Origin of the sequence: Paracidovorax konjaci (assembly GCF_900112675.1) — a bacterium.
GTDB lineage: Bacteria > Pseudomonadota > Gammaproteobacteria > Burkholderiales > Burkholderiaceae_C > Paracidovorax > Paracidovorax konjaci.
Genome location: NZ_FOMQ01000009.1, coordinates 1 through 115,343 on the forward strand (window position 1 = coordinate 1; position 115,343 = coordinate 115,343).

Here is a 115,343-nt window from a genome sequence, read left to right on the forward strand (position 1 = left end):
GCGTTCGGCGAGACGGCGTTCATCTGGGAGGGCATGCGGCTCATCGAGGAGCGGCGCGGCGCGCAGGTGGCGAGCTATGTGTACGAGCCGGGCAGCTACGTGCCGCTCGCGCGCATCGATGCCGATGGGAACCGGCTTGCGGAGCCGGGGCCGCCGGCCGCGCAGCCAGGCCCCGGCTTGCTGGCCAATCCGCTGGCGGCACCCGGCTCCGCCAGTGCTGAAACCCAGGCTGTCAGCCGTTTGCCGGCCGCCTCCGGCATCAGCTACTTCCACACCGACCCGTCCGGGCTGCCCGAGGAGGTGACCGACGAAGGCGGCCAGGTGCGCTGGCGTGCGAGCTACCGCACCTGGGGCAGTGCCATCGAGGAGCGCTGGGACGCCGTCCGTGCGGACGGCAGTGCCATTCCCGCGGCGCAACAGCGGCATGTCGGCCAGCCGCTGGCGCAGAACCTGCGGCTGCAGGGCCAGTACCTGGACCGTGAGACCGGGCTGCACTACAACACCTTCCGCTACTACGACCCGGACATGGGGCGGTTCATCAGCCCCGACCCCATCGGGCTCGCGGGTGGGCTCAACCTGCAGCAGTACGCCCCCAACCCGACCGGCTGGACCGACCCGTGGGGCTGGGCCGCGGGCCTCTGGGGCGGCGACGGGCAGCCCGCCAGCTTCGGCGACTGGTTCAACCAGGCCACGCCGGAGCAGGTCTCCAGCGCCATGGAGAATCCCACCTCGCAAAAGGCCATCAAGGCCGCCTTGCGCGGGCAGGGCGGGGCGCACGAATGGTTCCCCGTGTCGGAAGCCGCGAAGGCCAAGCAGCTCGGCTTCTCCTACGAGGAGCTGATGCGCATGTCGTCGCCGCGCGACCAGGTGTGGTTCGACAACGTGCCCGACCCGAAAAACCCTGGCGGCGTGCTGTCTGGCCCGCATTCGACCGGGGCCAAGCTGCCGGCCGGGCAATCGGGCCGCGCCAGCTCCGCGGCGCATTCGATACTCAGCGCCGAACTGCGCGCGGCCACGTCCAAGGCGGACGCGATAGCGCGCATCAAGGGCTTCAGCGCCCGCTACGTGCGCGGCGGTGCCGCGATGACCAAAGGTTTCTGTTAGGAGGACCCCTGCCATGCTGAACGACAACACCCCCGGAATCATCTCCGTCTGGATGGGCACCACCCACCAGAGCCTGGAGGAGTTCAACGCTTACCTGGAGGGCCTGGACGAGCACCAGTCCGGCAGCCCCATCCAGGCCGACCTGGGTGCGGACTTCATCGACACCGATTTCTTCGTGGCCTACGGCACCGAAGACAACCGCACCGTGCCGGTGGAAGAACTCGTGAAGGAAGTGGACTGCAGCCTGGACCTGGAGCCGCGCATCGTCAAAGCCTGCTACGCCAAAGGCCTGACCGAAGGCAACTCGCTCTTCTATTACAAGAACGCCACCTTCGAGGAGCCGGAGCCCGGACGACGGTACAACGGCCTGTTGTTCATCGGCAGCTTCGCCGATTGACGGAGGGCGGGCGGCAGGGCGGGCCATGCCGCCGCGGCCGCCGATGGCGCACCTGTTTGCTATTGAAAACATAGCAAACTATTCAATGGAATCGGCGGCATGAAGCATTTTTGATGCCTGACCGGGCGGCGCGGGCCTTGTTGGCATCGCGCAAGCACCGCGGCAGCGGCAGGCCGCAGATCGGAGAAGATCGCTCCTTTGCCCCGTCCATCCTTCCCGGGTGCGGGCCGGGGACCGATCCAGGCCCGGCGCGCTCCCGCTCCCTTTGCGCCGTGTCCCGATGCGCCCCTCGCCCATGCAAGCCCTGTTGTCCGCCATTGCCTCCATGCCCCTGCCCACCGACGCGGTGCGCATCTTCCACGGCCGCGGAGGGCGGTTCCCCGGCTGCGAGCAGTGGGCGCTCGATGCCTACCCGCCCGTTTTCGTGCTCACGAGCTTCGCTCCGGCCGCCGAGGACGAGCTGGCGGCCGTGCAGGCCGCCCTGCAGGCGCGCTGGGCGCAGATCGCCCCGGCCGGCGAGCCGCTGAACTGGGTTTTCCAGCACCGCGGCGAAGCGCTGCGCCTGCAGGGCCGTGCCGACACGCGCCTCATGGACGGCAGCGTGCCCGAAGTGCACACCGTGACCGAAAACGGCGCCCGCTACCGCGTGCACGTGCTCAAGGGCCAGAACCACGGCCTCTTCCTCGACATGGCGGAAGGCCGCCGCTGGGTGCAAGGCCACGTCGCCGCGCTGTGCCGCACGCGCCAGGGCGGGAACGCGGAGCCGGCCGGGCTGGCGGATCCATCGCACGGCGACGCCGCTGCCACCACGGCCACCCCCGCTGCCGCGACGGCCACCGCCGCGCCGCGCAGCCGCCGCGCCCCCAAGGTGCTGAACCTGTTTGCCTACACCTGCGCGTTCTCCGTGGCGGCCCTGCGGGCCGGCGCGTCCCAGGTGGTGAACGTGGACATGGGCCACGGCGCCATCGCCATCGGCCAGCAGAACCACCGGCTGAACGGCATCGACCACGGCGCGAGCTTCCTCGCGCACGACATCTTCAGCAGCTGGGGAAAGATCACCCGCGGAGGCCCCTACGACCTCGTGATCGCCGACCCGCCCAGCTACCAGAAGGGCAGCTTCGTCGCCACCAAGGACTACGCCCGCCTGGTGCGCCGCCTGCCCGACCTGCTGCTGCCCGGCGGCCATGCGCTGCTGTGCCTTAACGCGCCCGAGCTGGACATGGAGTTTTTGCACGCGCTGGTGCGCGAGCACGCGCCGGGGATGCGGTTCGTGGAGCGGGTGGCGAACCCGGCGGTGTTCGCGGATGTGGAGGAGGGGCGGGCGCTGAAAGTGGGGGTGTACGTGTACGACGGGGAGTGAATTCTGCGGCGGCGGGACCGGCAGCGCGCAGCAACGCATCCGTGCGATGCCAGCGTTGCATGCCGACAGGGGCGTACAACCTGCACCGACACGCCTGGCACGCAGCGGGCGGCAGCATGGTGGCTCTTCCGTAGGCGCGAAGCCTGTCCGCTGCGCAGCGCGACTGCCCAGCCCAATCCCCATTCCAGGAGGCCCACCTTGCAACTCAAAACCATCGCGGCTTTTCCACAGCACCCCACCGCCTCGCCCTCGCGGCGTTCCGGCGCCCGCCTCATTCCGGCCGTGGCCTGCGTCGTTGCCGCCTTGACCGCATTCCCCGCCATGGCGCAACCCCAGAACCTCCCGCAGCCCGTTCCCATCGCCACGGGCAACGGCTCCGCCACCCCCGCTTCTGCGCTCCCCGTGACCAAGACCCAGGGCAAGCTGCGCTACACCTGCGGCGGGATCAGCGTGGATGAATCGTCCGCGATGCGCGCGGCGATGAAGGACCACCCGCTGTCGCTGCTGTTCGCCGCGGCCGGGGGCGCCTACCTGGCGGATGTGGAGGTCAAGCTCGTGCCGCAGGGGTGGGGCGATGCCGAGTCGCTGACCTTCACGGCCTCCGGCCCCGTCTGCCTGCTGGACCTGCCCGCAGGCAGCTACGAGATCGAGGTGCGTTCCGGCGACAAGGAGAAGCGCCAGACCGTGATGGTCGGCAAGGACCCGAAGACGGTGGATTTCCGGTTCTGATCCTCTGGCGGCCTTCCGGCCGCCGGGCACCGGTCATTCGCCGGCCAGCAGGCCCTGGACGATGGCGTCCCACTCCGCCGGCTCCACCGGCGTGATCGACAGCCGGTTGCCGCGCTGCAGCACGCGCATGTCTGCCAGGGCGGGATGCTGCCGCAGCTCGGCCAGGCCGACCACCCGTGTCTTGCGCAGGGCCTGAACGTCCAGCAGCAGCCAGCGTGGCCGGTCCGGCGGCGACCTCGGGTCGTGGTAGGGCGATGCCGGGTCGAACTGCGTGGGGTCGGGCCGCGTGCCCGAGGCCACGCGCGCGATGCCGGCGATGCCCGGTTCGGCGCAGCTCGAGTGGTAGAAGAGCACGCCGTCGCCCACCCGCATGCCGTCGCGCATGAAATTGCGCGCCTGGTAGTTGCGCACGCCGGTCCAGGGCACGGTGGCGCCGGGCGCGGCGAGCGCGTCGTCGATGGAGCATTCCTCGGGCTCGGATTTCATGAGCCAGTAGCGCGGGGCGCCATCACGGCCGGGGTCGAGATCGGTGGAAGCAGGAGCGGCTTGGGAGGGCATGGGCGGGATTCTTGCGGCTAGGTTTGGCCGGTGGCGCGGGCCGGGCGCCGGCGCCCGGTGCCGCCCCAGCGCGGGTCGTCTTCGGCGGCGATGGCCAGCGGATTGTTGCGCGGCTCGGAGAGCGGCGCGAGCAGGGCGCGCAGGTCGTCTTCGCCGAATTTGACGGCGCCCGCCGCGTCGCTGCCCAGCACGCCTTCGGTGAGGGCCTGCTTGCGGGCCTGCAATTCGAGCATGCGCTCCTCGATGCTGCCTTCCACGACCAGGTGGTGGATGAAGACCGGCTTGTCCTGCCCGATGCGGTGGGCGCGCGCCGTGGCCTGTTCCATGACTGCGGGGTTCCACCAGGGGTCGAGGTGGATGACGGTGTCGGCGGCCGTGAGGTTGAGGCCCGTGCCGCCGGCCTTGAGGCTCGCGAGCAGGATGGGCGCGCTGCCTTCGGCGGCGGGGTCCTGGAAACGCTGCACGACGGCGCCGCGCTGCGCCGGCGCGGTGCGGCCCGTGAGCGACAGGAATGGCAGGCCAAGGGCCTGCAGCCGCTCGGCCACCAGCGCCAGCATGCCGGTGAACTGCGAGAACACCAGCACGCGGCGGCCTTCGTCCAGCAGCGCGGGCAGCAGCTCGGCCAGTCGGTCGAGCTTGGCGCTTTCCATGCCGGGCGTGGGCGGCACGCCTTTCACCAGGCGCGGATCGCAGCACACCTGGCGCAGCTTCAGCAGCGCATCCAGGATGGTGATCAGGCCGCCGTCGAAGCCCTGGCGCTCCAGCACGCGCCGCACCTGCTTGTCGGCGCCGGTGCGCACCGCCTCGTACAGCTCGCGCTGGCGGCCCTGGAGGGTGACGCGCTGGGGGATGGTGGTGCGCGGCGGCAGTTCGGGCGCCACGTCGTCCTTGCGGCGCCGCAGGATGAAGGGGCGCACGCGCTGGGCCAGCAACTGCGCGCGCAGGGTCTCGCCGTTCTCTTCGATGGGCTTGCGCCAGCGCTGCGCGAAGCTGCGCGCATCGTCCAGGAAGCCCGGCATCAGGAAGTCGAAATGCGCCCACAGCTCGCCCAGGTGGTTCTCCAGCGGCGTGCCGGTCAGGCACAGCAGGTGGCTGGCGCGCAGCTGCCGCAGCGCGCGGGCGCCGCGGCTGCCGGCGTTCTTGGCCATCTGCGCTTCGTCGAGGATGAGCAGGTGCCAGGGTTGCGCGGCCAGCGCTTCGGCATCGCGCCAGAGCAACGGGTAGGTGGTCAGCACCAGATCGTGCCCCGGCGCCTGCAGGAAGTCCTGCGCCCGGTCGGGGCCGTGCAGGGCCAGCACGCGCAGGCCCGGCGCCATGCGCGCGGCCTCGGCCTGCCAGTTGAAGAGCAGCGAGGTCGGCACGACCACCAGCGCGGGCTGCCGCAGGCGGCCGGCCTCCTTCTCGGCCAGGATGTGCGCCAGGGCCTGCGCGGTCTTGCCCAGGCCCATGTCGTCCGCCAGGATGCCGCCCAGGCCCTGCGCGCGCAGGTACTGCAGCCAGGCGAGGCCCTCGCGCTGGTAGGGGCGCAGCGTGATGGCCAGCCCCGCGGGCGGTGCCACGGGCTGGGGCGTGCCCAGCGCCTGCAGGCGGCCGGCCAGGTGCGCCAGGCCCGCGTCGCCCTGCAGTTGCCAGGCGTGGTCGCGGCCGGTGTGGGCCTGCTGGCGGGCCACGCGGCCGCTCTGGTCGAGCGCGGCGCGCAGGGCTTCGATGCGGCGCGCCTCCCAGGCACCCAGGTGCAACGGGTCGCCGGGCTGGCGCTGGTGCAGGGCCGGGTCGGTGAGCAGGTCCACCATGGCGCCGACGATGGCCTTGAGCGGCGCGGCGGGCGCGTCGATGCGGCGGCCGCCGGGCGCGCGCAGGCGGATGGTGGCGTGGTCGTCGATGGCGGCCAGTTCGCGCGCATCGAGCCAGCGCGGGTCGCGCCGCAGCAGGTCGGCCACCATGGGAGCGAGGTCCAGCGTCTCGCCGTCGATCTCCACGCCCAGGCTCAGCAGCCAGGCGCCCTCGCGCTCGGGCAGGCGCAGCTTCTGCACGGCGCGGGCCCGCGGCGCGAGCGGGCCGGCTTCCTTGCCCACGACGTCTCCCGTGGCGCGGTCGAGCACGATGCGCCAGCGCTGCACCGGCACGCTTTCATGGGCGAAGCCCGGCCGCACCACCACGGCCCAGCCCAGCGCCTGCAGCCGGGGCACGGTGTCGGCCCAGAAGTCGCCGAAGGCGGCCTCCTGCGGGAGGGTCCAGAGCGGGCCGGCGGGCGGCTGGGGGAGGGACAGGGGTTCGTCCAGCGGCAGGCCCTGTCCGGCCAGTGCGCTGCCGACCAGGCCCAGGCTCTGCCCGGGCGCGCGCCACTGCAGGCGGTCGGCCGGCACGGGCACCAGGCCGGTATCGCGCAGGGTGTCGATGGCGTTGGCTTCGGCACGCACGTCGCGGTGCAGCCAGCCGCCGGCCATGCCGGGCGCGGCGGTGCGCACGGGCGGCCGGGTGTTGAGCACGCTGACCGGCGCGGGCGCTTCCCAGACGTTGCCGTCGTCCAGCCGATAGGTCCAATCCACCTGCGCCAGCGTGACGTTGCCCCCGCGCGGGCCGATGCCGCCGTGCGCGCGCATGCCGAGCAACCCGTCGCCACGGCCGAGCGTGCGCAGCGTGAGCCGCGGCTGGAACGGTGCCGGTGCGGGGTGCCGGGCGGTGGCCGTTGGCGGTGTGCCCTCAGGGGCGCTCGCGGGCCCGGCGGGCGCAGCCTGGGGGGTGGGTGCCGCGGGGGCGCCGGCGATGGCAGGCGCGGGGCCTTCGCGCAGGCGCGCCATCGCGCGTTCGGCTTCCGGGGCGGTGAGCGGCGGCAGGTGGGCCAGCGATGCCGGCCCGCCCTGGGCACGCAGGGCCGTGACCCAGGCCCCGATGGCCTCTTCGCGCGGCGCAGGCGGCGGGGAGGGGACGGGGGCGCTGCGCGGGCGGGGCATCGCCGCATTGTGCCGCCGCAGCGGGCCGTCGGCGAATGTTGGGGCAGAAACCCCTCCATGCCGCCGTATCCATTGAATAGTTTGCTATGAATTAAATAGCATTAACCATGGTGCTTGCCGGGGTCGGCGGGCGCCGGCAACTGCAGTCCCGCGGCCTTGGCCACCTGCACGCAGTCGCGCAGGTGCATCTCGCCCAGGTAGCGCAGGGTGGCATAGCCCAGCGCGGCCGACACCGCCTGCCCCGCCAGCGGCACGAACTTGGCGGCCTGCTGCGCGGTCAGGCGCACGCCGATCAGGCGCAGCGCGCGCATCACCAGTTCGCGCGTGACCATGCGGCCGACCAGGGCCGAGCCCACCATCGTCACGGCCTTCTGCACCTGCTCGCGCTTGTGCGGGGTGAGCCGGTCGATCTGCTCGGGCGTGAGGCCGAACTCCGCGTTGATCTGCGGGATGAGCCGGGTCAGCAGCGCCGCGTCCACGGCCCAGTCGAGCCCGGGCACAGGCACCACGCCGGCGGCGGCCGCCATGAGCGCCCGGCGGTGCAGCAGCTTGCGGCTGCGCTCCACGGCGGCGAGCAGGGCGGGGTGGCCGTCGGCCAGCGCCTGGGCATCGGGCGCCTTGCCAGCACGGGGCCGGTGCGGAGCGCCGTCGTCTTGGGGTTCGGGGGTGGAGCGTGCCGTCACGGTTCGGAAACGATGCAGAAGGGGGTGGAGGAAGGGACGTGGTCCCCCGGGTTCGCCGCCCCGGGGACCGGGTTCTCAGCGGGACTTGCTCCTGACCATGCCGTAGATGGCCAGCAGCACGATGGCACCGACCACGGATGCGATCCAGCCGGCCGCTTCGCCCTGCTGGTACCAGCCCATGGCGACACCCACGTAGGTGGCGAGGAACGATCCGGCCACGCCGAGCAGCATGGTCATGATCCAGCCGAGTTTGTCGTCCCCGGGCTTGAGCGCGCGGGCGAGCAGGCCCACGACGAGGCCGACGATCAGGGTTCCGAGCAGCGAGAACATGGCAGGATGTCTTTCAAACAAAAAAGGAAGGGGTTGGAGAAGCGGTGCGGCCGTCGGCCACCCCGTGGTGGCGCCAATCTAACCGGCAGGCCGGTGCCGTCCCTGTCGGACAACGCGCCCTGCGCTGTGGGGCCGCGGCGGGCCCGGGGCGTGGCCCGGAGCGGTCCGCCAGCCCGGCCGTGGTGTGGGATGCTTCCCACAGGGCGTCGGGCCGGCTTCCGGCGCGTGCCGCGGCGGGGCCGGCTTTATCGTTGCGGCACCTGCAATCCGAAGAAAGGATTCCCGGATGCGCAATCGATCTCTTCTCCTGCGGTGGTCCCTGGCGCCTGCGCTGGCCGTGGCAGTATCCGCCGTGTCGGCGGCTCCCCCGGCCCGTGTGGACGATGCCTCCCTGGCCCGCGGCGGCCGCCCGGACACCACGGCCGAGCAGCGCTACCAGTCCGCCATCCGCGAAGCCGGCGGTGGCCTGAAGGTGGCGCTCGAAGAATGCCGGCAGGGCGGTGCGCCCACACGCAAGGCATGCGAGTCGGAGGCGCGCAAGCGCTACCAGGCCGACATGGCGGAGGCCCGGTCCCTGCGGCGCAACCCCGATGCGCGCCCCGTGAACGTGACGGGCGGCCCCATCAAGGAAACCGAAACCCGGACGGTGGTCCGGCCTTGACGCTGTCGCCAGACGGCAAAAAGCCCGGCAGGGCCGGGCTGTTCGCGTAACCCTGCGCAGAAGGCCTGCGCCAAGGGGTCAGTTGACCGGGTTCTGGGCCGAAGCGGAAGGCAGGTTGCCTTCGTCTTCGTTCAGGACGCGGCGGGCGCCGTTGAAACGGCGTTGCCAGTACGAGGCACTCATGTCCTCCACGCGGACTTCGGCGCCGCTGCGGGGGGCATGGATGAACTTGCCTTCGCCGAGGTACAGGCCCACGTGGCTGTAGGCCCGGCGCATGGTGTTGAAGAAGACGAGGTCGCCGGCCTTGAGATCTTTCTTGTCGATCGTCTCGGTGGCCGCGGCCTGCTCATTGGCGCGCCGGGGCAGAGCCAGGCCGATGGTTTGGCCGTAGATGGCGCGGATGAAACCGCTGCAATCGAAACCCGTGTCGGCATCGTTGCCACCGCGGCGGTAGGGCACACCCAGAAAGCCCATGGCGGTGGAAATAAGGTCTCCCGTGCGGTCCTGCACGGTCGTCCGCACCTCGCGCAACTGGCTGAGCACATGGTGACGGTCTATCAGGAACCGGTCCAGCTCATCCGCGGCGGGGGTGGTAGCGTTGTTGTTCGGAGCGCTATGGGCGGTAGCGCAAACAAGTAACAAAAGGCAAAACCAACGTGACATGGGGCGCGAAGATAACACGCGATCCGGCCGGCCCAATTGCAAAAAATGTAGCAGCAGGTCTTGCTTCATGGCTTTTGGCTATGAGGAATGCTGCGCTGCAACCGCGCTGGGTTGAGCGGCCCGGTCTCCATGTCTTGTAGGCAACCTCCTACGGCGCCGCACGCCGATATTGCAAGAAAGAAACACTTGGGCGTGGTTTCGGTGATTTTGGCGACATGGAGCTGGACATTGGCCGATTTTGTAGTGGCTGCGCATCGGTAAATGGGTCGCCCGCCGGTTTCCGAGTCGGTCGATTTAGAGCGGCTTATCGGCTCCGTAATGCCTGCTTACATGCTGCCGAGCAGGATGCGGGTGGATGGCGGTTCGTATGGTCTTTTCCTCTGTACGGAACGGCCGATTCGATGCCGTATCGGCGATTTTTCATCCTCCACGCAGGGCGTAGCGCCGCGATCGGCACCCGCATTCGGGTGGCTGCGGCCCTGGATGGGTTTCTCCCGGCGTCGGATCTGCCGTGACTCGATCGCGGCTGCGACAATCCCCGCTTTTCCGTTGCGCAGGCCCGGCCGCTGTTCTCCCCCTGCCCGCCTTGCACTGCGTCCCTCCCTTTCCTTGCTGGTTGCCCTCTCATGTTGCTTGACGCCGAAGAATCCCAACTCGTTCTCGTGGACTACCAGGAGCGGCTGATGCCGGTCATCGCCGATGGCGAGGCGGTGCTGGCCAACGCGCGGCGCCTGGCCCAGGCCGCACAGCTGCTGGACGTGCCCGTCTGGGGCACCGAGCAAAACCCCTCGCGGCTGGGGCCCAACGATGCGGCGCTGCGTGCCGCCTGCCGCCGCACGCTCGCCAAGATGCAGTTCGGGGCGGTCGAGGAAGGGCTGGGCGAGTGGCTGCGCCCCGCGCCGCGGCCTGTCCAGGGCGGCAACGCGCGCAGCCTGCCGCGCCATCTGCAAAAGCCCGCCCAGCCCGCGGCCCCCGAGCGGCCGGCCATCGTGCTGGCCGGCTGCGAGGCCCACGTCTGCCTGCTGCAGACCGCCCTGCAGCTCATCGAGGATGAATTCGACGTGTGGGTGGTGACCGACGCCTGCGGCTCGCGCACCGACCGCAACCGGGATGCCGCCTTCGACCGCCTGGCCGGCGCCGGGGCGGAACTGCTCACCACCGAGATGGTGGTGTTCGAATGGGCGCGCACCGCTGAGCACCCCGATTTCAAGGAACTGCTGGCCCTGGTGAAGTGACCGCGGTCGAGGCCCCGCGCCCGGGCCGGCAACCGGCGGGCGTGGCCGCGGTGGGCCGGCGAAACCGATAGGAACCGGGCGGACGCCTGTGCCCGTGCCGGCGCGGGATGCCCCGCTGTGCCGCGCGTGTCAGGTTCCCGCAAGCGCGGACTGAAGAATGGCGGCTTCAGCCATCACAGGCTGCACCGCCGGCCGTGCCTGCGGATGCGGCCGGACCGGAGACTCGCACCCATGCCCCGCTACGCCGACTTCCACCGCCGCTCGCTCGACGAGCGCGACGCCTTCTGGTCCGAACAGGCCCGCCTCATCGACTGGCAGACGCCCCCCGCGCACATCTGCGAATACGACCGGCCGCCCTTCGCGCGCTGGTTCTCGGGCGGCACGACCAACCTCTGCCACAACGCGGTGGACCGGCACCTGGCCCGGCGCGCCGGCCAGCCCGCGCTGATCGCGATCTCGTCGGAGACCGACACCGAGCGCACCTATACCTTCGCCGAGCTGCACGCCGAGGTGCAGCGCATGGCGGCCGTGCTGCGCGCGCTGGGGGTCGAGCGCGGCGACCGCGTGCTGATCTACATGCCCATGGTGGCCGAGGCCGCTTTCGCGATGCTGGCCTGCGCGCGCATCGGCGCACTGCATTCGGTGGTGTTCGGCGGGTTCGCCGCCGGCGCGCTGGCGTCGCGCATCGACGATGCCGGGCCCGTGGTGGTGGTGAGCGCCGACGCGGGCTCGCGCGGCGGCAAGGTCGTGCCCTACAAGCCCTTGCTCGATGAGGCGCTGCGCCTCGCGGCGCACCCGCCGCGCGCGGTGCTGCTGGTGGACCGGGGCCTCGCGCCCCTGCCGCTCGTGCCCGGCCGCGACCACGATTGGGCCACGCTGCGCGAGCAGCACCGCGATGCCCGGGTGCTCTGCGAATGGCTGGACGCCGCGCACCCGAGCTACACGCTCTACACCAGCGGCACCACGGGCCGGCCCAAGGGCGTGCAGCGCGACACGGGCGGCTACGCGGTGGCGCTGGCGGCGAGCATGCGGCACATCTTCGGGGTGGAGCCCGCGGCGGACGGGCCGGCGGCAGGGGAGGGCGGCGGCACCGACCGCCCGGGCGTCTTCTTCGCCACCAGCGACATCGGCTGGGTGGTGGGCCACAGTTACATCGTCTACGGCCCGCTGATCGCGGGCATGGCGACGGTGATGTACGAGGGCCTGCCGACCCGCCCCGACGCGGGCGTGTGGTGGCGCACCGTGGAGCGCCACCGCGTCACGCACATGTTCTCCGCGCCCACGGCGGTGCGCGTGCTCAAGAAGCAGGACCCCGAGTGGCTGCGCCGCTACGACCTCTCCAGCCTGAAAGCGCTGTGGCTCGCGGGCGAGCCACTCGATGCGCCCACGGCGCGGTGGATCGGCGATGCGCTGGGCGTGCCCATCGTGGACAACTACTGGCAGACCGAGACGGGCTGGCCCATCCTCACGCTCGCCAACGGCGTGGAGCCCCAGCCCGCGCGGCCCGGCAGCCCCGGCAAGGCGATGTACGGCTACGACGTGAAGCTGCTCGACCAGGCCACCGGCGAGGAACTCACGGCCCCGAACCGGAAAGGCGTGCTCGCCATCGAGGGGCCGCTGCCGCCCGGCTGCATGCAGACCGTCTGGCGCGACGACGAGCGCTTCGTGCAGACCTACTGGAAGAGCATCCCGGGCCGCCTCGTCTACAGCACCTTCGACTGGGGCATCCGCGACGAGGACGGCTACTACTTCATCCTGGGCCGCACCGACGACGTGATCAACGTGGCTGGCCACCGCCTGGGCACGCGCGAAATCGAGGAAAGCATCGCCGCCCATCCGCAGGTGGCCGAGGTGGCGGTCGTGGGCGTGGCCGATGCGCTCAAGGGCCAGGTGGCGATGGCCTTCGCCGTGGCGCGCGACCCCGCCGCCGTGGCCGACGAGGCCGGCCGCCGCCGGCTCGAAGGCGAGGTAATGCAGCTCGTCGATCAGCGCCTGGGCGCCGTGGCGCGCCCCTCGCGCGTGCTCTTCGTGTCGCTGCTGCCCAAGACCCGCAGCGGCAAGCTGCTGCGCCGCGCGCTGCAGGCGGTGGCCGAGCGCCGCGATCCGGGCGACCTCACGACGATGGAAGACCCGTCGGCGCTGCAGCAGGTGAAAGACATGCTGGGCGCGACCGGCTGAGGTGCGGCGGGCCCGGGGAGCCCGCGGATCGGGGAGTGGTTTGCTATCTTTTAAATAGCAAACTATTCAATGGATCCGGCGGCATGGAGGCTTTTTACCGCCGTGGGTGCCGGTTGCCGCCTCAGCCCGCGTCCACGGTGCGCCAGGTGGCGGGCGCCTGCCACTGCGCGGCCCATTCCGGAAAATCCTGCGCCGGCATGGGCCGGGAGATGAAGTAGCCCTGCGCCAGCGTGCAGCCCAGGCTCAGCAGCGTGAGGCCCTGTTCTTCGGTTTCCACGCCTTCGGCCACGATGGAGTAGTCGAAGGAGTAGGCGAGGCCGATCACGCCCTGCACGATGGCGAAGTCGCCGCGGTCGATCATCATGCCGTGCACGAAGCTCTGGTCGAGCTTGAGCGTGTCCATGGGCAGGCGGCGCAGGTACGAGAGCGACGAATAGCCGGTGCCGAAATCGTCCAGCGACACGGTCACGCCGAGTTCGCGCAGCTGCCAGAGCTGCGGCGCGACGTGCTCGATGTCGTAGAGCGCGGCGCTTTCGGTGATCTCCAGGTCGAGCAGGCGCGGCGGCATGCCGGGGCGCTGTGCGATGCGGCCGGCCAGCCAGCATGCGAAGCCTTCCTGCTGCAGGTGGCGCGCGGAGATGTTCACGCTCACGGGCAATTCCAGCCCGCCCTCGTGCAGCGCTGCGATGCGCTCCAGCGCGGCGTCCACCACCCATTCGCCGAAGGTGGCCTCCAGCTCGGCGCTCTCGATGAGCGGCAGGAAGGCGCCGGGGGAGAGCACGCCGCGCTCGGGGTGGTTCCAGCGCGCCAGCGCCTCGGCGCCCACGATGGTGCCGGCGCGCATGTCCACCTTGGGCTGCAGATAGAGCGTGAACTGGCCCTGCTCCAGGGCCTGGCGCATCTGCTCGGCCTGCGCGTGCCGGGCCTCGCGGTCGCGCTCCTGGGCGGCGTCGAAGGCCTGCACGCGGTTGCGTCCGCCCTGCTTGGCGCCGTACATGGCGTGGTCGGCATGGCGCAGCAGGGTGTCGGCGTCGGCGCCGTCCTCGGGGTAGAGGGTGTAGCCGACGCTGGCCGTGACGGTGACGCGCTCGGTGCCCAGCGTGTAGGGCGCCGAGAGGCTTTCCATGAGCCGCTCCAGCAGGTGCTCGGCCTCGGTGCGCGAGCGCAGGTCGGGCAGGAGGATGACGAATTCATCGCCGCCCAGGCGCGCCACGCAGTCCACAGGGCGCAGCGCGCGGGTCAGGCGGCCCGCCACGATCACCAGCAGCCGGTCGCCCGCGCTGTGGCCCAGGCGGTCGTTGACGGGCTTGAAGCCGTCCAGGTCCAGGTAGGCCACGCCCAGCAGCCGCTCGCGCGCGCCGGCCTGCGCCATCGACTGCTCCAGGCGCCGCGCGAGCTGAACGCGGTTGGGCAGGCCGGTGAGCGCGTCGAAATGCGCGAGCTGGTGCAGCATGTCTTCCTGCACGCGCTGGCTGGTCACGTCGATGGCCACGCCCAGCATGCGCGCGGGCCGGCCGCGCTCGTCGTGGGCCACGATCTTGCCGAGGTTGCGCACCCAGCGGCCCGCGGGCGCCCCGGTGGGCGAGGCCGCGCCGCCGCCCGCCGGGGCGCCCGGCGGCGCGGAGGGGCCGGCGGCCACGTGCCAGGTGGCGTCGAAGTGCGTGGCCGGCTGGGCCACGTGGCGCTCCAGCTCGGCGGTGACGTTGTCGATGTCGGACGGCGCCATGCCGCTGGTCCAGTGCACGCCCGCCGGGGTGCCGCCGTCCGGGGGCGGCAGCCCCTGCAGTTCGCGCCAGCGCGCATCGCCCGAGACGAGGCCGCTCGCCAGGTCCCAGTCCCAGAGGCCGAGCGAGGCGGCCGAGAGCGTGAGTGAGAGCACGGCCTCGCGCTCGCGGATACGGTCCTCGTCGCGCTTGCGCTCGGTGATGTCGTGGGCCGAGAAAAGCCACACGGGCACGCCGTCGAGTTCGGTCGCCTGCACCGACTGCAGCAGCGTTCGGGTGCCGCCGGTGCGCGTCTGCACGGAGATCTCCAGCGCGTCGTGCACGGTCCGGTCGCCCATCGAGGCCAGCAGTTCGGAGCGCCCCTCGGACGACAGCAGGCCCAGCTCCACCGCGGTGCGGCCCAGCGCCTGCGCGCGCGGCACGCCCATGAGCGCCTCCCACGCGGTGTTCACGGCCAGGTAGGCGCCGTCGTCGCGCCGCGAGAGCACGACGGGGTAGGGCATCAGCTCGAAGATGCGCGTGAAGCGGTCCTCGGACTGGTTGAGCCGCTCGGCGGCGCGCCGCGATTCGTCGATGTCCTGCATCACGCCGCGCATGCCCGTGACCCGGCCGCCGTCCATGACCGGCTCGGCGCGCACGCGCACCCATACGGCGCGGCCGTCGTCGCGGCGCAGGATCTGCACCTCGGTGTGCCACTCCACCGCGTGCTCGTGGCCATGGCGGAACAGCGCCCTCAGCCCTTCCCGGAAGGGCTGCGCCACGAAGTTTTCGATGTACTCGCCGGGCCGCGGCAGGGGCGCGCCGCGCGGCACGCCGTGCATGTCGAAGCACACGTCCGACCAGTACACCAGCCCCTGGTCGCGCACGTGCTCCCAGGCGCCCAGGCGCGCCATTCGGCCGGCCTGCACCAGCAGGTTGTGGGCGGTGGCCAGGCGGTCGTGCGCGCGCTCGGTCTCGGAGATGTCCTGGAAAACCGAGACCAGGCAGTCCTCCGCGCCGATGCGCACCATGCGCGCCGAGAAGAGCCCCGGGATCGGCCGCGTGCCGCGGCGCGCCTGCATCGGGATCTTGTCCACCTGGCCGTGCTGGCGCAGCAGCGCCACCATGCGGCTGCGCTCCTGCGGCGAGGCCCAGATGCCCAGCTCCATGGACGTGCGGCCGACGGCTTCGCCGCGTGCCACGCCGAAGAGTTCGGTGAAGGCGGGGTTCACGTCCAGGTAGCGGCCGTCCTCGGTGCGCGTGATGGCCGCGGCGTCGGGCAGCATCTGGTAGACGATGGAATGCTGCTCCGCGGACAGCCGCGCCGCGTCCTGCACCTCGTGCAGGGAGGTGGCGTCCAGGTGCACGCCCACCAGCCGCACCACGCGGCCCTGGGCGTCGCGCTCGGCCACCTGCCCGCGCGACATCACCCAGCGCCAGCGGCCCTCGTTGTCGCGCATGCGGTATTCGGCGGTGAAGCTGTCTTCATGGCCCTCCACCGCGCGCTGCAGGTGGGCGGCGATGCGCTCGGCGTCGTCGGGATGGCGCCGCTCGGCCCAGCGCTGCACGGCCGAGGTGGCCGGCGGCAGGCCGCGCGCGGCCCCGGCCGCCGCGCTGGCCTCGGCTTCGGGGGCGCCGAAGGCTTCGTAGAAACGGCCCTGGTGGCGGGCACGGCGCTCGGGCACGTTCCATTCCCAGCGGCCGCCGCCCGTGGCGTCGAGCATGGCGCGCAGTTCGGCCTGCTGGCGCTGCAGGGCTTCGGTCGCGGCGGCGCGCGCCAGCACCAGTTGCGCGCCGCCGCCCAGCACCAGCAGGCATGCCAGCGCGCTTGCGGGTGGCTCACCCGTCCAGAGAAAGAGGGCCGGCAGCAGCGTGGCGGCGAGGCCGGCCAGCGCCAGCCACGCGGCCAGCGGCCGGCGGCTGCGGCGCAGCACGCCCCAGGCGCAACCCAGGGCCGCGGCGGTGGCCGCCAGCCCGGCGCCCGTGCCGGCGGCGGCCGGGGCCAGGGCCGCGACACCCAGCGCGGCCACCAGCGCGCTCACGGCGGCGGCCAGCGGGCCGAAGCACAGCCCGGCGACGGCCGTTGGCACGGCATCGGCCCAGAGGCCGGAGGCCAGCGGAACACAGGCCGCGATCCCCGACGCCAGGCCCGAGACCACGGGCAGCGCGCGGCGGGACGGCGACGCGGCGCCGAGCCAGCGTGCGGGCAGGGCAGCCAGCGCCGCCACGAGCGCCATGGCGGCCCAGATCGGAGGAAAACCGGTGTCAGTCGGCATGGGGCGCGGGCCGCGGCGGGCCACCGTGAAAGCCTGCCGGGACGGCGGTGCAGTGGCGTGCGAGGCGGGCGGGGGCGGGCATGACGGCAGAGTTTAGGCGGTCCGGACGCCGGCTCGGCCGCAGGCGTTGTCCCGTTTCCACAGCCGGTGCCGGCCGGGCGATCCGCCGAGGCGCACGGCACCGCCATGGCGGGCCCGCGGACTCCCTGCCGCCTGCTCAGCGCTTGCGCGGCCCGATCAGGCCGGTGGACAGCATGGTCCCGCAGACGATGACCAGCCCGCAGCCCACCATCCACGGTGTCACGGCCTCGCCGAGGAAGACCACGCCGTAGAGCACCGCGAACACGGGCGCGAGGAAGGTCACGGCCAGCGCGCGGCTGGGCCCGGCATGCGCGATGAGCCGGAAGTAGAGGATGTAGGCGATGCCCGTGCACAGCACCGCGATCGCCACGACGGCGGCCCAGGCGCGCAGGCCCGGCGGCTGCGCCGGCCAGAACCAGAGCGCCGGCACCGCCAGCGCGAGCGCCGCCCCGAGCTGGCTGCCCGTGGCCGTGGCGAGCGGCGGCAGGCCCGTGAGGTAGCGCCGCGCGAAGCTCGCCGCCACCGCGTAGCAGGTGGTGGCCAGCAGGCAGGCCGCCACCGCCCAGCCCGCGTGGCCCGAGCGGAACCCGATGGCCGTGGGCGCGCGCCACGCCAGCAGCGCCACGCCCGCGAAGCCCAGCGCCAGCCCGACCCAGCGCAGCCGGCCGATGCGGTCGCCCAGCCAGATCCAGGCCACCAGCGCGCCGAACAGCGGCACGGTGGCGTTCAGGATGGACGAGAGCCCCGTGGTGATGTGCAGCACCGCCCACGCATAGAGCGCGAACGGGATGGCCGAGTTGATGACCCCCGCCAGCAGGATGGGCCGCCAGTGCCGGCGCAGCGCGGGCCACTGGCCCTGCCGCAGCAGGATGGGCCAGAGGAAGAGCGTGGCCAGCGCCACGCGCAGCCCCGCCGTGGTGAGCGGGCCGAACTCCGACGCGCCCAGCCGCATGAACAGGAAGGACGCGCCCCAGAGCGCGGACAGCAGCACGAATTCGCCGAGCCAGCCGTGCGCGGCCTGCGTGCCGGAGCCCATGGGCGCGGCGCTCATGCGGCCACCCCGGCGGCCAGCGGGGTGCGCGCGGGCGGCCCCGCATCCGCATCCACCTCCGGCCAGAGCGGCAGGCTGCGCAGGCTCTCGGGCAGGGCGCCTTCGAGCCGCAGCAGCGCCGTCTTGCGCGGCAGCCCGCCCGCGTAGCCCGTGAGCGCGCCGCCCGAGCCCAGCACGCGGTGGCACGGCACGATCACGCTCACCGGGTTGCGCCCCACCGCCGCGCCCACGGCGCGCACCGCGAGCGGGCGCCCCAGCCCCCGGGCCAGCGCCGCGTAGCTGGTGACGGCGCCGTGCGGAATGGCCGACAGCGCCTGCCAGACGGCCTGCTGGAAGGGCGTGCCGCCCACCAGGTCGAGCGGCAGATCGAAGCCGTTGCGCCGCCCCTCCAGGTAGTCGGTCAACTGCGCCGCCGCCGCGCGCAGCACGGGGTGGGCGCCGTCTGCGGGCCAGGCGCGGGGGCCGTCGAGCGCATCGGTGGGCTGGTGGCGCTGGCCGTCGAACCACAGGCCGGCCAGGCCCCGCGGCGAGGCGGCGAGGCGCACATCGCCCAGCCGGGTGGCGATGCGCGTCTGCACGAGGGGGGGAAGAGGGGTCGGGCGGGTCATGGGAGCAACCTTTGAGAGAAATCGGCCGGATGCCGTTGGATCCATTGAATAGTTTGCTATCAATTTGATAGTTTCCCGGGCGGTGCTGGCGGTGGCGATGCCGCCGCGGGCCCGCCGGCGCCGGCCCAGGCGCGCACCACCGCGTAGCTGCGCCAGGGCCGCCAGGCCTGCGAGGCGTCCTCGGCCGCGCGGGCGGGCCGGGGCGCGCCCTGCACGCCCAGCGCCTTGTGCAGCGCCACGTCGCCGGCCGGGAAGGCGTCGGGCCAGCGCAGCGCGCGCATGGCGATGTACTGGGCCGTCCAGTCGCCGATGCCGGGCAGCGCGCGCAGGGCGCTGGTGGTGGCGTCCACGTCGGCCGCGGCGTGCAGGGCCAGCCGGCCCTCGGCCACGGCGCGGGCCAGCGCGACGATGGCGGCCTGCCGCTGCCGCACGATGCCCAGTTGGCCCAGCGCTTCGCCCTCGGCCGCGGCCAGCACGCCCGGCGCGGGGAAGAGCCGGGAGAGCGCCGGCCAGGGTGTCTGGGTGGGCTCGCCCCAGCGCTCCACCAGCCGCTGCGCCAGCGTGCGCGCGGCGGCCACGGTGATCTGCTGGCCCAGCACGGCGCGCACCGCCAGCTCGAAGCCGTCCCAAGCGCCCGGCACGCGCAGTCCGTCGCCGTGCGGAAAGTCTGCATGCAGCACGGCGTTGATGGCCGCAGGGTCGGCATCCAGGTCGAACAGGCCGCGCACCCGGGCGATCACGCAGGGCAGCAGCGGCAGCAGGCTGCTGGAGACCTGCAGCAGCACCTGCGGCCGGGCCGCCGCCGTGCCGTCGAAACGCGCGCAGATCCAGCCCGCATGCTCGCTGCCGTCCGCCGCGCGCAGCCGCACCGTGCGGCGCAGTTCGGGCCCGGCCCGGGCCGCGAGGTCCACCGCCTCCATGCCGTGGATCTGCCGCTGCGCGAAGAACCCCAGCAGGGCCGGCACGTCGAGCGGAGGCCGGTAGGCCAGCCGCACCGTGCCCCCGGCGGCGGGCGCGCCCGCGGCGGCCTGTCCGCCCGCGCGGCGCAGCGCCGTGGGGTTGAGGCCGTAGTGCTGGGCGAAGGCCGCATTGAAGCGCCGCACGCTGCCGAAGCCGCTGACCAGCGCGACCTGCGTGACGGGCAGGGCCGTGTCGGTGAGCAACTGCTTGGCGTTCAGCAGCCGGCGCGTCTGCAGGTACTGCAGCGGCGAGATCCCCAGCGCCGCCTCGAAGACCCGGCGCAGGTGCCGGTCGCTCACGCCCAGGCGGTCCGCGAGCCGCTGCATGGGCGCGGCGGCCCCGGCGCCGGGCGCGCTGCCGTCCGCGGCGCCTTCGGCATCGAGCAGGCGCAGCGCCTCGCGCACGAGGATGCCCTGCGCGTCCTGCACCGACCAGGCGGGCATGCGCGGCGCCAGCTCGGGGCGGCAGCGCAGGCAGGGGCGGAAACCCGCGCTCTCCGCCTGGGCCGCGAGCGCGAAGAAGCGGCAGTTCTCGCGGCGCGGCGTGCGCACCGCGCAGACCGGGCGGCAGTAGATGCCGGTGGAGGTCACGCCCGTGAAGAAGCGCCCGTCGAAGCGGGCGTCGCGCGCCGCGAGCGCCAGGTAGCGCGACTCGTCCAGCGCCGGGCCGGCGGCGGGGGCGTCCTGCGCTCCGGCGGCGGGCCTGTCGGGTGGGGCGGGGGGCGTGTGCATGGAGGCCATCATAGGCACCGGCGCGGCCGGCGCTGGCCGTTTCCGGACCTGTGCCCGGCATGGGGTGGGGGAGGTGAGGCTCTTGGCGGGGCCGGCGTGGAACGGGCTCTGCTCTGCCATGAATGTTGTTTTTGGCTTTTCCTCCCGGGGCCGGGTCTCGGCCCGGCGGCCGAGGACCTTTTCTTTGCTTCGCCAAAGAAAAGGCCCCAAAAGAAAGGCGACCCTGCTGGCTGCGTCCCCCTTCGCCCGAGGGGCGAAGGGGGCAACCTGCGGTGCTCGGTCACGGGGCGCGGCTGCGAAACTCGCTACGCGCTGGCGCGCTGCGCTCGGACATCGCAGCCAGTCAGATCACGAAGCGTGCGTGTCCTTCGGCACGCCCGCGCGCCCCGCGCCCTGTGCTCCTCGGCGCATCCAGAAGGGTGGGGAGCACACGGGCCATCGCTGCGCTCGGCCTGGGATGCGCGAGTGCTGCGCACCGCGCACCATTCGTTGAGGAGGACGTATCGCCCTGCCAGGACCGAGCGCAGCGACAGTCCTCCCAGGCCGAGCAACGCGATGGCCCGAAAGGCTTCGGCAGGCCGAGCGAAGCGAAGGCCCGGAACGCCCCTTCTGGATGCGCCTGGGGCGCGCAGGGCGCGGGGTGGCGGGTGTGCCGCAGGACACACCCGCTTCAACATCTGGCTCGCCGCGGCTGTTTGAGCGGAGCGCGCCAGCGCGCAGCGAGTTCCGCGGCGCACCCCGCGACCGAGCACCCCAGGTTGCCCCGCAGCGCAGCGAAGGGGACGCAGCCAGCAGGGTCGCCTTTCTTTTGGGTACTTTTCTTTGGCGAAGCAAAGAAAAGTACCTCGGCCGCCGGGCCGAGACCCGGCCCCGGGAAACAACCCCAAAACAAAACTCCGCCACAGCGCAGAGCCGCAGAGCCGCAAAGCCGCAAAGCCCAACGTAACCACCAATCAACTACAAAAAAATAGCAAACCATCCAATGAATCCGCCGGTATAACCCCCAAACCCCTCACCCCGCCAACTTAGGCCGCCTCTGCACCAAGTTCTCCACCCTCCACCCCACGGCCGCCCAGCCCGTCACCCCGCAGACCCGCCTCCTCGCCCCCCCGGCACCGCCCCGAGCGCGGGGCCGCCCTCCCAAACCCATCGGGCCGCCCGGTGGCGCCCGGAACGCCGGAAATCGCGGCTTCGGCCTACGCGGCGGCGCCGGGGCCGCCTCGCGGGCGCCCCCTACAATCCCCGCGGACTTGGCCGACGGCGCGGCCGCAGAGCACCCTGCGGCGGCCCGCGGCGCAGACGGCGCGGCGCCCTCCGCGGGCGGCCCGCCGCACGACAAAACACCCGCCAGCAAAGGAACCTTCCGTGCAGCTCCACTCCGCCATCTTCAAGGCCTACGACATCCGCGGCATCGTGCCGAGCACCCTGACCGAAGACGTCGCGCGCGCCCTGGGCCGCGCCTTCGGCACGGCGGCCCGCCGCGAAGGCCAGACCACGGTGGCGGTGGGCCGCGACGGCCGCCTCTCGGGCCCCGCGCTGGCCCGGGCGCTGATCGACGGGCTCGTGGACGCGGGCATCGAGGTGATTGACGTCGGCGCCGTCACCACGCCCATGCTGTACTTCGCGGCCCACACGCTGTGCCAGAGCGGCATCCAGGTGACCGGCAGCCACAACCCCAAGGACTACAACGGCTTCAAGATGGTGCTGGCCGGCCGCGCCATCTACGGCGACGAGATCCAGGGCCTGCGCCGCACGATGGAGGAAGAGAGCTGGGAGCTGCAGCCCGGCGGCTCGGTGCGCCAGGCCGACGTGCTGCCCGCCTACGTGCAGCGCATCACCACCGACGTGAAGCTGGAGCGGCCGATCAAGATCGTCGTGGACAGCGGCAACGGCATCGCCGGCGCCTCGGCCCCGGAGATCTTCCGCGCGCTGGGCTGCCAGGTGGTCGAACTCTTCTCGCAGGTGGACGGCAACTTCCCCAACCACCACCCCGACCCCAGCAAGCCCGAGAACCTGCGCGACCTGATCCGCGCGCTGCAGGACAGCGACGCCGAGCTGGGCCTGGCCTTCGACGGCGACGGCGACCGGCTGGGCATCGTCACCAAGGACGGCCAGAACATCTTCCCCGACCGCCAGATGATGCTGTTCGCGCGCGACGTGCTCTCGCGCGTGCCGGGCGGCGCGATCCTGTTCGACGTGAAGTGCACGCAGCGCCTCGCGCCCGCCATCGAGGCGGCGGGCGGGCAGGCCGTCATGTACAAGACCGGCCATTCGCTCATCAAGGCGCGCATGAAGGAACTCGACTCGCCGCTGGGCGGCGAGATGAGCGGCCACATCTTCTTCAAGGAGCGCTGGTTCGGCTTCGACGACGGCACCTATGCGGGCTGCCGCCTGCTGGAGATACTGAGCCGCCACGACGACCCGAGCGCGGTGCTCAACGATCTGCCGACGAGCCATTCCACGCCCGAACTCAACGTGGCCTGCGAAGAAGGCGAGCCGCACCGCCTCACGGCCGAGCTGCAGGCGCTGGCGCAGGAGTCCTTTCCCGAGCCCGCGCGCATCAGCACCATCGACGGGCTGCGCGTGGACTGGCCCGATGGCTTCGGCCTGATCCGCGCGAGCAACACCACGCCCGTGCTGGTGCTGCGCTTCGAGGGCCACACGCCCGAAGCGCTGCACCGCATCGAGGCCGCCATGCTGGCCCTGCTGCACCGCGTGAAGCCCGGCGCGGCCCCTGGCGCGGCCGCCCACTGATCGCCGCCGCCATGCGCATCGCGGCAGCCCAGACGACCTCGCTGCCCGGCGGGGCCGCGGCCAACATCGCCACCCACCTGCGCTTCGCCGAGGCCGCGGCCTTGCACGGCGTGCAGGTGCTGGTGTTCCCCGAACTCTCGCTCACCGGCTACGACCTGCCGGCCCTGGACCGCGGGGCCGCCGACCCGCAGGGCGCGCTCTACGCGCCGCTGCGCGATGCCGCGCAGCGCCTGGGCATGGCGCTGGTGGTGGGCGCCCCCGTGCCCGCGCAGGCCGTCGGCGGCAAGCCCGGCATCGGTGCCATCACCTTCCAGCCGGACGGCGGCACCCGCGTGTACCGCAAGCGCCACCTCCATCCGGGCGAGGAAGTCCACGCCCAGGCCGGCACCGAGGACGCGCAGGTGCAGGATTTCACCGGCGTGCCCGTGGCGATGGCGGTTTGCGCCGACATCGGCCACGCGGCGCATGCCGACGCCGCCGCGCGGGCCGGTGCGGCCGTGTATGCCGCGGGCGTGGTGGTGTCGCCCGGCGGGCATGCGCACGACACGGCCTGCGCGCAGGGCCACGCGCGGCGCTGCGGCATGGCCGTGCTGCTGGCCAACCACGGCGCGCCCACGGGGGGCTACGACTGCGTGGGCCGCAGTGCCTTCTGGGCGCCGGGCGGCGCGCTGCTGGCCGAGGTGCCGGGCACGGGCGACTGGCTGCTGATCGCCGAGCGCACGGCCGAAGGCTGGACCGCGCACGCCCGCGCCGCCACGCCGTGAGCGTCGTCGCGCGCAGCCTCTATTCGGCGCTCATGCAGTGCGCCCGCCCGCTGCTGCGGCGCAAGCTGCGGCGCCGCGCCGTGGCCGAGCCGGGCTACGGGCACGCGGTGGAAGAGCGCTTCGGCCACTACGCGCCCCCGGCCTCCGATGCGGCACCCGGCGGCGGCGGGCCGGTGGTCTGGATCCATGCGGTGTCGCTGGGCGAGACCCGCGCGGCCGCCATCCTGCTCCATGCCCTTCGGCCGCTCGTGCCCGGCCTGCGGCTGCTGCTCACGCACGGCACGGCCACGGGCCGGGCCGAGGGGGCCAGGCTGCTGCGGCCCGGCGACGTGCAGGTCTGGCAGCCCTGGGACACGCCCGGCGCGGTGGGGCGCTTCCTGGAGCGCTTCCGGCCGGACATCGGCGTGCTCATGGAAACCGAGATCTGGCCCAACCTGATCGCCGGCTGCCAAGCGCGGGGCGTGCCGCTGGTGCTGGCCAACGGGCGGCTCAACGCGCGCTCGCTGGCCGGCGCGCAGCGGCTCGCGTGGCTGTCGCGCCCGGCCTATGGCGCGCTCGCCGCCGTGTGGGCGCAGACCGCGGCCGATGCCGATCGCCTGCGCGCGGCCGGTGCGCGCGTGGACGGCGTGTTCGGCAACCTCAAGTTCGACGTGGTGCCCGATGCGGCGCAACTGGCGCAGGGGCGCGCATGGCGCGGCGCAGGCCCGCGCCCCGTGGTGCTGCTGGCCAGCAGCCGCGAGGGCGAGGAAGCCCTGTGGCTGCAGGCCTTGGAGCCGAAAGGGCCGGATGCCGCCGATTCCATTGAAGAGTTTGCTATTAAAAAAGGAGCAAAAGAGCGTGGCGGTGCGCGGGCCGTCCAGTGGCTGATCGTGCCGCGCCATCCGCAGCGCTTCGCCGAGGTGCGCGCGCAGCTGGAGTCCGCGGGCCTGAGCGTTTCATGCCGCAGCGCGTGGGGCGCCGCGCCCGCGCCGGCCGACGTCTGGCTGGGCGATTCGATGGGCGAGATGGCCCTCTATTACGGCCTGGCGCATGCGGCGCTGCTGGGCGGCAGCTTCGCGCCGCTGGGCGGGCAGAACCTGATCGAGGCGGCGGCCTGCGGCTGCCCGGTGGTGATGGGGCCGCACACCTTCAATTTCGCCGAAGCGGCGGACAACGCGGCGGTGGCCGGCGCCGCCCTGCGCGTGGACGGCATGCCGCAGGCGGTCGCCACGGCCCAGGCGCTGGTGCTCGATGCGCCGCGGCAATCGGCGCTGCAGCAGCGGGCGCTGGAATTCTCCGCCGCCCACCGGGGCGCCGCACAGGCCACGGCCCAGGCCGTGGCCGGCGTGCTGCGCGGCCGGGCGGCCGCTGCCGCCCCTTAGAACGTGAACACGTTCTTAGGCCGGCTGCGGCGCGGGACGGTAGCGCAGGTCACGCACCTGGATCAACGGCGGCGCCGATGCCGAGTCGCCCAGGACGGTCAGTGCGAGGCGGTAATACGCCTCCGGCGAGGGGACCGGCCGCTGGTGCGCCTCCCACTCAGAGACGCTGGCCGCCAGCCGGGCCACCCAGGCGGTCCCGTCCGTCCAGTCGCCGTCCACCGCGGGGTCGTAGCCGAACGCCGGTACCCGCAGCACGGGCAGCTCCACGGGCATGCCGCCTTGCACGGAATGGACATGACCCACCGAAGCCTCCATGCGCACCGGGTGGCCCTGCCGCGCGTGGCCTGGCGGCAGGGCGAGCAGGGCCTGCAAGAAGGTGCCGAGCGCCTGCGCCAGCCCCTGCCCGGGCGCGGTGCCGATCGTGATCGGTGCGCCGGCCTCCACCGACGGCGCGGCGCCGTGCGGGAAGCGGGTGATCGGCCGGCGGTAGATGAAGGCGGGATTCGTCGCACGCTGCGCGTCGAGCGACAGGTTGCGGGCCAGCGACACGCCGGCCCTGGCGCTCTGCCGCGCCAGCACCGACAGGCCGGCGAACACGGCCGTCTTCACGGCGCCGGGGGATGGCGATTCCTCCCAGCCGGGCCGCGGCGCGCCGGCGATCGCGCCGGCCTCGCCGGACCCGGGGAAGACGAGCCGCAGGGGCGCGGTCGCGCCGATGGCCAGGCCTGGCGGATAGGCGTAGACCGCCTGCGTCGGCGTGGACAGGGCGGTGTCTTGCGGCAGCGCCGCTTCGGCACCTGCGGCCGCCGCGGCAGACACCGCGGGCCAGCGCCCGGCGGCATGGTCCATCGGCAGGCCGGTGGCCGGATCGATGGCCTCCACGGTGAGCCGGGTGGGCTGGCCGGGCGCGCCGGTCTCCTGGCCCAGGCGGTAGGCGATGGCTGTCGGCTCCGCGGGGGCGGGCACCGGCGCGGGCTGCGATGGGGCATCCGGCGCCTGCCGCGGCACGGGGCCCGAGGCGAGCGCTGCGGCCACGCTGCCCGCGAGCCGGGCGAAGGCCTGCGCCGCATGGGGCCGGGCCTGTTCCAGATCACCCTTGAGCACCGGATAGGCGGTGATGAACTGCGCCAGCGCCGCGAACACCGCGTCCGGCGCGGGGGCCGGCGGCGTGCCACCCCACGGGTCGGCGGGCTCGCCCGCGAAGGAGACGACCAGCGTGGGCGCATCCTGCGCGGCGGCGCCGTGCCTGAAGGCCAGGTGGAAATCCCAGGCCGACAGGTCTGCCGCGCTGTCCGGCTGCGGTACTGACTGCACGGCCTCCTGGGCCAGCAGCGACGCGGCGTCGGGCAAGGACCGCAGTGGGATCGGCAGGGCGAGCGGCTCGCCCCCGGCCGCACCGGCGAGCGTGAACGGCTCGGAGAAGACCAGCGGCACCACGCCCTGCGGCCGCGGCAGCTCCAGCCCCGTGGCCGTGTACGCGATGCGTGGCGCGGCCAGGCGCCGCAGGCCGGGCGACTGCACCGTGCACGCGAAAGTCGCCTGCGCACCCGGGCCCTGCAGCGCCACCGACGTGCCCGAGAAGCCAAAGGCGCCGGCTTCGCTCTCCAGCGCCGCCAGCTCCACGCGCAGGCGCGGCGCGGGGGCCTCGTTGCCGGCCACGGCCACGGCGTGCTCTGCCGCCGCCACGGGCGCCTTCGCCTCGACCTGCACGAAGACCTGGGCGGTGGACGCCGCTGAAAGCCGTTCGCGCAGCGCCTCGCGCGCCGTGCAGCGCGCCGCTTCCAGCGAACCGCCGTCGCCGGTCAGGAGGGGCTGCACGCGCTGCGCGAGCGCGGTGGCCAGTGCCTCGCGGTGCGTGGCGAGGTCCGCCTCGGCGCCGGCCGGTGCCGGGAATGCATCCATGGCGTGCAGGAAGGTGTCCAGCCATGCGTCCAGATCGATGTCCCGGAAGGCGTGCGGTTGCGGCGTGTCCGAGAGCCCGGCGCCACCGGTGTACTCGGCGATGGCCACGGAGCCCTCCGCCGGCGAGGTGCACAGCGGCGCGAGGGCGAAATGGCGGGCCGCCGCGGTGTCGAAGCCACCGAACCGCGGGCCGGCACCGTTCGCGAAGTTGACGCACCAGAGCGCCGGGGCCTCGCCGGAGGCCGCCGTGCCCGCCGGGTCGCTGGCCACGCGCACGCCCGGCAGCGCCGCTTCCAGGGCAGCGCCCACATCCGGCGCGGGCCGGACCGGCGTGGCTTCGGCCGCCGCCGGTGCGCCGCTGCGCGCGATGGCCACCCCCACCGCCACCGGAAAGACCACGTCCCCGAACGCGGGCTGGAGGGCCACCGCGGGCCCGCCAGTGCCCGACGGCGGCACCGGCACGAGCCAGGCGCCGGGCGCCACCAGGTGCGGCACATCGCGCAGCGCCGCGGCGGCATCGGCCACCGTGGCCTGCGTGCCCTGGAGCGCCAGGCGGCCGACGATGCCGTTCAGCGTGTCGTGGGGCAATGTCGTGATCGCCGGGTGGCCGAGCGGCAGCGCCACGCCGGGCTCCAGCACCCCGAGCACCGCCGCGTTCTCCACCGCCAGGGCCAGCGCGCTGGCCCCGCAGGCCGCGGCCAGTCCGCTGAACGTGCCCCCCGGGTTGCGGCCGCCCGCATCGCCGCGCAGGGCCGGGCAGCGCCACACGGCGCCCGGCACGGTGAGCCCCGGCTGCCCGGCCACGCTGGCGGCCAGCGCTGGCAGGGGGAGGGCGGCGCCGGCTTCTTCCAGGCGCCCGGCGATCTGCCGGAAGGTGTCGCCGGGCTCGGTGACCGTGCTGCGGCCGCTCTCCGCGTGGGTGACGGTCTGGCCCGGTGCGATGAGCCCGGGCGCATCGGCGTTGAGTTCGACGATGTCCGACGGCGCGGCGGTACGGCCCTCCGCGATCGAGCCGACGGTGTCGTCCGCCGCGGCGACATGGCTGCGGGGCACGGGCGCGTCGCCATGGGCGAGCGTGCCCGGCAGCGTGAGCGTGGCCCCCTCCGCCAGGGCCGTGCTGGCATTGGCCAGCGCCGTGCCGATCTGCCCGGCGGTGGCGCCGTTCGCTGCTGCGAACGCGGCCAGGCTGGCGCCTTCGGCCGGCGCCGCCGGCTTGTCGAGAAAACCGGCCTGCACCGTGGTGCCCGCGGCCCAGAGGCCCGGAAGGTCGGCATTGAGGGTGGCCAGCGCCTCGGCGTCCGTGCCGGCATGCCCGGCGAGCGACTGCAGCGTGTCGCCCTCGGCGGCCAGCAGGGTGCCCACCGCGAGCACCGCGCCCGGCACGAACAGCCCCACCACCTGCCGGTTGGCTTCGGCGAGCAGGGGCACCGTGGTGCCGAGGCCCGACGCCGCCTGCGCGAAGGTGTCGTCCGCGGCCAGCACGCGCGAGGCCGTGCCGAAGGCCAGGGCCACGCCTTCCCGCAACAGGCCGGGCGTGGTGGCGTTGGCCAGCGCGAGCGCCGCCGCGGAGGTGCGCGCTCGATCGGCCTGCCCGAGCGTGGCGAGCGAGTCATCGGTCGCCGCCACCACCGTGCGTTGCGGCGAGGCCAGTTCCGTGCCCGCCTGCAGCGGCACGGCGGCGTTGGACGCCACGAAGGCCGCCTGCGTGAGGCCGGCCGTGCGCGCGACGAGGGCGGCGAGTGTGTCTCCGCCCGCCACCGCCACCATCGCCGGCACCGGCAGCGGTGCGCTGCCGAAGAGATCCGCATAGCGCTGCTGCGCGTTGGCGGCCAGCAGCCCGCCGGGCGTGGTGCCGAGGTCCCGCGCCATCTGCTGGACCGTGGCGCCGCCGGCCTGGGCGCGGCCGGGGGCCATCGCCGCACGCGCCGCGAGGTAGTCGTGCGCGCCGTGCGCGAACGCCGCGAAGGGCGCGGTGGCCAGCGGATAGGCCGGGGTGGCGGCGGCGCCGAGGGACCGGGCATCGAGCGTGGTCGTGAGGGAGAGCGCCCGGTCCGGCTGCGCGAGCTGGGCGGCGATGCGCGCGTAGGCCTGCAGGTCGGCCGCGGCCGCCGCCTGGGCCGGCTCCACCGCCGCGCCGGGCGCGACCGCGTAGCGGGAGGCCTGCATCGACAGCCGGAGCGCGAGGTCCGGCGCGGTGCCCGAGAGGCCGTAACGCGCCTCCAGCGAGGGCCAGTCTGCGAGCCGCGTGACCTCGTCGGAGGAAGCGGTCGGCTCTGCGGGGATGTCGGGCAACGGGTCTGTGAGGTGCATACGGTCCTTGGAGGCTGGCAGCACTGTAGTGCAGGCACGTCGCCCTGCAATGGGCCGGTGCGCGCGGCGGCGGGAGCCAGCTCGGCAGTTCCATGCGGCGGAAGATAAAGAACCTCTTGCGCCGCCATAGCCAACCTCGATCAATGAGTCAGCATCCATTCAGGTTCGCGGCTCCGTAATGGGCCATCAACTTTTACGGGAGATCGCACCATGAACCTCCAACACCTGCGCATCGGCCTCAAGCTGGCCCTCGCGTTCGCCATCACCACCTTGCTGACCCTGGCGCTGGGCCTCGCCGCCTGGACCCAGATGCGCGCCATCCAGGCCGGCGCCGACGACCTGGCGACCAACTGGCTGCCGAGCGTGCAGGCGATCGGCAATGCCCGCGTGGCCGCCAACCGCGTGCGCCGCATCGAGAGCGAAGTGTTCCTGCCCGACGCGAGCGATGCCACGCCCCGCCGCCGTGCCGAGCTGGCGCACCGCATGGAGCAGTTCGCGCAGGCCGAGAAGGCCTACGTGCCCCTCATCACCCCCGGCGAGGAACAGCGCCTCTTCGAGCAGTACCGCGCCGCGCGCGAAACGTATGCCGGGGCGCAGGCCCGCATGCTCGCGCTGCCGGCCGATGCGCGTGCCGACGCGACGCGGATGTTCTTCGGCGAATTGGAGCAGAGCTTCGAGGCCATGGCGAACGCGCTGGGCGTCCTGGCCGAGTTCAACCGGAAGTCCGCCGACGCCGCGCAGCAGAACATCAGCGCCATCTACAGCCGTGCGGTCTGGACGCTCGCGGGCCTCGTGTCGGCGGCCTTCCTCATCGCCGTGGCACTGGCCTGGTGGATCACGGGCCTGATCACGCGGCCGATCCGCGAAGCGGTGGGCGTCGCGCAGGGCGTGGCCGCGGGCGATCTGACCATGGCCATCGCCCCTCGGGGGCGCGACGAGGCCGGGCAACTCATGGAAGCGCTGGCCGGCATGCGCGACAGCCTTTCCGATGTGGTCGGCGGGGTGCGCGCCAACGCCCAGAGCGTCGCCACGGCCAGCGCCGAAATCGAGCAGGGCAACATCGACCTCTCGTCGCGCACCGAAGAGCAGGCGTCCGCCCTGGAGCAGACCGCGGCGTCGATGGAGCAACTGGGCTCCACGGTGCGGCAGAACTCCGACAACGCGCACCAGGCCAGCGCGCTCGCGCAGGACGCCGCCTCCGCCGCGGCGCGCAGCGGCGAGGCCGTGGGCACGATGGTGGGCACCATGCACCAGATCGACGACGCCTCGCGGCGGATCTCGGACATCATCGGCCTCATCGACGGCATCGCGTTCCAGACCAACATCCTCGCGCTCAACGCGGCCGTGGAGGCGGCGCGGGCCGGCGAACAGGGACGGGGGTTCGCCGTGGTCGCGAGCGAGGTGCGCAGCCTGGCCCAGCGCAGCGCTTCGGCCGCCAAGGACATCAAGGAGCTGATCGCCACCAGCGCCCGCCGGGTGCAGGACGGGTCGCAGCAGGCCGAGCAGGCGGGCGCCGCGGTGCAATCCGCGATGGAACTCATCCAGAAGGTGGCCTCCATCGTCTCCGAGATCAGCATCGCGACGCGCGAGCAGAGCGACGGTGTGTCGCAGGTCGGCGAAGCGGTGGTGCAGATGGACCAGACCACGCAGCAGAACGCCGCGCTGGTCGAGCAGAGCGCGGCGGCGGCCTCCAGCCTCAAGGCCCAGGCGGAGCACCTGGTGAGCGCGGTCTCCGTGTTCCGCCTGCCCGGCGGTGCCCAGCGCATCGGCCACGCGCCCCACGTGGCGCTTGGGGCCTGAAGGATTCCGCCGCCCGGCATGCGCAAGACCTTGTCGCAGCGCAGGCCGGCCCGCGGGGCCCATGCCGCACAATGGCGGGGCACCGGGCGCCACGAGCGTCCGCGGCCTGCCACATGATCGAAAAGCACTACCTCACCCCGTTGTTCGCGCCCAGCTCCATCGCCGTGCTGGCGGGCCGCGCGGACGCCCCCGAAACGCTCACGCCTGCCGCGCGTGCCCTGCACGAGGCCCTGCGCGCGCAGCGCTTCACGGGCACGCTGCAGTTCCTGGACATCCACACCAGCGGCACGCTGGCCGACCTGGCGCAGACGCGTGCCGATCTGGCGGTGATCGCGCAGCAGCCGCAGGACACCGCCGCGGCCCTGGAGGTGGCGGGCCGCATCGGCTGCCGCGCGGCGCTGGTGCTCTCGCAGGGGCTGGATGCCGACACCGCGCTGCGGCTCAAGAAGATCGCGCGGCGCGAAGGGATGCACCTGCTGGGGCCCAATTCGCTGGGCCTGCAGCGGCCGCACCTGCAACTCAACGCGAGCGCGGCCGGCCCGCTGGCGCGCGAAGGATCGCTCGCGCTGGTGTGCCAATCGGGCGCGCTCACGGCCTCCATCCTCGACTGGGCGCACAAGAACGCCGTGGGCTTTTCCACCGTGGTGTCGCTCGGGCCGAACACCGACGTGGACATCTCCCAGGTGCTCGACTTCCTGGCCAACGACGGGCGCACGCAGAGCATCGTGGTCTACATGGAAGGCATCGGCAGCGCGCGCCGCTTCATGAGCGCGCTGCGCTCGGCCGCCAATGCCAAGCCCGTGGTGGTGCTGAAAGCCGGCCGCAAGCCCGCGGGCAACGAGGCCGCGCAGACCCACAGCGGCACCATCGTGGGCAGCGACGACGTGTTCGATGCCGCGCTGCGCCGCGCGGGCGCGGTGCGCGTGCGCTCCTTCGTCGAATTGTTCTCGGCGGCCAAGTGCCTGGCCTCGCGCTACCGGCCCGTGGGCAAGCGGCTGGCGCTGGTCACCAACGGCGGCGGGCCGGGCGTGCTGGCGGCCGACTGGGTGAACGAGATCCTGCTGGAGATGGGGCGCCTGTCGGCCGATGCGGCCCAGGCGCTCGCGCCCCAGTTGCCGCCGCTCGCCTCGCTGGCCGACCTGATCGATCTCTCGGAAGAGGCCGGGCCCGCGCATTACCGCGCGGCCATCGAGGCGGCCGAACGCGACCGGCAGATCGACGGCGTGCTGGCCATCCACTCGCCCAAGGCCGGCACCGATGCGGTGGATGTCGCCCGGGCTCTGGCCGAGGCCAAGCGCCTCATGGGCAAGCCGCTGCTGGCCTGCTGGATGGGCGACGCCACCGTGGGCCCCGCGCGCGAGGTGCTGCGCGCCGCGGCCATCCCGAGCTTCCGCACGCCCGAGGCGGCCGTGGGCGCCTTCGGCAACATCGCTTCGTTCTACCAGAACCAGCAACTGCTGCAGCAGACGCCCCCGCCGCTCTCGGCGCTGTCCAAGCCCGACATCGAGGGCGCACGGCTGCTCATCGAGAGCGTGCTGGCGGAGCGGCGCAGCGTGCTCACCGAAATGGAGTCGAAGACGCTGCTGGCCGCCTTCCAGGTGCCGGTGACCAAGACGCTGCTCGCGCGCAGCGCGCACGAGGCCATGATGATCGCCACGCAGTTGGGCTTTCCGGTGGCGCTGAAGATCGACTCGCCCGACATCTCGCACAAGTCCGACGTGGGCGGCGTGGCGCTCGACATCCACAGCGGCACGGCCGCGCGAGATGCCTATACCGACATGGTGCAGCGCGTGGCGCGGCTGCAGCCCGGCGCGCGCATCAACGGCGTGACGGTGCAGAAGATGGCGCGCGCGCGGCGCGGCCGCGAGATCTGCATCGGCCTGGTCACCGACGACCCGTTCGGGCCCGTCATCACCTTCGGCGCGGGCGGCACGATGATCGAGCTGATCGACGACCGCGCCATGGAACTGCCGCCGCTCAACCAGTTCCTCGCGCGCCGGCTCATCGAGCGATCGCGCGTGGCCGAAACCCTCGGCGAATGGCGCGGCGCCTCCGCGGTGGACCGCGACGCGCTGGAGCAGACGCTGCTGCGCGTCTCGGAAATGGTCTGCGCGCTGCCGCAACTGCGCGAGATGGACATCAACCCGCTCATCGTCGATGCGGGCGGCGTGGTGGCGGTGGACGCGCGCATCGCGGTGCGCGACACCGCGCAGGCCGCCAGCGGCCGCAGCGAGGGCTACGGGCACCTGGCCATCCTGCCGTACCCCGCGCGCTACGAGCAGACCTGGCCCATGCGCGGCGGCGGCGAATTCCTGGTGCGGCCCGTGCGGCCCGACGATGCGCAGATGCTGCAGCGGCTGGTGAAGGAACTCTCGCCCGAGAGCCGCTACTTCCGCTACATCTCCCAGATCGCGGAGCTGCCGGCGCCCATGCTCGCGCGTTTCACGCTCATCGACTACGACCGGGAGATGGCGCTGGTCGCCGTGCACCGCGAGCGCAGCGCCGGCGAGGACGGCGAGATCCGCAACACCGAGCGCATCGTGGGCGTCTCGCGCTACGTGACCAACCCCGACCAGACGAGCTGCGAATTCGCGCTGGTGGTGGCCGACGATTTCAACGGCCGCGGGCTGGGCTCGCGCCTCATGCTCAGCATCATGGAAGCCGCGCGCGACAAGGGCCTGACGGAGATCCAGGGCCTGGTGCTGGCGCAGAACCCGAGCATGCTCAAGCTCATGCGGCGCCTGGGATTCGAGGTGCGGGCCTATCCGGACGATCCGGACTTCAAGCTGGTGGCGCACCAGCTCTGATCGCAAACCGCGCGGCGCGGGGAGGTTCGGCATTCATGCATTCGCTTCGCATGGCGCTGCAAGGGCTTTCCGTCTCCACGATTTAGTGTGGGCCTGTGCATTGACCCCGCCCCGCAAGTGCCATTTATGAAGATTTCCCCTCCCGTGTCAGGCAGCCCGATGCGAAGCGTTGGAGAACAACCCTCGGCCGCTAGCGAGGAAAGGCCGCGCCGCAGTGATTCCGGCGCATCCGGGCCCCCTGCCGCGTCCCCGCCGACGTTGCTCAAGAGAAGAAGCTTCCAACTCAGGACGGGAATTGGCGAGGGCCTGAGGTTCAATGCCCGGTTTCCGTCCCTCGGAGAGAGTTCGGTCACGACCTCCTTCAGTCCCCGGTCGCTGACGGACGTCACCTCTGCTGCGACGCTCCGGCGTGGCGTGATGAAGCAGGCAAGCCCCTCGTACGGCAGTCCGGTGTCCACGCTTGCGCCCCTCCTCGACCCTGGTACGCCAGAGCCCTTCGACGGGACCTCGGAGTCCTGGAATGCATTGAGCACCCTGGGACGGGAGAGGCGGCGCAAGTGCGAGATGCGCTCGGCCGCCTCCGACATGGTGCTCAGTCCCGGCTTTGTGAAAGTGATCAGCCAGAAAATCACGCGGAGCGACCTGCTCGAAAAGCTGGCGGCCCTGAGGCCTGGCTCCACGGAGGTCGGTGAAGGGTTCAGGGCCTTGGCGTTGGAGCGCCCGTTGGGAGGGGTGTCCAGCCAGCCGCAGGGCATGAGGAAACTCGGCGCAGGCGTCTCTGGAACGGCCTACGCCGTCAGGCTGTCCAAGGACTTCGTCAGCGACGGCAAGAACTTCGGGCGGGACTTCGTGTTCAAGGCGATGCTGTGCATCGACCCGCGCCGGCTCATTCCGGACGACCTGTACCGCAAGGATGACTGCAGCCCCGAGGAGGCCATCGAGGGGCAAAAATCCAGGATCCGCAAGGAATACCAAATGGCCGCTTCGCTGAAGGATACCTCGCAGGTCATGCGGGTTCATGGACTGGTCCAGATCGACGATCAGTTCGGGATCCTCTCGGAAAAGATCGAGGGGCCGACGGTTTTCGAGGTGATCAGGCAATCCCGTCGGGCCCTGGAGGTCGGGGACGTCAGCCCAGAGGACTATCTGGCCCTGGGGCGGGTCATGCTCGCCGACGTCCTCATCGGAGCTTCCCGTTTCGCGGACGAGGGGATCGTGCATCAGGACATTTCGCACAACAACATCATCTACGACAGAAACCAGAAGATGTTCCGGCTCATCGACATGGGCAAGGGGGCGAGGAGGGGGAGCCCGGCAGCATGGGCACCCCGGGCTACATCGATCCACGTTTCGTGGCGGACCACAAAAGAGATGTGTACAGCACGGCCCAACTGCTCGTGCATTTCCTGAAACCCCCGGACCGCGACATGGGCTTCATCGGACTCCATGACAAGACGGCGGTGGAGACATTCCCCTTCATGGCGCCGCTGAAGAACCTGCCCGCGCAATGCAAGTCGGAAATCGTCCGGTTGATCAGCCGCATGATCAAAAAAGAGCCCGACGAGCGCGCCAGCGCCGAAGCATTGCTCGGGGATCCATTTTTCGGTGCATTGCCTTCCCGAGACCAAGCCCACGCGATCCTGGAGCGATTGAGCCGCTCGTCCTGAGACGGCTTCTATCGGCCTCGTCTTCCGTCTTCCTTCACCACTGGATATCCGGCATGAACACTCCAATCGGACATTTCTCCGCGCAGCGCCGCCAGCACCTGTTCTATGCCATGTGCGCCTGGGGTCTCTCGGCTTGCGGGGGAGGGACTGCGGCCGTCCAGCCCCTGACCGATTCCGCAGAGCGTGCGGCAACGGATGGAGCACCGATCGCCTCCCGGGCCGAGTCGGTGTCGGCATTCGTCCACCCCGGACTGCTGAACACGGCGGATGATTTCGCCCGCATGGCCGACAAGGCGGCCTCCGGCGCTGCCCCATGGGCCGATGGCTTGGCGCAGGTGCGTGCCGCCCTGTCCGGCATGCCGGGCTGGGCCAGCAACGCCACCGCCATCATCACGCGTTCGTCTTCGTCCGGCAGCAACTTCGGCCGCCTGGCCACGGACATCTCGCGGGCCCAAGCATGCGCGCTGTATTGGAAGGTCGCGGGCGAGACCCGATATGCCGACAAGGCCGTGGAGTACATGAACACCTGGTCATCCACCCTGACCACGGTCAACGGCAATAACGACGCCGCGCTGTTGGCGCTCAATGCCTACCAGTTCGCCAACGTGGGCGAGATCATGCGTACCTATGCGGGCCTGCAAGCGAGTGATTGGGCGAGATTCCAGAAGATGATGTCTGGCATCTTCGCCCCGATCTCGGTCGAGGGCCTCTACACCTCCCTGGTGCCCTATACCGTGTATTCCAGTTGGCAACTGGCCAGTATCGCCTCGCTGATGGCGATCGGCGTGCTGTGCGACGACGCCGGCATGTTCAATAGGGCCGTGGAGTATTTCCGCACTGGCGCGGGCAACGGGGGGATCCGGCAGGCGGTCTTCGTGGTGCATCCCGGGCGCCTGGGGCAAACACAGGAGTCTGGCCGGGACCAGGGGCACAACACGCTCAGCGTCGGACTCATGGGCGTCATCTGCGAGATGGCCTGGAACCAGGGCATCGATCTCTATGGCTATGACAACAACCGCGTTCTGGCCGGCGCCGAGTATGTCGCCATGGGCAATCGCCAGGTCACCGGAACCGCAGGCTATCCGGACATGCCTTTCACCCGCTACAAAAACCAGCAGGTGGAGCAGACGGTCTTCTCCACAGCGGCGCAGCCATCCGTGCGCAACGAATGGTCGATCCTCTACCACCACTACGTGAACCGAAAGGGCCTGGCGGCGCCGAATTGCAAGGCCTTCGCAGATGCGCGTGTCGAGACTGGGGCAGACAACGATCTGCCGGGCTTCGGCACGCTGACCTACGCGCGCGACGCGTATCCGGCAGACGTGCCTCCCAGCGGACTGACGGTGCATGTGGTGGGCGGCAACGTCATCCTGTCGTGGTGGGGCTGCGCCCGAGCGACCCGCTACAACGTGCAGCGCCGCATGGAGCAGGAAACGGGCTATACGGTCATAGCGACCATCGACAGCGGTAGTCTGCCGACCTACACCGATGCGACCGCGCCATCCGGCACTTACTTCTACGCCGTCACGGCGACCACGCCCACGGGGGACACGGCGGCTTCCAGCGAGGTGCGGGCCATCACCTCGGGATCACTGTGGCTCCATTTGCCGTTCGACGAGGGCACAGGCAGCAATGCCGCAGACCGCAGCGGTAACTCCAGTGCCGGGCAACTGGTCAATGCCACGTGGAGGGGGGGTCGTCGAGGAGGCAGCGCCGTGTCGTTCGACGGGAGTTCCAGCTACGTTGCGCTGCCCGATGGCCTGCTGCGCGACTTGGGGGATTGCACGCTCGCGGTGTGGGTCTATTGGCGTGGGGGGAGCCAGCGGCAGTCGGTGTTCTATTTCGGGCGCGGAGCCCAGTACATGGCTTTCACGCCGAACTTCAACTCAAGTGCGGGTAACCAGGCCCGCTTCGTGATGACGCTCAATGCCATCGATGGCGCGGACCGGATCGCGATGGGATCAACGCTGGCCATGAATGCCTGGAAACACGTTGCGATCACCTTCGCCGCCGATGTACTCACGCTCTACATCGATGGCGTGCCTGCAGGCACAACGGCCTCGCGCTTCCACCCTTTCCACCTCGGCGTGACGGACAAGAATCTGCTGGGGCGGTCGTTATCGTTTTCAGAGAACTATTTCAATGGCCTGCTGGATGATTTCCGCATCTACCGCAAGGCTTTGTCCGCCAGCGAGATTGCCGCCCTCGCCGCGGGCTGACCGCTGCGTGGCCTGAACCGCATCTGTGATTCATGCGCCGCGCCGTTTGCCCGATGACCGCGGAACAGGCCATGCCGGCAAACGCTGTGCCAAAAGACATTGAACACGTTTTCAGGGGTTCTTTTTCCCATCCAGGAGGCCATCGACCGGCAGCAGATCCTCCTGTGACAGCGTGCCGGCCGCCTGCCGCAGCCGCAGCGTCCCCAGCAGCACGTTGTAGCGGGCCTGCGCCAGATCGCGCTTGGTCTGGAAGAGCTGGCTCTGCGCGTTGAGCACGTCGATGTTCACGCGCACCCCCACCTGGTAGCCGAGCTGGTTGGCTTCGAGCGCGCTCTGGCTCGATGCCTCGGCCGCCTCCAGCGCGCGCACTTGGCTCTGGCCGGACTGCACGCCGAAGAACGCAGTGCGCGCGGACTGCGCCACCGAGCGGCGCGCGTTGTCGAGGTCGGCGCGGGCCTTGTCCTCCAGCGACAGCGTTTCCTGGATGCGGTTCTGCACTGCGAAGCCCGCGAACAGCGGCAGGGTGAGCTGCACGCCGACCGTGGCATTGCGCGTGCGCGAAGAGATCTGCGGCGCCGTCACGGTGCCGTTGGGATTGCGGGCCACGGTGTAGCCGGCCTGCAGGTCCACGGTGGGCAGGTGGCCGGTCTCGGCCTTGCGGGTTTCAAGCCGCGCCACGTCGAGGGCCACCTGGGCCTGGCGGACCTGGGGCTGCAGTTCTTCGGCGGTGCGGACCCAGGCATCCACGTCGGCGGGCGCCAGGGGCGGCAACTGCACGGGCAGCGCCAGCGGTTGCGGGGACACGCCCGCGCGGCCCACGAGCTGCTCCAGCGCGAGCTGCTTCACACGCAGGTCGTTGTCGGCGGTGATCTCCTGCGCCACCACGAGGTCGAAGCGCGACTGCGCCTCGCGCGAATCGGTGACGGTGGCATTGCCCACCTCGAAGTTGCGCTGTGCCGAGGCGAGCTGCTCCGAGACGGCCGTCTTCTGGGCCCGCACGAGCGTAAGCGTGTCGCGCGCCGCCAGCACGTCGAAGTAGGCCTGCGCCACCCGCACGATCAGGTCCTGGCGCGTGGCTTCGAGCCGTGCCTGCGCGATGTCGATGCCGCGCTGGCCCTGCTCGAAACCGATGCGGTTGGCGGGCCGGTAGAGCGGCTGCGATGCGGTGAGGCCCGCCGATTGCTGCGGCGCGCCAAGGTCGATCGGCGGGCGGTTCACATGGGTCTGCGCATACGACGTGCCGGCCGACAGGCCTGCGCTCGGCAGCAGCCCGGCGCGGGCCTGCTCGGCGCGGCTCACCGACGCATTGGCCTCGGCGAGGGCGGCCTGCAGCGGAGCGTCGTAGCCCTGGGCGATATCGACCAGGGCCGAGAGGCTCTGCGCGGAGGCGGGCAGGGCGTGCGCCAGGGCGGCGAAGGCGAGGGCGCTCAGCAGGGCACGCGGCAGCGCATGCGGCAGGCGTGGCGGCAGGTGCCGGGGCAGCGGGGAGGGAGGAAGCGTGCGGCGGAGATTCATGGCGAACAAGCGTTTCTTTCCAGGCAGATAAACCAAACCAGGGAACCGGATTCCCCGGCGCCGGGCGCAGCAGGGGCCTGCCCGGCGCCCCAGGGCGCCGGGTTGGTCAGGCATGCGTTGCCGGTGGAGCCGGTGTCAGTAGCGGGCCACTCCGGCGTCGCGCTCTTGCGACCAGGCATCGATGCCGCCGGAAATGTTGGCCAGCCGCTGGAAGCCCTGCTGATCGAGGAAGGCCGCCACGCGCAGGCTGCGCACGCCGTGGTGGCACAGGCAGGCGATGGGGCGGTCGGTATCGAGTTCGGCCAGCCGGGCCGGAATCTCGCCCATGGGAATGGCCGCGACGTCGAAGCCGCCGCCCGGCGCGGGGCGGATGCTGGCGGTCTGCAGCTCCCAGGGCTCGCGCACGTCCAGCACCAGGGGGCGGGCACCGCCGGCGTCGGCGGTGAACCATTCGTCAAGCTGGGCGGGACGCACGTGGTCGATCATGGAAAGGGTCCTGGTTCCGGAGGGTGGAAAGGGCGCAGGTTCGTGGGTGGCGCGTGAGTGCCGGTCAGAACGTGAAGCGCGAGCGCTCGGGGAAGCCCTGCAAGCGCGCGGTGTTGGTGTCCCACGGGTAGGTGGTGGCGAAACGGTCGCCCGTGCGGCGCACGAAGGTGGCGCGCATGACCGGCTCGTCGCCCGTGATCGCCGCCAGGCGGCCGCCTTCGCGCAGCAGCGCCAGCAGGTGCTGCGGCACTTCATGCACCGAGCCGCTTAGCACGATGACGTCGAACGGGCCGTCCGGCACCGCGTCGCGCGCGCCGTCGGCCTGCCGCACCACGGCGTTCTCGATGCCGGCGCTGAGCAGGTTCTCGCGGGCGAATTCGACGAGGTCGGGCACGATCTCCAAGGTCACCACATGCTCCGCGCGGCGGGCCAGCAGCGCGGCCATGTAGCCGGAGCCGGCGCCGATCTCCAGCACACGGTCGGTGGGGCGCACCTGCAGGTCCTGCAGCAGGCGCGCTTCCACGCGGGGCGCGAGCATGCACTGGCCCAGGCGCATCGCCTCCTCGGTGGCGGGGTTGAGCGGGATCTCCATGTCCATGAACGCCATGCCGCGGTAGGCCGGGGGCACGAAATCCTCGCGGCGCACGGCGGACAGCAGGTCGAGCACGTCGGTGTCGAGCACGTTCCAGGGGCGGATCTGCTGCTCGACCATGTTGTAGCGGGCCAGCGTGATGGGATCGCTCGCGTCGGCGGTCGTGTTGAGGGGAAGGGTCATGGGGGATTTCTCCGGTGCACGGGTCAGGACAAACCGGCGATTTTAGGCGGCGCGCCGGGCGGGCTGCGCCTGCGGGGCGGCCGCGGCATCCGGGGTATCGCCCGGCCGCACGCACAGGCCCGCCAGCAGGTTGTCCACCTGCGCATCGATGAAGCGCTGCGGCGCCATTTCCAGGGCATCGGGCATGCAGGGGCCGGAATGCCGCCACATCATCATGAACACCAGCGGCGCGATGACGACATAGACCGCGCAATCCACGTCCTGCACGCGGAACTCGCCCCGGTCGATGCCGCGCTGCAGGATGCGGCGGATGAGCCGGTGGCTGGGCTCGACCACCTCGACGCGGTAGAACGCCGCGATGTCGGGAAAGTTGTGCGCCTCGCTCAGGATGAGCTTGGAGATACCCGAGGCCTTGGTGGCGCCGATGTTCTCCCACCACAGCTGGTAGGCATGGCGCAGCAGGTCGCTCGTGCTGTAGGGGAACTGCTCGATCTCGAGGTCCCAGTCGGCGAAGTGGCGGCCGATGTTGTGGCGCACCACTTCCTTGAAGAGGTCTTCCTTGCTGGGGAAATACAAAAACAGCGTGCCCTTGGAAACCCCGGCCCGTGCCGCCACCTCATCCACCTTGGTGGCGGCATACCCCTTCTCGACGAACAGGTCGAGCGCCGCCTCGATGAGTTCGCCGGGACGCGCGTCCTTGCGGCGGGCGCTTTTCGGCGCCGCGGGCGAAGAAGAGGGGGAGGGGGCTTTCGAAGGCATATTAATGACTGACTGGTTAGTAATGTAGCAATCGCGTGCGGCCGCGTCAACGCGCCGGCTCGGACAATTCCCACAGCCGGCACGGCGTGGGGCCCTTACCGTATCGTTTTCTTTCGAGCGAGGTTTTTCCATGGGTTCTGAAACCATCACCCTGGGCGGTGGCTGCTTCTGGTGCACCGAGGCGGTGTTCGACCGCGTGCGCGGTGTCACCGACGTGGAGAGCGGCTATGCCAACGGCCACGTGGCGCACCCGACCTACGAGCAGGTCTGCGACGGCACGACGGGCCATGCGGAGGTGGTCCGCCTCACCTTCGATCCCGGCGTGATCGGGTTGGCCGAGATCCTGGAGATCTTCTTCGCCACGCACGATCCGACCACGCTCAACCGCCAGGGCAACGACGTGGGCACGCAGTACCGCAGCGGCATCTACACCAGCACGCCCGCGCAGCAGGAGCAGGCCGAGGCGATGGTCCGGCAGATGTCGCAGGACCGCCTGTTCGGTGCGCCCATCGTGACCGAGGTAGAGCCGCTGGCCCAGTACTGGCCTGCCGAGGCCTACCACCAGGACTATTTCCTGCAGCACCCCAACCAGGGCTACTGCGCTTTCGTGGTCGGCCCGAAGGTCGAGAAATTCCGCAAGACCTTCGCCCGGCACCTCAAGCCCGATTGACCTCCGGCGGCAGGCGCGCCGGGCGACCGGGCCGGCAGGCCCCGGTGCATAATGCAACCCGATTGCATTAACCAGCGCGAGCCGCACCCCGTCGCGCCCCTTGGCGGGCGCCGCCTTCAGTGGGCGGGGCAGCGGCGGCGCGCATCCCCGCCATGCCGTCTTCCGACGCTTCCTCCCGTTCTGCTTCCACCGCTCAGTCGCCTGGCGTGCCGGCCCCTCCTGCGCGGGCCTTGCCCGCGGGCCTGCGGTCCACGCGCGCCACGCGCGCCGTGCTGGCCCTCATGGAAGCGGACCCCGCGGCGGCGCGCTCGGGCACCGAGGTGGTGGCCGCGATGGAGCGCCGCGGCGTGCCGGTGAACCGCGTCACGGTGTACCGCCTGCTCGATCGGCTGGCCGTGGCCGGCCTGCTGGAGCGGCATGTGGACGGCCAGCGCGTGACCCGCTACTCGCTGGCGGGCGGCGCGCCCGACCGCTGGGCAGCGCGTTTCGAATGCGCGGATTGCCACCGCCAGTTCCGCATTTCCGAAGCCACGGCTCCGCTGCGTGCCGCGCTGCGGCGCGTGCTGCAGGCGCTGGCGGAGGCGGGCCATGCACCGGAGACCGCCGACGTCGCGGTGCGCGGGCGCTGCGCCCAGTGCACGCCGCCGGAGGCGCCCCGGTGATCCGTTCGCATGCGCTGGCGTACGCCTACGCTGGCGGCGGCGCTCCGCTGCGCTTTCCCGATGTGGATCTGCCCCAGGGCGGCTGCCTGCTGCTGCGCGGCCGGTCCGGCGCGGGCAAATCGACCTGGCTGGCGCTGGCGGCGGGGCTGCGCACCGCGGCAGGCGGCGTTCTCGAAGTGGCCGGGCAGCCGCTCACGGGTACCGGCCGCCTGGCAGGCGCCCGGCGCGACGCCTGGCGGGCGCGCACCCTCGGTTTCCTGCCGCAGGCACTGCACCTGTCCCCGGCGCTCTCCGTGGCGGAGAACCTCGCGCTGCCCTTCTTTGCCGCCGGCCTGCCGCGCGACGACCGCGCGATCGATGCGGCGCTCGGCCGCCTGGGCATTGCCGCCCTGGCCGCACGCCGGCCGAACCAGCTCTCCGGCGGGCAGGCCCAGCGCGTGGCGCTGGCGCGCGCCGTGCTGCTGTCGCCGCGCGTACTGCTGGCGGACGAGCCCACCGCCAGCCTGGACGACGACGCCGCCCGGGCAGCGCTGGAGCTGCTCACCGCCTGCGCCGCCGAGGGGCAGGCCACGCTGGTGGTCGCCACGCACGACCGGCGGGCCGCCGACGCGCTGGCGGCCCACCCGGGGCGGATGGATCTGGATCTGGATTTGGGTCTTTCAGGCTCCATGCCGCCGGATCCATTGAATAGTTTGCTATGAAAAATATAGCGAACGTCTGGGGCTTGCTCCGCCTGTCCTGGCGCTACCTCTGGTCGCGCCCGTTGCCCGCGGCGCTGAATTTGCTGCTGCTCTCGCTCGGGCTGGCGGCCGTGGCTCTGGTGACGCTGGTGGGCACGCAGGTGGACGAGGGCTTCGACCGCGACGTGCGGGGCATCGACCTCGTGGTGGGCGCGAAGGGCAGCCCGCTGCAGTTGATCCTGGCCGGCGTCTTCCACATCGATGTGCCGCCCGGCAACATCGCGCTGGAGGATTTCGAGGCCCTGCAGCGCCACCCCCTCGTGGCGCAGGCGATCCCGCTCAGCCTGGGCGACAGCTTCGCCGGCTACCGCATCGTGGGCACCACGGCCGACTACCCCGCGCACTACCAGGCGCAGCTCGCCGCGGGGCGCCTGTGGCGCCAGCCGATGGAGGCCGTGCTCGGCGCCACGGTGGCGCAGGCCATGGAGCGGGCCGCGCAGGGCCCGCAGGGCAGCGGCATGGCGGTGGGCGGGCCGGCCGGCCTGCTGGGGCGCAGCTTCGTCGGCACGCACGGGCTGGCGCCCGGCGGCGAGGCGCACGGCGGCCATCCCTACGGCGTGGTGGGAGTGCTGCAGGCCTGCGGCTGCGTGCTTGACCGGCTGGTGCTGACCTCGACCGAGTCGGTGTGGCAGGTCCACGAGACCGCCCAGGCCGACGATCCCGAAGACCTGGAAGTGCTGCGGCAGGAGCGCGAGGTGACACTGGCGCTGGTGCGCTACCGCAGCCCGCTGGCGGCCGTGACCTTGCCGCGCTACATCAACACCGCCACTCCCATGCAGGCCGCCGCGCCGGCCGTGGAGGTCACGCGGCTGCTGCGCCTGCTGGGCGTGGGCGCCGATGTGCTGCGTGCGTTCGGCGCCGTGCTGCTGGGCGTGGCCGCGCTCAGCGTGTTCATCGCGCTCTGGAATGCCGTGCGCGAGCGCCGGGCCGATCTGGCCATGCTGCGCATGCTGGGTGCGCCGCCCGCGCGCGTGGGCGGGCTGCTGCTGTGCGAGGCGCTCTGGCTGGCGGTGCTGGCCTCGGTGCTGGGCCTGGGGCTGGGCCATCTGCTGGCGGGCGTGGTCGGCCAGTTGCTGGCGGCGCAGAACGCGATGCCGGTCACCGGAGCGGTGTGGCTGCCCGGCGAGTGGGCCGTTCCCGGCCTGGCCGTGGCCCTGGCGGTGCTGGCCGCGCTGCCGCCCGCCGTGCAGGCCTACCGCGTGGACGTGGCCGAACTGCTGGGGCGCCCATGATGGCGCGCCTGTCCCCGCACCGGCCTGCCGTCCGCCCCGGGGCCGGTCCCGCCTGATTTTTCGATTTCCGTTTCTCCACTCCCTTCGTCCAAAGGATTTCCCATGCGCACTTACCGTTTCATCCTCGCCGCCGCCCTGGCCCCGATGCTGGCTTTCGGTACCCTGGCGGCCCACGCCCAGGAAGCCAAGGACCACGCCCACACCGACAAGGAAGTCCAGGCCGACATCCAGCGCCACCGCGCCATGGCGGCCGCCCACGACGCCGCCGCCAAATGCCTGGAGTCCGGCAAGGGGCACGACCAGTGCATGAAGGACCTGCAGGCCGCTTGCAAGGGCTTGGCCATCGGTAAATACTGCGGGATGAAGCACCAGCACTGAGGGCGCCGGCGCGAGCGGCGTCCTCCGCTGTCGCCCATGGCTTCTTCCGCTGCCATCCCTGCCGTCCGCCAGCCCGACACCGAAACCCCATGAAACCCTCGAACCTGGTCTGTGCCTGCGCCATCGCGTGGGCCGGCGCCTGCGCGGCGCAGGGCACCGCGCCCGTGCTCTCGTCGCCCATGGGGCCCGGCGCCTTGCCGGCCGGCAATGGTGCCGGCTACCACAGCCCGCAAAGCCCGATCAAACCGCTGCCGCGCCGCGACGACGTGGTCGCCTGGTCCACGCTCACCAACCTGACCAAGAAAACCCTCAAGACGCGCATCGCCCCGGTCTTCAACGCCGAGCAGAAAGCCCTCGACGGCAAGGTGCAGCGCATCCAGGGCTTCATGGTGCCGATGGACACGCGCCCGCTGCAGCGGCACTTCCTGCTCACCTCGGTGCCGCTCACCTGCGCGTTCTGCATCCCCGGCGGACCGGAGAGCATGGTGGAGGTGAAGGCCTCCGTGGGCGTGCCGTACTCGCTCGAACCCATCGTGGTGGAGGGCGAATTCAAGACCTTGGGCAACGACGAGTACGGGCTCTTCTACCGCATGGTCAATGCCGAGCCCGTGAAATGACCCGCCGTCGATCTGACCTGATCTGACCTGACCCGATTCCATGCCACGCCGAGCCCCGCGCACTCCAGCGGCCGCAGCCCCCCTGCGGCACGGCAGCCCGCGCGCGCTCGCCGTGTGGATGTGGCTGGCCTTGGCATTGGCCCTGGCCCCGGCACTGGGCCGCATGCACCAGGTGGTGCACGGCGCCGCCGCCGGCCCGGCATGGGTGGCGGCCGCCGCCGCGAAGGCCCAGGCCGTTCATGCTCCGGGGCGCCATGCCGGACATGCGCCTCGCACCGCCGGCGGGGGGCTGGAAGCCCTGTTCGCCGGCCATGCCGGCAGCGACTGCAACCTGCTCGACCAGTCGCTCTTCGGCGCGGCGTTGCTGCCGGCGCTGCTGCCCGCCGCCGCGCAGGCCGCCACCCCTGCGCCCGTCAGCCTGCCCCAGACGGGCATCGGCGCGCGGCCGCAGCGCACCTTCCTGGCCCGCGCGCCGCCGTCCCGTAGCCCCACCCGCGCCTGAACCTGCCTGGGTGTGCCCGAACGCGCCGGCGCGCCCGCAGAGGGCGGTGCCGGCGCCGGGCCGCGCCTGCATCCGCGCCAGTCAGGCACCTCCCGATTTTTCTCCGTCGAACGCCTGCCCGTGCGGGCCGCCGGGCACCGCAGCGGCCGATGGCCGCGCGCCCCGGTGGCTCGCCTGCCGGTCGGCCGTGTGCCGCTCCGGTGGGTGGCACACGGACCCGCGTGCGCACGTGCGCCGTACCGCTGCGCCTGCCCGGCGGTTGCTCCCTTCCTCCTGATCCTCTTTCGTTGCCTGCCATGAAATCCCATCCTTCCACCCCCGCGCGCCGGTCGCGCCATGCGGCTCTGCACCCGCTCGCCTGCGCCGTACTGGTGTTGCTGGCCTCCGGTGCCCGCGCGCAGACGGCTGCGGCCGACACCGATGCGCCCAAGGCCCGCCTGTCCGAGATCACCGTCACCGGCAATCCGCTGGGCGCGGACACCGTCGTCGCCCCGGCGGCGCAACTCTCCGGCGACGACCTTACGCTGCGCACCGAGTCCACACTGGGCCAGACGCTGGACGGCCTGCCCGGCGTGAGCAGCACCTACTTTGGCCCCAATGCGAGCCGCCCGATCATCCGCGGCCTGGACGGCGACCGCATCCGCGTGCTGCAGAACAGCGGCGCCACGCTGGACGCGTCGGCCCTGAGCTTCGACCACGCCGTGCCCACCGAGGCCCTGACCACCGAGCGCATCGAAGTGCTGCGCGGCCCCGCGGCGCTGCTCTACGGCGGCAGCGCCGTGGGCGGCGTGGTGAACGTGATCGACAACCGCATCCCGCGCGAACCCCTGAACGGCGTGGACGGCAAGGCCGAGGCATCCGCGGCCACCGGCAACCGCGAACGCGCGGGCGCAGCGATGGTGGAGGGCGGCAACGACCGCTTCGCCCTGCATGCCGACGTGTTCGACCGCAACACCGACGACGTGCGCGTGCCCATCGACCTGGCCTGCAGCAAGCCCGGCTCGCCCGGCCTCGCGCAGCGGATCTGCAATTCCGCCAGCCATACGCGCGGCGGCGCCGTCGGCGGCACGGCATTCTTCGACCGGGGCTACCTGGGCGTCTCGGCCAGCACCTACCGCAGCGACTACGGCACCGTGGCCGAGGACGACGTGACCATCGGCATGCGCTCCAACCGCTACGCGCTGGACGGCCTGTGGCGTTTCGACGCGGGCCCGCTGCAGAGCGTGCGCGTGCAGGCCAGCCACACCGACTACCGCCACACCGAATACGAGGGCGGCGAGCCCGGCACCACCTTCCGCAACCGCGGCAACGACCTGCGCATCGAGGCGAAACACGCGCCCATCGGCAAGCTGCAGGGCGTGGTCGGCGTGCAGACCGAGGTTTCGCGCTTCTCCGCCGAAGGCGAGGAAGCCTTCGCCCCGCGCAGCCGCAGCGGCAGCACCGCGCTCTTCGTGCACGAAGAACTGGGCACCGACTGGGGCAAGCTGACCTTCGGTGCCCGCGCCGAGCGGGACACGGTCGAATCGTTCGGCAGCCCGGGCATCGACCGCTTCGCCACCGGCAAGCACGACTTCAACCCGCACAGCGCGGCCGTGGGTGCGCTGGTCAACCTCACGCCCGCGTGGCAGCTGACCTCCAACCTCTCCTACACCCAGCGCGCGCCCAAGGACTACGAGCTGTTCGCCAACGGCCCGCACGTGGCCACCGCCGCCTGGGAAACGGGCAACCCCCACCTGGGCCTGGAGAAGTCCACCAGCCTCGACGTGGGCGCCGCCTGGAAGAGCGGCCCGCACCGCTTCGCGGCCACGGCCTTCGTGAGCCAGTTCTCCAATTACATCGGCCTGGCACCCACGGGCCTGCTGCGCTCCGAAGAGGGCGACGTGGTCCCCGCCGGCACCGACGGCGCGCTGCCCGAGTACCTGTACCAGGGCCTGCGTGCGCGCTTCGTTGGCCTGGAGGCCAGCGGCAACGTGCGCCTGGTGGGCGAGAGCGGCCTCGTCGCGCCTTCGGCACGCGCGCTCGGCGATGGCTCCACGGTGGACCTGCAACTGCGCGGCGACATCGTGCGCGCCACCAACCGCGACACCGGCGAGCCCCTGCCGCGCATCGCACCGCTGCGCCTGGGCAGCACCCTGCTGTGGGCCAGCGGCCCCTGGCGCGCCGGCCTGGGCTTCGACTACTTGGCCGCACAGAACCGCGTGCCCGCCGACGGCACGCGCGCCACGGGCGCCTACACGCTGTGGAACGCCTCGCTGGGCTACCGCACGCAGTGGCAATTCGGCGCAAACCGCAGCAACGTGCTCTGGTATGCGCGGCTGGACAACATCACCGACAAGCTGGCCTACAGCGCCACGTCGATCCTGACGACGACGGCGTTTCCGAAGGCGCCGCTGCCGGGGCGGAGTTTGAAGGTGGGGGTGAAGGTGGAGTTCTGAGGGGTGGCGGGGCGTGCTGGTGTGAGGCACGCTCCGCTTTGGGGCGCTGAGAGGGTGGTATTCAGGGGCCGTTTAGGCTGGTTGCGGACGGTGGCCCTAGCCGCTTTGGCTGGCTGCTACCGACCCAGAGCAGCCGCTCGCTGCGCGGACCGGAATGCCCGAAACCTGACGCTCGCGGATGTCACGGCTCAGCATGAGCCATCTTCTCGGAAATCATTGCTCGGAGCAACCGAACTGGTCTTCCTGCAGCAAGAGCAGCGCTGGCGAGGACTGGGCAACGCTGCGCTGGAAAGCTTCTTCAGATCGATGAGCGCCGAGCGCGCGGCTCTGACCGGATGCAGGTGGCCCGTCCTATCGTTGCCCCGCCGCGGCCGACGGAGCTCTGATGTCTGCGCCATAGCCAGAGAGTCACCAGTGGTGTGGCCAAGTCGCGCAGGACGGCAGTGCGGTCGTGATCGCCCTGACGCCCGGTCGTCGGAACGCCCCATGCTATGCTCTAATGTCTGAAAGTCCGATTTCCACCGCCCATGACCCAGTTGAGCCGCGCCGCTTACGATGAAACTAAAGCGTCGGAAGTGGCGTTTTATTTCCTAATGCGCGCCAAGCAAACGGATATGTCCATTACTAAGCTCCGGCTTATTAAGTGGATGTATTTGGCTGAGCGGGCGGCGTACGAGAAATTCGGCGAGCCATTAACCGGCGATGCACTTTGCTCGCTCAAACATGGACCTGTGCCATCAGTCACGTTGCGCCTCATCGAGCGACCCCGCCAAGTGGTCAGCAACGGCGCGTGGGCTTCGGTTGTAGAGGTATTCCAGCATAGCAAGCACGTCTACGTCTCAGTAAAGAACACCTGTTCTTACAGGACGGCTGACGACCTGCGTAGATTGAGCGACGACGAGGTTGAGTTGCTGCATGACGTTTGGAAGAAATTCGGCAAGATGTCTTCCAAGCATTTGGAGACATATCTCCATGATCCAGTCCATACGCCAGAGTGGAATTGGTCCGAGGGCGATGGGGGAAATCCCATTGAACTGGAGGATCTATTTCAGGCTGTCGGATATTCTGCTGAACAAACCGAGCAGCTTGTAGAGAATATCCAAGCCCTCGAGGGCATCAACGCCGCGTTCCACTGAGCATGGCTGCCCCTTCCAAGGACGGCAGGATTCAGCCGGGCTGTACGCTCCTTATCCCATCTGGACCGAATGGCAAGAGCCACCTCTTTGTCGTTGTGATGGACTCGAGGGTCATCAATGGTCAGGAGCATCTGCTCCTGGCATCCTTCAGCACCGTCAAGAAGGATCTGCCACACGATAAGACCTGCCTCGTCAAAGCTAACGAGCATCCGTTCGTCCACGTTGAGAGCTTTGTCTCGTATTCGCAGTTAAGGTCGGAGACTGTGGAGCACGTTTTAGCGCGTCTGGACGATGGCGTGTTTACCGTCAAGAGCGCCATCTCGACTACTTTGCTTGCTCGAATCAAAGCAGGTCTGACAGCCGGGCGCGTGCCGCGGTACATCAAGGACGACTGGGGTGTCTGATCTGCTGTCGTGACGGCATGGACAGGCGCTAAGCTAAAGGCTGCTCTGCTGGCCGCGATGCAGTACTGAGGAGCCAATCCCTGATCGATCCGTAACCGTCCAAAGCAGTCGCTAATCACCGGCCACTCCTGGCCGAGAGCAGACGGCTGACGGGCAATAGCTGGAAGGCGGCGACCGCTGCATCCCAGCCCTCGATCAAGCTTTCCGAACCTGCAGGAATCCAAGCGACTGTTTGCCCAGTCTCGGCGACAGATAATCCTGCATCCCGCTCCTCGATCCGGCCCACCGCGTCTGCTGTCCCTCCAGATAGGGCATGCCTCCCTCCCCGTGAACTCCCCCGTCTTCGCTTCCCTCGTCCCCGTCATCCTCTGCATCGCCATCGGCTTCTTCACGGCCCGCATCGGCTGGGTGCGGGCCACGGCGATCAAGGACCTCTCCAACATCGTCTTCCTCGTCCTCACGCCCGCGCTGCTGTTCCGCACGATGGGTGCGGTGCGTGTGCAGGACCTGAACTTCGAGCCGGTGGCGCTGTACTTCCTCGCGGCCGGGCTGGTGTTCTGCGTGACCATGGCCTTCGCGGGTTTTTCCACGCGCTCGGCGGCGCGCGGGCTGGCCAACATGTTCAGCAACAACATCATGATCGGCGTGCCGCTGGTGGGGCTGGTGTACGGCAAGGAAGGGCTGGTGACGCTGTTCACGCTGATCTCGATGCATGCGCTGGTGCTGCTCACGGGCGCGACCATCGTGTTCGAGCTGGCCGAGGCGCGCGAGAGCCAGCGTTCGGGCCGCACCGCGCCGCGGCCGGTGCTGCACACCGTGCTGCAGGCGGTGCGCAACGGCATCGTGCACCCGGTGCCGCTGCCCATCCTGGCGGGGCTGCTGTTCGGGCAGACGGGGCTGGTGCTGCCCGAGGTGATCGACAAGCCGCTGCAGGTGCTCGGCACGGCCCTGGGGCCGATGGCGCTGCTGCTGGTGGGCATCACGCTGGCCTATACCAAGGTGGGGCACCACGCGCGCGAGGCGCTGGGCATCGCGGTGGTGAAGAACATCGCGCACCCGCTGCTGCTGTTCGCGCTGGCCTGGGGGTTCGGCCTGTCGGGCCTGTCGGTGGCGGTGATGTTCACGGCTGCGGCGCTGCCCGTGGGGGCCAACGTGTTCCTCTTCACCCAGCGCTACGGCACGATGCAGGATGAAGTGTCGGCCAGCATCGCCCTCTCGACCGCGCTGGCGCTGGTCACGGTGCCCCTGATGCTGCTGCTCGCGCAGCGGCTGTGGCACTGAGGCGGGGATGCGCCGCCGCCCCGGGGCCGTTGCCGCTCAGGGTGCGAGGCGCTCGCGGGTCCACGCGCCGGCCGCGCCGTCCAGGCGGTAGCTGAGCCGGTCGTGCAGGCGGCTTTTGCGGCCTTGCCAGAATTCCCAGCGGTCGGGCTTGAGGCGGTAGCCACCCCAGTGTGGCGGGCGCGGCGGCTTCAGCAGGAACTGGGCGCCGTACTTGGCGGCATTGGCCACCAGCACGCCGCGGCTGGCGATCACCTGGCTCTGCGGGCTGGCCCAGGCGCCGATGCGCGAATCGAGCGGCCGGCTGGCAAAGTAGGCGTCGCTCTCGGCCTCGCTCACTTTCTCCACCACGCCCTCGATGCGCACCACGCGCTCCAGCTCCACCCAGTGGAACTGCAGCGCCGCGAACGGGTTGCCCGCCAGTTGCTGGCCCTTGCGGCTTTCGTAGTTGGTGTACCAGACGATGCCGCGCTCGTCGTAGCCCTTCACGAGCACGATGCGGGTGCTGGGGCGCAGGTCGGGCCCCACGGTGGCCAGCGCCATGGCATTGGGCTCGGGCACCTGCGCGGCGAGCGCTTCCTGCAGCCATTGGTCGAATTGGCGCAGCGGGTCGGCATGGGACGCGTCCTCGCCGAGTTCTGCGCGCTCGTAGCTCTTGCGCAGGTCGGCGATGGCGGATGACAGCGGAGAAGAAGGGGAGGACATGCGGCGATTGTGCATGCGTCCCCGGGCCCCGCGCCGCGTCAGATCGGCTTGCCGTCCGATCGGGACGAGAACCGCAGCAGGCGCGCCAGCGCACGGTCCTCGATGCCCAGGCTGCGCAGGCCGTCGTAGGTGGCCTGCGCGTAGTCGAGCGTCGTGCCGTACCGGCCTGCGGCTTCCGCGAAGATGCGGCGGTACTCTTCCTCGGGCAGTTCGCCAGTGTGGTTCGGGCTGCTGCGCGACAGCGTGAAAGCCAGCGCCCGCACGGTGCCTTGCGGCGTGATGCAGGGCAGCCAGCGCGGGTCGTACACGCCTGTGGGCATCTCGCGCTGCCAGAGGTTCACCATCACCTGCCGCGCGTGCGCCTGGGCCACCCGGAACACCATGCCGCGGCAGCTGCCGCCCGAGAACATGCCCAGCACGAGGCCCGGCCGCTCGGGCGTGCCGCGGTTGACGCGGCTCCACATGCGCAGGGCCCGGTGCCAGCCGTGCACGCGCGCCGGGCGCTGTTCTTCGTACTCGAAATCCGGCCGCCAGATCAGCGATCCGTAGCCGAAGATCCAGAGGTCGTCCTGCCCGCCCCATTCGGCCAGGGCTCTTTCCAGCATGGGGGCGGGATCGCGCAGCGCAGCGGGGAGGGCGCCTGCGTCCGCGCCCCTACAATTCGCGGTTTCGTCCATGTCCCATTATTGACCTACGGAGTTTTTCCCATCATGGCCTTCAGTTCCTCCGACGACGACAGCCAACAGCGCTTTGCCCTGGGCTTCCTGTTCGCGATCATTCTTCTCGTCGTCTCCACCGTGGTCGGCACCGTGGTGGTCAAGCGCGGCATCGTGCGCGCGCCCGCCGCAGCCCCTGCCGCCGAAGTGGTGGCTCCCGCGGGCACCCTGGACATCGCAGGCAACGAGGTGGCCCGCGTGGTGGTGGACGGCAGCGTGGTGAAGTTCTACTTCGCTGCCGGCCAGTCGAATCTCGCGGCCGATGCCGGTCCCGCACTGGCCGATGTGGCCCGCGCCGTGAAGGACGACGGCCGCCGCGTGGTGGTGTCGGGCTTCCACGATGCGACGGGCGACGCCGCCGCCAACGCAGAGCTGGCCAAGCAGCGCGCCTTCGCGGTGCGCGATGCGCTGGCCGGTGCCGGTGTCCCCGAAGACCGTATCGAGCTGCGCAAGCCCGAACTCACCCAGGGTGCCGGCACCAATGCCGAAGCACGCCGCGTGGAAGTGACGCTGGCGGCGCAGTAAGCGGCTCCAGGGCGTTCTCCCATCTCCGAAGCCCGGGCCAGCCCGGGCTTTTTGCTTTCCGAAGGGCCGCCGGCGCAGGCCGTTTCTGGATCGATCAGGTGCTGCCGCGCACCACCAACTGGTAGTCCAGCGCCACGCAGCTGCGCGCGGGCGGCGTGCCGTGCATCAGGCCCAGCAGCATGGTGGCCGCCGCGCGGCCCACTTCGCTGCGCGGCGTGCGCACGGTGGTGAGCGGCGGCACCATCTGGTCGCTGCCGGCCAGGTCGTTGAAGCCCGCGACGGCCACGCGGCCCGGCACGGAAACGCCGCACCGGTTGGCCGCCAGCAGGCCGCCCTGGGCGATGTCGTCGTTGCAAAAGAAGATGGCGTCCACCTCGGGCACGCGCCGCAGCGTCTCCTCGAACAGGTGCGCGCCCAGCGCGATGGAGGATCCTTCCGGGCTCAGCATTTCCAGGCGCGGGTCGTACAGGCCGGCGTCCCGCAGCGCCCGGCGGTAGCCTTCGGCGCGCTGCAGGGTGCGGGGGTCGAGCTGGGCCGCGCAGAAGGCGATGCGCCGGCGGCCGCTGTCGATCAGATGCCGCGTGATGGCGGCGCCTGCGTCCGCCTGGGAGAACCCCACGCAGTAAACGCCCGGCGCGTCGCTGGTTTCCATGAGGTGCACGCAGGGCACGCCGCTGCGCGCGATGAGCTGGCGCGCGGCCTCGCTGCGGTCGAAGCCGGTCACCAGCAGCCCGGCGGGGCGGTGCGGGAGGTAGGTGCGCAGCAGAAGCTCTTCTTCGGCCGTGTCGTAGTGGGTCACGCCGATCAGCGGCTGGAAGCCCTGGGGGAAGAGGGTGCGGTGCACTGCCTCCAGCAGGTCCACGAAAAGCGTGTTGGACAGCATAGGCACGAGCACCAGCACCTGGGTGCTGCGCTGCGAGGCGAGCGCCCGGGCGGCGGGGTCGGGCACGTAGCCCAGTTGGTCGGCCGCCGCCTGGACCCGCTCGGCCAGCGCCGGGTCCACGCTGCGCTCGCGGCGCAGGGCCCGCGAAACGGTGATGGGGCTCACGCCCGCGAGCCGGGCCACGTCGTCGAGGGTGACCCGGCCGCTGGCGCGGCGGGTGCGGCGCGGCGGAGGCGTGGCGGAATCGTTCAAGGGTTAATCCTGATCTGCGGGCTTTCCATTGTTGTCTAGGATAGCGCTATCTCGATCAGGGTTAACGACAGGAATGCCGCCGGTTGCGGCGCTCCAGCGGCCCTGCCGGCTTCCATTCACCACAAAAAGCGAAGACGACGCGGCTTGCTTTGCACGAAAGCACCCGCGATTTTTATGAATTTGATGGATAGCGCTATCCGAACCGGACTGCCCACTGCCCTGGTGGTGATGGGGGTCTCTGGCTGCGGCAAATCCAGTGTGGCGGCCGAGGCCGCCGCGCTGCTGGGATGGGCCCTGCACGAAGGCGATGCCTACCACTCGACCGAGAGCGTCGCCAAGATGCGCACCGGCCAGCCGCTGACCGACGAGGACCGGGCGGGCTGGCTGGACCGGCTGGCGCGGCTGCTGGCCGAGGCGGGGCAGGGCGGCGTGGTGCTCACCTGCTCGGCGCTGCGCCGCCGCTACCGCGACCGCCTGCGCGCGGCCTCGCCCGGGCTGCGGTTCGCGTTCCTGGAGTTGGGCTACGACAGCGCGCTGGCGCGTGTCAGCGCCCGGCCGGGCCACTTCTTTTCCCCGACGCTGGTGGCGGACCAGTTCGCCACGCTCGAATCGCCGCGCGGCGAGCCCGGCGTGTTGCCGCTGGATGCGACCCGGCCCGTGCACGAGCTTGCCGCCGCCGCCGCGCGATGGATGCGCGAAGACGCCGCCGGCGCCCCGGGCCACCCCGACCCTGACCACGACGACCACGCCGCCCCGGCCACCGCCGGGCCGGCTTCTTCCGGAGACACCGCATGACGGAACCCATCGGCACGGGCGCGCCCGTGCGCCCCAAGAGCCGGCTCCAGCGCCTGGCCGAACATTTCATGGTGCTGGCGCTCGCCGGCATGGTCGTGGCCGTGTTCGTGAACGTGGTGCTGCGCTACGCCTTCGGCACGAGCATCGTCTCCTACGAGGAGATCTCGCGCCTGCTGTTCGTCTGGCTGGTGGCCGTGGGTGCCATCGTGGCGGCGTTCGAGGGCAAGCACCTCGGCTTCGACATGCTCACCGCCCGCCTCGCCGGCGCGCCGCGCAAGGCGCTCTTCTGGGTCAGCCAGGCGCTGGTGGCGCTGTGCATGGTGCTGCTGCTCAAGGGCTCGTGGGAGCAGGTGGTCGCCGGTATGGAGAGCTACAGCACGGTGCTGGGCTACCCGCTCGCGCTGGGCGCGGCCTCCACGCTGGTGCTGGCCGCCGGCCTGCTGGTCGCGCTGGTGCTGGAGCTCGTGCGCGGCCGCCCGGCCGGCGACGACGCGGGCGGCGACGCCTCGGTGGAGTGAAGGAATCCCCATGGTCGTGACCCTCATCTTCCTCGGCGTGCTGATCGGCGGCATGGCCATCGGCATGCCCATCGCCCAGGCGCTGGTGCTGACCGGCGTGGCGCTCATGTGGCACCTGGACTTCTTCGACTCGCAGCTGCTCGCGCAGAACCTGCAGGCGGGCTTCGACAACTTCCCGCTGCTGGCGGTGCCGTTCTTCATCCTGGCGGGCGAGCTGATGAATGCGGGCGGCCTCTCGCGCCGCATCATCGACCTGGCGCGCGCCTTCGTGGGGCACATCCGCGGCGGCCTGGGCTTCGTGGCGATCGGGGCGGCGGTGCTGCTCGCGTCCATGAGCGGATCGGCCATCGCCGACACGGCCGCGCTCGCCACCATCCTGCTGCCCATGATGCGCCAGCAGAACTACCCGGCCAGCTACAGCGCCGGGCTGCTGGCCTCGGGCGGCATCATCGCGCCGATCATTCCGCCGTCGATGCCGTTCGTGATCTACGGGGTGACGACCAACACCTCGATCAGCAAGCTCTTCCTGGCCGGCGTGTTCCCGGGCCTGATGATGGGCGTGTTCCTCGTGCTCGCCTGGTGGTGGATCGCGCGCAAGCACCAGTTGCCGGCCATGGAGCGCGTGGCGTGGGGCCCCCGCATGCGGGCGCTGCTGCACAGTTTCTGGGCCATGATGATGCCGGTCATCATCCTGGGCGGCTTGAAGGGCGGCATCTTCACGCCGACCGAGGCCGCCGTGGTGGCCGCCGTGTACGCGCTCATCGTGTCGATGTTCGTGTACCGCGAGCTGAGTTGGGGCCAGCTCTACAACGTGTTCCTCGCGGCCGGCAAGACCACGGCGGTGGTGATGTTCCTGTGCGGCGCGGCCACCGTGACCGCGTACATGATCACCCTGGCCGACCTGCCCAACCTCCTGGCCGACAGCTTCGCGGGCGTGATGGGCAACCCCATGCTGTTCATGGCGCTCATGATGGTGTTCCTGCTGGTGGTGGGCACCGCCATGGACCTGACGCCCACGATCCTGATCTTCGGCCCGGTGTGCGTGCCGCTGGCCATCAAGGCGGGCATCGACCCGGTGTACTTCGGCTTCATGTTCATCTTCGTGGGCTGCATCGGGCTCATCACCCCGCCCGTGGGCACGGTGCAGAACGTGGTGGCCGGCGTGGGCCGCCTGCGCATGGAGACCGTCATCCGCGGGACCACGCCGTTCCTGCTGGTGTACGTGCTGCTGCTGATCCTTTTCGTGATCTTCCCCTCGCTGGTGACGGCGCCGATGCGCTGGCTGCACTGAGCCGGGGCCACCCTTTTCCATCCATTTTTCCCAGGAGACAAAACCATGCGCATCCGTTTCGCCCTCGCCACGCTGGTGGCCGCCATCGCCGCCACCGGCGCCCCCACCCTGCATGCCCAGGACTTCAAGCCGCGGATCGTGCGCTTCGGCTTCGGCTTGGTGGACGCGTCCAACCAGGGCCGCGCCGTGCGCTTCTTCGCGCAGGAGGTCGAGAAGGCCACGGGCGGCAAGATGAAGGTGCGTGCCATCGGCAACGCCTCGCTCGGCTCCGACACGCAGATGCAGCAGGCGCTGATCGGCGGTGCGCAGGAGATGATGGTGGGCTCCACCGCCACGCTCGTGGGCATCGTGCCCGAGATGGCGGTCTGGGACACGCCGTTCCTCTTCAGCACCGCGAAGGAGGCCGACGCGGTGCTCGACGGGCCAGTGGGCGAGAAGGTCAAGGCCAAGCTGGAGCCCAAGGGCATGGTCGGCCTCGTGTACTGGGAGAACGGCTTCCGCAACCTCACCAACAGCAAGCGCCCCGTCACCCGGCTGGAGGACATGGGCGACATCAAGCTGCGCGTGATGCAGAACAACGTGTTCCTCGACAGCTTCAAGGCGCTGGGCGCCAATGCCGTGCCGCTGCCTTTCTCCGAGCTGTTCACCGCCCTGGAGACGCGCGCGGTCGATGGCCAGGAGAACCCGTTCAACACGGTGGTGTCGAGCAAGTTCTACGAAGTGCAGAAGTACCTCACGGTGACCAACCACGTGTACAGCCCGTGGATCGTCACGGTGAGCAAGAAGTGGTGGGACACACTGACCCCGGCCGAGAAGAAGGTGCTGCAGGATGCCGCCGTGAAGAGCCGCGACTTCGAGCGCAAGGACACGCGCGAGGAAGCCGCCAAGGCGCTGGCCGACCTCAAGTCCAAGGGCATGCAGGTCAACGAGCTGCCCGCCGCCGAAGCCAACCGCATGCGCGAGAAGCTCACGAGCGTGAACGCCGGCATCGCCAAGGCCGTGGGCCAGGAGACCTGGGACGCCGTGCAGGGCGCGGTCAAGCAGGCACGCGGCGGCCAGTAAGCGCGGGGCGGCGCGGGCGGGAAAGGGGCAGGGCGCCGGACGGCTTTCTCCCCCGCCTACATCGCCGGTCACGGCACGGGCGTAGGATCGGCGGCTACGGCCGCGGGGTTCGCTCCCTGCGGCGGCCCGGGCCCCCAGGCCCCGTGCCCTCCCGCCATTCCCCACTCCAGACAAGGCACAGCCACCTCCCGCCATGCCACTCCACAATACCGTCCACACCCTGACCCAACGCATCCGCGAGCGCAGCGCCCCCACGCGCGCCGCCTACCTCGCGCAGCTCGATTTCCACGCGCGGCGCGACCGCGGCGCCGACCGCCTGGGCTGCGCCAACGTGGCGCACGCCTTCGCGGGCATGCCCGGCAACGACAAGTTCCGCGTGGTGGCCGAGCGGGCCCGCAACATCGGCATCGTCACGGCCTACAACGACATGCTCTCGGCCCATGCGCCGCTGCGGCACTACCCGGATCTCATCAAGGAAGAGGCGCGCCGCCACGGCGCCACCGCGCAGGTGGCGGGCGGCGTGCCCGCGATGTGCGATGGCGTGACCCAGGGCACGCCCGGCATGGAGCTGTCGCTCTTCAGCCGCGACGTGATCGCCATGGCCACGGCCGTCTCGCTCTCGCACGACGTGTTCGACGCGGCCCTGATGCTGGGCGTGTGCGACAAGATCGTGCCGGGCCTGCTGATCGGCGCGCTGCAGTTCGGGCACCTGCCCACGGTGTTCGTGCCCGCCGGGCCCATGACCTCGGGCCTGTCCAACAACGCCAAGGCCAAGGTGCGCGAGCAGGCCGCGCAGGGCCTGGTGGGCCGCGAGGAACTGCTGGCCGCCGAATCCGCCGCCTACCACGGCGAGGGCACCTGCACCTTCTACGGCACGGCCAACAGCAACCAGATGCTGCTGGAGGCCATGGGCCTGCACGTGCCGGGCACGGCCTTCGTGAACCCCGGCGAGGCGCTGCGGGCCGAACTCACGCGCGAGGCGGCCCGCACGGTACTCGGTGCGCCGGGCTCGGCCTGCGCGCCCATCGGCCGCATCGTGGACGAGCGCTGCATCGTCAACGCGATGGCCGCGCTGCTGGCCACGGGCGGCTCCACCAACCACCTGATCCACTGGGTGGCCGTGGCGCGCGCGGCCGGCATCGTGATCGACTGGGACGACTTCGCCACGCTCTCGGCCGTGGTGCCGCTGCTGGCGCGCGTCTACCCGAACGGCAGCGCCGACGTGAACCAGTTCCAGGCCGCAGGCGGCCCGGGCTACGTGATCCGCGAGCTGCTGGACGCCGGCCTCATGCACGAGGACGTGCTCACCGTGCGCCCCGAAGGCCTGCGCGGATACACCCGCCTTCCCGTGGAGGATGCGGCCGTGCCGGAGTCCGTGCGCCTGGCCTGGACGCCCATCGGTGCGAGCGGTGACGACGGTGTGCTGCGCCCGGCCGATGCGCCGTTCAGCGCCACGGGCGGCCTCAAGCTGCTGCGGGGCAACCTGGGCCGCAGCGTGATCAAGGTTTCGGCCGTGCCCGAAGACCGGCACGTGATCGAAGCGCCCGCGCGGGTCTTCTCGTCGCAGGCCGAGCTGCAGCAGGCCTTCCAGGCCGGAGAGCTGGACCGGGCCTGCGAATCGCATCCCTCGCACGGGCTGGTCTGCGTGGTGCGCTGGCAGGGCCCGCAGGCCAACGGCATGCCCGAGCTGCACAAGCTCACGCCGCCGCTGGCGGTGCTGCAGGGCAAGGGCTACCGCGTGGCGCTGGTGACCGACGGCCGCATGAGCGGCGCCTCGGGCAAGGTGCCCGCCGCCATCCACGTCTCGCCCGAGGCGCTGGCCGGCGGCCCGCTGGCGCGCGTGCGCGACGGCGACTTGATCCGGCTCGATGCCGTGGCCGGCACGCTCGATGCCCTGGTGGACGCGGCCGACTGGGCCGCGCGCGAACCCGCCCACCGCCCCGACGACCTGGCCCGCGCCGACGCGCACGGCTGGGGCCGCGAACTGTTCGCCGGTTTCCGGCGCAATGCGCTGAGCGCAGAAGAAGGAGCTTGCTCATGGCTGTGACGTTGACCGCGCTCGAGGTGATGCGCGACGCCCCGGTGATCCCCGTGATCGTGCTGCACGACGTGGCCCACGCCGTGCCCATGGCGCGCGCGCTGGTGGAGGGCGGCATCCGCATGCTGGAGGTCACGCTGCGCACGCCGCAGGCCCTGGCCTGCATCGAAGCCATCGCGCGCGACGTGCCCGAAGCCGTGGCGGGTGCCGGCACCGTGCGCAGCGCGGCCGATGCGCAGGCGGCCGCGCGGGCCGGCGCCCGCTTTGCGGTGAGCCCGGGCTACACGCCCCAGGTGGGCCAGGCCTGCCGCGATGCGGGCCTGCCGCTGCTCCCCGGCGTGGCGACGGGCAGCGAGATCATGGCCGCGCAGGAGGACGGCCATTCGGAGCTGAAATTCTTCCCCGCGCTGCAGGCCGGCGGGCTGGCCATGCTCAAGGCCTGGCAGGGGCCTTTCGGGGACGTGCGGTTCTGCCCGACCGGCGGCATCCAGCCCGGCAACGCGGCGGACTTCCTCGCGCTGGCCAACGTGGAGTGCGTGGGCGGGTCATGGCTCGTGCCAGCGGATGCGCTGGCAGCGGGCGACTGGGCGCGCATCACCGCCCTGGCGAAGGAAGCCGCCGGTTTGGGCCGTTAGGGCTCCATGCCGCCGGATCCATTCAATAGTTTGCTATCAAATAAATAGCAAATCGCAGCGCAGGCCGGTGCCGGGGCCGTCCTCGCGCTGGATGGTTCAATGGCGCGAATACTTCATCCTCGGCATGGAAGCCGAAGCCGCGTGCGATGGTCAGGGAGCGCCTTCCGCCGGGGCGGTCTGGAAGACGCCCTGCAGAGCCTCGACGAGTTCGGCCGCGGTGGATTTCGTCGGCCAGCGCGGGGAACTCCCTCGCCAGCTTGTTCGAGACCTGGCCGCCGTTGTCGCGCACCGAGCGGATGATGCGGTCGATATCGGTGTCCGGTCCTTCGATCACCTGCTTCACGCGCTCACGCGCGAGCCGAAGGCTGCGCAGGTAGCCGGCTTCCTTGCGCATCTCCTGCTCGATGGTCACGCGCACGAGTCAGCGATGTACTCGACGTGGTCCGTGAGGTCGTGGTAACGCCACGCATTCAACGCGTCCGCGTAGCCGTCTTGAGGGCGAAGGTCAGGTGACCCGGAAGGGACGCCGCCGGGCGAGCCGCTGGGGGATACCGTTCATGGACGTAGCCGTTTTCGCGGACGGTCGCGCGCGATTTGCCAATGGCACTGTCCGTGCGAAACGCCTGGACCGCGTCGACACCGTACTGCCCGGCCAGCCAGCGATAACCGATCCAGTCAGACATTTAGAAAACGGGGCTTCAGCCCAGAAAACGATTAGACGACCTGGATCCTGATTAAATTCGGCTGCTCCGTCAAGATTTCGATTAAAAAATCGAGCGACCCGTCCTTCCCATCGGCCTCGTGATCTCCGCCGTCCCGCGGCATATCGACTTGCTGAAAGACTGACTTCGGGTCGGGGGTGTGCACCGAAGTCGATCGCAGCCTCGCAGGCTTCGTTCATCCAGGCAGCGTCCCCCAGGGGGAGAGCTGTGTGGCCTCAATGGGCTTCGCTGCATCACCGACCGCTGACGTGAACTTGCGGCGGCCCAACTTGCACCGCCCTGGCGAAGGAAGCCGCCGGTTTGGGCCGTTGGGGCTCCATGCCGCCGGATCTACTCGATAGTTTGCTATCAAATAAATAGCAAATTTCAGCGCAAGCCGGTTCCGGTGCCGTGGTCGTCGGCGCGCTGGATGAGTTCGATCTTGTAGCCGTCGGGGTCGGTCACGAAGGCGATCACCGTGGTGCCGCCCTTGACCGGGCCGGCTTCGCGGGTGACGTTGCCGCCGGCGGCCTTGATCTTCTCGCAGGCCGCGTAGGCGTCGGGCACGCCCAGGGCGATGTGCCCGTAGGCCGTGCCCAGCTCATAGCTCTCGGTGCCCCAGTTGTAGGTGAGTTCGATCTCGGCCTGGCCCGGGTTGCCGCCGTCGAAGCCGAGGAACGCCAGCGAATATTGGTATTCGGGGTTCTCGGATTTGCGCAGCAGTTGCATGCCGAGCACGTGGGTGTAGAAGTCAATCGAGCGCTGGAGGTTGCCAACGCGCAGCATCGTGTGGAGGAATCTCATGCGCCCGATTGTGCCGGCACATCTGAGCCCGCGCGAACCCGGCGCGCGATGGCCCGCGGGAGCCGGCGGCCTCAGCCTTCCAGCGGCACCGTGTAGTTGAGCGTCATGCGCCCGCCGTCCACCACCACGATCTCGCCCGTCACGTAGCTGGCGGCATCGCTGGCCAGCCAGGCGACCACGTCGGCCACCTCGGAGGGCTCGCCCAGGCGCTTCATGGGCGTGCGGCCCAGGATGCGCGCCCGGGCATCGTCGCTGGTCAGCACGGCCTTGGCCGCGAGTTCGGTGGCGATAGTGCCGGGCGCCACCGCGTTCACGCGCACGCCGCGGTCGGCCAGCGACAGCGCCATCACGCGCGTGAGCTGGTTGATGCCGCCCTTGCTCACGTTGTAGCTGGCGATGGTGGGGATGGTGAGCACGCCGTTGACCGAACTCATGTTCACGATGGCGCCGGAGCCCGCGGCGGCCATCGCGCGCGCCACCGCCTGGCCGACCAGGAAGGCGCCCTTGAGGTTCACGCGCAGCACGGCATCGAAATCGTCTTCGGTGATCTCCAGGAAGTCGGCCGCGCGGAAGATGCCCGCGTTGTTCACCAGCACGTCGATGCGGCCGTGGGCCTCCAGCGTACGGCGGACCAGCGCGTCCACCTGGGTCTTGTCGCCCACGTCGCAGCGCACGTAGAGCGATCCGGGCAGCTCGCGCGCCAGGGCTTCGCCGTGGGCGTCGTCCACGTCGGCGATCACCACGTGCGCGCCTTCGCGCGCGAAGCGGCGTGCGCAGGCTTCGCCGATGCCCTGGGCACCGCCCGTGACGATGCAGACGCGGTCCGCGTGCCCGAAGTGGACCGCGCCCGCGCCGCGCGGGGAAGAGGAGGGAAGGGGGGAGGTGTGCATGCGCCGAGGATAGGAGAAAAAAAGGCCGCCCCGCCGGCGGAGCGGCCTCGGAACGGCCTCGGAACGGGACGGGCCCGATCCCGGTCAGCGCTGCTTGAGCCGCTCGATCTCCGCGCGCAGCTGCTCGATCATCAGGCGCTGCTCCACGATCGCGTCGCGCTGCTCCTTGACCAGCGTGTGCAGGCCCTGGATGGCCACGAGCGCGGCGCCGTCGGCGTCCACGGTGTTGATGGTGGTGTCGTTCTCGCCCAGGCCGAAGGCCGCGCGGAAGTCCTGCGCCGTGGGGCCCAGGTGGCGGATCGCGGTGTCCTGCGTCTTGTAGTTCCAGGTCTGGATCGGCAGGGCCGCCACTTTTTCGAGCACGGCGACCGGGTCCACGTCCGCGAAGTTCTCCTTCTTGTTGCGGTCGCTCAGGGCGCTCCAGGAGCCGCCGCCGGGGGCCACTTCCACGCCGGAGGACAGGTTCTGGCTGGTGTAGAACCTGATGCCGCCGCAGCCGCGGGCGACGAACTGGTTGTTGGCCGTGGAGCGGACGTCGTCGGTGCTGAAACCCGCGCAGCCGTCGCCGAGCACGACGCTGCCCTGGTGGGTGGCCGTGGCGTTCTTGCCGATGGCCACCGAGAAATTGCCTGCGGCTTTGTTCTGCAGCCCGATCGCCACGCCGAAGCTGCCGTTCGCGATCACCGGCCCGATCGCGACGGAAGCCAGGCCGCCGGCGATGGAACTCGGCCCCAGGGCGAGTGCGTCGTCGCCAGTGGCCTGCGCGCCGCTGCCGATGGCCACCGCGCCCACGCCCGATGCCGTGCCGTTGAAGGTGAAGCTGCGCTCGGCCTGCGCGGTGCCGCTGTTGCCCAGCGCGACGGAACTGTTGCCCTGTGCGGTGGTGCCCTGTCCGGCGGCGAAGCTGTAGGGCCCCAGGGCCCGCGAGTTCCACCCGAACGCCGCGGAGGCATCGCCGATGTTCGCGTCGTCCCAGTAGGTCGCGCCGAAGCTGTCGACACGGCCCGCGCGCAGCGCGGATTTGGAGGGCACCCACATCATCCGCACGCCGGCCCCGCTGGCGGGCGTGGTGCCGTTGCCGGAGGTTCCCCCGACGGTGAACGCGCCGTCGTCGGACAGACGCAGGAGGGCCTGGTTCCCGCTATCGGCGGCGATGTTCACCAGCGCGGCGGTGCCGGTGCCGATGGCGTTCGAGGAGGCGATGTTCACCAGCGGCAGCACGGCGCTGGTCTGCGTGCTCCCGGGGGAGAGTCCGACGACCGCGCCCGAGCCGGCCGCGCCGCGCGCGGCGACGAGCGACCAGTCCGCCGTCTGGCCCGGGGTGCTGCCGGCTGCGACGGCGGCGGAGACGGCGACGTAGGACGAACCGAGGTATTCGACCGCGTCGCTGGCGGCATAGGTGCTGGCGGCCGACCACGTGCCCCGCCAGGCGAGGCCCGCCGGCCCGCGAAGGCCGGTGCTGCCGGTCGCGCCCGCAGTCCCCTGCGGCCCGGTGGTGCCCGTGGCGCCCGCGGGGCCCGTCACCCCGACCGACCCCGTGGGCCCGGTCGGTCCGGCGGCACCGGTCACGCCCGTCGCGCCCGCAGGTCCCGTCGCCCCGGTCTCGCCGCGCGGGCCCGTGGCCCCCGTGGCCCCGGCCGCGCCCGTCGGGCCCTGCGGACCGGCGACGGCCGCAGGATCGCATCCCCCGACGAAGCCCGCCGGGTCATGGCACACCACCCGCTGGAACGTGGCCGGCGTGGCGGGCAGGCCGGGCAGCTGCACGCCCGTCGGGCCGACGCGCAATGCCGGCGTATTGGCTGCCGAGTTGATCAGCACGCCGCCGCCCTGGGGCGGGGTGAGCGAAATGTCGGCGGCCATGGCGGGCATGCCGATCAGCGCGGCGACGGTCCACAGGGAGGAGGAGGGCTTCATGGGGGTGACCCGCGACGCGTGCGGCTCGGCCATAGAGCGCACCAATCGAGGTAGCAGGATGTAAAGATGGGGAGCATATGCAGCGTGCGTCCGCGCTGCAACGGTGATCGGCCTCCGGTCCGGCCTGCAGAGACGTTCTCGCCACACCGATCCGCGGGGATTCCGTCTGGCAGTGCGCCGGTGCCGGCGCGGGCGGGTCAGAGGGGCGGCTTCCCGCATCTCCTGCCCACGGCGCGTGCCCGTCGGCCCTCCAGAGTCGATTCAGGGTGTTTCATGCTCCATGCCGCCGTATCCATTCGATAGTTTGCTATCCATTTAATAGCGAATCTCCGGCTCCGTGGCCATGGCCGGGAGTGCTCGGGCAATCCCGGCGCGCGCCCACGCCGGGGCGGAAGCGGCCCCGGTCACAGACGCTGCGGCCGCTCCGCCGGGCCTGCCCTGGCGGGGGGGCTGGATTGGGCGACAATCCGCGCCGCTGAGCCGACGAGGCCCAGGCTGATCCACGCCCCGCGCCACCCCTGCGGGGCGATTTCGACCCCTTACCCATCAAGGAATCTGGCGTGAAAATTTCGATGCTCAAAACGGCCGTGCTCATCGCGGGCTTCGCGGCGACCGGCCTGTATGCCCAGGAGCGCGTGCGCGTGGGCTTCATGAGCCCCGTGACCGGGCCGCAGGCGGCCAATGGCGTGGACAACCGCGACGGCGCGCTGTTGGCCATCAAGGAAATCAATGCCCGGGGCATCAAGGTGGGCGGCAAGCCCGTGGTGTTCGAGCTGGACGTCAACGACGACGTGGCCGATCCCAAGCAAGGCGTGCAGATCGCGCAGACGCTGGCGGACAAGAAGATCCGCTTCGTGCTCGGGCCCTACAACTCGGGCGTCGCCATGCCGGCTTCGCGCGTGCTCGCGGATGCGGGCATCGTGGCGTTCACCGTGGCCTCCAACCCGAAGATCACCCAGCAGGGCCATGCCAACCTGTTCCGCATCGGCGCCAGCGACAACCAGCTCGGCACCAAGATGGCCGTCTACGCCGCGCAGGACCTGAAGGTCAAGACCGTGGCCGTCATCGACGACCGCACGGCCTACGGCCAGGGCGTGGCCCGCGAGTTCACCGAGGAGGCCAAGCGCCAGGGCATGAAAGTGGTGACCACCGAGTTCACCACCGACAAGGCCACGGATTTCACGGCCATCCTGACCAACGTGCGCGGCTCCAGGGCCGATGCGGTGTTCTACGGCGGCTACTCGCCCCAGGGCGGGCCGATGGTGCGCCAGATGCGGTCGCTGGGCATCAACGTGCCGCTGCTCGGCGGCGATGGCATCTGCTCATCCGAGACGGCCAACCTCTCGCAGGTGGCGGGCGACCTCAACGTCTACTGCACGCAGGGCGGCTCCATGCTGGACCGCAGCGACAAGGGCCGCAAGTTCGTCGAGCGCTACCGCGCCGAATACAAGCGCGATCCGCTGACCTACGCCGCGGCGTTCTACGACGGTATGCACCTGCTGGCGTCGGCCATCGAGGCGACGCAGACCACCACGGACGCGAAGAAGATCATCGACCAGGTGGCCAAGGGCCGATACGCCGGCGTGACCGGCGAGTTCGCCTATGACGACAAGCATGACCTGCGCTCGTCCGCCGTGACGGTGTTCGGCTTCAAGGGCAAGGAAGTCGTGCCGCTCAAGAGCCTGTAAGGGCGCCGGGCCGGGCCACGCTGGCGCGGCCCACCGAAAAATCGCGCCACGGCCGGCCGGCGGCCGACCCTCAGGGGGCGGATCCGTACGGCGAAAACCGGCTGTGGTTCTCGTCCACGTCCAGCGCCCGGCCCACGTAAGGAAAGGCGCGCTGCGGGCACCCCTCGCGCTCGCACACCTTGCAGCCCATTCCGATGGGCGTCGCCGCGGCGGGATCCTGAAGATCCAGCCCCTTGGCATAGACCAGCCGCGGCGCGTGCCGGATGTCGCAGCCCAGACCGATCGAATAGGTCTGGCGCGGCGAGCCGTATCCGTGCTGGCCGCGCGACACCGTGCGCGCGATCCACAGGTATCGCCGGCCGTCCGGCATGCTGGAGAGCTGCGCCAGGGTGCGCTCCGGCTGCGCGAAGGCTTCGTAGACGTTCCACAGCGGGCACGTTCCGCCCGTGCGGCTGAAATGGAAATGGGTGGCAGACTGCCGCTTGGAGATGTTGCCTGCGCGGTCCACGCGGATGAAGAAAAACGGCACGCCCGGGGCGCCCGGCCTCTGCAGCGTGCTCAAGCGGTGGCAGACCGTCTCGAAGCCCACGCCGAACCGCTGCTGCAGCAACTCGATGTCGTACCGGAGCGCCTGCGCTGCGGCGAGGAAGGCCCCGTAGGGCAGCAGCAGCGCTCCCGCGAAATAGTTCGCCAGGCCGATGCGCGCGAGTTTCCGGGCGGCCGGGTCGCTGGCGAACGCGGGCACGCGCACCAGCGGTTCGATGACCGACCCGCATTCGACGAGCGCCAACTGCGTGGCCATCTGGAATGCGCGCTGTGCCTCGTCCAGGTGGGGCGACAGCGTCAGGCAGCGCGCAGCCGCATCGAACCGGCGCTTGCCATGGTGCTGGCCCTCCGCGGGAGCGACCCGGATACCGTGCCGGGCCAGCCGCTCGGTCAGCCAGCTGGCAAGCGCGGCGCCTTGCGATTGCGCTTGCCCGGCGCAGTGTTCGGCAGCGCGGTCCAGCCCGTCGAAATAATTCTGGTTGGCGAAAAAGAAGTCCCGCACGACCTCGAAGGGCATGGCGCCGATCGGGCCGCCTTCCGCGCGGCCGTCGCCCAGCCGCAGGGACAGGAGTTCGAGCTGCTCCTGCATTTCGAGCCAGCGCCGGTGCAGGGCGATGACGCTGCGGCCCAGGGCGGGCATCTGCGCGGCGACCTCCTGCATTTCCGGCAGGGAGATGGGTTCCGCGGCATCGGAAAGCGCCTCGCGCAACCCTGCGATCAGGCGCGATTCTTCGTCTTCCGAGAACTGCTGAATGTCGATGCCGAGCGCCTTGTTCAGCTTCAGCAGGACCGACACCGTCAGCGGCCTCTGGTTCTGCTCCAGCTGGTTGAGGTAGCTGGGCGAGAGACCCAATGTCTGCGCCAGGGCGATCTGGGAAAGACCGCGCTCCGATCGCAGCTTGCGCAATTTCACGCCCATGAAGGTCTTTCTCATGGGGCGGATTATCCATGACAGGATCATTCGCAAAATTTGCAAAACCGCCAGATTCATTGGCAGATATTCGCTTTTTCAGCCCTTCCCCCTGCCATGCAACGTGCGTAGATTGCGAACCATGGCAACACCCCCAGGCACCGCCCGATTGCATGAACTCGTGCTTCCGTGCATGGCCAATCACCATGGCACCTTGTTTGCGGGACAGGGGCTCCAACTGCTGGCCAAGGCCGCTTTTCTCGCAGCGCGAAGCCTCGCGCAGCGCGAGGTGGTCATGGCTGCGGTGACCAGCGTCGACTTCTTCGAGCCCGTTCCGGTCGGTTGCGAGCTGGCGTTGCACGGCTGGGTCAGCCGGGTGGGGCGGTCGTCCCTGACCGTCTGCGTCAGCGGCACGGCCAGGCGGCTGGGAGCCCCTTGCAAGGACGTGCTGAAGGGGGTGTTCCAGATGGTGGCTGTGGATTCGCAGGGAAGACCCGCCGCAGTCGATTGTCGTTATATGAACCCGGAGGCCATTCCATGAGCGCCACACTCGCCCCTCAACCCCCGACTGCAGCCGTGCCTGCCCCGTTCGCAACGGCGGCGGCCCCCGGAAGCAAACCCAAGAAATCCGTGGCGTTGTCCGGCGTGGCGGCTGGCAACACGGCACTGTGCACCGTCGGCAGGACAGGCAACGACCTGCACTACCGCGGCTACGACATCCTCGACATCGCAGAGGTGTGCGAGTTCGAGGAGATCGCGCACCTGCTGGTGCACGGCAGGCTGCCCACATGTGCCGAGCTGAAGGCCTACAAGGCCCGGCTCAAGGCGCTGCGCGGCCTGCCGGCCAGCGTGCTGCATGCACTGGAACAGTTGCCCGCGAGCGCGCACCCCATGGACGTGATGCGCACCGGTGTCTCGGCGCTGGGGTGCGTGCTGCCGGAAAAGGACGATCACAACGTGGCCGGCGCGCGCGACATCGCCGACCGGCTCATGGCATCGCTGGGATCGATGCTGCTGTACTGGCACCACTGGAGCGCCAACGGCAAGCGCATCGTGGTCGAGACGGACGACGACTCCATCGGCGGGCATTTCCTGCACCTGCTGCATGGCCAGAGACCGCCCGCTGCGTGGGTCCGGGCCATGCACACCTCGCTCAACCTCTATGCCGAGCACGAGTTCAATGCCTCCACCTTCGCGGCCCGGGTCATTGCGGGGACCGGCAGCGACATGCACTCGGCCATCGCCGGCGCCATCGGCGCGCTGCGGGGGCCGAAGCACGGTGGCGCCAACGAAGTGGCCTTCGAGATCCAGAAGCGCTACGACTCGCCCGATGCCGCGGAGGCCGACATCCGCCGGCGCGTGGAGGCCAGGGAGGTGGTGATCGGCTTCGGCCACCCGGTGTACACGGTGAGCGATCCGCGCAACGAGGTCATCAAGGGCGTGGCCCGACGCTTGTCGGAAGATGCCGGGTCCACCCGCATGTACGACATCGCCGAGAGGCTCGAGTCGGTGATGTGGGAGGTGAAGCGGATGTTTCCCAACCTCGACTGGTTCAGCGCCGTGAGCTACCACATGATGGACGTGCCCACGGCCATGTTCACGCCGCTCTTCGTCATCGCGCGCACCAGCGGCTGGGCAGCGCACGTGATCGAGCAGCGCATGGACAACAAGATCATTCGCCCGAGCGCGAATTACACCGGCCCGGAAGACCGGGTATTCGTGCCCATCGCGGACCGCATCTGAGCCTGCCGGCAGCCGCCGGGTTGTCGCACGCCACCGTTTTCTTCCAGGCAGGGCAGGGCAGGGCCCGTGGCCTGTCCGACGGATTCGCCCCATGAACACACAACATCGCAAACGCCTTCCTGGCACGTCGCTGGACTATTTCGATGCGCAGGCCGCCGTGGAGGCGCTGCACCCCGGTGCGTGGGATGCACTGCCGTACACGGCCCGCGTGCATGCCGAGAACCTGGTGCGGCGCTGCGAGCCCGCCCTCCTGGAGGTGTGCCTGCGGCAGATCGTGGAGCGGCGCCGCGACAGCGACTTTCCCTGGTATCCCGCACGCGTGGTATGCCACGACATCCTGGGGCAGACGGCGCTGGTGGACCTTGCCGGCCTGCGCGATGCCATCGCCGCGCAAGGGGGGGACCCCGCCCGGGTCAACCCGGTCGTGCCGGTGCAATTGATCGTGGACCACTCGCTGGTCGTGGAGTGCGGCGGCTTCGATCCCGATGCCTTCGCGAAGAACCGGGCGATCGAAGAGCGGCGCAACGAAGACCGCTTCCATTTCATCGAATGGACGAAGAAGGCCTTCGCCAACGTGGATGTGATTCCCGCGGGCAACGGGATCATGCACCAGATCAATCTGGAGAGGATGTCGCCCGTGGTCTATGTGCAGGACGGCGTCGCCTTCCCCGACACTTGCGTGGGCACGGACAGCCATACCCCGCATGTCGATGCGCTGGGAGTGATCGCCGTGGGCGTGGGCGGACTGGAGGCCGAGAACGTGATGCTGGGCCGGGCCTCCTGGATGCGCCTGCCCGACATCGTGGGCGTGGAGCTGCTCGGCCGGCGCCCATCGGGCATCACTGCGACCGATATCGTGCTCGCACTGACCGAATTCCTGCGCCGGCAGAAGGTGGTCGGGGCCTATCTGGAATTCATGGGCGAGGGCGCGCGCAGCCTCGGTATCGGCGATCGCGCGACCATCTCCAACATGTGCCCGGAATACGGCGCCACGGCGGCGCTCTTTGCCATCGACGGGCAGACGCTGGACTACCTGCGCCTCACCGGGCGCGAACCAGGACAGGTGGCGCTCGTGGAAACCTACGCCAAGGCCGCGGGACTCTGGGCCGACAGCCTGGCCGGAGTGCGGTACGAGCGCGTGCTGCGCTTCGATCTCTCATCCGTGGAGCGCAACATGGCGGGCCCCTCCAACCCCCACCGGCGCTTGCCGACGGCGGCGCTGGCGGAGCGGGGAATCGCCGATGCCGGCAGATTGCGGGCCGCGTACGCGCAGGAAGCGCAGGGGCTGATGCCCGACGGAGCGGTGATCATCGCGGCCATCACCAGTTGCACCAATACCAGCAACCCGCGCAACGTGATTGCGGCAGGTCTGCTGGCACGCAACGCGCGGCGCCTCGGCCTGGCGCGCAAGCCATGGGTGAAGACATCGCTGGCCCCGGGGTCCAGGGCCGTGGAGCTGTACCTGAAGGAAGCCGGGCTGCTGGCCGATCTGGAGTGGCTGGGCTTCGGCATCGTGGGATTTGCCTGCACCACCTGCAACGGCATGAGCGGTGCGCTGGACCCCGCCATCCAGCAGGAGATCATCGAACGCGACCTGTACGCGACGGCGGTGCTCTCGGGCAACCGGAACTTCGACGGCCGTATCCACCCCTATGCCACCCATGCCTTCCTGGCGTCGCCGCCGCTGGTGGTGGCCTACGCCATCGCGGGCACCGTGCGCTTCGACATCGAGCAGGACGTGCTGGCCGTGGTGGCCGGCAAGCCGATCCGATTGCGCGACCTCTGGCCATCGGACGATGCCATCGATGCCGTCGTGGCGCAGGCGGTGCGGCCCGCGCACTACCGTGCGGTGTACGAGCCCATGTTCGCCGTCCGGCAGGACGACGTGCGGGACGCCATGCCGCAGTACGACTGGCGCCCGCGGTCCACGTACATCCGGCGCCCTCCGTACTGGGACACGGAAGGCATGGGTGCGCTGGCCGCCCATCCGCGCACGCTCACCGGCATGCGTCCGCTGGCCTTGCTGCCGGACAACGTCACCACCGACCATCTCTCGCCGTCCAACGCCATCCTGCGGGACAGCGCGGCGGGCGAGTACCTGCACCGGATGGGCGTTCCGGAGGAGGATTTCAACTCCTACGCCACGCACCGGGGCGACCACCTGACCGCCATGCGTGCCACCTTCGCCAATCCGCAACTGGTCAATGACATGGCCGTGGTGGATGGCGTGCAGCAGAAAGGCCCGTGGGCGCGCCTGGAGCCCGAGGGCAGGGTGCTGCGCATGTGGGAGGCCATCGAGACCTACCTGGGCCGCCGCCAGCCGCTCATCGTCATCGCCGGGGCCGACTACGGCCAGGGCTCGTCGCGCGACTGGGCCGCCAAGGGCGTGCGCCTTGCGGGCGTGGAGACGGTGGTGGCCGAAGGCTTCGAGCGCATCCACCGCACCAACCTCATCGGCATGGGCGTCCTGCCGCTGGAATTCCTGCCGGGCATGACCCGGCGCACCTGGGGCCTGGACGGCTCGGAGACTTACGATGTGGTGGGCGAACGCACGCCGGGCGCCACGCTGACCCTGGTGGTGCGGCGCTCCGGCGGTGAGGCCCTGCACGTGCCTGTCGTCTGCCGGCTGGACACCGCCGAAGAGGTCTCGGTGTACGAGGCCGGCGGCGTGCTGCAGCGATTCGCCCAGGATTTCCTGGCCCAGGCCGGGCGCCCCCAATGACATCGAAGCGACCCATGAACACTGCAGCTCCCCAGATCCGGATTCCTGCCACCTACCTGCGCGGTGGCACCAGCAAGGGCGTCTTTTTCCGCCTGGAGGATCTTCCGCCCCCAGCCCGCCAGCCCGGCGCCGCACGCGACAGGCTGCTGTTGCGCGTCATCGGCAGTCCCGACCCCTATGGCAAGCAAATCGACGGCATGGGCGCCGCGACCTCCAGCACCAGCAAGGCGGTGATCGTCGCCGCCGCCACGCGGGCCGGACACGATGTGGACTACCTCTTCGGCCAGGTCTCCATCGACCAGCCCTTCGTGGACTGGACCGGCAACTGCGGCAATCTCTCGGCGGCCGTGGGCCCGTTCGCGGTGCAGTCCGGCTTCATCGATGCGGCGCGCATTCCGCGCGATGGGGTCTGCACCGTGCGCATCTGGCAGGCCAATATCGGCAAGACGATCGTGGCCCACGTGCCGATCCGGGACGGCGTGGTGCAGGAGACCGGCGACTTCGAGCTGGACGGCGTCACTTTTCCGGCGTCCGAAGTGCAGCTCGAATTCCTCGACCCGGCGCAAGAGGGCGGCCCGGGGCAGGGCAGTGCCGGCGGCGGCGCCATGTTTCCCACCGGCAACGTCGTGGACACCTTGGAGGTTCCCGGCGTGGGCGCTTTGCAGGCCACGCTCATCAACGCCGGCATCCCGACCGTCTTCGTGAATGCCGCAGACCTGGGATACACCGGGACCGAACTGCAGGACGCAATCAATGGCGACGCCGCGGCGCTGGCGCGTTTCGAGGCCATCCGTGCACACGCTGCCGTGCGCATGGGCCTGATCCGGGAGGTGGGGGAGGCCGCGGGCCGCCAGCACACCCCCAAGGTGGCCTTCGTGGCCCCGCCGGCTTCCTACACCGCCTCCAGCGGCAAGGCGATACGCGCGGCGGACGTGGATCTGCTGGTGCGCGCACTGTCGATGGGCCGGCTGCACCACGCCATGATGGGCACGGCGGCCGTGGCCATCGGCACTGCCGCTGCCATTCCCGGCACGCTGGTGCACCAGGCCGCGGGGGGTGCCGCACGCACGGCCGTGCGCTTTGGCCACCCCTCCGGCACGCTGCGCGTAGGCGCCGAAGCCGCGCAGGTGGATGGCAAATGGGTGGTGTCCAAGGCCCTGATGAGCCGCAGCGTGCGCGTTCTGATGGAAGGCTGGGTGCGTGTGCCCGGCGACTGTTTCTGAAGCACTTCACTTATCTGCAGGAAAGGGGGATCGATGTCCACACGCAAGCAACTGCGGGCGCTGGCCGAGGCGCGCCGCGGCGTGCTCGTTCCGGGAGCGTTCAATGCGCTGTCGGCCCGGGTGATCGAAGACCTGGGGTTCGAGGCGATCTATGTCACCGGCGCCGGCGTCACCAACATGTGGTTCGGCATGCCCGACCAGGCGTTCATGGGCTTGTCGGATATCGCGGACCACACGGCCCGCATCCGCGACGCAGTGGAACTGCCGCTCATCGTGGATGCCGACACGGGCTTCGGCAACGCGCTCAACGTGTACCACACGGTGCGCACCCTGGAGCGGGCCGGGGCGGACTGCATCCAGCTGGAAGACCAGGTGGCGCCCAAGCGCTGCGGGCATTTCTCGGGCAAGGACGTCATCTCCACGGAAGAGGCCGTCGGCAAGATCAAGGCCGCCGTGGATGCGCGGCGCGATCCGGACCTGCTGATCATGGCGCGCACCGATGCGGCCGCCACCCACGGTTTCGAGGCGGCGGTGGAACGCGCCGCGCGCTTCGCCGAAGCCGGTGCGGACATCCTCTTCGTCGAGGCCGTGACGGCACCCGAAGAGATCCGTGGACTGCCCATGCGCCTCTCATCCCCGCAACTGATGAACATGGTGATCGGTGGCAAGACGCCGATCTTCAATGCGGAAGAATTGGCCGAGCTGGGCTACGGTCTGGTGCTGTATGCCAACGCGGCGCTGCAGGGCGCCGTGGCCGGTATGCAGAAGGCGCTGACCGTGCTGCGCGATGCCAGGGAAGTGCAGGAGTCGAGCGGGCTGGTCGCCCCGTTCGCCGAGCGGCAGCGGCTGGTCGGCAAGCCGCGGTGGGACGCCCTGGAAAAGCAGTACAGCTGAAGCGCGCCGGCATCGGCCATCCGCATTTTGGATGGCTCAATCGCGTGCGGTGGGGGCCATGCTCGCGGACCCGCGCGCGAGTTCAATGAACGCCTGGAGATAGTCGGTCTGCAGGTCGGCTTCGCGTGCGCCCAGGTGGATTTGCTTGGCGATGCCCCGTGCGCCCAGCCGCAGCGGCACGATGTCCAGCCGTGCCGCGTAGTCCTGCACGAGCCAGCGCGGCAGGGCGGCCACGCCGCGGTTGCTGGCCACCATCTGCAGCATGATGTCCGTCGTCTCGATGGCCTTGTGCCGCCGCGGTGCGATGCCTGCAGGCAGCAGGAATTGCGTGTAGATGTCCAGCCGGTCGGTGGGCACCGGGTAGGTGATCAGCACTTCCGGGGCCAGGTCGCGCGGGCGCACGTGGTGGGCCTGCGCCAGCGGGTGGCTGGCAGCGACGACCAGCACCTGCTCGTAATCGAAGACCGGCTCGAAATGCAGCCCGGCTTTGAACAGCGGATCGGGCGTGACCAGCAGGTCGATCTCATGGCCGAACAGCGCGCCGATGCCGCCGAACTGGAATTTCTGCTTCACGTCCACATCCACGTCGGGCCAGGCCGCCAGGTAGGGCGACACGATCTTCAGCAGCCACTGGTAGCAGGGGTGGCACTCCATGCCGATGCGCAGCGCTCCGCGTTCGCCCAGAGCGAACTGGCGCAGCCGTTCTTCCGCGAGGTCCAGCTGGGGCAGAACGCGGTTCGCGACTGCCAGCAGGTATTCACCGGCCTGGGTGAGGCGCAGGCTGCGGCCCTCTCGCAGCCAGATGGCGCAGCCCAACTGAAGCTCGAGTTTCTTCATGCTGTGGCTGAGCGCCGACTGCGTGACGTGCAGGACTTCCGCCGCTGCCGTCAGCGAGCCCTGCTTTTCGACTTCCTGCACGACAGAGAGGTGGATGCGTTCCAACATGGCACTGGATTTGAGTGAGCAGAATTCATCGATGTGTGAGATAAGACCATTTTACGTCATGGATCGGCGGCAATAGGATGCGGCCCATTCCTGTTTTCTTCTTCCTCTTTGCGAGAAATTCCATGACGACCATCCACAACCTCGGATTCCCCCGCATCGGCGCCCAGCGCGAACTCAAATTTGCGTTGGAGGCCTATTGGAAGGGCGAATCGTCCCGCGAGGCCTTACAGGCGACGGGAGCGCAACTGCGCCAGCGCCATTGGCAAGACCAGGCCGGCCTGGACCTCGTGCCCGTCGGGGATTTCTCGTTCTACGACCAGGTGCTGGACACCAGTTTTCTGCTGGGCAACCTGCCGCAGCGCGTGCAGGGTTTTCATGGCGATCCGCTGGACAACTACTTCCGCGTCGCGCGCGGCCGCTCTGCCCAATCCGCGGAAGACCATGCCGGGTGCTGCGGCGGTGTGGCTGCCGGTGAGATGACCAAATGGTTCGACACCAACTACCACTACATCGTCCCCGAGTTCACGGCGGCCTCCACGTTCCGGCTCGATGCATCGCGCCTGCTGGCGCAGCTCGCCGAAGCGAAGGCCCAGGGCGTCAAGGCCAAACCGGTCATCGTCGGTCCCGTGACCTACCTGTCCATCGGCAAGGCCAAGGATGGCTCCCGTCCGCTCGAACTGCTCGAGCGCCTGCTGCCCGCCTATGCCGAACTGCTGGATACGCTGTCCGACCATGGCGTCGAATGGGTGCAGATCGACGAACCGATCCTGGTCACGGAACTGAGCGCCGACTGGCAGCACGCGTTCAACACGGCCTACCACCATCTCAAGACAGCCCGCGTGAAGATCCTTCTGGCGACCTACTTCGGCCAGCTCCAGGACAATGCGTACCTCGCTGCCAACCTTCCGGTCGCAGGCCTGCACATCGATGCCGTCAACGACCGCGAAGGCGTTCTGCCCTTGCTCAACCTGCTGGCGGGCCACAAGGTGCTGTCGCTGGGCGTCATCAACGGCCGCAACATCTGGAAGACCGATCTCACGGCCGTGCTCGACTGGGTCGAGCCGCTGTCCCTGCGGCTGGGCGACCGGCTCTGGATCGCCCCGTCATGCTCGCTGCTGCACGTTCCCGTGGACTTGGCCAGCGAGAGGAACCTGGATGCCGAGGTCCGGCCATGGCTGGCATTTGCCCTGCAAAAGCTGGATGAACTGAGCGTGCTGGGCCGCGCGCTGCGCGAAGGCCGCGATGCGGTGCAGGCCGAGCTTTCCGCCAACCGGGCTGCGATGGCCGCGCGCCGCGCCTCGCCCCGGGTGCGCAATCCGGCGGTGCAAACGGCCGTGGCCCGGGCTGCCTCGCACCTCCTGGGCCAGCGAGAAAGCAGCTACGCCCTGCGGGCCCCCAAGCAGGCCGCCTTGCTCGATCTGCCGGCGTTCCCGACCACGACCATCGGTTCATTCCCGCAGACTGCCGGGATCCGCCACGCGCGCAGTGAATACAGGGCAGGGCGCCTGGGCGCAACCGACTACCAGGCCGCCATGAAGGCGGAGATCGCACACAGCGTGCGCGAGCAGGAAAAGCTGGAACTGGACGTGCTGGTGCATGGCGAAGCCGAGCGCAACGACATGGTCGAATATTTCGGTGAGCAACTCGAAGGCTATGCCTTCAGCCAGTTCGGGTGGGTGCAGTCGTACGGCTCGCGCTGCGTGAAGCCGCCGATCCTGTTCGGCGACATCAGCCGCCCGAAAGCGATGACCGTGGAATGGATCAGCTACGCCCAGTCGCTCACGGCCAAACCCATGAAAGGCATGCTGACCGGGCCGGTCACCATCCTGAACTGGTCCTTCGTGCGCGACGACCAGCCGCGCTCCGCATCCTGCAAGCAACTGGCACTTGCCATCCGCCAGGAGGTACTGGACCTGGAACATGCGGGGGTCAGGATCATCCAGATCGACGAAGCCGCGCTCCGCGAAGGCCTGCCGCTCAGAAAATCGCAATGGCAGCACTACCTGGACTGGGCCGTGGAATCGTTCCGCATCACCGCCAACGGCGTGCGCGACGAAACGCAGATCCACACCCACATGTGCTATTCGGAGTTCAACGACATCATCGCGTCGATCGCCGGCATGGATGCCGACGTGATCACCATCGAAACCTCGCGCTCCGACATGGAACTGCTCGACGCGTTCGAGGACTTCCACTATCCGAACGAGATCGGCCCGGGCGTCTACGACATCCATTCGCCCAACATCCCGACGCAGGAGCACATCGTGCAACTGATGAAGAAAGCAGCAGAGCGGGTTCCCGCTGCGCGCCTGTGGGTCAACCCAGACTGCGGCCTGAAGACCCGCAACTGGGCCGAGGTGATCCCTGCGCTGACCAACATGGTGGCAGCGGCGAAGACGCTCCGGGCTGATTGCTGAAATTGTGGGGTAGGCGGCGCATGGCAATGGCAGCATGCGTTCGCCTTGAGTCCGGGGTGAGTTGATGCCCACTAATGGACCTATCGTTGTTAGATACGATGTATATTATGTCAAATAATTGGCGTGGCTCGCGCAGATCGCGTTGCCCTGCGCGTCGTTCACGAACGCGCGGTTGAACCGCTCGTCGCCAACGCCCGTCACCTGCTCGATGTTGCTCACGAAGCCGTTGGCGTCTCGCCAGGTCTTCGTCGTCGCCTCATTGCCTTCTCTCTTGGCGGTGGACGATGTCTGCTGGTAGCTGCCAGACATGAACTGGTACTCGTACTTCGTGACGGTGGCCTTGCCCTCGTCGCCGTCCGTCACCTGCCGGTTGCCCAGCAGGTTGCCGGCCGCGTCGTAACCCAGGCCCGTGGCGCCGCCCGCGTCGTGGTATGCCACGTCCGTGCGCTGCGTCACCGCTCCTGGCGCCCCGTGCTCAGCGGCTGGGCGTTGGGGTCCTGGCGGATCGTGTTGATCACGTGCGTCGTGACCTGCGAGCGGTTGCCCGCCAGGTCGTAGGCGATGCGCACGTCCGCGCGGCCGTCGAACACCGCGCGCAGCCGGTGCTGCGCGTCGTAGACCAGGTGGTTGTCCTGGTAGACCACGTTGTCCAGCACGCCCGAGGACAGCAGCGTCTTCTGCGCCAGCTTCTCGGCCACGCGGTTGCCTGCCAGGTCGTAGCTGTAGCTCGTCGTCTGGCCCAGGGCGTTGTCGCGGATCTCGATGAGCTGGCCTGCGCCGTCGTAGCGGTAGTCGATGTTCTTGCCCGCGCCGTTGCCCTCGTGCACGAGGCCGCCTGCGCGGTCGTAGGTGTAGGTGGAGTCCACCGTGCCCCCGCCCGTCTTCGATTCCGTGCGGCCGATCAGCCGGCCGAAGGCGTCGTAGGTCCAGGCCTGGTTCATGCCCGCGGCATCGCTCTGGCCCACCTTGCGGCCCAGCGCGTCGTAGCGGTAGCGCATCTGGTAGGCCAGCGGTGCGGCCGGACCGCCGCTGGCGCCCGCGTCCGCCCCCGTGTCCTTGACCGTCTCCTGCCCGCTCAGCACCACGTTGCCCGCACGGTCGTAGCGGTAGCGCGTGGCCTCCTGGTTGCCGTTCACGGTGCGCACACCTTGCGGCCCGCCTCGTCGTACTCGGCGCGCTCGAGCTCGCGCATCGCCACCTGCTCGGCCATCGCCATGCCATTGCTGGGGTGGACGTTGGAGGTGAGCTGCACCGGGTTGCCGGTGATGCCGACCACGCCGTTGCGCAAGGCCTCGCCCTGCACCAGCGTGGTCTTGGTCAGGCGCGACATCCGGTCGTAGTCGTAGCCCGTCACCGTGGTGCGGCCCGAGTCGGCATCCACCAGCTCGGCCGACGAGACCTTGTCGCCGAAGGCATTGAACGCGTTGTCCAGGCGGCCTCCATCGGCGTGGCGCTCCTGCACCACGTTGCCGGCCAGGTCGCGCACCTGGGCATTCAGGTTGCCATTGGCGTCGCGCAGGCCCACCTGCCGGCCCAGCGCGTCGTAGTAGATGCGCGTGCTGGCCCACGACTGCGCGAAGTTCGCGTCCTCGTGCAGCCGGCGCTGCTCCACCACCTGGTTGTTCGCGTCGTAGCGCAGCTCGGCCGTGCGCACCCGCTTGCCTTCGCCCAGGCCTTGCGTCTCGTCGATGGCGGTCACGTTGCCCCAGCGGTCGAATTCGCGCGCCGTGACCGGGCGGCCGCTCATGTCTCCCTGTGCGGCCGCTGCCGCCGTCTGCGCGCGCAGCGGCGGCAGGTAGGCGGGGGTCTTGTCCGTGACCGCCACCGCTGCATTCATGCCCGCAGCCGGCACGGTGATCGTCACGTCCGTGCGCGCCAGATAGGCGCTGCGCCCGCCCGAGGCGGGATGCTCCACCTCGATGCGGATCGTGTAGGTCGCGCCCGGGTTGAGCCCGTCGAGCACGATGCCTTGCAGCGCGGCGCTGCCCTGGCGGAAGAGGTAGGGCGCCGGCGTGCCGCCGGGAATGCCCGGCGAGGCGGTGATCTTCACGCGCGCGCCCGCCTCCTGCTGCGGCCACTGCAGCACCGCGTGGTCGCTGCCGTCGATGACCGCGCGGCCCATGCCCACCCCGGCCAGCGTCTGCGTGGCTGCCGTCGCTGCGCGCAGCATGAAGCTGGAGATGACCTCGTATTCGCTCGGGCTCGTGAAGTAGTCGCCCAGGCTGAGCGTGCCCTGGGCGTTGCCGTTGTAGACCGCATAGAGCGCCGTCGTGCCCTCCACCGGCACGCTGGAGATGAAGCCGTCGTTCTGGTAGGCGTTCTGGTACCAGGTGTTGGGGGCGAAGTGGAAGTTCGAGTCGTTCTGGGGGTCCGCGTAGATGGGCTGGTAGCTGCCCACGTCGGCCGGATTGGCCGTCAGGCGGTACACGACGTCATTGCCGTACTTGTACTGGTAGAGGCGCTGGTTGCTCCCGGTGGGCGAGATCTGCACATAGCCCAGGATGCCTTCCCGCACTATGGCGGGAGGTGATCCCGCGGCCGCATCCCGCGCGATCCGGTCGTCTAAATTGGCGATCACGCCCGCATCCGCCGTGGAGAGGTGGTGGCTGTTGCCCTGGTAAGGGAAGTAGTAGCGCACCAGCGGCTTGCGGTCCGGGGCCGGCTCGCTCCACAGGTAGCCCACGAGGCCCAGATTCGTGACGTTGTTGTTGGCCATCACGATCGCAGGCGTCGTGTTGGCCAGGGCCGCGTTCTGTGGAATCACCATCACGCCCTTGGCGCGCTGGGCGGTGCCGCCGGCCGCGTTGGTGACCACGATCTCGTATTCATAGCTGCCCGCGGCCATGTCGAGCGCCGTGCCCTGCATGCCCACGCCGAAGCCGCTGGTGCGCCCGTCCCCATAGGCATAGAGGCCGTTGCCGACAGTGCGCGAGCCCGTCCAGGCGGCGCTGTCCTGGGGGCGCCAGCGGAAGACCACGCTCTGGTCCTGCGCCGGCTGCGGCCACTGCAGAACCTGGTAGGAGGTGCCATCGATGCTGGCGCGCGCCGGTGCCACGCCCTGCAGTCTTGGGGCATTGTCTGCATCGGGCGCACCATTGGCCCCGAGCGCGAAGGTGCCCGAGCCGACCTCGCGCACTTCGCCGCCCTGGACATTGGTGATGCGGTATTCGTAGCCGCCGGGCGCCAGGCCCAGTTGGCCCACATCGATGCGGTGCGCCGAGCCGAAGGTGCGCAGGGCGGCGCTGCCGAGCGTGCGCGCCTCCCATTGCGTGCCGCCGGCCGGGCGGGTTTCGATACGCAGGCTGCTCACCACGTCCTGCGGCAGGCTCACTTCCAGGCTCTGCGCCGTGATGGCGCCATAGAGCACCGTGGTGCGGCCGATGCCGCCGGTGGTGGCCGAGCCGCTGCTGGCGTTGCCGGTTTGGCTGACGGAGCCGCCCCAGGAGGCGCCGGAAGATCCCTGTGACTGCGACTGAGCCTGTTGTTGCTGCTGCGAAGGCGGCAGGCCCTGCAGCAGCGCGTTGCGCTCGCTGACCGAGGTGGTGTAGAGCCCGTCTTTCCATTCGGCATCCCCGTTCGCCGAGCGGTGGTGCTGCAGCGCGTGCATCAGGGTCATGCCCTTTTGCGCCATGGCCGCGGCATCGGCGCCGGGGCTGCCGACGTAGCCGTCGATGCCGCGGTCTTCCCAGCCACTGGCCAGCAGTTCGCTGCGCCTTTGCGTGCTGCTCGTGTAGACCGAGATGTCCGTGCCCGCCTTGCCCAGGCGGTAGAGCGCCGTGAGGCCGTCCGCCGGGGCGCTTGCGACGTAGCCCGCGATGCCTTCGTCGAGCCAGCCCATGCGTTGGTTCAGCAGCGCATCGCGGTCGGCCGGATTGGCGCTGAAGAGGTGGGTGTCGTTGCTGCCGTTGTAGTAACGGTAAATGGGCTTGCGGCCCTCGCCCGACTCGTTCCAGATGTAGCCCGGGCTCGCGGCTTCGCTCCAGGGCAACTGGCCGGTGGTGGCCTTGGGCTGCGCCACGTCGTAGAGCGTGGCCCAGTTGCCGAAGATGTCCAGCTTCTCGACCTTGATACCCTGGATGGCGCTGATGCCCTTGGCGATCCCGGACTCTCCGGAGAGCGGCGATTGCCATTTGAAGGAATACCCTGTGGCCGCCTCTTCCGCGCTCACCACGATGTTGCGGGTGACGGATTTCGCGGGGTTGCCGTCCGGGTTGTCCTGGTTTTCGTTGACGTACTTGGCGGAGAGGTACTGCAGCGTGATGCGCACGTCGCCACTGCCCAGGTCCTGCAGCGAGCGCCATACCAGGTCCACCTGGTTGCTGCTCTTGTCCACCCGGTTGTCGTTGACTTCGCTCTGCGTCATGACGGCATACACGAGGTTCTGCCGAGTGGTGATCGCCATGGCCCGCTCGCTCGCCCGCTCAGGCGCGAGGGTCTGCACCAGCCGCCCCAGCAGGTCGTAGCGCATGTCCGTGCGCCGGAACTGCTCGGGCGCATTGGCCTGGGCACCCAGTGCCGCCAGCGCATCGCCGAAGTCTTCGAGCTTGAGCATGCCCGAGGCCACCAGTTGCACCGTCTGGCGCCCCTGCAGGTCGTAGGCCATGACCTTCATGACCCCGTCGCCCGCGTTGCTGCGCCACACCCGCCCGGCGTTGTCGTAGTCGTATACCTCGTCGCCCTGCAGCGCCTGGCCACCGTCCAGCACCCGCTTGCGGGTGACTTCGCCGAAGGCGTTGTAGGTGAGTTCCGTGTCGCCCAGGCTCAACTGGCCGGGGTCGGTGTTCTTTTGCAGCGGCGCGTAGGTGTGCGTCTGCCGGCCCAGCGTGTCGTAGGCATAGGCACGCCAGAGGCTGTGCACCTGCCTGGCGCCCGCATCGTCCACATAGGTGACCTTCTGCCATTCCTTGGCAAGCCGCCCCTGCGCGTCGTAGGCGTAGTAGTGGCTGTTGCCTTGCGCATCGACGGTCTCCAGGGTGTGGCCCTGGGCGTCGAACCGGGCGTAGCTGGTGCGGTCGCTCGCGCTGGCGCTGCGGGTGTAGTCCGATCCATCGGCCGACACCGTCGCCCCGCCGGCGTACTGCGTGGTCGCCACGGCGTTGCCGTGCGCGTCGCGCCGGTATTCGGTGAGCGGCGCCACGGGCGCGCGGCCCTGGCCGTTGGCGGCCACACCCAGGTTGATGGCCGGCGTGATGCTCGCGCGCACGCGGCCCAGCACGTCGTAGTACTGGTAGGTGGTGCCGCCTAGTGCGTCGGTGGTGCGAACGAGGTTGCCGAGCGCGTCGTAGGCGTACTGGGTGGCGAGGTCGCCCGTCCTGCTCTGCAGCACGCTCTCGATACCGGAAGCGCTGGCGTTGGTGGCCGTGTAGCCCACGCCGCGCCGGGTCTCGGTGGTCTTGCGGTTGAGCAGGTCGTAGGCGGTGTCGGTCACGCGGTCGCCCGCGGCCGTCTCGGGCGTGCTGCCCGGCGCCGTGCCGGCGCGGGCATATTCCACGTGCCGCACGACGTTGCCCGCCGCGTCGTAGGTGTCGCTCGTGGCGTAGCCCATTGCATCGGTCGTGCCCACGCGCCGGCCCAGCGCGTCGTAGCCGTAGCGGGTGGTGGCCCAGAGCGCGTTGCCCACGTTGGTCGCCACCGTCACGAGGTTGCCCAGCGCGTCGTAGCTGTTGCGCGTGGTCTTGCGCCCCGCGCCCTGCTCTGCCGTGCTGCCGTTCACGGAGAAGACGTAGGGCTCCTGCACTTCCTGCGCGCGGCCCAACCGGTCGTAGCCGGTGAGGATGTCGCGGTCGGCGCTGCTGGCGCGTGCGGCCACGGCCTGGCGCACTTCGTCCTCGCGCATGAGCACGCCGTCTGCGCGCGTGGCGATGTTCTGCGCGTAGCGCACGAGGCGCTCGGCCTCACCGAAGGCGTTGCGCGTATAGCCCGTGACGTAGCCCAGCGCATCGATATCCCAGGCCACGTGGTTCGCCCGGTCGTAGGCCTTGTAGCTCCACGCCGTGCTGCCCGCGGCCCGCCCGGCCACGGCATTGCCCAGGGTGTCGTAGCGCGTCTCGCTGCTGATCTCGGCGATCGTGGTGTCGGTCCGGGTCCCGGCGGCATTGCGGCCGTTGTCCAGCAGCGCCGCGGCGCTCTCGCCCTGGTAGACGGCCACCGGCGGGAAGATCGTCTTGACCTGCCGGCCCAGCGCGTCGTATTCGTAGCGCGTGGTGCGCGCCTCCGGCAGGCCCGCGGCTTCCGTGCGCGCGGTGAGGTGGCCCAGCGCGTCGTAGTCCATGCGCGTGACCACGCTCGCCAGGACCTCGTTCTGGCCATCGAACAGCTTGACCTGCGGCGAGGTCTCTTGCGTCAACTGGCCGGCCGCGTTGTACGCGTAGGTCCAGGTGCTGCCCGCCTTGTTGGTGAAGCGCTCCTTGCGGCCCGTGCCGTCGTATTCCGTGGTTTCCTGCTTGCCGGCCGCGTCGGTGCTCGCGATCAGGTTGCCTGCGGCGTCGTAGCGCAGGCTCTCGGTGCGGTCCGCCCCTGCCGTGGCCGTGGGGTTCGGCATGAGCGCGAGGTCGATCTCGGCACGGCCTCGGCTGTGGAAGTGCTCGTTCGTGCCGTTCGCGTTGAGCTGGTAGAGCGCGCCGTTGTCCTTGCCCGGGGCCACGTCGATGTAGCCCATGATGCCTTCTTCGGTCCAGCCCAGTACGTTCTTCGCGTAGGCGCGCAGGTCCTCGCTGGCGGTGTAGAAGTGGTTGGTGGAGGTGCCCGGCGGGCGCAGCCGGTAGAGCGGCGCCGTGCCTGCGGAAGGGGCGCTCTGCAGGTAGCCAACGTCGCCTTCGGCCTGCCAGCCGTTCTGCAGTGCCCAGTCGCGCTCGGCCGGGTCGCTCGTGTAGAGGTGGTCACCGGGGCCGCTCGTGCGGCTGAGGCGGTAGAGCGGCTTCCTGCCCTCCCCGCCCGCGGTCTTCATGTAGCCGGTGATGCCCTCCTCGATCCAGGCGTCCGCGCCCTGCGTGCCCATGTAGGTGGTGCGGTCGGTGAGCCGGCCCACGCCGTCGTAGACGTAGCCCTGCAATTGGCCGAGCGCATCGCGCGTGAAGCGCAGCCGGCCCGCGGCGTCGTAGTAGTTGCGCGTGGTGCGGTCCGCGGCATTCGCCGGCAGTGTCTGCGCGATGGCGCTGCGGCTGAGTTCGCCCGCCTGTGCGCGCTGGCTCTCCAGGTCGGCGATCTGGCTGCCCGTGAGCGCCGTGGCGCTCTGGCGCACGCGCAGCAATTGGCCCGTGCCGTCGTAGAAGCGTTCGGTGGCGCCGCCTTCGGCGTCGATGGTGAGGGTCTCGCGTCCTGCCCGGTCCAGGAAGTGGCGCACGGTGCGGTCGCCGCTGCTTGCCACCGACGTGGGTTCTGCCAGCAGCGCCCCGCCCGCCTGCGCGCGGCGGTAGGCGTCGGCCGGTATGGCCAGGCGCGTCTCGCGCAGGAGGCGCCCGGCTGCGTCGTAGCCGTAGGTGGTGACCGCGCCGCTCGCGTCCACTTCCACCGTGAGCCGCCCGGCCGCGTCGTAGACCTTGCGCACGAAGGCGTCCGATAGGCTTGCCTGCGGCACGGTGATGGGGCCGTTCTGCATGCCGGTGTCGCCGATGGGCGTGGCGTAGCGCGTGCTCTGCAGCAGGCGGCCGTTTTTGTCGTAGAGGTACTGCGTGACGCCGCCCGCGCCGTCGGCCATCAGCGCGAGGCGCCCGGCCGCGTCGTAGCGCATGCGCGTTTGCTCGTCGCGCTGGGCGTCGTAGAGGGCCGGAGCACCGCCCGTGCCTTCCACGCGCTGCGCGAGTTCGGCCTCGCTCGGCCGGGCGGACAGCGGCTGGCCCGTGAGGTCCAGCCGCTTCGTGTAGCGGATGCGCTGGGTGACGTTGCCGTTGCTGTCGTAGCGCTGGGAGACCACTGCGCCCGTGCCGTCGATGCTGTAGCGCACCCGGCCCAGCGCGTCGTAGACGGTGCGCGTGACCCCATCCGGGGAGTTCGTGGGGTCCGTGCCCGGATTCGGGTCGGTGCCCACGACCCACTGCGCCATGTCCAGGCGCTGGGCGTGGGCCCTGCGCCCGACCACCCGGCCCGCGCCGTCGTAGTCGAAGTGCACCACGTCGCCTGCGCCGTTGACCGTGGCCGTGACGCGGTTGTCCGCATCGTAGACGCGGTGTTCGGTCTGGTCCTTCGCGGGCTGGACGGTTTTCAGGCCGTCGAGCTGCCCTTCGCCCACGGCGAGCGGCAGGCCGTCCACGCCCGCCAGCGCCTGTGCGTAGCGCGTCTGGCGCACCACGCGGCCCGCTGCGTCGTAGGCGGTCTCCGCCAGGTTGCCCGCAGCGTCGAGCACGAAGCGCTGGCGGCCTTCCTTGTCGTAGGCATAGCGCGTGACGTGGCCCTGCGCATCGGTGACGCTCGTCACGTTGCCCGCGGCGTCGTAGGAGTAGCGCTTGGCAAGGTTGAGGCCTGCGTGCGTGGCCGTCGATGGGTCCACGACCTCCAGCACCCGGCGGCCCAGCGTGTCGTATTGATAGGCGGTGGTCGTGCCGTCCGGTGCGGTGACGCTCACCGCATGGCCCAGACCGTCGTAGGCGTAGGTGGTGGACAGCGCCAGCCCTGCGGGGTCCACCACCTGGCGGATCAACTGTCCCTTGTTGTCGTAGCCGAACTGCGTGACCACGCCCTGTGCGTCCGTCACGCTCAGCTGGTTGCCCTGCGCGTCGTAGCTGTAGCGGGTAATGAGGTTCAGGCCGCTCGGGTCCACCGTGCGGGTGAGCACCCGGCCTGCCGCGTCGTAGGCCAGCGCGGTCTTGACGCCGTTGGCGTCCGTCGTCTCCACCAGCCGGCCCCCCGCGTCGTAGCTGCTCGCCGTCCGTGTGAGCGCCGTCTGCACCGCCGTCTGCCGCCCGTTCGCGTCGTATTCGTAGCGCGTGACCGCACCGCTGCCGTCCTGGACCGAGACGGTCTGGCCCAGCCGGTCGTGCACTGTGCTGACACGGATACCTTCCGGCGTCGTGACGGTGACGCTGCGGTCCTCCAGGCTGTAGGTGTAGGTGGTCGTATGGCCCAGTCCATCGGTCTGCGTGGCGGTCCGGCCGAAGGCGTCGTAGGCGGTGGTGCCGGTCGTCCGGCCCAGCGCATCGGTCGTGGCGATGAGCCGGCCCACGCGGTCGTAAGTCTGCGTGCGCACCTGCCCGAGTGCATCGCTGGTGGCGATGGCTCGGCCGAAGGCGTCGTAGGTGATGGTGCTGGTGAGGCGCAGTGCGTCCGGATCCTGGATGCGCTGCACTGCCAGACCTCGGCGGTCATAGGCCGTGGCCACGGTCTGCGCGGTTCCTGTACCCGCAGCTGCCGTGAGACGGACTTCTTCCCCGAAGGTGTTGTAGACGTAGTTCCTGGCAAAGCCCTGGGCATCGATGGATTGCGCCAGCGTGCCGGTAGTGCTGTAGCGGTAGCTCACCGTGGTGTCGGCTGTGGCGCTTTGCGCCTGTGCAAGGGCTGCCAGCACGCCCGCGCTGGCAAGACCGCCCGAGAGCCCGCCGGCGTTGGCCAGTGCCAGGCGGTCTGCGCGGTTTGCCCGGCGCGTGCTCGAAGCGACCTCGCCGAACGCGTTGTAGCGTGTCTCGGTGACCTCACCCATCGGATTGACGGTATGGGTCAGGCGCCCCGCTGCGTCGTAGAAGAACAGGGTCTGTTGGCCGTTGGGGTCCGTGGTGCTGCTTCGCCGGCCGGCTGCGTCGTAGGTGTGCCGCAGGCCGTACTGCTGCCAGATGGCCTCGGTCTGCGCGCCGCCCGCGCTGGCGGCCAGGAGAGCCGCGCCCTGGGCCGTGAGCTCACCGGTCAGGCGGCCCTGGGCATCGTAGCGGGCCGTGATGGCACGCGTTTCGGAGGCGCCCGCCGCCTGCACGGTCTGCGCGAGGCGGCCCATGCTGTCGTAGCGGTACTGGGTGGTGGTGCCTTCGGCATTGACCGATGCGCTCAGCCGGTTCAATGCGTCGTAGCTGCGCGTGGTGACCTGGTCCTGTGCAGAAGCAGCAGGCAGGATATCCGTCAGCCGTGTTGCTGCCGTGACCTGCGCTGCGGTGATGGCGGTCACCGCATTCGCATAGCGCCGCACTGCCGCCACGTTGCCGTTGGCGTCGTAGCTGGTTTGGGTGAGGTTGCCCTCGGCATCGAGTTCACCAATGCGCCGACCCTGCACATCGTAGAAATAGGCCGTGTGCGCATCGCCCGCTCTGGCGGTGGGCCGCAGTGAAGACAGCGAATTCGAGCGCACTGCCGCGGCGGCGGTAGCGCCTCCCGCCACCGGCAGGGCGTACCGTACGCTGCCGATCATGCGGGCGGCCGCGTCGTACCGGTACTCGGTCAGGTAGCCCTCCCCGTCCACCGTGCCCAGCAGCAGGCCGTCCCGGCTGTGGATTTGCGCCAAGGTCCGATCCAGCGTGCTGCGGGTCAACGGCGACAGGGCTTCGCCTTCCAGCGCATGCCCCGCCAGGACCGCGGACGCGCTGCCGGCATGGCCCGTGTCGCCGAGGTAGACGGCGCGGAATCGATCCAGTGCCGATGGGGGCGCATCGGTGGCCAGCACGGCCAACCCGTAGACGAGATCCACGGTACCCAGCGCGGTGTCACCGTTGTAGAAGGTGACCCGTCCGCCCGGCTGGCCGCCCGATACCTGCGCACTGAGTAGGGTGCTCAGTCCCTGCTCCGTGCGGTTGGTGGCCGCGCCGAGCGCCACCGCAGTCGGCGCCTGCCCGGGCGTGATCGTCAGCCGGAATGCCAGCAGTGCCGCCGGGGACGAAGCATTCGCCCCGTAGCTGACCGTGAGCTGGTGGCTGCCGACGGCCAGATCGCGCGTGGACAGCGTCGCGATGCCGTTCACGACGCGCGCCGTGGATAGGGCGGTGTTGCCGTCGACCAAGGTGACGATGCCGTCGGCCATGCCCCCCACGGCGAATGAAACAGCGCCGCCCTGTTCAAGGGTATCGCTGGATGCGAGGCTGAGCGAGACACCTGCAGCTGCGGTGACGGTCTGCGCCAGAACGATGGAACCGCTCGCGCTGTTGAACGCATCCCCGTCGTAACGGGCACTCAATTCATGCGTGCCCAATGGCATCCCCGTGACGACGAGGCTGGCGACGCCGTTCACCACCGCAGCCGTGCCCAGAACGGCGCCGGCCCGCAGGAAGGTGACATTGCCACCTGGTTGCCGGCCCGTGACCCGCGCGCTCAACGTCACCGCGGCGTTGCTGCTCACGCTCGGCGCCGAGGTCTCCAGGGTGATGCTGGTGCCAGCGGCCAGCGCAGCCGAGGCCTCCGTCTGGGAGGTGCTGGTATCGAAGCCCTGGAACCCGGAATAGACCGCCGTGAAGGTGCCCGCATTGGCCGGCACGTCCGTGAGCGTGAAGCGTGCCACGCCGTCGGTGGCCTGGACGGTGCCGAGCAGTGTGCTCCCTGCGTAGAAACGCACCGCACCGGAGATGCCTGCAGCACGCCCGCCGGACGTGGTGGTGGCGTCCAGCACCAGGGGCGTGCCCGGTGCCCGCTGGCTGTGGGATGCGGTCAGCACTGTTTGCGTTGCCATGCCGGTCACCACCAACGGTGCCGCAGCGCTCTGGCTGGCAGGTTCCCGCTCGGCATTGCCGGAGTAGGCGGCCGTGATGGTGCGTGTGCCCACGGGCATCGCGGTGGAAACCAGTGTCGCCACGCCATTGGGCTGCACGGTGGCCACGCCGACCAGCAGGTCTCCGGCGTAGAAGCTCACGGTGCCGGCGTTGGCGCTGCTGTAAGGGGCCGTGGCGCTCAGGGTGACGGGGCTGCCGTACACGGCGCTCGCCGGCGAGGGCGCGGCGACCACGACGGTGCTGCCGCCCCGCAGGCTGAGCGCCAAGGGTTCGGAGGCCGCCGCAGCGTTGTTGGCATCGCCGGTGTATCGCGCCGTGATGCGCACGGCCCCTGCCGGCAGCGTGACCGACAGGGTGGCCACTCCATCCACCACGCCGACCGTTCCACCGCCGATGGGGGCATCGTTGTTATAGAAAGTGACCGTGCCGCCCGGCCGCAGCCCGGCGACGCGAGCGGCCAGGGTGACCGTGACTTCGCTGGCGGAGCGGCTCGCCACGGTGGCCGCGAGCGTCAGCCCGGAACCCGCGGCGGTGACGGCTCCGCTGACCGCCGATGAGGTGCTGGACGCGGATTGCGCGTCCCCCGTGTAGACCGCACGCCAGGCGTGCGCTCCGACCGGAAGGTCTTTGGTCGTCCACGTCGCGACCCCGTTGACGAGCGCTGCCACCCCCAGGGCCTGAGTGCCGCTGAAGAAGGTGACGAAGCCCGAGGCCCCGCCCGTCACGGTGGCCGTGAGCGCGACTTCCTGCCCGCGCGACGTGGATGCGGACGACACCGCCAGCGCGGTGGTTGTCGAAGGCAGGCCGCCCGGCGCTGCCCCGACAGGCAGAACCATCGGTGAAGAAAAGCCTGCTGCGTTGTTCGCATCGCCTTCGTAGGTGGCTGTGATGCTGGCCATGCCGGCGGTAGTGAGGCCGCGCGTCGTCAGGCTGGCCACGCCGTCGACTAGGGTGGCCGTGCCCAGCACGGCGCCGCCGCTGTGGAACGTCACCCGGCCCGTGGCCGCCGGCTTCGCGCTCAGCGCCACCAGCGTGCCCGCGCCGTCCCGGAACTCCAGCCCGGACACCGCCGAGCCCGGCGCATAGAACGAAGAGTCCAGGTACAGCGGCTGACCGATCTGCGCCGTCTCGCGCCGCAGCACCACGCCGTTCTTCGCATACGACACGGCCCCTGCGTCGTAGCCCAGCGCCAGCACGTCGCCGGCCACGATGGTGCCCACGTTGGCCACCAGCACGCCATCGCGGTACAGCTCCACCGTGCTGCCCGATACGTGGATCGCCCAGTCCAGCGACGCCAAGCCGTTGTCCGACGCCGGGTCGGTGTTGAGCCCGATCACGTAGTTCTGGTCCGACTGCCCGCCCACCGTGAAGCGCACGCTCGCGCCACCTGCGTAGCCCACCACGCTGCGCACCGAGGCATCCCACTGGCTTGCCGTGCCGGTCTTCTTGACCGCCCCGCCTTCGAACGACACCCCCGTGGCCACCACGCTCGGCTGGGCGTTCATGCGGGCCGTGAGGGTCACCGCGTCGCCTGCGGCGACGCTCGTGGCGGACGCACCCAGGCCGATCGCATCGTTGACCGCCACCGCCCGGGCGGCCGAGGTCGCCGCTGGGTTGTTCGCATCACCGCCATAGACCGCCGTGATCTGCGCCGTGCCCTGGGCCGCCAGTGCGCTGGTCGTGAGCCGTGCCACGCCGTTGACCACGCTGGCCGTGCCCAGCACCTCCCGGCCGTTGAAGAAGGTCACCGTACCCGTGGGTGCGGCTGCCGCGTTCAGTGGCACCTCCTGGCCCGAGCCGTTCTTGAACTTCAGCCCCGTGATCGCTCCGCCCGTGCCGTAGAAGGAGGTGTCCAGATACAGCGGCTGGGTGATGTTGGCCGACTCCTGGCGCAGCACCGTGCCGTTCTTGCGGTAGCTCACCACCCCGTTCAGGTACTCCACGCTCAGCACGTCGCCCGTGGTGTACGTGCCCAGCGAGGCGACGCTCGCGCCGTTCTGGTAGGCGTACATCGCGCCGTCGTAGGTGATGTAGATCGCCCAGTCGATGGTCAAGTAGTTGTCGTTGGTGCCCGGGTCCGTGTTCAGGCCCACCATGATGGCCTTGTTGGTCTGCCCCGCCTTGAAGCTCACGCCCGCCCCGCCGCTCACGCCCACCGTGCTGCGGATGGAGGATTCCCAGTCGCTCGCGCCGCTGGTCTTGGTGACCGTGCCGTCGATGAGCGTCACGCCGTTGGCGATGGCCCCGGCCGGCACCGCCACGCCGTTGACGATGGCGCTGGTGGCACTGTTGACGCTGGCCGTGAGCACCAGGGGCGCGCCCGCGATCACAGTACTGCCCGAGGCCGCCAGCTCCACCGCATCGGACACCTGGACGGCCAAGGCTGCCGAGGCCGCGCCCGCGCGGTTCGCATCGCCTGCGTAGACGGCGGTGATGGCGTGGCTGCCCGCTTGCGTCAGCGCCTTCGTGGTCAGGCTCGCCACGCCGCTTGAGGCACTGGCGCTGCCCAGGTACACCGAGCCATCGAAGAAGCTCACCGTGCCCGTGCCGCTGCCCACATTCGCCGACAGCACTACCGGGTTGCCCGATACGATGCGCGGCGAGGACACCGACAATTCCACGCCGGAGGAAATCGACAGAGAGAATGGCCTGGAAACCGCGCCGCTGGCATCTCCTGTGTAGACCGCCGTGACGTTCGCTACACCGACATTGCGCAGTCCGTTCGTGGTCAGAGTCGCTACGCCATTGGCAAGACTCGCCGAACCGAGAAACGACGTACCGTTGAAGAAGTCCACGCGCCCGGTGGGCGATGCTCCCGATGCTGCAGGAACGACGGTGGCCGTGAACGTCACGGACGCGCCAGCGGCGGCCTGCTGGGCCGAGGCGCCCAGCGCCACGGAGGCAGGGGCGGAAATGATCCGCAGATCCTGCGCTGCGGAGGTCACCCCGGCGTTGCGCGCGTCGCCCGTGTACTGCACGGTGATGGCATTCGAGCCGATGTCCAGCGTTGCAATCGCCAGCGATGCCAGCCCTTGCGAAAGCATGGCCGTGCCGATAGCGGTGCCGTTCGCGTAGAAAGTCACGCTCCCCGTGGGCGGGACCGCGGTATCGCTGCCGGACAGCGTGGCCGTCAGTACCACGCCAGCGCCGCGCACGGCCTGGGTGGAAGAAACGGAAAGCACCATGCGCGCAGCGGCTGGTGCCACCGCGATGCGCGCGGGCTCTCCGCTGGCGGTTGCAGGATTGCCGGCATCTCCTGCGTACAGCGCCTGGACGCTGAGATCGCCTGCTTCGGAGGGGGTGAATGACAGCACCGCCTGGCCGTCGACGAGGGCCGCCGAGCCCAGTACCCGGCCTCCGCTCACGAAGGTGACGGTCCCCGTGGGATGGTTTCCGGTGACGGTGGCCGTGACATTCACGGCGTTGCCCTTGGCGATCGCGGTGCTGGAGACGGCCAGCACCAGCCCGGTGGATCTGGCGACAGGCGTAGCGATGCTGGGTCCATTGGCTACCGAGACCACGGTCGCGATCGCGGACGTGCTTGCCGCATCGGCGGCATCGCCGCTGTAGACCGCACGGTAGCCATGGCTTCCCGCGGTGACGCCCGTCGCGTTGAAACTGGCCTGGCCATTGACGAGCGCAGCACTGCCCAGGCGGGTGTCTCCGTCGTAGAAGGTGACCGTGCCGCCGAGCGCGGTGGCGGGGTCGGCCACCGCCGCGACGCGTACCGTCAACGCCAGCGCTGCGCCCGCGGCGATCTGGACGTGCGAGGTCGCCAGCACGGTGGTCGTGGAGGCTGCGGGCAAAACGGTTTGTGCGAAGGTCGCTGACCGGCTGCCGGCAATAGCGTCGTCGCCGAGGTACACGGCCGTGAGCGAGTGCAGGCCGACTGTCAGGGAGGAGGTGCTGAAAATGGCCAGGCCCTGCGCATCCAGTGCTGCCGTCGCAAGCAGCTCGGTGCCGCGATAGAACGCGATCGAGCCCGTCGGCTGCGTCTGGCTGCCAGGCACGCTCACGCGGGCCCGCAGGGTGAGTGCCATGTTCACGGTCGACGGAGCGGACCCGCTCTCGAGCACGATTTCGCTGGCCAGGCCGGCACGCAGGGTCACCGCCGAAGACGTAGCGGCGCTGGCGTTGGCTGCATCGCCCGAGTACACGGCGGAAATAGCGTGGCTTCCTGGCGTCTGCACATTCCAAACCACCGTGGCGGTGGGGACTCCAGCGACGTTCTGCAGGACACCACTGCCGATCACGGCCGACCCGTCGAAGAAGGTCACCGTGCCGCCAGGCGCACCGCCGGAAACGGTGGCCCGGAGCACCTGCGAGCGCCCCAGGGCGACGGTTCCGGGCAGAGGATCCAGGCCTACAGCGGCGGCTTGCAGCACCGTGGCGGCAACTGCCGTCGAGGTGGCGGCGGCGTGGGTGGCATCACCTTCGTACCGTGCATTGATCGCATGGGTCCCGACGGCGAGTGTGTTCAATGCCAACCGGGCGACCCCGTCAACGATCTGGGCCGATCCGAGGGCAGTGCTACCGCTGTAGAACGTGACCATACCTACCGGCTGGCTCCCTGCAACCGAGGCTTCCAGGGTGAGCATGGCCCCGGCGGCCACCGCCGCAGCGGATGCACGGACGGCAATACCGGTGGCGGCTTTCTGGCCGTTGGCCACGCTCGCAAGCCCTGCTGGCCCCACGGTGAGCGCGCTGCCATCGCCCAATAACTGCGTATCGATGGGCGTCGCCAGCCGGGTCACCGCCACCACCCGCGACGCCGCGTCGTATTCCGTCTGCGTCACCGCTCCGGCCGAGTCCACCTGCCATGCCAGCCGCTGCGCGCTGTCGTACAGCTGCCAGCTCTTGCGGTCGTCCGCTGCCGCCAACGCGTGGATGGCCTCGAGCGTGGGCGCTGTGTTCAGGTCCGAAGCCAGCGTGCGCGCATACGCGATCGTCTGGGCCAACTGGCCGTTGCCGTTGTAGCGGTATTCCGTTGCCGCACCCGTTCCGTCCACGTCGGCCACTTTGCGGCCTGCATCGTCGTACAACAGCCACTGGCGCACGCCGGTAGGATCCTGCGTCATCAGCAGCCGACCGGCCGCGTCGTAGGCGTAGCGCGTGATGCCCAGCGTCGTGCCTGCGCTGCCCTGCAGCACGCTCGTGAGCCGGCCCGCGGCGTCATAGTTCGAGACGGTGCTCAGACCGTTGACCAGCGTCACCGTGGTGGAGGCCGCGCCGTATTCTGTGACGGTGGTGTTGGCGGTGGTGCCGTCGGAGGAGGGTGCCGATGCCACGATCACCCGGCCCAGACCGTCGTAGACATACTGCGTGATGCTGTCCGTGCGCGGCTGCACGGTCTTGAGCAACTCGCCTGCCTGGCTGTAGACGTATTGCGTCACTGCCGGGTCGCTGCCCTCGCCCGCCGCATCCAGTGTGCCGTAGGCGGTGCTGTACGCCACCTGCCCGCGGAAGTCGTAGCGGGTATCGGTCCTCTGGCCGCCGCGCAGGTCCTGCCCTGCCGCCCAGTTGGCCATCTGTGCTTCCGTGGGCACGTCGCTCGAACCGAGCCCGGAGATGCCATACGCCGCTGCCGCATAGGCGAGCGCGGTTACGCGCTGGCCGAGCGCGTCGTAGCGGTATTCCGTCACCCTCCCTTCGGCGCTGAGCACGAAGCGCAGTTGGCCGCGCTCCTGTGCACTGTAGACATAGCGCGTCGTGCTGTCGGTTGAGTTGCTGCCTCCGAAGGTCGGTGCAGATGCGGCGCTGCCGTTGCCGTCGCCCGCGCGCAGGGTCTCGGTGAGCAGCTGGTTGCGCTCGTCGTAGGTGCGCACCAGCGTGTTGCCGAGCGGGTCCACCTTGACCGTCTGGTTACCGTGGGCGTCGTACTGCAGGGCGATGCTGCGGCCGAGCGCATCGGTCATGGCGGTGACGTTGCCCTGGCTGTCGTAGCGGTAATAGAGCTGCGAAAGCCCGGCCGGCCGCGCCTCGGTGATTCCGGTTTGCACCCGCAGCAACTGGCCTCTGTCGTCGTAGGCATAGCGGCTTGCGACGTTCAGCGGGTCTGTCACCGTGGTGGTGCGGGCGGTGGTGTCGTACGCGTAGCGCGTGGTCAGGCCCAGCGCATCCTTCACGCTTGCGACGCGGTAGTCGCCATCGATCAGTGCGTAGCCGATTTCCAGGCGCGTGCCGTCCGTTTGCGAAACGCTCGCCACACGGCGGCTGTCGCCGTCGTAGGTGTAGGTGGTCTGGTAGACCTTTCCGTCAGCGGTGCTGTTGTCGCCCGGGCTCAGGTCCACGGTGACCGTGGCAAGGCGGTTGCTCGCGTCGTATGCATAGCGCAGACGCGTACTGGTGCTGCCGTCCTGTGCCACGACGCGGATCTGCGCCAGATTGCGCCCGGTGTAGTCGTAGTGCGTGGTTTCGCCAGAGGCATCGGTGACGCTGGCCAGCAGACCGTCGGCACCGTACTGGTACCGCGTGATGCTTCCGTGAGCGTCCGAACGCGAGACGAGTCGGTGGTCACCGCTACCCTCGTAGCGCTCCTGCTCGCCGCTGTCACCGTCGGTCCACACGTACTGTCCGCCCGCTTCGTCCCAGCGCAGCGTGTCGTAGGCCCCCACCCCGTCCGTGCCGACATAGAGGCCCTGGGTGGTATCGAAGCGGTAGTCCGAACGGGCGCCGTCACGGGCCGTGCGGCTGAGCACGCTGCCGGCGGTATTGCGCGTACCCGTCAGGCGCAGCGGCTGGTTGTAGATACCGATCGACCAATTGTCGGCATTGTCGTCGTCCAGCAAGCCGCGGCTGTTGTAGGTCCGCAGAACGTCCATTCCCTGACCCTGGCTGGCCACGAAATCGTCCCGGCGCTGCAGCACCAGATTGCCCGTGGCGAGGTTCACGTAGGCTTGTTCCCCGCCCCGGCCCTGTGTGGCACTACCGAATACTCCACCCTGCCCCAGCGTGGCGAATGAGCTAGTGCTGAGACCGAGATTGTTTCCGCTGACGATGGCAACCATTTTTTTGCTGTACCTGTATGGATGGGGCTCCGCCCGACGGCGACGCTGCAGCCCTTCGGGGCAGCGGACCATCGGCGGCTTTTTCAATACATCCAGCGTTTTTGGTTTTTGTTGAGCGCAGATCCCCAAGAGCTCCTCAAAAAATCAGAAGTCTTTTGAAATCAACGGGTTGCAGGCGACTGCATCGCCGTGAATGAAGGAAGATTTCCGACCAAATCACACGGGAAATGCGATACAGACTCAACACTTCCGGTTGGAGGTGGATATATCCATGGCATGGGTATGCTGTTCATGCGCCTATTCCCCCGATCCCCGCCCGATTTCTTGTTTACGACAAGGTGCCCTTCATGCCTTCATCTTCCGAACCGCATTCCCCGACGCTGGAGCGTGCCCTGGCGGCCAGTGCCGCCGGTGCCGCCCAGGAGGCCATCGCGCTGTTCCAGCAAGCTGCGCAGGAGCAACCCGGCTCTGCCGCGCCCCACTTCCTGTTGGGGGCCGAATTCGCGTCGCTCGGGCAGATGGACAAGGCGGAGCAGAGTTTCTGCGATGCAGTCATCCTCGCCCCGGAATGGCCCATTCCCCGGTACCAGCTGGGCCTCTTGCAATTCAGCGCGGGAAGAGTCTCTGCGGCCTTGCTCACGTGGCAACCGCTGCTGGGTCTCGATGAAGGCAACCCTCTGCCGCATTGGGTCCGCGGCTTTTCCTTCCTGGCTGTGGACGATTTTTCCCAAGCGCGCGCCTTCTTTTCCGCAGGATTGGAGCGCAACACCGAACACCCACCGATGTCTGCCGATATCCGCTTGGTATTGGCCCGGATGGACGCTTTGGGGCAAAGCATCGCAACGCCGCCGGCCCATGAGCGGGTTGGTGCGGAAGATGACGCGGATGCCACGCATGTGTTGCTGTCCAACTACCAGCAGCAAGGTCCGGCACACTGAATGGCGAACTGTCCCCTTCCAGCGGCGCAACGGGACATAGTTCCATGACGCGCATTGATCCATTGACGCCATGGGGTGCTCTGCTGCGTGGCCAATTGGAGAATCTGGCCCAGGCGCCCGTCCGTTCCAGACCATCTTCCGGCCAGTCGGCCACGGGCCCGGAATCAAACCCTCAGCGGCAAGTCGGGCAGGACCCGATGGCACTCCGCCTCAGTGCGATCGGCGACGGCGATCCTGATCGCCGCCGAAAGGCCTTCAAGATATTCTTGGAAACCACGTTGGTGAACGAATTCGGGCATGTTCTCCGTGGCTCGACCGATTTCGATTCCCTGGTGGACCAAGTGGCCTCGCAGATGTTTGAAGATCCAACGCTCCGAGCCGCCTGCGAGGTGGCTGCCGATTCACTGCTGTCGGCAGCCCGTACCCCCTAGGAGCGCCGAGCGCTGTCAGCGGCTGGATCGCAGAGCGTTCATGACCACCGTCAGCAGGCTTGATCCATCCGGGGCCGTCTTTCCGGCAAGAAGGCGTTCTGCAAGCCGGGAAAACTGGGCTGGTGCCGTTTCGCCCTGAAGCAGCGACTGGGCAAACCTTCCAGACAGGTTGGCCCCGTCGAGCCGCATGGCTCTGTCGATATGGAGTTGCGCTGCGGGCGCATTCCGTTCCATCGCAAACACGACCGCCAGCCCCCCGTGGCTTTCGGCAAAGTTCCGGTCGAGTTCCAAGGCTTTCCCGAAACTGGCTTGGGCACCTTCCAAGTCGTTCATCATCAACTGTGCCCATCCAAGACCATGCCAGGTCCCGATGTGGCCTGGCATGGCGTGCAGCGCTCTGTCGAACTGTGCTGCCGACTCCTCGAGATTGCCGTCCAGCAGCTCCGCAAAGGCCAAGGCCGACCTTGCGCGCCCATCTGAAGGCTGGCGATCCAGCGCTACCAGGGCGAAATTCCTTGCCTTTGCGGCATCGGCCTTGGCCAGTGCCAGCGACGATTGGGTAACCAGCGCTTCCGTAGTCGGCATGGACGGGTCCCCCGCCAGGTTTTGCAGGGACCAACGGACCGCCTCGGCGCTCTGCCCTGCATCCAGTGCTGCCAGGCTGGCAACACCTGCAGCCCTGCCGTTCAATGCACTCCTTTGCTCGCGTTGAGCGGCCCACCGCGTCGCGCGCTCCGGCTCCCCTGCATGGTGAAGGGCGCGGAGCCACAGCACGTCCATGGCGTCCAAGGTATCGGAAGCGTGGGATGCGTCCATGCGCCGTGCCAGCCGGGCGACACAGGCCGCATGCCGCCCTTCCTGGAAATCGATGAATGCGAGGTTGTGCAGGACCGCATCGGTGAATGCCGGCGGCTGGTTCGGCAGTGTCTGCAAACCTGCAAGCGATTCACTCGCACGTTGCATTTCTCCACGTGCGAGCAAGTACTCGGCGCCGCGCAAGGCCCATGCAAGGGACTCTGGCCAAAGCACCTGGGCATGGCGCAAGTGGGATTCCGCACGTGTCCACGCCGCACACCGGAGCGCCGATGAAAAGGCTTCGGCAAGCAGCGTCTCATTGTCGGGATCGTCGAGCAGATAAGCCTCCAGGCGATCGAGCCGGGCAACGGGATCGGCGGCAGCCTGGGTGGACGGGGAAGAAGTCATGGATTTGAATGGAAGAAATGCAGGAATGTGTGTGCGTGTTCTGTCAGCAGGTGTGCTCACCAAGCGACATCGCAGGCGGGAGCCTGTGCCATGCCCTCGCGCAGACGCGTCAAACCTTGCCGATGCAGTTGGGAGACCCGGCTGCGTGACACGCCCAGCATGCGTCCGATTTCATCGAAGGCGATGCCCTGCAGGTAATGGCAACGAATCACCAGGCGCTCCTGCTCTGCGAGGCGAAGCACCAGATCGCGTAGCAGGCTTTGCCAATGCTGGCCCTCGCGCTTGCGAAAGTAGATCACTTCCGGAGACAGTGCGGAGGGAAGCTCATCCGGCTCTTCGGAACCGATCATGCCGGTGCCTTCCAGCATGACGCCGAGTGCCAACCCGATGCCCACCTCAGCAAGATAAGCCAGGAGTTCACTCGCCGGCCGTGGGGATGCCGGTATATCGCGTTGCACGTCGGCTGCACCAGTCATCAGCGCCGCCGCCTCGGCAGCAGCCTCCAGCCGCTCCTTGCGCAAACGCTTCTGCAGGGCAATTTGCTGGTTCTTCTCCGTGAGCTTCTCGAGTCCGTTCAAAACCGTGCCCCGGATTCTGTGGGCTGCATAAGTCTTGAAATGGGCGCCTTGCCCTGGCTGGTATCGATCGACGGCTTCCACCAAGCCCATGCAGGCCATTTGAAAGTAGTCGGAAAACTCCACCTCGTCGTGGAAGCGACCCTTGAAAAGAACGGCGGCCAGCATGCGCGCGTATGGCAGGTATTGCTCGATCAGCATTGCCCGGGCGTCCGGATCCTCTTGCTCCACCCACCGCATCCACAGTGCATCCTCATCGTCCAAGGATGCTGGTGCTGTGGAGATGGCCAGGGATTCGGCCGCTTGAAGCATACCGATGCCGTTCAGTGAAAGCTGCCAACCAGCGCTTTGAGCAGCAAGCCCCAGCCATCGATGAGGATGAACATGAGGATCTTGACCGGCAGTGCGATCGTGGTGGGAGGCATCATCATCATGCCCAGCGTCATGAGCACGCTGGAGACGATCAGGTCGATCAGCAGAAACGGCAGGAACACCACGAAGCCGATCTGGAACGCCGCGCGCAATTCCGACAGCATGAAGGCGGGAATCAGCTGCACGTTGCTGATGTCGTCCATCGTGCGCGGAGGTTCCGCCTTGGACAGCTCCACCATCAGTGCAAGATCCTGTTCGCGGGTTTGGCGCACCATGAAATCACGCAGCGGTGCGATGCCCTTGGCAAAGCCCTGCTCCATACCCACCTTGCCCGACATGAAAGGCTGCAAGGCTTCGCGGTTCACTTTCTCGAGAACCGGTGACATGGTGAACAGCGTGAGAAACAGTGCCAAACCGATCAGCACGGTATTGGGTGGAGTTTCGTTCATGCCGATGGCGTGGCGCAGCATCGACAGCACCACGATGATGCGCAGGAAGCTGGTGATGCAAACAAGCAGCGCCGGCAGCACGGCAAGTACCGTGAGGCCGATCACGATGCGCAGCGCCTGTGAGGTTTCGGCGCCGTTCACCCAGGCAGTGGTGCCGTTACTTTGCGCCCAGGCCGTGCCTGCAGCACCCAGCAGACACGAAGCAGCGCCGACCAGCAGCAACGCCCTCCGATGGCGCAAAGGCGCTTTCGCCCGGAGATATGCCGGTGCTTGCTTCATGGGAGTTTCTCTCCGAGACCGTGGCCGGGCATTTCTGTTTCCGGGACCGCGCCGTCGGCAAGCACATTGATCGTGTGGGGAGCGCACCCGATCAGGATGCGGCGTCCGTGCCACTGCACTTCATGCACGCTGTGCTGCGGAGTCAACCGGACGCTGGAAACCACCTCTACCGTTCGACCGGTCCGCTGTTGTACCTTTGCAAGCCACTGGCCCAGCGGCCCTGCCCGGACCGCCTGTTTGTCAGGCTGCCGCGTTGCCCGATGTTTGCGCCATACGCCGGCAAACAGCGCAATCAACAGAACGAATACGCCGAGCCAGGCCAGCTCCGTTGCAGGAACGGTGCTTGCCCCGTCGGGCTCCCTGCGCAATGGAATGGATTCCGGAAATGCCATGGCATCACGCTGAGGCGTTGGGCGTCAGGCTGAGCGGCACCGGCAACTCCGTGAGTTTCACGGCGAAACGATCGCCCACGGCCACCAATTGACCCCGCGCCACCACCTGCCCTTCCAGAACGAGATCGACGGCCTGCTCCAGGCTCCGGTCGAGCACGAGGACTTGGTGCGCCTGTGCATTCAGCAACTCGCCCACGGTCAGCGTGGCGGACCCAACGCAGACCTGCAGCGTGGTCCGCAGCTGGTGGAGGGGTTGGAAACTGGGAAGCAGCTTGGCCTCCGGCGGGGCGTCTGCTGCGTGCGCAGGCTCCAAGCCGGGGAGTGCCACTGGGTGGACGGCGGTAGGGGTGTCTGAGGCAGAGGATGGCTGCGGCATGGGAGGAGTCGAGAGAGGATTCATAAAGAGCCGGTTTGGAGTTCAACCGCCATGTGCCCATCGACCTGGCCGAGCCAGGCCGTGCATAGCGGCTGATTTGCCGCCACGGTGCTGTGGGAGGCGCGGGCCCCAAGGACCAGATGCAAAGATGCCGGGTCGCTCAGGCAATGGTCCAGGGTGACCACATCGCCCACGGATAGCGACTGCAATTGGGCCAAGGTGAGGGAAACGGGCTGCAGGTGTACGTGCACAGTCAGTCGCTGGCTGGCGATGGCGTGGTTCAGAGGAACCATGTGCGAGGTCTCACCGGGTTCCACCGCCTCGGCTCCAGCGCGAGGCGCAGATTGGAGGCTCAGGATTCGCTCGACAGCGGCTCCATCCAGGGGGCGGCACCATGTCCCGCCAGCCCAGGGAAACATCGCGTTCAACGATCCGGACCAAGCAAACGAGGGTTGCAACGGCTGAACTCGAGGGGCCACCGCACCGAGCGAGTTCTGCCATGCACGCCAGGCACGGGCCGTGAGGTCGGAGGCCATGTCCGGGCTACCCACCGCAGACCCCGAAGGCGATTCCCCAAACAACCATGACTGCAATTCACGTTCGGCCGCGGCATCGTCCAGCGCAAAAGGCATGGCGGTGTTCGCATCCACGACGACTACCTCTCCGATGGGCAGCCCCCAATCGCGGCACCATGCTTCGTGGACCGCTTGGCATGCATTCCGTACGATGGCCACGCTGGCATGGTTCCAGGAACGCAGCGGCCGCGCCAAGCAGCGCGAATCTTCTTGAGAGAGCAACGCTCGCCCTGGTTCTTCCACCGAGGTTGCCATGGTCAGCGGCTTTTCATCGAAAAGAGTTCTTGCAGCATTTCGTTGGCTGTCGAGATCACCTGCGAACTCGCCTGGTAACCGCGCTGCATGATGACCAGATCGCTGAACTCCTGTGACAGGTCTACGTTCGAGATTTCGATGTAGCCCGAGCGGACGGACCCGAAGGCCCCTCCGGCCACGCCGCTGTGCCATGCACGGCCATCCAGCGCCTCGAACTCGTTGTCACCGGCAGAGCCGACGGCCTCGGTCGTATCGAAACGTCCCAGGGACAGTCGCGCGCCTTTCGCGGTCTGGCCGTTCGCATAGGTGAGTACCAGCGTTCCCGTGGCGTCGAAGGAGGCAGAACTCAGTTCAGCCGGTGCAAATCCGTCTTGCGAGGCGAAGGCGAGCGTGGAAAGGGTCCCGGAAGCAAAGGATGTGACATCCGTGCCGAAGTCCAGGGTCAGTGGCAGGGCAGCTTGCCCGGCTGGCGTATAGCTGAACTCCAGCTTGCTGGTGGCTGCAGTGGGTTTGCCATCCTGGAAAATCATCTCCCGGGTCCCCACGACGGTGGTTCCGTCCATGAGCTCCACCTTCCAACTGCCGGGGGTGGTGCTGTTCGTGTTGGTGAGCTTTGCGGTGAGCAGGTGCTCTCCGCCCGCGGCATCGAAGACCCGGACCCCGTTGATGGTCTGATCGGTGCCCGTGCTCGAAAGGTTCCCTGCGAACTTCACGACTGCAGTCGCTTTGCCAGCACTGGTCTTGAGGTTGGCAATGCTGATTTCCGACGGCGATCCGTCTGCCCCGACCCCCATCACTTTCGCCCCTTTGCCCTGGCTGACGAGCACACCGTCGCTGTTGAACTGGAACTGTCCGGCGCGGGTGTAGCGGATGCTGCCATCGCTGCTCTTCAAGGTGAAAAGGCCTTGTCCGTCGATCGCGAGGTCCAGTCCATTGCCCGTCTGGCGAAGTTCGCCAGATTTGAACGACATGGAGGTGCCCATGGTGCTCACGCCATAACCCATTTGTCCGAACTGCCGGCCGGTGTAACCGCCATCGGAATAGAAGGCATCCGAAAAGCGCAGCGACGCGCTTTTGAAACCGGGGGTGTTGAGGTTGGTGGTGTTGTTGGCGATGACCCGCAGACCACGCGAAAAGCTGGAAAGTCCCGTCATGCCGACGTAGATGGATTCAATCATGAGAACTCCTGGATACGCCCGTTCAACGCACGGCCAGGATCTGGCTCAGGCTGATGTCTTGACGCACGGCCAGGATCTGGCTCAGGCTGATGTCTTGCAGGGTGGCGCCTGCGCTGGTGCGCAGGGTGATGAGAGGCGATTCGCCGGACAGCGACAGCGCGATCACCGTGCCGGTAAGCGTGCCGCCGGTGGCATTGACGTCCACGGTACGGCCGATCAGACCGACCGATTGCAACGCCGCCTGGTTTCCGATCAGCGTAGTGATCTTGTTGTTGAGCTGCTGGGTCTGCTCCAGGCTGGTGAACTGGGCCATCTGCGCCATGAACTGCTGGTTGTCCATCGGCTTCATCGGGTCCTGGTAGGTCAACTGGGTCAGCAGGATCTTCATGAAGTCCTCCTGGCCCAGTCCGTTTGCGCGAAGACCCGTGGTCGCATTGCTGATGCCACTGATACTCATGAATTGCCCTTCTGGAAAATAGAAGAAAAGAGGTTTGTGCGCGATGGCCCGGCAAAAGGTGGGGCCGCGACGATGTCGGCAAAGCGCGGTGTCGCAGGAAGCAGGTGAGAGATAGGACTGTCGCCATCGAACACCACCTGGCCGTTGCAGACCACGCGCACCAGTCGTTGCCCCTGCTCGCGCAGGGATCTCTGCAGCGATGGCACGAGGGCCGCGGCCTGAAACCCCACTTGCGAAGCCGCTCCATCCATGCCCAGCCAGAGTTCGACCCCCGCTGCCGACCATTGGGCGTGCACGCGGGTCCCCGGAGCTTGCTGCGTTTCGGGAGCCGCAAGGCGAGCGGTTCCTCGGCTTGCCGGAGCAGCAGACCCGGCACCCTGCTGGCGGGGTATTCCGCCATCAGGTCGAAGGGGCGCCGCGACAACCGTCTCTGCCTCGAACGGTGCTGCGAACGCAGCCGTGGGATGGTCCGCCATGGGCGGAGGCGTGATTTCTGGTGGTGCCGACGGCGCCACACCTGCAGGAACCGGGCGGCTTTCCGATCCAGCCGAATGCGCCAGGGGATCTACCTTGCTGGCCGCGGAATGGAGGGCCTTGCCCCCTTTGGCCCATCCGTCTTGCGGCTCCAGGGCTGCGCCCGCTGGGTGGATGTGCGGAGCCTCTGTCCGATGGTCCTGGCCTGGATGGGCCTCGGTTTCTTCGTGCGGCGCGTTTGTGCGCGAATAGGCTGATTCCGGTGCCTTGGTGCGCACGGTTTCGCCGCTGCCCAGTTCTTGCTGGGTAGCCTTCGCCGCGGCGTTCGGAAATCCCTCGGTGGCATGCCGCTCATACGGGCCGGCCTGTGGTTGCAGAAGCTGACGATAAGCAACCGGGAATGCGGACGCCGCTCGTGGTGCTGCCGCCGACAGACGGGATGCCTCAGGGCGTGGCCCAGCATGGGTATTCAGCGCTGGAACAGCCTCGGCCTGCGCGAACGGTTGGAACCAACCGGCCAATTGGGTTCGCTCCATCTCCCGCAGCCAAGCCTGCCGGACCGATGCGGATTGCCGCGGTGGTTCGCCTTCGTTGCCAAGCAGAGAAGAACGGGTGCCCTGCGCCGTCAGCATGCGGCCGACAGTCTCTCCTGGAAAGCGAGCCAGTGCCGTTTCAAGATTTGTCATGGTGCCACCTCACCGGGTGTCGGTTGCTGCCTGGCCCGCAGGGGAAGCCGGCCTATCCAGTCGCGATCGGCCTCAGCGGCCTGCACCCGCATCACCTCCTGCGCATACTCTCTCAACGCGCCCGACCGGTGGTCCTGAAGCCCGTCGATCGTGCGCTGTTGCGCAACGAACTCCTCGTGGAGCGAGGCTTTCCGCGCGTCGAGGGACTGGATTTCCTGGTCCTGCGTTTCGATCCGCTGCCTGACGCCTGCGAGGTAGGCGAGCCCGCGTTGGTGCATATGCGGGTCGATCCGGGCTTGGGTCCACTGCAGCATCTGGCGGGCCTGTCCCTCGAACTGCAGATAAAGGCTTCGCCGGGACTCCTGAGCGGACAGCAGTTGCTTCTGAACCTGTGCAAGCCTCCCCTCCAGCCGTTCCAGCTGCCATTCCTGTTTGCGAAGGTAGGGCTCCAATGGATAGGAGAAGCCCCGCAAGTCCACTTGCGAGAACACCGTATCGTTCGTTCGCTTCATCAACGCGCCCCTTTCGGAACTCCAGCGGCCTTTTGAGACCCGAGCGAATAGCTGAAGTTGTGGATCGCAGCCGCGGGTGGCCTGGGCGCGGCCACTGCGAGGCGATCGGGCCACAGCAGCGTCCGCAAGGCCCGCATGGCTTCAGCCCGCGAGACGCCCCCTTCTTTTTGGGACAGCCATTCCTGCAATGCAGGTGCCAGCGACAGCGCGTGGTCGAGTTCGGGATTGGCGCCCTGCTCGTACGCTCCAATATCGACCAGCTGGCGGTTGCGGTGCAACAGCGCCAGATACCTGACGGCATCGGATATCAACTCCTGCTCCTCCGAGCTGGTGAGGTCGGGCAGAAGCCGGCTGGCGCTGCGCAGCACGTCGACAGCCGGGTACCGCCCTTCATGCGCGATGTCCCGCGACAGCACGACGTGTCCGTCAAGAATGGAACGCAGGCTGTCAGCAATGGGTTCGTTCATGTCATCGCCTTCGACCAGCACGGTAAACAGCGCAGTGATGGACCCTCCGGAGGGCGCCGTGCCACAACGCTCGCAGAGTTGCGGAAGCTCCGCAAACACCGACGGTGTGTATCCGCGGGCGGTCGGAGGCTCTCCCGCCGCCAGGCCTACCTCACGCCGTGCCATGGCCAGCCGGGTCACCGAGTCCATGGTGAGCAGCACCTGCTGGCCCGCGTCCCTGAAGTACTCTGCGATGGTCACCGCGGCATGGGCCGCCCGGATGCGGGCCAAGGCGGGCTGGTCGGAAGTCGCCACCACGACAACCGACCGCTTCAGCCCTTCGGGCCCCAATTGCTTGTCGATGAATTCGCGCACTTCCCGCCCGCGCTCGCCGATGAGCGCGATCACGTTGACGTCGGCGACGACATGGCGCGCGATCATTCCGAGCAACGTGCTTTTCCCGACTCCGCTGCCCGCGAAGATGCCGACACGCTGGCCCTGTCCCAGCGTCAAAAGACCGTCAAGGCAGCGTACGCCGGTCTGCAGCACCCGATGGATACGAGGACGCTGCATGGGATTGATGGGATGCGCGTGCAATGGGCGCTCGTCCGGGGCGACCGGGTCCGGGAGCGAATCCAGTGAACGCCCGAAGCCGTCGATCACGCGGCCCAGCAGTGCCGGGCCGACACCGAACGTGGCTTGCCGCCCGACGGCGATCACCTCGGCGCCGGCAGAGACGCCTTGCAGACTTCCATAGGGCATGAGGGTGAGCAGGTCGCCACGCAGCCCGACCACTTCTGCAAGGACGTCGGGATGTACCTGGCCCGCCTGTTGTCGAGGCCGGATACGGCAAAGTTCGCCCACGGTCGCGTCGGGCCCCTGCGATTCGATGGACAACCCTTGCATTTGCCGTACCCAACCAAGACGGCGCATGAGTTCCACACCCCGCAGCGCTGCACGGTAGGACGCCAGGGGCGACGTTCCGGTCATGCCACACGCTCCTGCGCCGACGCCTGCAACGCTGCATGCTTGCGCGATGCACGTGTCTCCACCAGGCAAGCTGTAACGGTTTCCAACTGGCGCTCCAGGCGGGCATCCAGCGCGCCCTCAACTGCTCGTATCAGGCACCCTCCCAGGCGCACCTCGGAGTCGGCAACCCAGCGCAGGGTCTGGCGCTGAGCATCGAAACCGCGCGACGATAGATGCTCCAGCGTGACCACATCACCCTGCAGCAACGCCAGGTCATCAGGATGCACATGCACGCTCAGCGGATGGCGCCCGTGCCAGGCCTGCAGCGTCTTGTGGAGCACTGCGCGAACGCCCTCCCTGCTGGCGAGCTGGTCTCCCACGACCCTGCACAAGGCTTCGAAGGCGAGTTCGAGCATGTCGTCCTCCGCCGCTTCCAGGCAGCGTTTCCGCTCGGCAGCCATTTGCTCCGCCAGCCGATCGACCGCTTCAAGGCGCCGCGCCAATTCCTGCGTCTGGGCCTGAAGGTCCATCTGCTGCTTCCGGGTGGCTTGCTGCGCTTCGTCCAGGGCCTGGCGCACCAACCCTTGTGCGAGCGACTGGGCCCTGTGCTCGATGTCGTCGCGGGCCGTGCGGCGCCCTTCCTGCAGACCTTGCTCATAGCCTTGGTCATGCCCACGCGCCTTCCAGAGTGCCTCGCTCTCCGATGCGCCCGCCAAGCCAGGCGCCGTGGCCGGAGACAGGCTTTCGGAAGTCGCCTCCGCTCCGGTCGCTGGCGTGCCGTGTGTGGGCTGATGGATCTGGATCTGCATAGCAGCAGATGGTGGCGGGGCGATGCCCTGCGCATCAGCCCTTCCGCGAGCAGCCCGGCCGACCGGCACAGCCTCTCCGGAAGCCGGGGCCGAACGCAGAATCCTGAGATGCTGGTTCATGCGCGCTGGCCCCTCGTGCGCCGCGGCCACCAGCCCGGCCAGTTCCGCGCGACGGCCGATGTGCCGGTCTTCGTATGCTCCTGTGCTGCCGATCCTTCGGCGGCTCGGCAATGCTCCCGCATGCATTCCAGCATGGCGGTTGCCATGGCATCGCCCGCCCTTGGGCAGCCGCCCGGCGCTCCCAACCGGTCCATGACGCGCTGGCGTTGCAGCGCAGGCAATCGCTCGAGCAAGGCCGCGCGCCACGGCCACGGACGCAGGCAGAGCGCCTGCGCCACGAGCAGTGCGGGTTGTGCACGCCAAGCCAGCGCCAATGAAGCGACACCTGCGGTGTCCAAAGCCATCAAGTCAGTTTGCTCCGCAGACTCTTCCCTGGGAGCCTCCGCCTGCGGCTGGCCAGGCGAGTGCTGCCGATCGGACGCAGGCGGCAGCTTCTCCAGACTGGCCTTGTCGGGTGGAATGCCGAGCGCTTTGAGTTCCGAAAGCAATGCCTGCAGCGCCTGCCGCTGCACCTCTGGCATCTGTTGCAGGATCCAGCGCCGGTCTTCTGCCGACAGGGCATGCAACAGCAATGCCGCGCGCCGTGGCTCGGCGGAAGACAAGGTGCCGGTCCCCGCCAATTCGGAGAAGTTCATGCGCGAGGCCCTCCGGAGGCATCACCCGCATGCATCCACGCCTGCACCTTGCGCAGCGCTGCTTCACGCTCGGCGTCGCTCAGTCGCTGCTCTGCCCCGCTGCGGGCAGGCGATCGGCGGCGCAACACCGCATAACCGAGCCCGGCTGCCAGCAGCATCGCCAGAACGGCCAGCAACCGCAGGTCCAGCCAGGGCGCGGCTGCACCGGTGCCCTGGGGGCGCTGCGCTGCGGCAACCGTGGCTGTCGCGACCTCTCGGTCCTGCGGCGCAGGCAGTCCACCCTCCGCGCCACGCGCCGATGCGGCAGGCAGCAGGCCCTGCAGGGACTGCACCACCACCTGATCGCCGCGGTCCGCATTGGCTCCGACCGCCGCGGCCAGCAGCCTGCGCAATTTTTCTTCCTGGGCTGTGTCCAGCGGCTGCCGTACCACTGCCACCAACTGGATTCGGCGAACCGCTCCGGCCTGGCTCACCACTTGCTCCACGCGGCGGCCCACCTGGTAGTCCACCTCCCGCTGTGTGCTCGCTCCACCACCGCCGGAACGTGCTGCGTCCAAAGGAGCCTGGCCCCCTTCCCGCACCGACTCTCGCTCTTTCACGATGACCCCACGGCTGTCCGCCGTGCGCGACGGGGCAGGGATCACGTCTTCCGTGGTGATCCGCACTTGGTCCATGTTCAAGGTGACGTCCACGCTGGCCATGGCTTGGCCGGGTCCGAAGGCGCGGTCCAGCACCGCGGTGGCTTTGCGGGCCAGCTGGGATTCGGTTTCCTTCTTCAGTTCCAACCGGCCAGACCCGGAGCCCGTGCCCGCCGCCGCGTCCCCGGCATCTTCGGCCGGGCGGCTGAGCGCCACGCCCTGCCGGTCCACCACGGTGACATCCGTCGCGGTCATTCCCGGGGTGGCGGCGGCGACCAGTCTCTGGATCCCGCTCACCTGTTCCGGACGCAGCGATTGCCCTTCTCTCAGCGTGATCGTGATGGCGGCCTTGGGCCTCGCTTGGGCCTGTTTGAACAGCCCCTGTTCGGGCATGGCAAGGTGCACGCGTACATCCCGTATTTCGGAGAGCGACAGGATCGTGCGCGTGAGTTCACCCTGCAAGGCGCGCTGGTAGTTGATCTTCTGGGCGAACTCGGTCATCCCGAAATCCGTGTTGTTGAACAGCTCGAACCCCACCGCACCATGCAGCGGCATGTCCTGCCCCATGAGCTTGATCCGCGTAGCGTGCACCTGCGACTTGTCCACCAGGATCGCACCCTGTGCTTCGTCGAACCGGTACGGGATCTTCAGCTTCTCCAACTCGGCGCTCATTGCTGTGGCGTCCTGCGGCTTCAGGTCCGAGAACAGGACCTGGAAATCCGCACGCAGCAGCCACCAGGCCAACGCGGCGGTCAGCAGCACGATGGCGATGAGGCCGGCCACCAGCCCGGCACGCGCGGAGCGGCCCAGGCCTTGCCAGAATGCGATCATGGGGCAGTCCTCCCGATGCGTGGATGTGTTGTCTTCGTGTGTTTGCGCATGGTCAGAGCTGCATCTTCATGACGTCCTGGTACGCTTCCAGGAGACGGCCACGCACCTGCATCATCAGCTGGAAGGACAGCCTGCTTTCCTCCAGCCGGATCATGACCTGGTGCAGGTTCTGTACATCGCCTACAGCCAGTCGCTGAAGGTCCGTCTGGCTGGTCAGCAATTGGTCATTCACCTGCTGAAGGCCTTGCGTGACCAGGCTGGAAAAGCCAGTTCCGCCCCCCGCAGCGGCACTACTGCTTGCCGATGTCGGGCCGAACGCTGCTGGCTGTGGCTCGGCAATGGCGGGCGCAGCAGAGGCCGCAATCGCTGCCAGGGCTTCGGCGCTCATGTGTTTCCTCCGATTTCCAGGGCCTTCAAGGCCATGTTGCGCGAGGTGTTCATGGCGGCCACGTTCGCTTCGTAGGCGCGCATCGCCCCCACCATGGTGACCATCTCCGTGGCGGTGTCCACGCCTGCATAGGCAACGAATCCCCGTGCATTCGCCATCGGATGGCCGGGCTCGTACACCATGCGGGGAGGCTGCCCCGCCGGCTCCACCGATGCCGCGGGAAGGCCTCCCAGCCCCTGGGCCACCGCATCGCCGAACGACGCGCGGGCGACCACATGCAGCGGCTGGTACGGCTTACCTTCCGGCCCCGCAACGGTGTTGGCATTCGCGAGATTCAACGACGCGACTTCGACCCGGGTGCGTTCGAGGGCCATGCCTGCGGCACTGATGGCGAAGGTCTGTGAATAGTCCATGCGCGATGTATCCTGGGTCAACGTTTGCCGTCGGAAACGGCGGAAGAAAGAATGGCCATGTGCCGCGACAGCCCCTTGACCAGGGCCTGGTAATGCACCGCGTTCTGTGCCAGTTGGGCGACTTCCGAGTCCAGCTGGACCCGCGCCGGCAGGCCATCCGCGCCGCGCGCAGGCTCCATGCGCAAGCCATCCTGTGCAAGCGAGCCGAGTTGTTGCGCATTCAGCCGGCGCCCCTGCGAAAGCTGCGCGCGCGCTTCGTCCATCTGGCTCGAAAAGCTGACGGCCGTCGGGACGAAGCCTTCCGTTCCGGCGTTGGCGATGTTGCGCGCGATGGCCTGGTGCCGCAGCGATGCGGCGTCGAGGGCCAGGGAAAGGCTGGCCTGCGTGATCGCTTCGATTCCTTCTGTCATGGGACGGGCCTCTTCGTTGCTTTGCTTTACTGGATGACGAGCTCTGCGTGCAGTGCGCCGGCGGCTTTCACTGCGCGCAGGATGGAAATGATGTCGCGGGTGTTCGTCTTCAGTCGTGCGAGCGACTGCACGAGGTCCGCGACCGTCGTGCCTCCCGCCAGAAAGCCGGGCCCGTTGCGCTCGTCCACATCGATGCGGGTGTTGGTGACGAGTGCCGTGCGCACGCCATCGCCGGCCTCTCCGATGAATGCCGGCTGTGAAGCCGTGGTTTCGCTGCGGATGGACAGCTTGAGATCCCCGTGCGAGATCGCCACTCGGGATATCCGGACATCGCCACCAGAGACCACCGTGCCTGTGCGCTCGTTGATGACCACCTTCGCGCGACGGTCCGGCTCCACGGTGAGTGCCTCCAGGCCGGCGACAAATGCCACGAGTTGGCGCCTCTGGGGTTCCGGCACCAGCAGTTCGATCCCCGAGGCATCGCGTGCCTGGGCAAGCCCGGCGCCGAAACGGCGATTGATCGCTTCCGCCACGCGGTTCGCCGTGGTGTAGTCAGGCTCATTCAGTATGAAGGTGAGCAGATGGTCATCCGATACGACCTGTGCAGTCACGCCGACCTCCACGGTGGCGCCGCCGGGAATGGAGCCTACGGTGGGATGGTTCTTCTGCACCACATTGCCATTGGCGTCGTAGCGGTAGCCTCCCACCGACAACGGCCCCTGGGCCAGCGCATAGACCCGGCCGTTGGCCGCCTTGAGCGACGTGAGCACGAGGCTGCCCCCGACGAGGCTGCGAGCATCCCCCACGGAGGTGACGGTCACATCGAGCGTGTCTCCTTCGCGGGAGAACGGGGACAGGGACGCGCTCACCATGACCACCGCAACGTTGCGGCTCTGGATCTGTTCCGGGCCGATGTTGAGGTTGAACTGCGACATCGCATTGGACAGCGCCTGCCGCGTTCCGCGGTTGGACGAGGAGTCACCCGTCCCCGCGAGCCCGGTGACGATGCCTGTGCCGACCAGGGCATTCTCACGCCAGCCCTGCAGCTTGCCGAGATCCTTCACGCGCACGCTCTCGGCACTTGCCGTTGCAGGGGTGCACAGCAGTGGTCCGACGATCACCAACGCACCGAGAATGGCTGCCGCTGAAGCTTTTTTCCAGTACCCCATGTCAGAGCCCCATCACGTCCAGCAGATTGCGCCACCAGGGGCGCCGATTGCGCTCGGCGATGTCGCCCTCGCCGACATAGCTGATCCGGGCGTCTGCCAGGCGGGTGGACAGCACGATATTTCCATCGGAAATGTCGAAGGGCCGCACACGTCCTTCGAGGGTGACTTTCTGGGGCTCCTGGTTCACGGTGAGCAATTGCTCCCCCGCGACGCGCAGATCACCGTTCGGCAGGATTTCCCGGACGGACACCGTCAGGGTGGCCAATACCCGGTTGGTACGCTGCGTGCGCCCCCCGCCATCGAAAGTCCCGTTGACCCCGATGCCGGTCTGCGCCACAGGGCCGCCGCGATGCGCCAGCTCTGCCGAAAGACTGTTGCCGCGGCGCGTCCCGGTATCGGCACTGCTGGTCGCGCTGGAGTTCTCGAAGACCTGCACCGTCAGCACGTCTCCGACGCGGAATGCCCTGTTGTCGGCGGTGAGCGGCCGGAAAGTCTGCTCCTGGTAGAGGCTCTCGGCCTGTACGGAAATCGCGCAGAGTGCCAACACGCAGCATCCTGCGGAGGCGATCCGCACGGCCATGGCACGGGCGCCTTGCCAATCGATTGCACGCCTCATGGCTGCACCTCCAGTTGTCCGGGACCGACCACCCGGGCGAGCAGAACGTCGGTGGCGTTCAAGGGCCGTGCACGAACGACCTGTCCGACCTGTCCATCCTGCAAGGACTCGGCCCGGCTTTCCAGCGACATCGCTCCGCTGCGGGAGATGACGCTGACCCACTGGCCGCGCGCCACTGCTGGCATGGGCTGGATACGGTCGGTCGTCAGCACGTCTCCCCGTTCGGTCTTGTGTCGAACCCTCAGGGAGGCAGGTGCTTCTTCGTCGGCACTCCAGGCCGCCGGGATCGAAGCCGGCGGCAGACGGGTGAGTTCGACCTCACGGAATGCAACGCTGGCCGCAGGAATCTCGCTGCCTGCTGCCAATTCCGTGCGAGCCACGGGAGCCATCGCGAAGAGCGCGACTTCAAACCGAACGGGAATCGCCCGCACGTGCCGATCGCCCGCGAACACATCCACCCACACGAGCATGCGCTTGCCGACGGGAGACTGCGCCAGCGGGCGCACACGCAGGCTGCTTTCCATCGCCGGTACTTCCACCGTCACCGGCATGGACACGGGCTGCAACTCGACACGGGGCTGCACCAGCCCGTTCTGCTTCGCCATGGCCTGGATATGCGCTCGCAGGGCGGCGCGCGCCTGCTCAATTACCGCTTCTCCGGCCACTTCTTTCGCCGCCATGCGCACCGACGTGGCCAGCGCCCCTTCCCATTCGATCTCGCTCTCTTGCAGTCCGGTGCGGCTGCGGATCCACCGCTGCAGCCGGGTGCTTTCCAATGCGATGGCTTCTCCGACACGCGGAGCATGGCCCAACGGAAGCGACATGGCCCTGCGCAGCACCTCCAGGTCAGGACTGCTGAGGATTGCGACGTCGCCCAACCGGACATCGGAGCGCTCCACCAGCACCTGTGGCTGCAATGCAATGCGCAGCACCGGCGCCGGCATGCCGGCGCCCGCCGCAGCGGAGGCGGCGCCTGCCCAGAGGACGCAAACCAGCGCCCCGGCAAAGCGTCCGGCGCGCACCGTTTCCAGGGTCGAAGTCATCTGCGCAACCCGTTCACCATCCCGAGGATCTCGTCCGCCGCCTGCACGATCTTCGCGTTCGCTTCGTACGTGCGCTGCGCCACCATGAGGTTCACCATCTCGTCGACCATCTTCACGTTGGAGCCCTCGAGATAGCCCTGTGCTATCTGTCCTGCGCCCTCCTCGCCCGCACGCACGGGCAGCGCTTCGCCCGAAGCGCTGCTGCTGCGATACACGTTGTCTCCCTGCGCCAGCAATCCCTGCGGGCTCGTGAAGCGCACCAGCTCGATCCGCCCCAGGTCCACGGCATTCGCTTGGTTGGCGACCTTAGCCTGCACACGGCCATCGGGCTGCACGACGAGTGCCTGGATGTCCTCGGGCACCTGGATGCCCGGCTTGAGAGGCAAGCCGGCCAAAGTGGCGAGTTGGCCGTCCTTATTGACTTTCCAGGTGCCGCCGCGGGTATAGGCAGAACTGCCGTCCGGCATCAGTACCTCGAAAAATCCTTCGCCCTGGACGGTGATATCGAGGGGCGCATCCGTCTTCTTGACCTCACCCAGATCGAACAGCTTCGACACGCTGGCGATGCCTACACCGCTTCCCAGCCGCAACGTCGGCTGGAGCAGGCCCGCGTCCGCATCCCCCAGGCCTGCTGCGCGCGCAGGATCACGGGCCACGAGATCGGAGAAGCTCACGCGCGCACGCTTGTAGCCTGCGGTGTTGACGTTGGCGAGGTTGTTGGCAATCGTCTCGACATTGAGCTGCTGCGCCTGCATTCCAGTGGCGCCGATGTACAAGGCATCGAACATGAATAGGTTCCTTTGATACGGTATCTGGCCGGGGCCCGAGGG

90 protein-coding genes are annotated in these 115,343 nt (G+C 69.3%); 42 read left to right on the plus strand and 48 right to left on the minus strand.

Annotated elements, in window-relative coordinates; translation table 11 throughout:
• The 4 genes from BM144_RS23605 to BM144_RS14230 form a co-directional block, all read left to right on the plus strand.
• The coding region (locus BM144_RS23605; RefSeq protein ID WP_139225722.1) for an RHS repeat-associated core domain-containing protein at window positions 1–1,104 on the plus strand (1,104 nt) is incomplete at its 5' end.
• Window positions 1,105–1,117: 13 nt separating this feature from the next.
• Window positions 1,118–1,501, plus strand: a complete 384-nt coding sequence (locus tag BM144_RS14220) for an immunity 22 family protein (RefSeq protein ID WP_092953400.1) — start codon at window positions 1,118–1,120, stop codon at window positions 1,499–1,501.
• A gap of 295 nt (window positions 1,502–1,796) precedes the next feature.
• Complete coding sequence (locus tag BM144_RS14225; protein WP_092953684.1) at window positions 1,797–2,861, plus strand: class I SAM-dependent methyltransferase; 1,065 nt, start codon at window positions 1,797–1,799, stop codon at window positions 2,859–2,861.
• Between the two features lie 198 nt (window positions 2,862–3,059).
• Window positions 3,060–3,590 carry a hypothetical protein gene (locus BM144_RS14230; protein ID WP_092953402.1) on the plus strand — a complete coding sequence of 177 codons (531 nt, stop codon included), beginning with the start codon at window positions 3,060–3,062 and terminating at the stop codon, window positions 3,588–3,590.
• A 33-nt stretch (window positions 3,591–3,623) separates the two neighbouring features.
• Here BM144_RS14230 and BM144_RS14235 read toward each other — a convergent pair whose 3' ends face one another.
• From BM144_RS14235 to BM144_RS14250, 4 genes are all read right to left on the minus strand, one after another.
• Complete coding sequence (locus BM144_RS14235) at window positions 3,624–4,148, minus strand: EVE domain-containing protein (RefSeq protein WP_092953404.1); 525 nt, start codon at window positions 4,146–4,148, stop codon at window positions 3,624–3,626.
• A gap of 17 nt (window positions 4,149–4,165) precedes the next feature.
• Window positions 4,166–7,102, minus strand: coding sequence for a DEAD/DEAH box helicase (locus BM144_RS14240; protein ID WP_092953406.1), 2,937 nt, complete (start codon window positions 7,100–7,102; stop codon window positions 4,166–4,168).
• 101 nt (window positions 7,103–7,203) lie between these two features.
• Window positions 7,204–7,701 carry a hypothetical protein gene (locus tag BM144_RS14245; RefSeq protein ID WP_092953687.1) on the minus strand — a complete coding sequence of 166 codons (498 nt, stop codon included), beginning with the start codon at window positions 7,699–7,701 and terminating at the stop codon, window positions 7,204–7,206.
• Window positions 7,702–7,860: 159 nt separating this feature from the next.
• The gene (locus tag BM144_RS14250) at window positions 7,861–8,115 is read right to left on the minus strand and encodes a GlsB/YeaQ/YmgE family stress response membrane protein (RefSeq protein ID WP_092953408.1); all 255 of its coding nucleotides are present in this window, start codon (window positions 8,113–8,115) and stop codon (window positions 7,861–7,863) included.
• 286 nt (window positions 8,116–8,401) lie between these two features.
• Here BM144_RS14250 and BM144_RS14255 point away from each other — a divergent pair, with 286 nt between their 5' ends.
• Window positions 8,402–8,776, plus strand: a complete 375-nt coding sequence (locus tag BM144_RS14255) for a hypothetical protein (RefSeq protein WP_139225723.1) — start codon at window positions 8,402–8,404, stop codon at window positions 8,774–8,776.
• Window positions 8,777–8,854: 78 nt separating this feature from the next.
• On the opposite strand, the gene BM144_RS14260 is transcribed toward BM144_RS14255, so the two are convergent.
• A complete protein-coding gene (locus tag BM144_RS14260) occupies window positions 8,855–9,439 on the minus strand; it encodes a C40 family peptidase (RefSeq protein WP_092953690.1) in 585 nt (194 codons plus the stop codon).
• A gap of 626 nt (window positions 9,440–10,065) precedes the next feature.
• On the opposite strand from BM144_RS14260, the gene BM144_RS14265 reads away from it, so the two are divergent.
• Together BM144_RS14265 and BM144_RS14270 are read left to right on the plus strand one after the other, a co-directional pair.
• Window positions 10,066–10,674: an isochorismatase family protein gene (locus BM144_RS14265; RefSeq protein WP_092953412.1), complete on the plus strand. Its 609-nt coding sequence runs from the start codon at window positions 10,066–10,068 to the stop codon at window positions 10,672–10,674.
• 231 nt (window positions 10,675–10,905) lie between these two features.
• A complete protein-coding gene (locus BM144_RS14270; RefSeq protein ID WP_092953414.1) occupies window positions 10,906–12,852 on the plus strand; it encodes a propionate--CoA ligase in 1,947 nt (648 codons plus the stop codon).
• 121 nt (window positions 12,853–12,973) lie between these two features.
• Here BM144_RS14270 and BM144_RS14275 read toward each other — a convergent pair whose 3' ends face one another.
• The 4 genes from BM144_RS14275 to BM144_RS14290 form a co-directional block, all read right to left on the minus strand.
• Window positions 12,974–16,831 carry an EAL domain-containing protein gene (locus tag BM144_RS14275; protein WP_175526028.1) on the minus strand — a complete coding sequence of 1,286 codons (3,858 nt, stop codon included), beginning with the start codon at window positions 16,829–16,831 and terminating at the stop codon, window positions 12,974–12,976.
• Between the two features lie 217 nt (window positions 16,832–17,048).
• Complete coding sequence (locus BM144_RS14280; protein ID WP_245783666.1) at window positions 17,049–17,963, minus strand: DMT family transporter; 915 nt, start codon at window positions 17,961–17,963, stop codon at window positions 17,049–17,051.
• The gene (locus tag BM144_RS14285) at window positions 17,960–18,571 is read right to left on the minus strand and encodes a methylated-DNA--[protein]-cysteine S-methyltransferase (RefSeq protein WP_092953418.1); all 612 of its coding nucleotides are present in this window, start codon (window positions 18,569–18,571) and stop codon (window positions 17,960–17,962) included. The genes BM144_RS14280 and BM144_RS14285 overlap by 4 nt, the downstream gene beginning before the upstream one ends.
• A gap of 59 nt (window positions 18,572–18,630) precedes the next feature.
• The gene (locus tag BM144_RS14290) at window positions 18,631–20,262 is read right to left on the minus strand and encodes a DNA-3-methyladenine glycosylase 2 family protein (protein WP_434802669.1); all 1,632 of its coding nucleotides are present in this window, start codon (window positions 20,260–20,262) and stop codon (window positions 18,631–18,633) included.
• 1,365 nt (window positions 20,263–21,627) lie between these two features.
• On the opposite strand from BM144_RS14290, the gene BM144_RS14295 reads away from it, so the two are divergent.
• The 3 genes from BM144_RS14295 to BM144_RS14305 are packed head-to-tail and all read left to right on the plus strand — an operon-like array spanning window position 21,628 to window position 25,141.
• A complete protein-coding gene (locus tag BM144_RS14295; protein WP_092953422.1) occupies window positions 21,628–23,016 on the plus strand; it encodes a phosphomannomutase/phosphoglucomutase in 1,389 nt (462 codons plus the stop codon).
• Between the two features lie 11 nt (window positions 23,017–23,027).
• A complete protein-coding gene (locus BM144_RS14300; protein ID WP_092953424.1) occupies window positions 23,028–23,780 on the plus strand; it encodes a carbon-nitrogen hydrolase family protein in 753 nt (250 codons plus the stop codon).
• Between the two features lie 32 nt (window positions 23,781–23,812).
• Complete coding sequence (locus tag BM144_RS14305; protein ID WP_175526039.1) at window positions 23,813–25,141, plus strand: 3-deoxy-D-manno-octulosonic acid transferase; 1,329 nt, start codon at window positions 23,813–23,815, stop codon at window positions 25,139–25,141.
• Between the two features lie 15 nt (window positions 25,142–25,156).
• Here the strand turns inward: BM144_RS14305 and BM144_RS14310 are convergent, their stop codons facing one another.
• The gene (locus BM144_RS14310) at window positions 25,157–29,353 is read right to left on the minus strand and encodes a LysM peptidoglycan-binding domain-containing protein (RefSeq protein ID WP_092953428.1); all 4,197 of its coding nucleotides are present in this window, start codon (window positions 29,351–29,353) and stop codon (window positions 25,157–25,159) included.
• 210 nt (window positions 29,354–29,563) lie between these two features.
• On the opposite strand from BM144_RS14310, the gene BM144_RS14315 reads away from it, so the two are divergent.
• The 5 genes from BM144_RS14315 to BM144_RS14330 all read left to right on the plus strand — a co-directional run bounded on the left by BM144_RS14315 (window position 29,564) and on the right by BM144_RS14330 (window position 37,846).
• Window positions 29,564–31,153, plus strand: coding sequence for a methyl-accepting chemotaxis protein (locus BM144_RS14315; RefSeq protein WP_092953430.1), 1,590 nt, complete (start codon window positions 29,564–29,566; stop codon window positions 31,151–31,153).
• A 113-nt stretch (window positions 31,154–31,266) separates the two neighbouring features.
• On the plus strand, window positions 31,267–33,960 hold the full coding sequence (locus BM144_RS14320; protein WP_092953432.1) for a bifunctional acetate--CoA ligase family protein/GNAT family N-acetyltransferase: 2,694 nt from the start codon (window positions 31,267–31,269) through the stop codon (window positions 33,958–33,960).
• Between the two features lie 417 nt (window positions 33,961–34,377).
• Window positions 34,378–35,370, plus strand: a complete 993-nt coding sequence (locus BM144_RS14325) for a serine/threonine protein kinase (RefSeq protein ID WP_175526029.1) — start codon at window positions 34,378–34,380, stop codon at window positions 35,368–35,370.
• Window positions 35,371–35,387: 17 nt separating this feature from the next.
• Complete coding sequence (locus BM144_RS23155) at window positions 35,388–35,627, plus strand: hypothetical protein (protein ID WP_175526030.1); 240 nt, start codon at window positions 35,388–35,390, stop codon at window positions 35,625–35,627.
• A 53-nt stretch (window positions 35,628–35,680) separates the two neighbouring features.
• Window positions 35,681–37,846, plus strand: a complete 2,166-nt coding sequence (locus BM144_RS14330; RefSeq protein WP_175526031.1) for a LamG-like jellyroll fold domain-containing protein — start codon at window positions 35,681–35,683, stop codon at window positions 37,844–37,846.
• Window positions 37,847–37,957: 111 nt separating this feature from the next.
• Here BM144_RS14330 and BM144_RS14335 read toward each other — a convergent pair whose 3' ends face one another.
• From BM144_RS14335 to BM144_RS14350, 4 genes are all read right to left on the minus strand, one after another.
• Window positions 37,958–39,361 carry a TolC family outer membrane protein gene (locus BM144_RS14335; RefSeq protein ID WP_092953438.1) on the minus strand — a complete coding sequence of 468 codons (1,404 nt, stop codon included), beginning with the start codon at window positions 39,359–39,361 and terminating at the stop codon, window positions 37,958–37,960.
• Window positions 39,362–39,496: 135 nt separating this feature from the next.
• Window positions 39,497–39,847 carry a rhodanese-like domain-containing protein gene (locus BM144_RS14340; protein ID WP_092953440.1) on the minus strand — a complete coding sequence of 117 codons (351 nt, stop codon included), beginning with the start codon at window positions 39,845–39,847 and terminating at the stop codon, window positions 39,497–39,499.
• 64 nt (window positions 39,848–39,911) lie between these two features.
• Entirely contained in the window at window positions 39,912–40,622 is a 711-nt protein-coding gene (locus BM144_RS14345) for a protein-L-isoaspartate O-methyltransferase family protein (RefSeq protein WP_092953442.1), read from the minus strand.
• A gap of 42 nt (window positions 40,623–40,664) precedes the next feature.
• Window positions 40,665–41,381, minus strand: coding sequence for a TetR/AcrR family transcriptional regulator (locus tag BM144_RS14350; protein WP_092953444.1), 717 nt, complete (start codon window positions 41,379–41,381; stop codon window positions 40,665–40,667).
• A gap of 130 nt (window positions 41,382–41,511) precedes the next feature.
• Here BM144_RS14350 and msrA point away from each other — a divergent pair, with 130 nt between their 5' ends.
• The 11 genes from msrA (at window position 41,512) to BM144_RS14405 (ending at window position 51,438) form a co-directional block, all read left to right on the plus strand.
• Entirely contained in the window at window positions 41,512–42,051 is a 540-nt protein-coding gene (gene msrA, locus BM144_RS14355) for a peptide-methionine (S)-S-oxide reductase MsrA (RefSeq protein ID WP_092953446.1), read from the plus strand.
• A gap of 152 nt (window positions 42,052–42,203) precedes the next feature.
• Window positions 42,204–42,713 carry a Fur family transcriptional regulator gene (locus tag BM144_RS14360; RefSeq protein WP_092953448.1) on the plus strand — a complete coding sequence of 170 codons (510 nt, stop codon included), beginning with the start codon at window positions 42,204–42,206 and terminating at the stop codon, window positions 42,711–42,713.
• Window positions 42,710–43,414, plus strand: coding sequence for an ABC transporter ATP-binding protein (locus BM144_RS14365; RefSeq protein ID WP_092953696.1), 705 nt, complete (start codon window positions 42,710–42,712; stop codon window positions 43,412–43,414). The genes BM144_RS14360 and BM144_RS14365 overlap by 4 nt, the downstream gene beginning before the upstream one ends.
• The gene (locus tag BM144_RS14370) at window positions 43,411–44,685 is read left to right on the plus strand and encodes an FtsX-like permease family protein (protein WP_092953450.1); all 1,275 of its coding nucleotides are present in this window, start codon (window positions 43,411–43,413) and stop codon (window positions 44,683–44,685) included. Before BM144_RS14365 ends, BM144_RS14370 begins: the two co-directional genes overlap by 4 nt.
• 102 nt (window positions 44,686–44,787) lie before the next feature.
• Window positions 44,788–45,063 (plus strand): hypothetical protein, encoded by a 276-nt coding sequence (locus tag BM144_RS14375; RefSeq protein ID WP_434802670.1) that lies wholly within the window; start codon window positions 44,788–44,790, stop codon window positions 45,061–45,063.
• Between the two features lie 89 nt (window positions 45,064–45,152).
• Window positions 45,153–45,680: a DUF3299 domain-containing protein gene (locus BM144_RS14380; RefSeq protein ID WP_092953452.1), complete on the plus strand. Its 528-nt coding sequence runs from the start codon at window positions 45,153–45,155 to the stop codon at window positions 45,678–45,680.
• 40 nt (window positions 45,681–45,720) lie between these two features.
• On the plus strand, window positions 45,721–46,182 hold the full coding sequence (locus BM144_RS14385; protein WP_092953454.1) for a hypothetical protein: 462 nt from the start codon (window positions 45,721–45,723) through the stop codon (window positions 46,180–46,182).
• A gap of 296 nt (window positions 46,183–46,478) precedes the next feature.
• On the plus strand, window positions 46,479–48,617 hold the full coding sequence (locus BM144_RS14390; RefSeq protein ID WP_092953457.1) for a TonB-dependent receptor: 2,139 nt from the start codon (window positions 46,479–46,481) through the stop codon (window positions 48,615–48,617).
• A gap of 527 nt (window positions 48,618–49,144) precedes the next feature.
• On the plus strand, window positions 49,145–49,753 hold the full coding sequence (locus BM144_RS14395; RefSeq protein ID WP_092953459.1) for a Panacea domain-containing protein: 609 nt from the start codon (window positions 49,145–49,147) through the stop codon (window positions 49,751–49,753).
• 2 nt (window positions 49,754–49,755) lie between these two features.
• Window positions 49,756–50,157, plus strand: a complete 402-nt coding sequence (locus tag BM144_RS14400; RefSeq protein WP_139225725.1) for a hypothetical protein — start codon at window positions 49,756–49,758, stop codon at window positions 50,155–50,157.
• A 327-nt stretch (window positions 50,158–50,484) separates the two neighbouring features.
• Window positions 50,485–51,438 carry an AEC family transporter gene (locus BM144_RS14405; protein WP_092953463.1) on the plus strand — a complete coding sequence of 318 codons (954 nt, stop codon included), beginning with the start codon at window positions 50,485–50,487 and terminating at the stop codon, window positions 51,436–51,438.
• Window positions 51,439–51,474: 36 nt separating this feature from the next.
• On the opposite strand, the gene pdxH is transcribed toward BM144_RS14405, so the two are convergent.
• On the minus strand, window positions 51,475–52,155 hold the full coding sequence (pdxH, locus tag BM144_RS14410) for a pyridoxamine 5'-phosphate oxidase (RefSeq protein WP_092953465.1): 681 nt from the start codon (window positions 52,153–52,155) through the stop codon (window positions 51,475–51,477).
• Between the two features lie 23 nt (window positions 52,156–52,178).
• Window positions 52,179–52,745 (minus strand): gamma-glutamylcyclotransferase, encoded by a 567-nt coding sequence (locus BM144_RS14415; RefSeq protein WP_245783667.1) that lies wholly within the window; start codon window positions 52,743–52,745, stop codon window positions 52,179–52,181.
• 105 nt (window positions 52,746–52,850) lie between these two features.
• Between BM144_RS14415 and BM144_RS14420 the strand changes: the two genes are divergently transcribed.
• Entirely contained in the window at window positions 52,851–53,381 is a 531-nt protein-coding gene (locus BM144_RS14420; protein ID WP_092953469.1) for an OmpA family protein, read from the plus strand.
• A gap of 94 nt (window positions 53,382–53,475) precedes the next feature.
• On the opposite strand, the gene gntR is transcribed toward BM144_RS14420, so the two are convergent.
• On the minus strand, window positions 53,476–54,516 hold the full coding sequence (gene gntR / locus BM144_RS14425; RefSeq protein WP_092953471.1) for an HTH-type transcriptional regulator GntR: 1,041 nt from the start codon (window positions 54,514–54,516) through the stop codon (window positions 53,476–53,478).
• Window positions 54,517–54,690: 174 nt separating this feature from the next.
• Between gntR and BM144_RS14430 the strand changes: the two genes are divergently transcribed.
• The 6 genes from BM144_RS14430 (at window position 54,691) to eda (ending at window position 60,855) form a co-directional block, all read left to right on the plus strand.
• Window positions 54,691–55,311 (plus strand): gluconokinase, encoded by a 621-nt coding sequence (locus tag BM144_RS14430; protein WP_434802671.1) that lies wholly within the window; start codon window positions 54,691–54,693, stop codon window positions 55,309–55,311.
• On the plus strand, window positions 55,308–55,829 hold the full coding sequence (locus tag BM144_RS14435) for a TRAP transporter small permease (RefSeq protein ID WP_092953475.1): 522 nt from the start codon (window positions 55,308–55,310) through the stop codon (window positions 55,827–55,829). Before BM144_RS14430 ends, BM144_RS14435 begins: the two co-directional genes overlap by 4 nt.
• A gap of 10 nt (window positions 55,830–55,839) precedes the next feature.
• Window positions 55,840–57,120 (plus strand): TRAP transporter large permease, encoded by a 1,281-nt coding sequence (locus BM144_RS14440; protein WP_092953477.1) that lies wholly within the window; start codon window positions 55,840–55,842, stop codon window positions 57,118–57,120.
• 45 nt (window positions 57,121–57,165) lie between these two features.
• Window positions 57,166–58,182 carry a TRAP transporter substrate-binding protein gene (locus tag BM144_RS14445; protein WP_092953479.1) on the plus strand — a complete coding sequence of 339 codons (1,017 nt, stop codon included), beginning with the start codon at window positions 57,166–57,168 and terminating at the stop codon, window positions 58,180–58,182.
• 193 nt (window positions 58,183–58,375) lie between these two features.
• Window positions 58,376–60,229 (plus strand): phosphogluconate dehydratase, encoded by a 1,854-nt coding sequence (gene edd, locus BM144_RS14450; protein ID WP_092953481.1) that lies wholly within the window; start codon window positions 58,376–58,378, stop codon window positions 60,227–60,229.
• The gene (eda, locus tag BM144_RS14455; protein WP_092953483.1) at window positions 60,220–60,855 is read left to right on the plus strand and encodes a bifunctional 4-hydroxy-2-oxoglutarate aldolase/2-dehydro-3-deoxy-phosphogluconate aldolase; all 636 of its coding nucleotides are present in this window, start codon (window positions 60,220–60,222) and stop codon (window positions 60,853–60,855) included. Before edd ends, eda begins: the two co-directional genes overlap by 10 nt.
• A gap of 22 nt (window positions 60,856–60,877) precedes the next feature.
• Here the strand turns inward: eda and BM144_RS22815 are convergent, their stop codons facing one another.
• From BM144_RS22815 to BM144_RS23610, 5 genes are all read right to left on the minus strand, one after another.
• Window positions 60,878–61,267, minus strand: a complete 390-nt coding sequence (locus BM144_RS22815; protein WP_175526032.1) for a hypothetical protein — start codon at window positions 61,265–61,267, stop codon at window positions 60,878–60,880.
• A gap of 58 nt (window positions 61,268–61,325) precedes the next feature.
• The gene (locus tag BM144_RS14465; RefSeq protein ID WP_092953487.1) at window positions 61,326–61,538 is read right to left on the minus strand and encodes a hypothetical protein; all 213 of its coding nucleotides are present in this window, start codon (window positions 61,536–61,538) and stop codon (window positions 61,326–61,328) included.
• Window positions 61,539–61,943: 405 nt separating this feature from the next.
• Window positions 61,944–62,360, minus strand: coding sequence for a lactoylglutathione lyase (gloA, locus tag BM144_RS14470; RefSeq protein WP_092953489.1), 417 nt, complete (start codon window positions 62,358–62,360; stop codon window positions 61,944–61,946).
• A 71-nt stretch (window positions 62,361–62,431) separates the two neighbouring features.
• Window positions 62,432–63,250 carry an SDR family NAD(P)-dependent oxidoreductase gene (locus tag BM144_RS14475; RefSeq protein ID WP_092953491.1) on the minus strand — a complete coding sequence of 273 codons (819 nt, stop codon included), beginning with the start codon at window positions 63,248–63,250 and terminating at the stop codon, window positions 62,432–62,434.
• Between the two features lie 84 nt (window positions 63,251–63,334).
• Complete coding sequence (locus BM144_RS23610) at window positions 63,335–65,164, minus strand: tail fiber domain-containing protein (protein ID WP_217644344.1); 1,830 nt, start codon at window positions 65,162–65,164, stop codon at window positions 63,335–63,337.
• A gap of 572 nt (window positions 65,165–65,736) precedes the next feature.
• On the opposite strand from BM144_RS23610, the gene BM144_RS14485 reads away from it, so the two are divergent.
• Window positions 65,737–66,852 (plus strand): branched-chain amino acid ABC transporter substrate-binding protein, encoded by a 1,116-nt coding sequence (locus BM144_RS14485; protein WP_092953495.1) that lies wholly within the window; start codon window positions 65,737–65,739, stop codon window positions 66,850–66,852.
• A gap of 70 nt (window positions 66,853–66,922) precedes the next feature.
• Here BM144_RS14485 and BM144_RS14490 read toward each other — a convergent pair whose 3' ends face one another.
• Window positions 66,923–68,332, minus strand: coding sequence for a short-chain fatty acyl-CoA regulator family protein (locus tag BM144_RS14490; protein WP_092953497.1), 1,410 nt, complete (start codon window positions 68,330–68,332; stop codon window positions 66,923–66,925).
• A gap of 118 nt (window positions 68,333–68,450) precedes the next feature.
• On the opposite strand from BM144_RS14490, the gene BM144_RS14495 reads away from it, so the two are divergent.
• The 5 genes from BM144_RS14495 (at window position 68,451) to BM144_RS14515 (ending at window position 74,890) form a co-directional block, all read left to right on the plus strand.
• A complete protein-coding gene (locus BM144_RS14495; RefSeq protein WP_092953499.1) occupies window positions 68,451–68,849 on the plus strand; it encodes an acyl-CoA thioesterase in 399 nt (132 codons plus the stop codon).
• Window positions 68,846–70,051, plus strand: coding sequence for a bifunctional 2-methylcitrate synthase/citrate synthase (gene prpC, locus BM144_RS14500; protein WP_245783669.1), 1,206 nt, complete (start codon window positions 68,846–68,848; stop codon window positions 70,049–70,051). The genes BM144_RS14495 and prpC overlap by 4 nt, the downstream gene beginning before the upstream one ends.
• Before the next feature lie 91 nt (window positions 70,052–70,142).
• A complete protein-coding gene (acnD, locus tag BM144_RS14505) occupies window positions 70,143–72,773 on the plus strand; it encodes a Fe/S-dependent 2-methylisocitrate dehydratase AcnD (protein ID WP_092953503.1) in 2,631 nt (876 codons plus the stop codon).
• Window positions 72,774–72,787: 14 nt separating this feature from the next.
• Window positions 72,788–73,996, plus strand: coding sequence for a 2-methylaconitate cis-trans isomerase PrpF (gene prpF, locus BM144_RS14510; protein WP_092953702.1), 1,209 nt, complete (start codon window positions 72,788–72,790; stop codon window positions 73,994–73,996).
• A gap of 33 nt (window positions 73,997–74,029) precedes the next feature.
• Window positions 74,030–74,890 (plus strand): isocitrate lyase/PEP mutase family protein, encoded by an 861-nt coding sequence (locus tag BM144_RS14515; RefSeq protein ID WP_092953505.1) that lies wholly within the window; start codon window positions 74,030–74,032, stop codon window positions 74,888–74,890.
• A 36-nt stretch (window positions 74,891–74,926) separates the two neighbouring features.
• On the opposite strand, the gene BM144_RS14520 is transcribed toward BM144_RS14515, so the two are convergent.
• Window positions 74,927–75,835, minus strand: a complete 909-nt coding sequence (locus tag BM144_RS14520; protein ID WP_092953507.1) for a LysR family transcriptional regulator — start codon at window positions 75,833–75,835, stop codon at window positions 74,927–74,929.
• Window positions 75,836–75,957: 122 nt separating this feature from the next.
• On the opposite strand from BM144_RS14520, the gene metE reads away from it, so the two are divergent.
• On the plus strand, window positions 75,958–78,252 hold the full coding sequence (metE, locus tag BM144_RS14525) for a 5-methyltetrahydropteroyltriglutamate--homocysteine S-methyltransferase (protein WP_092953509.1): 2,295 nt from the start codon (window positions 75,958–75,960) through the stop codon (window positions 78,250–78,252).
• Between the two features lie 105 nt (window positions 78,253–78,357).
• Here metE and BM144_RS14530 read toward each other — a convergent pair whose 3' ends face one another.
• From BM144_RS14530 to BM144_RS14540, 3 genes are read right to left on the minus strand one after another with little or no spacing between them, the layout of a single operon-like run.
• Window positions 78,358–78,690 (minus strand): hypothetical protein, encoded by a 333-nt coding sequence (locus tag BM144_RS14530; protein ID WP_139225728.1) that lies wholly within the window; start codon window positions 78,688–78,690, stop codon window positions 78,358–78,360.
• A 14-nt stretch (window positions 78,691–78,704) separates the two neighbouring features.
• The gene (locus BM144_RS14535) at window positions 78,705–79,388 is read right to left on the minus strand and encodes an RHS repeat domain-containing protein (protein ID WP_175526033.1); all 684 of its coding nucleotides are present in this window, start codon (window positions 79,386–79,388) and stop codon (window positions 78,705–78,707) included.
• On the minus strand, window positions 79,385–96,874 hold the full coding sequence (locus BM144_RS14540; RefSeq protein WP_175526034.1) for an Ig-like domain repeat protein: 17,490 nt from the start codon (window positions 96,872–96,874) through the stop codon (window positions 79,385–79,387). Before BM144_RS14540 ends, BM144_RS14535 begins: the two co-directional genes overlap by 4 nt.
• Before the next feature lie 347 nt (window positions 96,875–97,221).
• On the opposite strand from BM144_RS14540, the gene BM144_RS14545 reads away from it, so the two are divergent.
• Both BM144_RS14545 and BM144_RS22820 read left to right on the plus strand, forming a co-directional pair.
• Window positions 97,222–97,812, plus strand: a complete 591-nt coding sequence (locus BM144_RS14545) for a tetratricopeptide repeat protein (RefSeq protein WP_092953517.1) — start codon at window positions 97,222–97,224, stop codon at window positions 97,810–97,812.
• A gap of 44 nt (window positions 97,813–97,856) precedes the next feature.
• Entirely contained in the window at window positions 97,857–98,243 is a 387-nt protein-coding gene (locus BM144_RS22820) for a hypothetical protein (protein ID WP_139225729.1), read from the plus strand.
• Between the two features lie 15 nt (window positions 98,244–98,258).
• Here BM144_RS22820 and BM144_RS14555 read toward each other — a convergent pair whose 3' ends face one another.
• The 21 genes from BM144_RS14555 to flgG all read right to left on the minus strand — a co-directional run bounded on the left by BM144_RS14555 (window position 98,259) and on the right by flgG (window position 115,301).
• Window positions 98,259–99,446, minus strand: a complete 1,188-nt coding sequence (locus tag BM144_RS14555; RefSeq protein WP_092953521.1) for a tetratricopeptide repeat protein — start codon at window positions 99,444–99,446, stop codon at window positions 98,259–98,261.
• A 56-nt stretch (window positions 99,447–99,502) separates the two neighbouring features.
• Complete coding sequence (locus BM144_RS14560; RefSeq protein ID WP_245783670.1) at window positions 99,503–100,285, minus strand: sigma-70 family RNA polymerase sigma factor; 783 nt, start codon at window positions 100,283–100,285, stop codon at window positions 99,503–99,505.
• A 59-nt stretch (window positions 100,286–100,344) separates the two neighbouring features.
• Complete coding sequence (fliP, locus tag BM144_RS14565) at window positions 100,345–101,121, minus strand: flagellar type III secretion system pore protein FliP (RefSeq protein ID WP_217644345.1); 777 nt, start codon at window positions 101,119–101,121, stop codon at window positions 100,345–100,347.
• Window positions 101,118–101,513 (minus strand): flagellar biosynthetic protein FliO, encoded by a 396-nt coding sequence (locus BM144_RS14570; RefSeq protein WP_092953525.1) that lies wholly within the window; start codon window positions 101,511–101,513, stop codon window positions 101,118–101,120. Before BM144_RS14570 ends, fliP begins: the two co-directional genes overlap by 4 nt.
• Before the next feature lie 4 nt (window positions 101,514–101,517).
• Complete coding sequence (locus tag BM144_RS14575; protein ID WP_245783671.1) at window positions 101,518–101,841, minus strand: FliM/FliN family flagellar motor switch protein; 324 nt, start codon at window positions 101,839–101,841, stop codon at window positions 101,518–101,520.
• Between the two features lie 68 nt (window positions 101,842–101,909).
• A complete protein-coding gene (locus BM144_RS23160; protein ID WP_175526035.1) occupies window positions 101,910–102,182 on the minus strand; it encodes a FliM/FliN family flagellar motor C-terminal domain-containing protein in 273 nt (90 codons plus the stop codon).
• 539 nt (window positions 102,183–102,721) lie between these two features.
• Window positions 102,722–103,897 (minus strand): flagellar hook-basal body complex protein, encoded by a 1,176-nt coding sequence (locus BM144_RS14585; RefSeq protein WP_092953531.1) that lies wholly within the window; start codon window positions 103,895–103,897, stop codon window positions 102,722–102,724.
• Between the two features lie 22 nt (window positions 103,898–103,919).
• A complete protein-coding gene (locus BM144_RS14590) occupies window positions 103,920–104,354 on the minus strand; it encodes a flagellar hook assembly protein FlgD (protein WP_092953533.1) in 435 nt (144 codons plus the stop codon).
• Window positions 104,351–105,514, minus strand: a complete 1,164-nt coding sequence (locus BM144_RS22825; RefSeq protein ID WP_139225730.1) for a hypothetical protein — start codon at window positions 105,512–105,514, stop codon at window positions 104,351–104,353. The genes BM144_RS14590 and BM144_RS22825 overlap by 4 nt, the downstream gene beginning before the upstream one ends.
• Entirely contained in the window at window positions 105,511–106,026 is a 516-nt protein-coding gene (locus tag BM144_RS14600; protein ID WP_092953537.1) for a hypothetical protein, read from the minus strand. Before BM144_RS14600 ends, BM144_RS22825 begins: the two co-directional genes overlap by 4 nt.
• Window positions 106,026–107,462: a FliI/YscN family ATPase gene (locus BM144_RS14605; protein ID WP_092953539.1), complete on the minus strand. Its 1,437-nt coding sequence runs from the start codon at window positions 107,460–107,462 to the stop codon at window positions 106,026–106,028. The genes BM144_RS14600 and BM144_RS14605 overlap by 1 nt, the downstream gene beginning before the upstream one ends.
• Window positions 107,459–108,250: a FliH/SctL family protein gene (locus BM144_RS14610; RefSeq protein WP_175526036.1), complete on the minus strand. Its 792-nt coding sequence runs from the start codon at window positions 108,248–108,250 to the stop codon at window positions 107,459–107,461. The genes BM144_RS14605 and BM144_RS14610 overlap by 4 nt, the downstream gene beginning before the upstream one ends.
• 116 nt (window positions 108,251–108,366) lie before the next feature.
• On the minus strand, window positions 108,367–109,005 hold the full coding sequence (locus BM144_RS23165; RefSeq protein ID WP_175526037.1) for a hypothetical protein: 639 nt from the start codon (window positions 109,003–109,005) through the stop codon (window positions 108,367–108,369).
• Window positions 109,002–110,474, minus strand: a complete 1,473-nt coding sequence (gene fliF, locus BM144_RS14615) for a flagellar basal-body MS-ring/collar protein FliF (protein ID WP_092953543.1) — start codon at window positions 110,472–110,474, stop codon at window positions 109,002–109,004. Before fliF ends, BM144_RS23165 begins: the two co-directional genes overlap by 4 nt.
• 52 nt (window positions 110,475–110,526) lie before the next feature.
• A complete protein-coding gene (gene fliE, locus BM144_RS14620; protein ID WP_092953545.1) occupies window positions 110,527–110,862 on the minus strand; it encodes a flagellar hook-basal body complex protein FliE in 336 nt (111 codons plus the stop codon).
• Entirely contained in the window at window positions 110,859–111,275 is a 417-nt protein-coding gene (gene flgC, locus BM144_RS14625) for a flagellar basal body rod protein FlgC (protein WP_092953547.1), read from the minus strand. Before flgC ends, fliE begins: the two co-directional genes overlap by 4 nt.
• Window positions 111,276–111,292: 17 nt before the next feature.
• Window positions 111,293–111,685: a flagellar basal body protein gene (locus BM144_RS14630; RefSeq protein ID WP_092953549.1), complete on the minus strand. Its 393-nt coding sequence runs from the start codon at window positions 111,683–111,685 to the stop codon at window positions 111,293–111,295.
• 26 nt (window positions 111,686–111,711) lie between these two features.
• Window positions 111,712–112,854, minus strand: a complete 1,143-nt coding sequence (locus BM144_RS14635) for a flagellar basal body P-ring protein FlgI (RefSeq protein ID WP_092953551.1) — start codon at window positions 112,852–112,854, stop codon at window positions 111,712–111,714.
• Between the two features lies 1 nt (window position 112,855).
• Window positions 112,856–113,470 (minus strand): flagellar basal body L-ring protein FlgH, encoded by a 615-nt coding sequence (locus BM144_RS14640; protein ID WP_245783673.1) that lies wholly within the window; start codon window positions 113,468–113,470, stop codon window positions 112,856–112,858.
• Entirely contained in the window at window positions 113,467–114,513 is a 1,047-nt protein-coding gene (gene flgA / locus BM144_RS14645) for a flagellar basal body P-ring formation chaperone FlgA (RefSeq protein WP_092953555.1), read from the minus strand. The genes BM144_RS14640 and flgA overlap by 4 nt, the downstream gene beginning before the upstream one ends.
• Window positions 114,510–115,301 carry a flagellar basal-body rod protein FlgG gene (gene flgG, locus BM144_RS14650; protein ID WP_092953557.1) on the minus strand — a complete coding sequence of 264 codons (792 nt, stop codon included), beginning with the start codon at window positions 115,299–115,301 and terminating at the stop codon, window positions 114,510–114,512. The genes flgA and flgG overlap by 4 nt, the downstream gene beginning before the upstream one ends.
• Window positions 115,302–115,343: the final 42 nt, after the last annotated feature.

What these genes read in the sequence shown, in the direction of transcription:
- BM144_RS14220 (WP_092953400.1), top strand. Translation starts at nt 1,118, where the DNA reads ATGCTGAACGACAACACCCCCGGAATCATCTCCGTCTGGATGGGCACC.
- BM144_RS14225 (WP_092953684.1), top strand. Translation starts at nt 1,797, where the DNA reads ATGCAAGCCCTGTTGTCCGCCATTGCCTCCATGCCCCTGCCCACCGAC.
- BM144_RS14235 (WP_092953404.1), bottom strand. Translation starts at nt 4,148, where the DNA reads ATGCCCTCCCAAGCCGCTCCTGCTTCCACCGATCTCGACCCCGGCCGT.
- BM144_RS14240 (WP_092953406.1), bottom strand. Translation starts at nt 7,102, where the DNA reads ATGCCCCGCCCGCGCAGCGCCCCCGTCCCCTCCCCGCCGCCTGCGCCG.
- BM144_RS14250 (WP_092953408.1), bottom strand. Translation starts at nt 8,115, where the DNA reads ATGTTCTCGCTGCTCGGAACCCTGATCGTCGGCCTCGTCGTGGGCCTG.
- BM144_RS14255 (WP_139225723.1), top strand. Translation starts at nt 8,402, where the DNA reads ATGCGCAATCGATCTCTTCTCCTGCGGTGGTCCCTGGCGCCTGCGCTG.
- BM144_RS14260 (WP_092953690.1), bottom strand. Translation starts at nt 9,439, where the DNA reads ATGTCACGTTGGTTTTGCCTTTTGTTACTTGTTTGCGCTACCGCCCAT.
- BM144_RS14265 (WP_092953412.1), top strand. Translation starts at nt 10,066, where the DNA reads ATGTTGCTTGACGCCGAAGAATCCCAACTCGTTCTCGTGGACTACCAG.
- BM144_RS14270 (WP_092953414.1), top strand. Translation starts at nt 10,906, where the DNA reads ATGCCCCGCTACGCCGACTTCCACCGCCGCTCGCTCGACGAGCGCGAC.
- BM144_RS14275 (WP_175526028.1), bottom strand. Translation starts at nt 16,831, where the DNA reads ATGCCGACTGACACCGGTTTTCCTCCGATCTGGGCCGCCATGGCGCTC.
- BM144_RS14280 (WP_245783666.1), bottom strand. Translation starts at nt 17,963, where the DNA reads ATGAGCGCCGCGCCCATGGGCTCCGGCACGCAGGCCGCGCACGGCTGG.
- BM144_RS14285 (WP_092953418.1), bottom strand. Translation starts at nt 18,571, where the DNA reads ATGACCCGCCCGACCCCTCTTCCCCCCCTCGTGCAGACGCGCATCGCC.
- BM144_RS14290 (WP_434802669.1), bottom strand. Translation starts at nt 20,262, where the DNA reads ATGCACACGCCCCCCGCCCCACCCGACAGGCCCGCCGCCGGAGCGCAG.
- BM144_RS14300 (WP_092953424.1), top strand. Translation starts at nt 23,028, where the DNA reads ATGCGCATCGCGGCAGCCCAGACGACCTCGCTGCCCGGCGGGGCCGCG.
- BM144_RS14305 (WP_175526039.1), top strand. Translation starts at nt 23,813, where the DNA reads ATGCAGTGCGCCCGCCCGCTGCTGCGGCGCAAGCTGCGGCGCCGCGCC.
- BM144_RS14310 (WP_092953428.1), bottom strand. Translation starts at nt 29,353, where the DNA reads ATGCACCTCACAGACCCGTTGCCCGACATCCCCGCAGAGCCGACCGCT.
- BM144_RS14315 (WP_092953430.1), top strand. Translation starts at nt 29,564, where the DNA reads ATGAACCTCCAACACCTGCGCATCGGCCTCAAGCTGGCCCTCGCGTTC.
- BM144_RS14320 (WP_092953432.1), top strand. Translation starts at nt 31,267, where the DNA reads ATGATCGAAAAGCACTACCTCACCCCGTTGTTCGCGCCCAGCTCCATC.
- BM144_RS14325 (WP_175526029.1), top strand. Translation starts at nt 34,378, where the DNA reads ATGAAGCAGGCAAGCCCCTCGTACGGCAGTCCGGTGTCCACGCTTGCG.
- BM144_RS23155 (WP_175526030.1), top strand. Translation starts at nt 35,388, where the DNA reads ATGGGCTTCATCGGACTCCATGACAAGACGGCGGTGGAGACATTCCCC.
- BM144_RS14330 (WP_175526031.1), top strand. Translation starts at nt 35,681, where the DNA reads ATGAACACTCCAATCGGACATTTCTCCGCGCAGCGCCGCCAGCACCTG.
- BM144_RS14335 (WP_092953438.1), bottom strand. Translation starts at nt 39,361, where the DNA reads ATGAATCTCCGCCGCACGCTTCCTCCCTCCCCGCTGCCCCGGCACCTG.
- BM144_RS14340 (WP_092953440.1), bottom strand. Translation starts at nt 39,847, where the DNA reads ATGATCGACCACGTGCGTCCCGCCCAGCTTGACGAATGGTTCACCGCC.
- BM144_RS14345 (WP_092953442.1), bottom strand. Translation starts at nt 40,622, where the DNA reads ATGACCCTTCCCCTCAACACGACCGCCGACGCGAGCGATCCCATCACG.
- BM144_RS14350 (WP_092953444.1), bottom strand. Translation starts at nt 41,381, where the DNA reads ATGCCTTCGAAAGCCCCCTCCCCCTCTTCTTCGCCCGCGGCGCCGAAA.
- msrA (WP_092953446.1), top strand. Translation starts at nt 41,512, where the DNA reads ATGGGTTCTGAAACCATCACCCTGGGCGGTGGCTGCTTCTGGTGCACC.
- BM144_RS14360 (WP_092953448.1), top strand. Translation starts at nt 42,204, where the DNA reads ATGCCGTCTTCCGACGCTTCCTCCCGTTCTGCTTCCACCGCTCAGTCG.
- BM144_RS14370 (WP_092953450.1), top strand. Translation starts at nt 43,411, where the DNA reads ATGAAAAATATAGCGAACGTCTGGGGCTTGCTCCGCCTGTCCTGGCGC.
- BM144_RS14375 (WP_434802670.1), top strand. Translation starts at nt 44,788, where the DNA reads ATGCGCACTTACCGTTTCATCCTCGCCGCCGCCCTGGCCCCGATGCTG.
- BM144_RS14380 (WP_092953452.1), top strand. Translation starts at nt 45,153, where the DNA reads ATGAAACCCTCGAACCTGGTCTGTGCCTGCGCCATCGCGTGGGCCGGC.
- BM144_RS14385 (WP_092953454.1), top strand. Translation starts at nt 45,721, where the DNA reads ATGCCACGCCGAGCCCCGCGCACTCCAGCGGCCGCAGCCCCCCTGCGG.
- BM144_RS14390 (WP_092953457.1), top strand. Translation starts at nt 46,479, where the DNA reads ATGAAATCCCATCCTTCCACCCCCGCGCGCCGGTCGCGCCATGCGGCT.
- BM144_RS14395 (WP_092953459.1), top strand. Translation starts at nt 49,145, where the DNA reads ATGACCCAGTTGAGCCGCGCCGCTTACGATGAAACTAAAGCGTCGGAA.
- BM144_RS14400 (WP_139225725.1), top strand. Translation starts at nt 49,756, where the DNA reads ATGGCTGCCCCTTCCAAGGACGGCAGGATTCAGCCGGGCTGTACGCTC.
- pdxH (WP_092953465.1), bottom strand. Translation starts at nt 52,155, where the DNA reads ATGCACAATCGCCGCATGTCCTCCCCTTCTTCTCCGCTGTCATCCGCC.
- BM144_RS14415 (WP_245783667.1), bottom strand. Translation starts at nt 52,745, where the DNA reads ATGCTGGAAAGAGCCCTGGCCGAATGGGGCGGGCAGGACGACCTCTGG.
- BM144_RS14420 (WP_092953469.1), top strand. Translation starts at nt 52,851, where the DNA reads ATGGCCTTCAGTTCCTCCGACGACGACAGCCAACAGCGCTTTGCCCTG.
- BM144_RS14430 (WP_434802671.1), top strand. Translation starts at nt 54,691, where the DNA reads ATGAATTTGATGGATAGCGCTATCCGAACCGGACTGCCCACTGCCCTG.
- BM144_RS14435 (WP_092953475.1), top strand. Translation starts at nt 55,308, where the DNA reads ATGACGGAACCCATCGGCACGGGCGCGCCCGTGCGCCCCAAGAGCCGG.
- BM144_RS14440 (WP_092953477.1), top strand. Translation starts at nt 55,840, where the DNA reads ATGGTCGTGACCCTCATCTTCCTCGGCGTGCTGATCGGCGGCATGGCC.
- BM144_RS14445 (WP_092953479.1), top strand. Translation starts at nt 57,166, where the DNA reads ATGCGCATCCGTTTCGCCCTCGCCACGCTGGTGGCCGCCATCGCCGCC.
- edd (WP_092953481.1), top strand. Translation starts at nt 58,376, where the DNA reads ATGCCACTCCACAATACCGTCCACACCCTGACCCAACGCATCCGCGAG.
- eda (WP_092953483.1), top strand. Translation starts at nt 60,220, where the DNA reads ATGGCTGTGACGTTGACCGCGCTCGAGGTGATGCGCGACGCCCCGGTG.
- BM144_RS14465 (WP_092953487.1), bottom strand. Translation starts at nt 61,538, where the DNA reads ATGTCTGACTGGATCGGTTATCGCTGGCTGGCCGGGCAGTACGGTGTC.
- gloA (WP_092953489.1), bottom strand. Translation starts at nt 62,360, where the DNA reads ATGAGATTCCTCCACACGATGCTGCGCGTTGGCAACCTCCAGCGCTCG.
- BM144_RS14475 (WP_092953491.1), bottom strand. Translation starts at nt 63,250, where the DNA reads ATGCACACCTCCCCCCTTCCCTCCTCTTCCCCGCGCGGCGCGGGCGCG.
- BM144_RS23610 (WP_217644344.1), bottom strand. Translation starts at nt 65,164, where the DNA reads ATGAAGCCCTCCTCCTCCCTGTGGACCGTCGCCGCGCTGATCGGCATG.
- BM144_RS14485 (WP_092953495.1), top strand. Translation starts at nt 65,737, where the DNA reads ATGCTCAAAACGGCCGTGCTCATCGCGGGCTTCGCGGCGACCGGCCTG.
- BM144_RS14490 (WP_092953497.1), bottom strand. Translation starts at nt 68,332, where the DNA reads ATGAGAAAGACCTTCATGGGCGTGAAATTGCGCAAGCTGCGATCGGAG.
- BM144_RS14495 (WP_092953499.1), top strand. Translation starts at nt 68,451, where the DNA reads ATGGCAACACCCCCAGGCACCGCCCGATTGCATGAACTCGTGCTTCCG.
- prpC (WP_245783669.1), top strand. Translation starts at nt 68,846, where the DNA reads ATGAGCGCCACACTCGCCCCTCAACCCCCGACTGCAGCCGTGCCTGCC.
- acnD (WP_092953503.1), top strand. Translation starts at nt 70,143, where the DNA reads ATGAACACACAACATCGCAAACGCCTTCCTGGCACGTCGCTGGACTAT.
- prpF (WP_092953702.1), top strand. Translation starts at nt 72,788, where the DNA reads ATGAACACTGCAGCTCCCCAGATCCGGATTCCTGCCACCTACCTGCGC.
- BM144_RS14515 (WP_092953505.1), top strand. Translation starts at nt 74,030, where the DNA reads ATGTCCACACGCAAGCAACTGCGGGCGCTGGCCGAGGCGCGCCGCGGC.
- BM144_RS14520 (WP_092953507.1), bottom strand. Translation starts at nt 75,835, where the DNA reads ATGTTGGAACGCATCCACCTCTCTGTCGTGCAGGAAGTCGAAAAGCAG.
- metE (WP_092953509.1), top strand. Translation starts at nt 75,958, where the DNA reads ATGACGACCATCCACAACCTCGGATTCCCCCGCATCGGCGCCCAGCGC.
- BM144_RS14540 (WP_175526034.1), bottom strand. Translation starts at nt 96,874, where the DNA reads ATGGTTGCCATCGTCAGCGGAAACAATCTCGGTCTCAGCACTAGCTCA.
- BM144_RS14545 (WP_092953517.1), top strand. Translation starts at nt 97,222, where the DNA reads ATGCCTTCATCTTCCGAACCGCATTCCCCGACGCTGGAGCGTGCCCTG.
- BM144_RS22820 (WP_139225729.1), top strand. Translation starts at nt 97,857, where the DNA reads ATGACGCGCATTGATCCATTGACGCCATGGGGTGCTCTGCTGCGTGGC.
- BM144_RS14555 (WP_092953521.1), bottom strand. Translation starts at nt 99,446, where the DNA reads ATGACTTCTTCCCCGTCCACCCAGGCTGCCGCCGATCCCGTTGCCCGG.
- fliP (WP_217644345.1), bottom strand. Translation starts at nt 101,121, where the DNA reads ATGAAGCAAGCACCGGCATATCTCCGGGCGAAAGCGCCTTTGCGCCAT.
- BM144_RS14570 (WP_092953525.1), bottom strand. Translation starts at nt 101,513, where the DNA reads ATGGCATTTCCGGAATCCATTCCATTGCGCAGGGAGCCCGACGGGGCA.
- BM144_RS23160 (WP_175526035.1), bottom strand. Translation starts at nt 102,182, where the DNA reads ATGGTTCCTCTGAACCACGCCATCGCCAGCCAGCGACTGACTGTGCAC.
- BM144_RS14585 (WP_092953531.1), bottom strand. Translation starts at nt 103,897, where the DNA reads ATGATTGAATCCATCTACGTCGGCATGACGGGACTTTCCAGCTTTTCG.
- BM144_RS14590 (WP_092953533.1), bottom strand. Translation starts at nt 104,354, where the DNA reads ATGAGTATCAGTGGCATCAGCAATGCGACCACGGGTCTTCGCGCAAAC.
- BM144_RS22825 (WP_139225730.1), bottom strand. Translation starts at nt 105,514, where the DNA reads ATGACAAATCTTGAAACGGCACTGGCTCGCTTTCCAGGAGAGACTGTC.
- BM144_RS14600 (WP_092953537.1), bottom strand. Translation starts at nt 106,026, where the DNA reads ATGAAGCGAACGAACGATACGGTGTTCTCGCAAGTGGACTTGCGGGGC.
- BM144_RS14605 (WP_092953539.1), bottom strand. Translation starts at nt 107,462, where the DNA reads ATGACCGGAACGTCGCCCCTGGCGTCCTACCGTGCAGCGCTGCGGGGT.
- BM144_RS14610 (WP_175526036.1), bottom strand. Translation starts at nt 108,250, where the DNA reads ATGCAGATCCAGATCCATCAGCCCACACACGGCACGCCAGCGACCGGA.
- BM144_RS23165 (WP_175526037.1), bottom strand. Translation starts at nt 109,005, where the DNA reads ATGAACTTCTCCGAATTGGCGGGGACCGGCACCTTGTCTTCCGCCGAG.
- fliF (WP_092953543.1), bottom strand. Translation starts at nt 110,474, where the DNA reads ATGATCGCATTCTGGCAAGGCCTGGGCCGCTCCGCGCGTGCCGGGCTG.
- fliE (WP_092953545.1), bottom strand. Translation starts at nt 110,862, where the DNA reads ATGAGCGCCGAAGCCCTGGCAGCGATTGCGGCCTCTGCTGCGCCCGCC.
- flgC (WP_092953547.1), bottom strand. Translation starts at nt 111,275, where the DNA reads ATGGACTATTCACAGACCTTCGCCATCAGTGCCGCAGGCATGGCCCTC.
- BM144_RS14630 (WP_092953549.1), bottom strand. Translation starts at nt 111,685, where the DNA reads ATGACAGAAGGAATCGAAGCGATCACGCAGGCCAGCCTTTCCCTGGCC.
- BM144_RS14635 (WP_092953551.1), bottom strand. Translation starts at nt 112,854, where the DNA reads ATGGGGTACTGGAAAAAAGCTTCAGCGGCAGCCATTCTCGGTGCGTTG.
- BM144_RS14640 (WP_245783673.1), bottom strand. Translation starts at nt 113,470, where the DNA reads ATGAGGCGTGCAATCGATTGGCAAGGCGCCCGTGCCATGGCCGTGCGG.
- flgA (WP_092953555.1), bottom strand. Translation starts at nt 114,513, where the DNA reads ATGACTTCGACCCTGGAAACGGTGCGCGCCGGACGCTTTGCCGGGGCG.
- flgG (WP_092953557.1), bottom strand. Translation starts at nt 115,301, where the DNA reads ATGTTCGATGCCTTGTACATCGGCGCCACTGGAATGCAGGCGCAGCAG.